Below are 115,343 nucleotides of genomic sequence, written 5' to 3'. Positions count from 1 at the left end.
ACCAGTTCCCAGCCATTGCGCTGGTTGGGATAAAGCCAGGCCTTCGACCATGTGCCGATGTTCTCCGCGATCCAGATGAAAAGCGAGGTCAGCAGGAAGGCCACCAGCAGCGGCATTTTATGCCGGAAGCGAAAGACGCGGTAATGCATGGTCGTGCGCCAGTAGAGCGCGAAGGTAGCAGCAAAGAGCAGCCAGCGCGCATCCCAGATGAAGTGGTGCGCGAAGAAATTGACATAAATCGCGGCGGCCAGAAGCACGGTCATCCAGAGCGGCGGATAGTGGTTCAGCCTTATATCGAAGATGCGGTTGATGCGCGCCATATAGGAGCCGACAGCCGCATACATGAAGCCTGAAAACAGCGGCACGCCGCCAATGCGGAAGAAGTTTTCTTCAGGATAGACCCATGAACCGGCATGGGTTTTGAATATTTCCATCGCCGTGCCGACGACGTGGAAAATCAGGATGACCTTGGCTTCTTCCCATGCCTCCAGCTTGAAGACCAGCATGGCAAGCTGGATCGCGAGTGCGGAGAGGAAGAGGAAATCATAGCGCGTGATGAACCCCGCGCCGCCATCCGGCCAGAACCAGCGGGTCATGATGATGAGCCCCAGCATGGCGCCGCCGAACAGGCAGGCCCATGCCTGTTTCAGCCCGAAAACCAGAAATTCGATCAGCGCAACCGTGATCTTGTGACGGGGCAGATTGTCGAGAAGGCGGTGAGCAGCCTCGTCGATACGTTTTTCAAGGCCGGTGAAATGTCTATCTGACTGCAACGATCTGTTCCAGAAATCCGGTCAGGTTGTCCGTCACATAATCCACCTGATCAGTGAACTCGGGATCGCTTTCCCATATTTCCGAAAAAGTAGGCTCAAAGTTGTTCGGCACGACCAGAACGGTTTTCATGCCGAGGGCTTTGGGAACGACCAGATTGCGCGCAAGGTCCTCGAACATGACGGCCTTGCCCGCATCGATACCGAAAACGCCGAGGAAGCGGTCATAGGTGACCGATTCCGGCTTCGGTGTCAGGCCTGCCGCCACAATGTCGAAAATATCGTCGAAATCATCGAGGATCCCGAGTTGACGGGCGGCGCGTTCGGCATGGCCGCGGTCGCCATTGGTGAAGATGAAGCGGCGACCCGGCAGCGCCTTGATGGCTTCCCCAAGCGCCGGATCGGGTTTCAGCCAGGAATAGTCGATATCATGGACCTTTTGCAGAAAGTCATCCGGATCGATCTGGTGACATTCCATCAGACCCTTCAGCGTGGTGCCATATTCCAGATAGAACTGCTTTTGAATCTTGCGCGCTTCGTCGCGCGGCAGGTTCAGCAGCGCCTCGACATAGCTCGTCATCTTCACGTCGATCTGGGAAAACAGATTGGCGGCGTGCGGGTAGAGCGTATTGTCGAGGTCGAACACCCAGTCGGTGACGTGGGCAAAAGCCGAGGCATCAGGTTGATTGGTCATGGTTCTTATGTCACCGCTTGATAATATCTACCGGATGTCCTTGATCAGAAAGACCTCGGCTTCAGGTTGAAACGCGCCAAAGGAAATGCTGCCGCTTTCGCGAAATCCGTTGCTTCGATGCCAAGCCTGCGGCTCCTGTTCGCTGGCGACACTGGATGTCATCAATGTCGTGGCATGACATTCCCGCATCTTTGTTTCCCAGAAACGGAAGAGTGATCTGCCTATGCCGCAGCGCCGGTATTCGGGGCTGACCTGAATCATATCCATATAGGGCAGTGCTCCCCAGAACCAGCTAAAGCGGAGAAAGCCGACAGGATCAGCGTCAGTCAAAGCGATTATGTATTCGCTATTGGCGACACAGCGCTTCACCCAGTGAGGCGGTACATGCAGGTCATGCATCGCCAGCCACTCGGTATGCTGGACTTCTGCAAAACAAATATCAAATTTCATCGGTCTCTTGTAGCACGCTTCCTAAGGGAACGCGTCGCTAAACAGCAGAGCGGCTCTCCAGGACAAAAGCCGCCCGGAGGCAGTTTGCTGCTTATGGAACGATAGGCACGCTCCTTTTAATTACGGAACGATAAGCGTGCCGGCACCATGCTCGGTGAACAGTTCAAGCAGCACGGAATGCGGGGTCTTGCCGTTGAGGATGACAACGCCTTCAACGCCGCGGCGGATCGCATCGATGCAGGTTTCGACCTTGGGGATCATGCCGCCGGAAATCGTGCCATCCTTGATGAGCGCCTGCGCATCGGCAACCGACAATTCCTTGATGAGATTCTTGTCCTTGTCGAGAACGCCCGGAACGTCCGTGAGGAACAGAAGGCGCGTTGCAGCCAGCGCGCCCGCGATGGCGCCTGCGAAAGTGTCGGCATTGATGTTATAGGTGTGGCCGTCGCGGCCCGGCGCAACCGGCGCAATGACGGGGATCATTTCGGAGCGGGCGAGCAGGTCGAGCAAAGTGCGGTCGACTTCCGCCGGTTCGCCGACGAAACCGAGGTCCAGCACTTTCTCGATATTGGAATCGGGGTCGATGACGGTCTTGTGCGCCTTCTGCGCGAAGACCATGTTGCCGTCCTTGCCGCAAAGCCCGATGGCCCATTCGCCTTCGGCATTGATGAGCGCGACGATTTCCTTGTTGATGGAGCCGGCCAGAACCATTTCCACCACTTCGACGGTCTTTTCGTCGGTGACGCGCAATCCGCCTTCAAAGCGGGATTCGATGCCGAGCTTTGTCAGCATGGCCTGAATCTGCGGGCCGCCGCCGTGCACGACGATCGGGTTGATACCGGACTGTTTCAGGAGCGCGATGTCCCGCGCGAAAGCCTTGCCCAGCTCAGGATTGCCCATGGCGTGGCCGCCATATTTGACGACGACATGCTTGTTCTCGTAGCGCTGCATATAGGGCAGGGCTGCGGACAGGAGTTGCGCTTGCATTTCAGGGTTTTCAAGTGTCGTCATCGCGGGCTCCATGGCAGGCGACAGGGCAAAAGAGGCAGTCATGTCTAGACCGGATTTATCGCAAATGGAATCCGCGAAACCAGCCTCCGGCGTTTATTTTTCGCCACAAAAGGCTGGTTCGTCTAAGAGATAACCCGTTTTGAACCCACAAATTTCAGAAAGCCCGTTTCATGCATAGAGTTTTGATTGCCGCCTTTGCCTGTCTTGCGGGCGCTGCCGTGTCCCAAGCCGCGCAGACCGCCGAAACCACCGAGACCATCGTGTTCATTCGTCATGGAGAAAAGCCGGAAGGCGGCATGGGGCAGTTGAGTTGCCAGGGGCTCAACCGCTCGCTCAAACTGCCTGCCGTCATCGCGCGGGATTTCGGCAAGCCTGACGCCATCTTTGCGCCCGATCCCGCGCAGGAGAAGACGGATAGCGGCGTTTCCTATGCCTATATCCGCCCGCTCGCGACCGTGGAGCCGACCGCCATCCGGTTCGGAATGCCGGTTGATACGCGTTTTGGCTATGACGAGATCGGAAAATTGCAGAAGGCGCTCGAACAGCCCGGATTTGCCAACGCGACTATACTGGTTGGCTGGGAACACAAGCAGATTTACGAACTGGCCCGCAATCTCCTGAAGGACAATGGCGGCGACAAGGCCGAAGTGCCGAAATGGCGCGGCGAGGATTTCGACAGCATCTATGTGCTGCATATAAAACGCGGCGACGGGCATGTCAGCGCCAGTTTCGAGCGCCTCAATGAAGGGCTGAACGGGCAGCCTGAAAGCTGCCCGGGATAGAGCATGTCCCTAAAACCGGGAACCGGTTTTGGGATTTAGACATGCGAAAGAACAGATAGTATCAGTATTCTTTCAAAAGCAGGGCGATTGCCGCTCGCAGCTCGTCCAGACCTACGCCCTTTTCGGACGATGTTGCAATGATGCCGGGGAAGCAGGCTGCGCGCTTGTAGGTGAGCTTGTGCGTTTCTTCCAGGAGGCGCGGCACCCCGGCAGGCTTGATCTTGTCGATCTTGGTCAACACGATCTGATAGGACACTGCCGCCTTGTCGAGAAGGTCGAGCACTTCCGCGTCATTTTTCTTGATGCCGTGGCGGGCGTCGATCAGCACATAAACGCGCTTCAGCGTGGTGCGGCCGCGCAGATAATCGAACACCAGCCGGGTCCACGCATCGACCTGCGCCTTCGGGGCTTCGGCAAAGCCGTAGCCCGGCATGTCGACGAGCGCCAGCGGCGGCAGGTCGCCATTCTCGCCCGAATAACCGTCCGGCACGAAATAGTTCAGTTCCTGCGTGCGGCCCGGCGTGTTGGAGGTGCGCGCAAGGCCCTTCTTGTTGACGAGCGCATTGATGAGCGACGACTTGCCGACATTGGAGCGGCCCGCAAAGGCGATTTCCACCGGGCCTTCCGGCGGCAGGAATTTCATCGACGGCACGCCGCGGATGAAAATCCACGATTTCTTGAAAAGCAGACGACCTTCCTCGACGAGCGCCGCCTGGGCTTCCCGGACCGCATCCGCCGCCGCCTGAGCGGCCCTGATCGCCGCCTGCTTCTTATCCTGCTCGCTCAATGGTTCTGTCCCGATGGTGTATTCTATTGAGTACACGCATCAATGTTATGAGCCGCATTGTCAACATGACGGCATAAAAAACCCCGCCAAAGCGGGGTTCTTTCAAGTCTATTTTTTCGCCTCTTTCGGCTTTCGCTTGAAGAGGCTCTTGAGATTGTCGAAGAGCTCGATCTTCACGCCCTGGCGCTTCATGATGATGCCCTGCTGGGTAATGGAGAGCAGGTTGTTCCATGCCCAGTAGATCACCAGACCAGCCGGGAACGAAGCCAGCATGAAGGTGAAGATAACCGGCATCCAGGTGAAGATCGCAGCCTGCGTCGGGTCTGGAGGCGTCGGGTTCATGCGCATCTGCAGGAACATGGTGATGCCCATCAAAAGCGGCCAGACGCCGATCATCAGGAAGTGCGGCACGCCGAATGGCAGAAGGCCGAACAGGTTGAAGATGGAGGTCGGATCGGGCGCTGCAAGGTCCTGAATCCAGCCGAAGAACGGCGCATGGCGCATTTCGATGGTGACGTAGAGCACCTTGTAAAGCGCGAAGAACACCGGAATCTGCACCAGCACCGGCCAGCAACCGGCAAGAGGATTGATCTTCTCTTCCTTGTAGAGCTTCATCATTTCCTGCTGCTGCCGCATCTTGTCGTCCGCATATTTCTCGCGGATTTCAGTGAGCTTCGGCTGCACCAGCTTCATGCGTGCCATCGACTTGTACGACTTGTTGGCAAGCGGGAAGAACAGGCCCTTGAGCAGAACGGTGACGACCAGGATGGCGACGCCGAAATTGCCCGAGAATTTGTAGATCCAGTCGATGAGATAGAACATCGGTTTGGTGATGAAGTAGAACCAGCCCCAGTCGATCAGCAGTTCAAACTGCTTGATGCCGAGCTTTTCCTCGTAGTTCTTGATGAGGGAAACCACTTTCGCACCGGCGAAGACATGGTTCTTCAATGTCTGCGTCTGGCCGGCGGCAATGGTCATCGGCGCGCCGAGGAAATCGGCCTGATAGCGCGGGCGATCATTGGTGAAGTGCGAGAAACGGCCGGTGAACTTTTCGTCCTGCGGCGGAATGAGCGTTGCCGCCCAATATTTGTCGGTGATGCCGAGCCAGCCGCCGCTTACGTCCTTGAACGAGATGTCCTTGTTGTCCTCGATCTTGGAATATTTGATTTCCTGCAGACCGTCCTGGCCCATGACGCCGATCAGGCCCTCGTGGAGCACATAGGTGGCGCTGGCATGTTCCGGCTGGTTGAAGCGGGTCACGCGGCCATAGGAAGCAAGCGAGATCGGCGCGCCGGAATTGTTGACGATCGTGTCCTCCACCGAGAACATGTAGGATTCGTCAACCGAAATGACGCGCTTGAAGGTGATGTTCTTCTCGTTGGTATAGGTCAGCGTAACGGGCGTCGTCTGCGTCAGCCTGTTATTGCCTTCCACGGTCCAGACCGTGTTCGGTCCGGGAACCGGGCCGGTCGTGTCGTTGCCGGTAAAGCCCAGTTCGACGAAATAGCCCTGCTTCAGCGCCGAGGGCGCGAGCAGCTCGATGTTCGGCGAATTGTCGTCGACGGTCTCGTGATAGTTCTTGAGGAAGATGTCATCGAGACGGGCGCCGGTCAGGTTGATCGAACCACGCAGCGAAGGCGTGTCGATTTCGATGCGCTGCGTCTGGGCGACCGCTGCCTCGCGGCTCAGCGTGCCGCCGCCGGCTGCGACATCGCCGTGGCCGGGAATGTTCCCGGAGGCTGCAGGCATCTGCGGCGTGTCGCCGTTCTGGCCACCTTGCGCCTGCTGCTGCGTCGCCTGTTGTTTCTGCTGCTGCTGCTCCTCAATGCGTGCCTGCTCCCGCTGGGCTTCCGTCTTCGGACCCAGATAAAACACTTGCCACAGCGTCAGCACGAGGATGGACAGGGCAATGGTGATGAAGAAATTACGATTATTTTCCATTGACGGGTCCTGATTCCGGTCTTTCCGTTCGGCGTTTCCCATCGCCCCGCCGTTCACCCTTCGCCTTGATGCGGCGGGAGAGTTCTTCGGTCAGTCGCGAAAAGGGCGCAGTGAGGGCTTGCTCGCGCGCTACGATCACATAGTCGGTCGAAGGCGCCATGTCACGCCCTGCGTGACAACGTACCGCTTCTCTGAGCCTGCGGCGGATGCGGTTGCGTATCACGGCATTGCCGTTCTTCTTCGTTACGGTGAAACCTGCACGGGGTTTTTCGCCGATCTTGGCGGCTTGCGATTCCTCTTCGGTCCGTTCCCGGACCTCAAGAAGAAACAGCGGACCACGTCGCTTTTCACCATTCCTCAAAGCCAAAAACTCCGCTCTCTTGCGAAGGCGGAGTATTTGCTTTGGCGTCTTCATTCTTTTCGTCACCGCGCAGCCGCGCGGGAAAAGATTAAGCGGAAAGCCGCTTACGGCCGCGCGAACGGCGAGCGGCGAGAACCTTGCGGCCGCCGGTGGTTGCCATGCGTGCACGGAAACCGTGACGACGCTTGCGGACGATCTTGGATGGCTGGTAAGTGCGCTTCATTTATTTAATACCGCGGTGTGCGGCCCTTCTTGATTCTGTTTTTCCGTTGAACACGATCTTGTCCGAAACCGTTATTCACCTTTCGGGATCATGCTCTATTGAACAGGAGCTGGTTCTTGTCCCTTGCGACGGACAGCACAAAACCATCCGTAAACCCGCGCGGGCGAACGTGACGCGGCTTATAGGGGGAGGGGGACAAAGAGTCAATGGTGGCGGATGCTATATCACAGTTGCGCTTCAATCGCTGCCTTGTCGATGACGGACCAGACTTTCCTTATCAGCGTATTCTCGAATTCATAGAAAACATTCTCTGCAAACCGGACCCGTTTGCCATTGACCGGCAGCCCGAACAGCATCGCCTTCGGCGTGCAGTCGAACAGGAGGCGGCTGGCGATACGCGGCGGTTCGCTGACAAGGAGTTCGATGTTGAAGCGCAGGTCCGGGATCGCCTCGAAATCCTGTTCCAGCATCGCTCGATAGCCGCCGAGCCCCAGGGGTCTGCCGTTGTGAATGGCCTCTTCATGTACATAAAGCCTGAGGTCGTCCCAGGCCTGCCGGTTGAGGCATGCTATATAGTCGCGATAAATCTCGGCGAGCGGTTGCGACATGGCTGTCCTCCTCTTTTTGCTGAAATTGCGCAAATCGGGCTGGCATTGGCATTGCCAAAGCAAACTAGGGCTTTAATAAGGATGCGCAACGTTTTCACATGCGGGACCATCCCGCAGAAGAGCAGTATTGAGAGGAGTTCACCATGAGCATCCGTCGCATCGGGGTCGGCCCGCGCATGAGCCAGGCCGTCATTCACGGCAACACCGTTTATCTCGCCGGTCAGGTGGGCAATCCGGGCGCCAGCGTCACCGAACAGACCAAGGCCGTTCTGGCCGAGGTGGACCGTCTTCTCAAGGAAGCGGGCTCCGACAAGACCAAGATCCTTCAGGCCATCATCTGGCTTGCCGACATGAAGGACTTTGCAGAAATGAACGCCGTCTGGGATGCATGGGTCGATCCGGCTCACACGCCTGCACGCGCCACCGGCGAAGCAGCGCTGGCAACGCCTGACTACAAGGTCGAGATCATCATCACCGCTGCGGTGTAATCTCTTCATACTAAAAGAGAACCCCGTCGAAGTTCCGGCTCCGGCGGGGTTTTTCTATTCTCGTATGCGCTCCGAAAAACCGTCGCGTCCGCCTGCGAGCGCCCTTGCATCGATAGATGCGCGCTGGCGCGTTTCCTCCAGCGTGCCGCCATTCTCGATCCAGCCGTGATCGTGCAGGTAGCCAGGCAGGTAGCCTGACAGAAGAATGCGGTAATCGAAGGGGAAGGTCGGGTCCAGCACCCGCGCCATGTGGAAGATGATCGTGGTGCAGTTCGCGGTCAGCGTATTATAGAATTTCGGCTGCTCCGCCAGCTCGTTGCCAAGTCCGACATAGGACAGGAAGAGTTCGCGCGCGCCCGCTGGCGGCAGCTTCACGCGGTAGCGGTAGACATTTTCCTTGCGGACATTGGTGCGCAGATAAATGATATCGCGTTCCTCCGCGGCAATCATCGCGAGCTCGAATTTGCGGAAGAAGCCGGCAATGGGCGAATAGACCTCATGATGCTCACGGCGGATTTCGCCGGAAAAGACCACATGGCGGCCATCCTCGAAGCCGAACGACAGAAGCGTATGGGCGATTGCCGGGCTCGACCAGTAGGAAAGAAAGACATCCACCGACGTGATCTTGCTGAGATCGTAGGTTTCTTCCTTCCAGTTGGGCGTGAAATCTTCCGTGGTCCGCCAGATGAAATCGCGCACATTGGAAAGGGTGACGATGTCGCCATTGACCTGCCCAGTCACCGTGCGGGCGACATCGGGCGCCCATATGCGGTTGAGGGAGGGGCGCACCGTGGACCAGGCCGCCAGTATCGCCAGCGCCAGAAGGCAGAAGAAGAGCCGCCTTCGCCAGCAGCTGTAATGTCTTTCGCCAATGATCACGCCAAGCACGATCAAAAGCCAGGCGGCGATGACCGACCCGCGCACCGCATCGCCGAAGGGCAACTGGAACCACATGGCGAAGCTGGCCCAGATCGAAAAGCCGAGGGTGAATAAAATGAAGACGAATTTGCCTGCGATGCGGACGGGAGCCGATTTCAGGAGAGATGACATATGCATTCCGTATTCGTCGGTTGCCGCTGCCGGGATTTAGTTTGCATGCGGAAATTGCGGCGATACTGACATGATTTGCATCGTCATGTCATGGGGGTAACGGTCAGAATAATTAATTTAAGTTTCTACATCAGGACTGTAGAAAGTTATTGGCGCGTCAGGGCTTATTTCTTTGCCGCCATTGCTTCGCCGCGCGGGCGGGAAACAGGCTTGCGGTTGCGGGCGTGCGGACGCACCAGACGCCACAGCAGAAGCGCGCCGACGATCCCGGCATAGATGACCGGTTCCGCAGGCCAGCTTTTCACCGACATGATGAAATGGATCGCGCCGCCCGCAATCGCCACATAGACCAGCTTGTGCAGGCTGTTCCAGCGCCGCCCGAGCTTGCGGATCGACCAGTTGTTGGAGGTAAGCGCCAGCGGCACCAGCAGCACAAGGCTGATCATGCCGATGGTGATGAAGGGTCGCCGCACGATATCGGCGACGATGGCGGAAATGTTCAGGCCCTGATCCAGCACCATATAGGTGGCGAAGTGCATCAGCGCATAATAGAAGGCGAGCAGGCCGAGCGCGCGCCGGTAACGCAGAAACGCAATGCCGGTGAGGTCGCGGATCGGCGTAACCATCAGGGTCAGGATCAGGAAGCGCAGCGCCCACAGGCCAAGCGTGTGTTCAAAGGTCTTGACCGGATCGGCGCCAAGCCTGTCCGTGAGGCCCTGATAGAACGTCCAGACCGCCGGAACGAACCCGGCGGCATAGAGCAGCCAGATTTTCCACTCGCCCGGTCGAAGGGTCTTCTTCCTGCCTGTCGCCGCCGCCATGTCAGTAATTCACCTTCAGGTCCACGCCTGCATAAAGCGAGGCGACTTCCTCGCCATAGCCGTTGAAGGGCAGGGTAGGACGCCGTCCGGACCCCAGAAAACCGCCTTCGCCGATACGGCGCTCGGTCGCCTGGCTCCAGCGCGGATGATCGACCTCCGGGTTCACATTGGCGTAGAAACCGTATTCATTGGCGGCCTGCTGCTGCCACGAGGTCGGCGGCTGCTTTTCGACGAAGCTGATCTTGGTGATCGCCTTGATGCCCTTGAAGCCGTATTTCCACGGCACCACGAGCCGGATCGGCGCGCCGTTCGCATTGGGCAAGGTCTCACCGTAAAGGCCGACCGAAAGGATGGTCAGCGGATGATTGGCTTCATCGAGACGCAGGCCCTCGATATAAGGCCAGTCGAGGACCTGAAAGAGACCGGTCTGGCCCGGCATTTCCTCCGGCCGCACGACGCCGGTGAAGGCGATGTACTTGGCCGAACCGAGCGGCTCCGCCTGCGACAGAAGGCTTGCGAGCGGAAAGCCGATCCAGGGAATGACCATCGACCACGCCTCGACGCAGCGCATCCGGTAGATGCGCTCTTCAAGCGGCATCTTGGCAATCAGTTCCTGAATGTCGAATTCCTTCGGCTGTTTCACAAGACCGTCGACCGTGAGCTTCCACGGCAGCGGCTTGTAATTGCCGGAATTGGCGGAAGGATCGCTCTTGTCCGTGCCGAACTCGTAGAAATTATTGTAGGTCGTCACCGCTTCCTGCGGCGTCAGCTTCTCATCCACCTTATAGGCGGAAGCCTTCGCCCTGAGCGGTTCGGCAAGGGCCGAAGACGCGATGCCGGCAGCGGCCAGAGCACCCGCGCCGGCCATGAACGAACGGCGGTTCAGATAGAGGCCTTTGGGCGTCACCGCATCATAAGTAAGACGGGCGGACGAAAAGCGACCGGGTTTGAAGGTGCTCATGGTTGCTTGCTCCCCATTTGTGGCAGATGCCGTCTGTCTATGTTGACAGCATGTTCCCACGTAAAGGCGTCAAAAGCATGGATAATTTGCGGACGCTCGGCCATTCACGCATTGTTGAAGCGGGGCGCGGATATTGCAAGATTGTAACAGGGTGTAATTTTTCGTGCGCGACGCCACATTCTCGCTAAAAGTCATCTGCTAAGAGTGACTATCATTCAAACCGGCAGGGGTGGGGACGCACCTGGGAAGAGCTGCCTTCAAACCTTCGTTAACGTCTCATTGGCTATGTTGAGATCATGGTAAAGAAGATGTTTATGGCCGCTCTGGCGGCAGCTGCACTTACGGTGACGGTCGGCCCGGCTCTTGCCGAAGGCCAGCCCGTTTCGACGAACGGTCAGGGCAAGGCCCTGAACGCGATTGCCGCATCGATGAAAGAAGAGCAGGGCGCTCCCAAGTTGGGTGAAGGCGTGACAATGCGCGAGAAGAAGATGGATACGGAAACGACGCCTGAACAGAATTTTTCGCGCAGCAGGCAGTTCATCCATCGCTTCTACAAGCCGGAAAACGCTTCGAACGAGCTGGTGATCCTGCTGCACGGTTCGGGCGGGAATGAAACCAGCCTTGTGCCGATGGCGACCAAGATCTGGCCGCGCGCCACGCTGCTCGGCATTCGTGGCCGCGTGATGCAGGATGGCGGCACGCGCTGGTACAAGCGCATTACGCCGGTGAAGTTCGACCAGAAGGACATCAAGCTCGAAGCCAATGCCTTCGTGACCTTCCTCACGCGTCTGGCCGACGACAAGGAACTCGACCTCACTCACGCAACCTTCGTGGGCTATTCGAATGGCGCCAATCTTCTGGCGGCGACCATGATGCTTCACCCTGATCTGGTGAAGCGCGCCGTGCTGATGCGTTCGATGCCGGTTCTGGACAATGCGCCCGCCGCCAATCTGAGCAAGGCGCGCGTTCTGACCATTACGGGCGAGGATGACAAGCTCTACTCACCGTTTGCGCCAGCGCTTTCAGCACTTCTGCGCTCGGGCGGCGCGCGCGTCGACGCCCGCACCATCGATGCGGATCATATGCTGGGCGAAAAGGACGTCGCAGCCATCAGCCAGTGGGTGGCTTCGCTCGGACCGGATGGCGCGCCTGCGGTTGCACGACGCGGCCAGTAATACAGCTAGCGTCAACCTGAATGAAGCCCGGTCGGTCTTCCTGATCGGGCTTTGCTTCATGCATTCGGGCGATAGCGAAAGTGGCCGGTAATGGGGAACTCAAACAGCCGGTCTTCAATCCGGGTTCCTGCACCGATATTGTGAACAACCAAAGGACGTGTGCCCTCGGCATTATAGCGCTGTGTAACGATGGCTATATGCGGCAGGTTTCCGGGAAGCATCTGTGCAACGAGGTCGCCCGGACGATAATCCTGTGCGGCTTTTGTAACCGGTAAAGCCGCATTGCTCCTGTTGAAAAACACGGCAAGGTTCGGCACGCGACGGTGGTCAATGTTCGGGTCGGGACGCTTCAGGCCCCAGTTTCTCGGATATTGCGTGAAAGCTTTCCGCATATCGTTATGGACCAGGGCCTGTAGGTCCGCATTCAACGCCTGTCGATAGGCGCGGATGATGACATCCGTACAGACGCCTCGATCGAGAGGAACGTCCCCACCGGGATATTTCAACTGTGTATAGGCGGGGTCATAGCGAACCGTCGTTCCCACCTGGCTTTCCGCCGCTGCAATCAGCTTTTGCGCCCATGGTTCGACCTCAGCCGCAGGGGCGGTTGCGAAAGTCTTTTCAACGAGCAGGGACGTCGAAAAGACTGCCGATACTCCGCCGAGGACAATAGAACGACGTGAAAGCATACTGAAATTCTCTTCCTCCTGTATGAACAGGATAAAACCGCTGCGGATTGATTGCGATTGTTGGTCCGTTGCCGGTGTGATCTATTAGCTATTCTAGATTTAAATAAGGAAATCGTATGATTCGAAGAAGTTCTAAAGGTTCGTCTGTTCTGATGGCCGTTATCGGCGCAGCTCTCGTGGCAGGCGGATTTTATTATCAGGCAAGCGGCTCGTCTGTTTCGAGTGCCGATCAACAGCGCTGCGAAAAAATCATCCAGAATATTTATGGTGACAATGCCGATGCCAAATCGTCGTTGCTGCCGAAATGCAACGAGCCGGGCATGGTCGCTATGATGGATGCAAAGGCCGGTGGCTCTGGCGCATCGGAAGCTGCCGCAGCCATTGCCTCCGCTAATCAGAGCGACATTGCGTCGAATGCATTGGGTTACGGGGTGATGGGCGTCGGCGTGGCGCTGGTGATCTCTGGTCTTTTCGGCGTGGCTCGCGCCAAACGAAACGATCAGGTCTGAGGATCTGCAAGCAGTCCACTTGTGTGGATGAAACGGGGAATCAGTCCATAGGACTGTTTCCCCCGCAACTACGGTTTCTGTTCAGGTCTAGAACGCGTTTCGATCTGATTGAATCAGATCGGCGCTCTAATCATTTGTTTTTACGCGCATCTTTTCCGAAAATCGTTTCACACTTTTCGGGATCCGCTCTAATCCGCTATCGAAACCACACCGCAATCCCCGGCCTCGGAGCCGAAGACGAGCCGCTGGCCCTGATCGTCCCAACCCATACTGGTGATTGCGCCCTTGCCGGGGCGGCGCAACAGCACTTCCTTGCTGTCGGCAAAACGCGCGATCAGGATCATGCCGTCATTATAGCCGATGGCCGCAATGTCCTCGACCGGGTGGCAGGCAACCGATGTCACCATGCTGTCGCCGCGAAGCCCAAGCTCCAGCGGGGCCTTGCCCATCGGGCCGTCCTTGCCCGCGAAAGGCCAGACGATTGCCGCCGGCGCGCCGGATGTGGCGAGCCACTTGGCCTTGGCGCTCCACGACCAGTCCTTCACCTTCGCAGGATAGCCGGTCATGCGCATGTGCTTCGTATCTTCGAGACGCCAGCCATGCAGCGCGTTTTCCTGCATCGAGGTGATGAGGAAACGGCCATCGGGCGAGAAGATCACGCCGATATGCGCGCCTTTCCATTCCAGTTCGACGGGCTTTGCCGCCGTGCCGGTCCAGATCAGCGTCGCGCCGTTATAGCGCGCAATCGCCAGCCGCTGGCCCTTCGGCGCAAAGGCTATGCCCTCGACGCTGCGTTCCTGCGCAAATTCCTGCACCTTGCCGTCTGAGGTGCGTGTCCAGGCGGTGCGCCCCGACGCAAAGCCGACCGTGCCGCCCGGACCTGCCGCCACTGCGGTCATCCATTTGCGCGGAATCTTCGCAAGTTCCGTTACCGTCCCGTCGGCGTCGATGCGGCACACACGACCATCTTCGCCGCCGGTGATGAGTGACTTTCCGTCAACGGAAACGGTTGCGCTCAACAGCCCGTCATGGGCGGTTGAGGTCTTGCTTCCGTTGTTGAGCTGATGGATCGAGCCATCGGCCATGGCGAAGAAGGGAATGCCGCCGACAAAGCGCGCATAAAGACAATGACCTTCGAGGTCGAGCGGAGCTACTGTAGGCATCGGCTTCCGGTATTGTTATTGACTGAGGGCATTTCCAGCAAGGCTTGGAACGGCTTACTGGAAATGCGAAGAATTGAACAGGGAATAACCCGGCTCGTCCAGAACCGGGCGTTATTTCACCTGGCTGTTCTCGAAACCGGCCTTCAGGGCGGCGGGATCGAGTTCGCGTCCAATGAAGACGAGGCGGCTTTCGCGTTTTTCGTCTTCCTTCCAGGCGCGCTGGTGATCGCCTTCGATGATCATGTGCACGCCCTGCACCACATAGCGGTCCGGGTCGTCCTTGAAGGCGATGATGCCCTTGAGGCGCAGAATGTTCGGACCCTGCGTCTGGGTGATGTTCTGTATCCACGGGAAGAACTTCGCCGGATCGATTTCACCAGCCCTGAGCGACACCGACTTCACCGTCACGTCGTGGATCGGCGAGGCGTGATCGTGGTGATGATGGTCATGATCGCAATCAGGACCGCAAACATGGTCATGGTCGTGGTGATGATCATGATCGTGATCATGCGCGTGGTGCCCGTGCCCATGGTCATGCCCATGATGGTCATGATCATGGTGATCGTGATCGCAGTCGGGTCCGCATACGTGGTCGGGATGATCGTGGTCGAGGAAATGCGGATCGTTGTCCAGAACGCGCTTGAGGTCGAAGGCGCCGCGATCCAGAACACGGTCGAGCGGGATGGATGCGCGCTCGGTGCGGTGGATGATGGCGTGCGGGTTGATGGCGCGCACGGTCGCCTCGATAGCCGCCAGTTCCTGCGGCGTCACGAGGTCGGTCTTGTTGATGAGCACCACGTCGGCAAAGGCGATCTGGTCTTCCGCCTCGCGGCTGTCCTTGAGGCGCAGCGGCAGGTGCTTGGCATCGACAAGGGCGACAACGGCGTCGAGGCCGGTCTTGGCGCGCACGTCGTCATCCATGAAGAAGGTCTGCGCGACGGGAACGGGATCGGCAAGGCCGGTGGTTTCCACGATGATGGCGTCGAAACGGCCCGGACGGCGCATCAGCCCTTCCACCACGCGGATCAGGTCGCCGCGCACGGTGCAGCAGATGCAGCCATTGTTCATTTCGTAGATTTCTTCGTCCGACTCGACGATCAGGTCGTTGTCGATGCCGATCTCGCCGAATTCATTGACGATGACCGCATAGCGCTTGCCGTGGTTCTCGGTCAGGATGCGGTTGAGAAGGGTGGTTTTGCCCGAACCCAGATAACCGGTCAGAACGGTCACGGGAATGCGGCCAGCTTCAGTGGTCGTCTTGGTTTCAGACGGAGCTTCGGTTTGGGCTTCAGCCTGGCTCATGGTCATGCCTCTTGAAGTTGTGGCCTTTGAAGTCGGGTTCAGAACGGCCACGCGAAGCGGCACGGCACCGAAACCCCGGATAGGACAATTCATATAAGGGAAGGGCGGCGTGAATGCCATATGCAATGCTATAATATTACATTGTTGTCGTTCACGATGATGGCAGGGGCTTTTCTCGAAGCTTGCCGTATGCAGACGTCAGATCTCACCCCTTTAAAGAAGTTTCCGATAGAAGATCACCCGCTCCGTTTCATCAAAACCCAGTGCCATGTGAAAGCTCTGGCTGTCCCGGTTTTCAAGCAGAACGTCGGAGGCAAATTCGGTGCAGCCTTTTTCTCGGCCCCAGTTTGCGATTGCCTCGCAAAGCAAGCGCGCAGTGCCACGCTGACGATATTCGGCAGACACGTAGATTCCCTCGAGGAACAGGACAGGCGATGTCTCGCAGCCGTTGACATAGTCGCGCCGCAACGCTGCCTCCGCGAAGCCTGCGATCTGATCGCCAGCGCTTTCCGCGATGAATGTTACGGCATCAGGGTCATCCTGATCGAGAGTCTCGTAAATCTCCTGCAGATGCTGCTCAAGGCTGGTGTCGGGCCAAAGCGCATGGCGCAATTGCGCCCATGCTTCGGCATGTTCTCTTCGTGCGACGAGCGTGCCCATCCCGATATATCCGGGCTCAGCTCGGCTGACTGGTGAGGCGTTGCGACTTGAATCGGGCGAGGTCGAACCTGTCGACATCGCGCAGGAGTTCGATGAAACCTGTCACCGCGTTGGCGATCAGCTTTTCGCCTGCTTCAGCCGTTGCGGCGGCAGCGTTGCCTGCGACGCCTTCCGGGTTGAGGTCGCGCATCTTCCAGCCGAAGGCGTGCGGGCCATAGGCGCGCAGGAACTTGAATTCCTCGGCATAGCGTGACTGGGCGTTGGAGAAGTTGCGCGCCTTCGACATATCCACCAGATCGGGGCGCAGGGCCAGCATCACCGATGTCTCGATGAAGCCGCCATGAATGTCGAGCGCCTTTTCCTCCGGCGCGATAAGGCCTTCCGGCAGGCCAAAGCGAGTCCAGCTCGTGGCGACTGCCAGCATGTCGAGGCGGGTGCGCAGCTCCGTCGCGACGATGGTCATGAGAGGCGAGTTTCCACCATGCGCGTTCAGCATGACCAGCTTGCGAATGCCGCCCGCGTGAAGGTTTTCACCGATGCCGATCCACTGGTTCACGGCCTCGGCAAAGGCGAGGCTCTGCGTTCCTTCCGTGTCCATATGCTCGATGGAATAGCCGACCGGCTGGGCAGGCAGGAAGTTGACGTTAAGATCGGCGGGCAGCGCATCGCTGACGCGCGCGACAATGCCTTCGGCGATGATCGTATCCGTTTCAAACGGCAGGTGAGGTCCATGCTGTTCATGAGCGCCAAGGGGCAGGACGACAATCATGTCGCTGTTTTGATCGCGCAGATCGGTCATGTTTTCCTCGCTTTGTTCTTTTCGTCGGAGCCTGAACCGTAACGTCCATTAGCCATGACAGCAACCGGGCCTTGTTGTTTCATAAGTCGGACAATATTTTACGATATATGGATGTACGGGACTATCGATCAGGCGACAGGAACTGGTTTATTTTAACGCGCATCCTGTCCGAAAGCCGGTTCACACCTTTCGGGATGCGTTCAAAAGCCAAGAACAGGGGCGAGGTGGGATGAGCAAGGACAATAAGGCGGTTGTACTTTACCGGCTGCAATCCGTGGCGAGACTGTCGCGGACGGTGCTGGCCACCCGGCTTCTCGAACAGGGGCTTTATGCCGGGCAGGATGCCGTAATGCTGCAACTGGCGGCCGAAGACGGGCTGACGCCGGGCGTTCTGGCGCAGCGTCTGGGTGTGCGGCCGCCGACTATCACCAAAACCATTGCGCGGCTGCAAAGCCAGGGATTCGTGGCAAAGCGCGCCTCGGAAACCGATCAGCGCCAGTCGCATGTCTATCTGACGCAGGCGGGCCTCGAGACCATCAGGGCGATCGAGAAGTCCATTCGCAAGACGGAAAAGGACATGCTGAAAGGGCTCGACAAGAAGGACCGGAAAACCTTCCTCAAGATGCTGAGCCGGATGGAGAGCAATCTTGCGCTTCGCGGTGTCGCACGCCTTGCGGAAGAGCCGGAAGCGGAAGTGCTGGAAGAGGACGAGGTGGAATAAGCCCACCGATCATCAGGCTCTAACTCTTTGTTTTGACGCGCATCTTGGCGGGAAACCGTGAAACACTTTTCAAGTTGCGTGCTATCGAAAATGCTTCCAATTCAAGGATGGCAATGGCATAACCGTTCGCAGGACGAACGGTCGCGTCCTGCCTTGTCAGGTTGCGGCTGCGTTTCCGACTGCGGCACGGACCAATTTGGGGAGGCGACTTGGCCCAGAAAATAAAGCTATCGACCATCGCAGATGCGCTTGGTGTTTCGACAGCCACCGTTTCGCTCGCTTTGCGCGACAGCCCCCTCGTTGCCGACCAGACCCGCGAGAAGATCAAGGAACATGCCCGCGCCATCGGTTATATCTATAACCGTCGCGCTGCGAGCCTGCGCACCTCGCGTTCCGGCATTGTCGGCGTCGTGGTGCATGACATCATGAACCCGTTCTTCGCGGAAATTCTCAAATCCATCGAAACGGAACTGGACCGCTCGCGCCAGACCTTCATCCTGTCCAACCATTATGACCAGCTTGAAAAGCAGCGCACCTTCATGGATACGCTTTTGCAGCTCGGCGCCGACGGGGTCATCATGTCGCCCGCCATCGGCACCCCGCCGGAAGATATCCAGCTTGCGGAAGATAACGGCCTGCCGGTCGTGCTGATCGCGCGCAGCGTCGAGGGCGTTCATGCGCCGGTGTTCCGGGGCGATGACGCCTATGGCATCGGCCTTGCCACCAATCACCTGATTTCGCTCGGTCACACGCGCATCGCCATGATCGGCGGCACCGACCAGACGTCTACCGGCCGTGACCGCTATCGCGGCTATGTGCAGGCCATGGAAAAGGCCGGGCTTGAGGTTCGTCCCGATTGGCGCATTGCCGGGCCGCGCACCAAGCAGGGCGGCTTTGAAGTCGCGCCGCAGTTTCTGGCGCTGAAGGACAAGCCGACGGCGGCGGTCTGCTGGAACGACCTGACGGCTATCGGTCTGATGAACGGCATTGCCCGCGCCGGGCTGGTGCCGGGCGAAGACATTTCCGTGACCGGCTATGACGATCTGGAGGAAGCGGCCATTGCGACGCCAGCACTCACGACCGTCTGGAACGGCCAGCGGGAAGTGGGACGCCGGGCGGCGCGCGCGCTGCTCGACCAGCTGAACGGCGTCGAGGTTTCCTCGATGCAGGAACTCATCAAGCCGGAACTGCATATCCGGCAATCGACGTCCAAGCCGAAACACGGCTGATTTTCCCCCGCACCGGCCATATTCTTCACGGGCCGGTTTTCTTTACGCATTATCCTACGCAAAACCGCTGCGCACTTTTGCTGGAAATGCTCTACGCATGAGGAATGCCATGACAAAACGCGACGCGACAATTCTGGTGCTCGGCAATTTCGATGACTATGCCGTGCAGAGGCTTTCGGGCGAGTTCAATGTCCAGCGCATCGCGCGCGGCGACACGGCGCTTCTGGATGCTGGCTGGGCCAGGGACGTGAAAGGCATAGCCAGCATGTCCACAGTCGACGCGGCGCTGATCGACGCTCTGCCCAATCTCGAAATCATCGGCAATTTCGGCGTCGGCTACGATGCGGTCGATGCGAAACATGCCGGCGCGAAAAATGTCATGGTCACCAACACGCCGGACGTGCTGACCGAGGAAGTGGCGGATACGACCATCGGCCTTTTGATCGACACAGTGCGCGAACTGTCGAAGTCGCAGGAATTCCTGCGCGCCGGCAACTGGGTGAAGGAAGGCCGTTATCCGCTGTCGAAGCTTTCGCTGCGCGGACGCAAGGTCGGCATTTTCGGCCTTGGCCGCATCGGCAAGGCGGTGGCGCACCGTGTCGAGGCGTTCGGCCTGCCGATTGCCTATCACAATCGCCGCAAGTCGCCTGAGGTGACTTACGAATATTATCCAAGCCTCAAGGAACTGGCCGAGGCCGTCGACACGCTCATTCTGGTGGCGCCGGGCGGTGCGGAAACGGCGAAGGCGGTCAATGCGGAGGTTTTGAAGGCGCTCGGGCCGGAAGGCGTGCTCGTCAATATCGGGCGCGGCTCGGTGGTGGATGAGGAAGCGCTGGCCGCGGCGCTACAGAACGGAACGATTGCCGCTGCCGGTCTCGACGTCTTCGCAAACGAACCGCATGTGCCGCAGGCGCTGCTCTATGCGCCGAACACCGTCCTGCTGCCGCATATCGGCTCCGCCTCGGTCCGAACTCGCCGCGACATGGCCAATCTGGTGATCGACAATCTCATCGCCTGGTTCGACACTGGTGAGGCGCTGACGCCCGTGCCGGAGACGGTCAACGTTAAGGCAGTAAGGCAATAGGGCAGTATGTTAAGGGAGTAGGGGAGTAAGGCAGTAGGGGAGTATGTGAAGAAAGGGCTTGCTAGACGCCTCTACGTCAATCACCCTATTCCCCTATTCCCCTATTCCCCTATTCCCCTATTCCCCTATTCCCCTATTCCCCTATTCCCCTATTCCCCTATTCCCCTATTCCCCTATTCCCCTATTCCCCTAACCCATGTCGACGCACAGCATCGCCGAACGCCTCGAATATCTTGCGGGAAGGGGCATCCGTGTGCGCCCAATATTCCGGGTGCCACTGGACGCCGACGACGAAGCCCTTTGCGCCCTTGACCGACACCGCTTCGATGGTGCCGTCTTCCGCCACGGCTTCCACTTCCAGCGTCGGCGCAAGCTTGTAGATGGCCTGGCGGTGGACGGAGTTCACGCGCACGCTCTCTTCCTTCAGGATTTCAGCGAGGCATGAGTTCGGGTTGAGCTTGATCGGGTGCTGGATCGCGAAGCGCTCCGCCTGGCTCTCGGACACAGGGGCGCGGTGGTCCATGCGGCCCTCCAGTTCCTGGATTTCGGTGGCGAGCGTGCCGCCCAGCGCGACATTCAGCTCCTGTATGCCCCGGCAGATAGCCAGCACCGGAACGCCCTTTTCAATGGCAGCGCGGATGAGCGGCAGCGATGTCGCGTCGCGGGCATTGTCATAGGGCTCGAAGGCCGGGCTCGGCTCTACGCCGTATAGCGACGGGTGGACATTCGATTTCGAGCCGGTCACGAGAACGCCGTCCACGGCATCCAGAATGGCGTCGAGGTCCATCCGGTCACCGAAGCTCGGCACCAGAAGCGGCGTTACGCCGGCAACGTCGATGGCGGCTTCCAGATATTGCTGGGGCGCGGCGTGCCAGTTGTAGTTTTCAAACGGCTTCACATCTGTCGGCACGGCGACGAGAGGGCGAGGAGTTTTGGGCATAATGTTCGTATCCACCAGTCGGATTATGCTCTTATTTGCTTCGTTCCTTACTTCTCTGCAATGGCGGGCGCAATCACGAAGAGGTGTCGTCTTTCGGCCACGCCCAAGGGCATTTGTCGCGCCTTCTGTGTATTGTGTTGATTTGAACCGATTTTTACGGTCGAAAATGGTTCAAATGCCGGTCCCTATATTCTAGGAGTGGATAAAGACGGATTGGCAGTTGAGGGGATGAATGACTGACGATCAGCTTTTCTCCGTCCGGGGCAAGGTTATTGCCGTGACGGGAGGTTCTTCGGGGTTGGGCCTGCGCATGGTTCATGTGCTGGCGGGACACGGTGCACGCGTGATTTCGATCTCGCGCACCCATGCAGGGGAAAGCATTTGCCCATCGGGCGGCGAAGTGCTGGAAATCATGGCGGATGTAACCCATCCGGATGAAATCATTCGCGCTTTCGATGAAGCGGAAGAGCGTTTCGGACCTATAACCACGCTCTTCAACAATGCCGGTGTCGCGCATATGGCGCGCGCGCTCGATACGACGCGCGACATGCTGGAGCATATTTTCGAGGTCAATGTCGCGGGCGCCTTCTTTGTGGCGCAGGAGGCGGCGCGCCGCATGATCCGGCACGGCCGGGGCGGTTCCATCGTCAATACGACCAGCATACTGGGCGAGCGCCCGCAGAAGGGCGCTGCCGCCTATTCCATGTCCAAGGCATGCGTTACGCAGATGACGCGGGCGCTGGCGCTGGAATGGGCCGCGCACGATATTCGCGTCAACGCCATTTCGCCCGGATGGTTTCCGACGCGAATCAATGAAGAGCAGCTTCAAGGTCCTGCCGGGGGCTACTTCAAAGGGCGGAATCCGATGCGGCGCCTCGGAGAACCCGATGATCTGGACGGGGTTGTGCTGATGCTGGCTTCCGATGCCAGCCGCTACATGACCGGCTCGATCATCACCGTCGACGGCGGGCATCAGCTCTGACAAGGTTGGAAGCTTTCTTGAGGGGTTATTTCCCGCGTCGCCACGGTAATGACAGGTTTTTTCTCTAGGAGCCGGGAATCTCGCGGTAGAATATCCACTCTGACTAATCTGGATTAATTCTGGGGGGCAGGACAACTAACCTGTCCCTCTTCTCCGCATGCGGTCATTTCAGTAATATTAGGACAACTAATATAGCGCATGCCTATGGTTGTAATCGCCTGCCGGGGGTTGTGCTGCTGTGGTTTTCCTTAGAAAATATCTGAATACATCTTATGGTGGTTGTCATGACAGCTTGTGGTTTAATATCCCGAAAGATATTTTTAAGTCATTAGTGCGATATTGCCTCCCCATATAAGGGATTGAATGCATCGAATGTGGCAAAGCCGTAAACCTGAGATACCTGCAGATGTGCGGCTATCTTTTCTCAGAGCGCTGTATGGCAATCGTACGACGCTCTGGTTCGGCTTGCTCGCGCACGTTGTAGCCTGCGTCGTCATCTATGTGAAAACCGACGACTGGCGTTATCTTGCCTTCGCCGGCGTCTTTGCGATCGTAGCAATGGGTCGCATCTTCGACATGCACCAGTTCGACCAGGCCAAACAGCACTCGCTGTCCCATGACGATCTCGACCGATGGGAAAAACGCTATCTGATCGGTGCGTCCGCCGTCTGCCTGACGCTCGGCATGCTATGCTTCTTCTCAAGCTATGTGCTGCGGGATTCCTTCGCCGAGCTGGCCAGCCTGACCGTGCTGCTTGCTTCGGTCGTCTCCATCGTGGGCCGCAACTATGCTTCGGCCAAGGCCGTCATCCTGATGTCGGCCTGCACGCTCATCCCGGTTCTGGCCGGGCTCATTCTGGCCGGGACGCCGTTTCACGTCATCATCGGCCTGCTGCTGATCCCATATTTCCTGTCCAACATCCAGATGGCCAACGGCCTGCGCGAGTTTCTCTTTGCTGCGGTCATGGGCAAGCGCCGCCTTTCCATCGTGGCCGGCCGCTTCGACGCGGCGCTCAACAACATGCCGCAGGGCCTGCTGATGTTCGACAGCCAGCAGCGCATCGCGGTCATCAACAACAAGGCCAAGGCGATGCTGCAGATCGCCGAGCACACCAAGCTGCATGGCCGCAAGCTCGATGTCCTGCTGCGCTATTGCGCCAAGAAGGGATTGTTTCCGCATACCGACCTGAAAAGTGTGCATGTGCGCATGCAGGATCTTCTGGCTGGCCGGCGCGCCCGCGATATTTTCCAGCTTTCAAACCAGCGTTACATCGAATGCATCGGCAACCAGACCCTCAATGAAGGGGCGGTCCTGATGTTCGAGGATGTGACGCAACGTGTGGAAGCGGAAGCACGCATCCAGCATATGGCCCGCTATGACGGACTGACCGGACTGCCGAACCGCACTTATTTCGAGACCATGGTGCGGTCGCTGCGTCCGCATCAGAAGAAGGGCACGAAGGCGGCGCTCATCGTCATCGACATCAACCATTTCAAGCATGTCAACGATACGCTGGGGCATCATACCGGCGACGTGCTGTTGCGCCTGTTCGCCGAACGGCTGAACTCGCTCGATCCGCAGCGCTTCGTTGCATCGCGCTTCGGCGGCGACGAGTTCGTTGTGTTTGTCTTCAACCTGCGCAGCGAGGCCGATGTGGCCGGCGTGATGGATCACATCATGGCGGTCGCGACGGGAGGGTACGACCTCGACGGCGATCAGGTTCATATCGATATCAGCGCCGGGGTTGCGATCGAGGACATCGAAAGGTCCGATGTCGGCAGCATGCATATCAATGCCGATCTGGCGCTCTATGAAGCCAAGAGCACGGAAGACAAGTCCTGGTCGATCTTCGTCGACGCGATGGACACCAAATATCGCGGGCGCCAGAAACTCAAGGCCGATCTGCGGCTTGCCATCAATCACGGCGAGATCAAGGTCGTCTACCAGCCCATCGTCAGCGCGCAGTCCCTGCGCGTTGTGGCATGTGAGGCGCTGGCGCGATGGGAACATCCGGAGCTTGGCTTCGTGCCGCCTGCCGAATTCATTCCGCTCGCGGAAGAAATGGGCATCATTACCGATATAACCCGCTTCATGCTGGAGCAGGCCTGCGCCGACTGCCTGTCATGGGGCGACCGGATCGGCGTTTCCGTCAATCTGTCGGCCATCGACCTGAAAAGCAGCGACATCGCCCGCGATATCGCGCATGCCCTGCAGAAATCGGGGCTTCCGGCGCATCGCCTTGAGGTGGAAGTGACGGAAAGCGCCATTATTTCGGACCGCAACAAGACGTCCATGGTGCTGCAGCGGCTGAAGAATGCCGGGATCAATATCGCGCTGGACGATTTCGGAACCGGCTATTCCAGCCTCAGCTATCTCAATACCCTGCCATTGACTAAGGTGAAGGTGGACCGCTCCTTCGTGCGCGACATCACCACCGACCGGCGGTCGCTGATGCTGCTTCGCGGCGTCACACAGCTTTCGCATGAGCTGGGGCTGGGCGTGACGGTCGAAGGTGTCGAAACCGAGGAACAGCTTGCGCTGATCCGCGTGGCGGCGGGCGCTGATCTCGTCCAGGGTTATCTTCTCGGCATGCCGGTGCCGGTCGAGGCAATCACCGCCATGACCGCAAAGGCCGCAGCGCGCCGCGACGGCGGGCGAACCGTCGCCTGATCAGGCCTGCGGGATTGCGCTTTCAAATTAAGGCGGAACCGTGAAATGGCTCGCAATCGGGCCATTTCGCACATTTTGCCAGATATTTGTGCGTAAAAGCCCATCTCAATTGTGGCGAAGGGACGTTCATTGTGCGGCAATAAAAAGGCATCGCACAAAGTTATATCTTTACATGCTGATAAAGGCGCATATTCTGCGCAGTGATTTGCGGGGTGCGGAAAATCGATTGCATGACGAATACAGCTGTTACAGGCGAAAAACCGCCATTGTCCAATTTTGCGCGACAGCTGTTGCAATTCCTCGACCGGGTGGAATATCGTCGTATCGTCCATGCGGAAGACCTCGAGGAAATCGGTCGCCTGCGCTATCGTTCCTACCGCACGCGCAATGTCATGCATGAGGCCGAAGTGCCGTCCATCGTCGATGATATCGACCGCGACAGCCATGCTTTCGTCTATGGCGTGCATGTGGATGGGCAACTGGTCAGCACGCTGCGCATCCATCACATCACGCCCGACCATCGGCGCGGGACGAGCTATGCGCTGTTTCCCGATATTCTTGATCCGCTGCTCAATAGCGGCATGCATTTTGTCGATCCGACCCGTTTTGCCGCCGATCCGGAACTGTTGAGCGAATATCCGGCCATTCCCTATATCACCTTGCGCATAGCGGCGATGGCGTCCGAATTTTTCGCGGCAGATCAATGTCTTGCCGCGGTCAAGCCGGAGCATATGGCCTTTTACAAGCGCATTTTCGGCACGTCGGTGATGGCGGATGCGCGCGAGCATGAAGGCTATGGAATCAAGGTGGGGTTGGGCGCCGCGCCGATCCGCAATATCCGCGATGCTGTGGCCGTGCGCTTTCCGTTCTTCAAGTCGCAGCCGCATGAGCGCCGCGCCATGTTTGCAGACATGCAGGGCGATTCCGTGCCGCTGACGATCCTGCCTACGGCCAAATATACCGGTCTCGGTGTGTAAGCATCTGATCCAGACCTTGCCGCGCTTCGCTAAAAAAGTCCCTTTCGATCCGGGTGTTGCTATTGGAAAAATCTTCCACCGGATTAAACAATTAAATGTAGCCAGAGGGGTGGTTTCGCTTTACGAAGATTGCGGAACCGCTTCTGCGGAGAGGGTAGCTGCGACGAAAAGCCTTGCTGTCAAAGCACGGGTTTGTTCGGTCGCACATTGAAGATTGCAGGCATTTCCGCTTAATATGACGGTATATGGGCGGAAATTCTGAATGGGTGGAACTAAAATGGCAGAACATCATACGACGGCTCCGGCTGAACTTGGCGCACCGATGGACTATTCCGAGCATGAGAAAACTTATGCCGGTTTCACGGGCCTGGTTAAATGGAGCACGGTGGCGCTCGTCGCCCTTATGATTGCCATGGCGTTCGGCTTTTTTGCTGGTGGTTTCTTCTCCGCGACCGTTCTTTTCATCCTGGTCTGTGTCGCTGCCTGGTTCATCCTCTAGCGCATCCTTTCGCTGCCAGATGAGATCTGGCGGCGCGCCGATGCAGCTCGGAAACGGCTGAACCGGGATTAACCCGCACGATTTGATCGAATGCCTTGGCATGGGATACCGTGCCGAGGGTTTATGCATGTCTATGGTTCAGTTTATTTAAACGGACTTCGTCCCGGAAGCTCGCAATTCCGCCTGACCGGAATCAACCCCGGAAGAACGCCACGAAAGGGAAACCAGCTTGGCCCAGACGTTATTTATCCCGAAAGAAAGCGATCCCAATGAAAGCCGTGTCGCGGCGTCGGCGGAGACGGTGAAGAAATTCATCGCGCTCGGTTTCGATGTCGTGGTTGAAAAGGGTGCGGGCGAGAAATCGCGCATTCCCGATGCCGAGTTTGCGGCAGCCGGTGCCCGCATCGGCACGGCGGCGGATGCGAAAACGGCGGATGTCATTTTGAAAGTGCGCCGTCCCACGGATACGGAACTCAAAGGATATAAACCGGGCGCAGCGCTCTTCGCCATGCTGGATCCCTATGGTCACGAAGACGCGGTTGCAGCGCTTGCCAAGGCCGGTATTTCAGCCTTCACCATGGAATTCATGCCGCGCATCACCCGTGCGCAGGTGATGGACGTGCTGTCGAGCCAAGCAAACCTTGCCGGTTATCAGGCAGTGATCGACGCGGCGGAAGTCTATGACCGCGCCATGCCGATGATGATGACAGCGGCCGGGACTGTGCCCGCGGCCAAGGTATTCGTCATGGGGGCGGGCGTTGCCGGTCTTCAGGCCATCGCAACCGCGCGCCGCCTCGGTGCCGTCGTGACGGCCACCGACGTTCGCCCTGCCGCCAAGGAACAGGTCGCCTCGCTCGGCGCGAAATTCATCGCGGTCGAGGACGACGAGTTCAAGGCGGCGGAAACCGCTGGCGGTTACGCCAAGGAAATGTCGAAGGAATATCAGGCGAAGCAGGCAGCCCTTGTTGCCGATCATATCGCCAAGCAGGATATCGTCATCACCACTGCGCTCATTCCGGGGCGTCCGGCGCCGCGTCTGGTGTCGAAGGAAATGGTCGCTTCGATGCGTCCCGGCTCGGTGCTGGTCGACCTCGCGGTCGAGCGTGGCGGCAATGTCGAAGGCGCTGTCGCCGGACAGATCGCCGAGGTCAATGGCGTCAAGATCGTCGGTCATCTCAATGTGGCGGGCCGTATCGCGGCAAGCGCCTCGCAGCTTTATGCGCGCAACCTCATTGCCTTTGTCGAAACGCTGGTCGACAAGGAAACGAAGCTTCTGAAAATCGATCCGCAAGATGAACTGGTGAAGGCGACGCTTCTCACCCATCAGGGCGGAATCGTGCATCCGGCTTTTGCCAAGACCGAGGCCGCTCCGGCTGCTGTCGCTGAAAAAGTCGCAAAGCCGAAAGTCGCGCCAAAACCGAAGGCGGAAAAACCGGCGACAAAGACAGCCGCACCGAAGGCGGCAGCGAAGCCTGCCAAGAAAACCCCAGCTAAAGCCGTGAAGACCCCGTCTTCCCCCAAATCTCCGGTTGATGGAGGAGAGGCATAATGGCCGACACAAATCTCGAAAAAGCTCTTGAGAGCCTTAATCAGGCCGCGGACGCCGTGCGTCAGGCGGCGGAAAATGCTGGCGGTCTGGGTGATGCTGCTGCCGCTGCCGCTCATGCGGCATCGGGCGGCGCGATCGATCCATTCGTGTTCCGCTTTGCGATCTTCATCCTGTCGATCTTCGTCGGCTATTATGTCGTCTGGTCGGTCACGCCCGCGCTGCACACGCCGCTGATGGCCGTCACCAACGCCATTTCATCGGTGATTGTGGTGGGCGCGCTTCTCGCCGTGGGCCTTTCGCTTTCGGGCTGGGCAACCGGCTTCGGTTTCATTGCGCTCATTCTGGCGAGCGTCAACATTTTCGGCGGCTTCCTGGTCACCCAGCGCATGCTCGCCATGTACAAGAAAAAAGAAAAGTGAGGCTGAACCATTATGAGCGTTAATCTCGCAGCCTTCCTTTATCTCGTCTCCGGCGTGCTGTTCATTCTGGCATTGCGCGGCCTGTCGCATCCGACGACCAGCCGTCAGGGCAATATGTACGGCATGATCGGTATGGCGATTTCCATCGTCACCACATTGTTGCTGGCGCGCCCGAGCTTCGGCGGTCTTGTTCTGATCGTCATCGGCATCGCCATTGGCGGCGGCATCGGTGCGGTCATCGCGCGCCGCATCGCCATGACGGCCATGCCGCAGCTTGTTGCCGCATTCCACTCGTTGATTGGCCTTGCTGCCGTTCTTGTGGCCGCTGCCGCACTCTACTCGCCGCATTCCTTCGGGATTGGCGAAGTGGGCCAGATCCACGGTCAGGCGCTTGTTGAAATGTCGCTGGGTGTCGCCATTGGCGCGATCACCTTTACCGGCTCGATCATCGCCTTTCTCAAGCTTGATGGCCGCATGTCGGGCAAGCCGATCATGCTGCCAGGACGCCATGTCATCAATGCGGCTCTCGCCGCAGCCATCGTGCTGCTGATCGTTGTGCTTACGAATACGGAAAGCCATTTCGTGTTCTGGCTGATCGTTCTTCTGTCGCTGGTGTTCGGCGTACTGATCATCATTCCGATCGGCGGCGCGGATATGCCGGTCGTCGTTTCGATGCTCAACTCCTATTCGGGCTGGGCGGCGGCAGGCATTGGCTTCACGCTCGGCAATCTGGCGCTGATTATTACCGGCGCGCTGGTCGGCTCATCGGGCGCGATCCTGTCCTACATCATGTGCAAGGGCATGAACCGCTCGTTCATCTCGGTCATTCTCGGCGGGTTTGGCGGTGACACGTCCGGCGGCCCGGCTGGTGAAGTCGAACAGCGTCCGGTCAAGCAGGGTTCTGCCGACGATGCGGCCTTCATCATGAAGAACGCTTCCAAGGTCATCATCGTGCCGGGTTACGGCATGGCGGTGGCGCAGGCCCAGCACGCGCTGCGTGAAATGGCTGACAAGCTCAAGGCGGAAGGTGTGGAAGTCAAATATGCCATCCATCCGGTGGCGGGTCGTATGCCGGGCCACATGAACGTACTTCTGGCCGAAGCCAACGTGCCTTACGATGAAGTGTTCGAGCTTGAGGACATCAATTCGGAATTCGCGCAGGCCGATGTTGCCTTCGTGATCGGTGCGAATGACGTCACCAATCCGGCGGCGAAGACCGATCCGAAGTCCCCGATCTTCGGCATGCCGATCCTCGATGTCGACAAGGCCGGCACGGTTCTGTTCATCAAGCGCGGCATGGGTTCGGGCTATGCGGGCGTGGAGAACGAGCTGTTCTTCCGCGATAACACCATGATGCTCTTTGCCGATGCCAAGAAGATGGTGGAGAGTATTGTGAAGGCGCTCGATCACTAGGGGAAGGCAATAGGGCAGTAAGGCAATAGGGCAGTATGTTTGACTTGTGGACATGCTGCCCATCTTCGCCTTACTCCCTTACTCCCTTACTCCCTTACTCCCTTAACATACTGCCGTATTGCCCTACTGCCTTACTGCCCTAACATCTTGTCCTGCAAAGCGCGCAGTTCGGCTATCTTCGAGCCGGGCTGCGGTGCAGCATTGGCATAGGTGATGAGTTCGCCCTTGCGGATCGGCGCGATGACCGTGCCGTTCTGCAACAAGCCGCAAGGGATGGCCTTGGCCGCACGGGCTTCCGGTGTCGTCATGATCCATGAGCGGTAGCAATATTGCCCGATGGCATCCAGATGATCGCCGGGCTGCAAATCCTTCTTGGCAACCGCGCACACTTCCGCCACCGGCTTCGGGAGGGGCACCATGTCGGTTTTGCCGTGCAGCACGACGCGCGCCACCGTCAGCGGCACTTCCAGCGAGGTGAGATGGAACGGGCGGTGGAAGGTGAAATAGGGACCTTTGCCCATTTTCAGGTCTTCAAGGCGTTCCACAAGGCGAGGGTGTTCCATCTTGGCAATGACGAAGACGCCCGGCGACACGCCGCGCCCGATGGAATAATCGACCACGCCGGTTTTGTTGAGAACGCCGCCGTCTTCCTTCGGGATCAGGGTGCGGTTCAGTTCGTCGATTGCGGCCTTGGGGCCGTGCATGCCTGCTATATCCGGCACAAGGCCGGTGGCGTTGGCAATCGCCGCCATTTCGACCATCGTCTTGGAGCCGTCGACAAATTCCACCAGCAGGCGAACATTCATGTTCCGGCGGTCGGCTTCTTCCTGATAGTCGTCGGGAATCGCGTCGAAATTGAGCGGATTGTTCTTGCCCTTGCCAGCAGCCACGACCTTGTGGCCCATGGCGGAAACGAACTCGATCAGTTCCATGCAGGAGGAAGGCTCGTCGCCCGCGCCCAGCGAATAGATCACGCCCTGCTTGTCGGCCTCGGCCTTGAGGTAAGGGCCGATGGTGACATCGGCTTCCACATTCATCATGACGAGATGCTTGCCATTCTGAATGGCTTTAATTCCGGTCTGCGCTCCGACCTCGGGGATTCCGGTCGCATCGATGATGACGTCGAGCAGCGGATTGGAAAGAATGAGGTCGTTGTCGTCGGTGACGGCGATCTTGCCGCTCTCAATGGCGCGGGTCATCGCGGATTCGGTGGTGGCTTCTTGCGCGTTGTCCTCGTCGCCATAGGCGGTGCGGACGGCCTTGAAGGTATTCGGCAGCCTGCGGGCGGAAAGGGCGCCAACTTCGATGCCCTGCATGCGCGCCACCTGGGTTACGATGTCGGTGCCCATCTCGCCGGCGCCGATAAGACCGATGCGGATCGGCTTGCCGGTTTCAGCCCGCGCAGCGAGATCGCGCGCCAGTCCAACCAGTGCCACATTTGTCGTCATGAAAAATCTCCGCAAAATGTCAGAACCCAGCAAGCGGGGTAATTTTGTCACGCTTGTGTTGATATAGGTGCGTAATAGACGAACAGTCTCTATATCAACACCGACAGGCGCGCACCCCCAAACTGCGCGACAAAATGGGCATCCCTTTATAGGGCAACTGGAGCCAAAATGAGCAGCGTATCCCCCTTCGATCTCGTGATCTTCGATTGCGACGGTGTTCTCGTCGACAGCGAGCCGCTTTCCTGCCTTGCATTCGAGCAGGTCTATGCCAATCACGGCATGAAGCTGCCGGAAGGGACGGTCGCCAAGGGCATCGGCATGAAGCAGGCCGATATCATGAAGATGATCGAGGATATGACCGGGCATCGTCTGCCGGAGGAGGCCACGAGCCAGTTCTGGCCAGAAACGAAAATCCTGTTTGCAGAAGCCTTGCAGCCGACCGTCGGCATTGCAGATTTCCTGCGCGAGCTGCCGCAGAGGCGCTGCGTTGCTTCGTCCTCGCAACCGGAACGCATCGCGTTCAGCCTTGAGAAGACCGGCATCAGCCACTATTTCGGCGATGCGGTCTTTTCATCCAGCATGGTCAAGCGCGGCAAGCCTGCGCCAGACCTGTTCCTGTTTGCAGCGACCAAGATGGGCGTCGATCCGGCGCGTTGCGTGGTGATCGAGGATTCGCCTTTTGGCGTCGAAGGTGCCATTGCCGCGGGCATGACGGCATTCGGTTATACGGGCGGCGGACACACCTATGAGGGCCATGCAGAAAAACTGGCGGGCAAGGGCGCGCATCAGGTTTTCTCGCATTGGGACGATATTGCACGGGAAATTCTGGTTGCCGCCTAAGTGTCTGATCCAAAAGTCGGCATGCCGGACTACAAATGGCAATTTCTGCGCTTCCGGTTCTCGAAATCACCATTTTCGCCAGGGCATGCCACTTTTTGATTCAGACACCAGACTTTATTGGTTAGACACAAGGCAAATCACATCAGCAGGATAGCCAGCGAATGAAAGACGCAATCACGCTCGACCAGTTGCGCGAAGCAATCGGCACGGAAATCGGATGTTCCGAGTGGCGCGAAGTCACGCAGGAAATGATCAACCAGTTCGCGGATGCGACCGACGATCATCAGTTCATCCATGTCGACCCGGAACGCGCCGCCAAGGAAACGCCGTTCGGCGGCACTATTGCGCATGGCTTCCTGACGCTGTCTCTGCTTTCGACGCTGGCCTATGAAGCGCTGCCGATGCTGGAAGGTGCCACGATGGGCATCAATTACGGCTTCGACAAGCTGCGCTTCCTGTCGCCTGTCAAGACAGGCTCCCGCGTGCGCGCCCGTTTCAAGCTGGCGGATGCGGATATCCGTCCGTCGGGCCGCGTGGTCAATCACTATGATGTGACGCTTGAAATCGAAAACTCGCTGAAGCCTGCGCTGACGGCCACCTGGCTCACCATTGCCGTCGTGGAGCCGCCGGCTAATTAAGCTGCCTGGCGATACTGATCCGGAAGCCGTCCTTCTTCATCGAGAGGGACGGCTTTTCCTTTGTGCTCCGTCATCAGCTCGCGGAAGAAGAACGGGCCGTGCAGGAACATGCCGAAATCATAAAAATTCTTCTTCTCGGCCCCGCGCATGTAAAGCAGATGCATCAGGAAGAAATTGCCTTTCGAGCGCTTGTAGCGGTTTTCGCTGTGCACATGCTTGAAGCGGATGCGGTTGATGAGCGGCGGATTGGCTGTCTTCAGCTTGAGGACCTTTGCCGGGTCTGAGCCGTAGAAGTGGATGATGTCGGTCAGCACCTGGAATTCCGACCAGAGGACGGGGCTTTCCTCGATCACCACGCGCACATCCTCGCGCAGTGACTTTGCCTTGGGGTGCAGCGCTATCATCATCAGGCATGAGCCGATGGCAAGCAGCGAAACCGGCTGTTTTTTTAACAGATCGGGACGCTCGCGCTGCAGGTCGGCGAGCGCTTCCACGGCCGGAACCGTGCCGAGGCTATGCGCAACGACGATCACTTCATCGGCCTGGCTTTCTTCGATTTTCCGCTTCAGCGCCTTGGCAAAAGCCTTGCGCCGCTGGTTCAGCTTCTCATTGCGGCCATGAATGCGATCATAGGCCGCCGACCAGTCGTCGAGCAGATAGGACATGAAAAACCGGTCGCCGGGCTTGCGAACGAGCAGCGTGGCCACAAAGGCGGCAAGCGGAACCGACCAGAGAAGATGCAGGGCCGAAAAGCCTGTTGCGACGGGTGCGGAGGCGAGCAGGACGGCGATGGCCAGAATCGCCAGTGACAGCAGGAAGGGCCACAGGAAAAACAGGACGAAACGCCAGCTTGTCGTCAGATAGCGCCACAACGTTCCGGTAAAGAGGATGTTCATGAAGGCGTGAAAGCCGGTCAGCATGCGCCTTGGCGTCGAGCGCGCGGCATAATCATCGAAAATATCCGCAGTGCCGAACTGGCAGAACTCGGTTTCCGTCTGCCAGCCATTGCCCGTGGTGACAGCCGTGGTTGTGCCGCAATCGTCAGGCTCTTCCACCATGGGCGGCAGCCTGGTCTTGGCGTTCCACAGGCGGTCGAAATCCTTCAATGCCTGCGCATGGCGCACGCGGACGGCCTTGGGATGCAGGCCTTCATAGCCTGTGAACTGGATGACGAGTCGTTTGCGGAGGGGCATAGGGAGAATCGGATAATATAAGAGGAGCTATTATCGGTTTGGTGGCAAAATGCTATGCGTAGCCATTGGGGCCGATTTATGCGGGAAACGCGTGCGGCTTAGCCTATTCGCGCGGTTCCGGCCATAGTAAATCGTGCGCAAGCCGGTATTTCGCGCAAGCCGGTGGGCAAAGTTGCATCTTGATATGGACAGGCTGGGCTCTTTCTGGTAATAGCCACGACCAATTTGCAGCGTATCCGTTGCGAAGCTTGGGAGCCTTTGGGCGTTGATCGGCCGGTCAGACCGGCTGAAATCGTTAAAAGACCCCCTAACGGCCTCAGGCTTAACCGAAATTCTAACCGATACGGGAATACACGTGCAGGTACTCGTCCGCGATAATAATGTTGATCAGGCTCTCCGCGCTCTCAAGAAAAAGATGCAGCGCGAAGGTATCTTCCGCGAAATGAAGATGCGCGGCCACTATGAAAAGCCGTCCGAAAAGCGCGCCCGCGAAAAGGCAGAAGCCGTTCGTCGCGCCCGCAAGCTGGCCCGCAAGCGCGCTCAGCGTGAAGGCCTCGTCGGCGGCCGTCCAGGCGCTCGCTGATCGACTTTGAAATCAGGCGCTGTCGAGCAGCGCCTTTTCTGCTTTCCGGTGCCGGCTTCCGCCTGCGCCGGATTTTGCATGTTTTGACGTCAGGTTTGCGTGTTCGTTTCCGGTGAAACGAAGGGTCCATATGGCCATGGCAGACATATTTCGTTTATCCGGCTGCGATTTTTAATGCTGCGTTACGAAAAGTTTCTGGACTTCTCGTGCCTCATTATGTGTAAAAACAAATAATTGGGATATCCGCCTGTCCGGCGCGCCATCCAGAGATAAAACAAGCTTAAGAGAATGTCGCCTTTTTGCTGTTTTTATCTGCTGGTTGAGGCCAGTATAGTACCGTAACAGGCAAATTAGTCCGGAATGAGCAAGCCCTTGAAAACGGGCTGGCACGGGATGGAGAAGAAGCAGAAGGGTCTTGGCGTCCCTATGCGAGCTGAAAGGAATGCAGTCGTTGCCCACACGCTTGAAGATGATGCAATCGTCTGAAATGAATGTTTCGGGAATTGAGGCATTGGGCGGAACGAGGCGAAGCGGCTTTGTCCTTGCCGCCGCACTTGTGGCCCTGACGCTTGCGGGTTGCCAGAGCACCACTACAGCGCTGAGCACGGTGGACAAGGCGCAAGGGTCGAGCGAGAATATCAGCTCCCTGACGAGCGTCATCCAGAGCAATCCGCGCGATCCCGAAGGCTATAATGTGCGCGGTTCCGCCTATGGCAAGGCCGGGCGTTACAAGGAGGCGGTGCGCGATTTCGATCAGGCGATTGCGCTTAATCCGAGCTTCTATCAGGCCTATTCCAACCGTGCGCTGGTCTATCGCTATATGGGCGACAACAACAAGGCAGTGCAGGATTACAGCAAGGCGATCCAGCTCAATCCGCAATATGACGCCGCCTATATCGGCCGCGGTAATGTCTATCGTCAGGCCGGGCGTCTCGATCAGGCGCTCAGCGACTTCAATCAGGCCATTTCCCTGCAGACGACGGACGGTCGTGCCTATCACAATCGCGGCCTGATCTATCAGGCGAAGGGCCAGCACAAGCAGGCTATCGAGGATTTCTCCAAGGCAATCTCGCTCAATTCCACGGCGCCGGAGCCCTATAACGGCCGCGGCATTTCCTATGTGGCGCTGGGCGACTATGACAACGCCTTCGACGATTTCAACACCGCCATCACGCTCGATCAGAACGTGGCGGAAAGCTGGGCCAATCAGGCGCTGGTCTATGAGCACAATGGTGACAAGGCCAAGGCTGCGAATTCCTATTCACGCGCCGTGCAGCTTGACCCGAAATACCAGCCTGCGAAAGATGGGTTGGCACGGACGCGCGGATAACCTTCCGTATACCTGCGTACCGAAGATTGATAGCGGCGCTTTCCAAATTGGAGAGCGCCGCTTTTCTTTATAACTGGCCGCGATATATTCGATGACATGTCGCTCTTCGATCACATCGGTTTCAAAGCCCGTAACGTCAATAGCAGCCTTTCTTTCTACGAAAGCTGCATGCCCGAACTTGGACTGGAGGTCATTGCCCGTTCAGGCAGCGGCTTCTTTGTCAGCGGCGGGGAGAGGGCGCCGGTTCCGTTTCTGTGGATCCACGGCAGCGCCGATGGAGTTGGGGACGGGGAGGACAAGCCCGGCGACCGCCTGCACCTGATGTTTACCGCCGGAAGCCGCGAGGCGGTGGAGGCGTTCCATCAGGCAGCACTCAAGGCAGGCGGCCGGGATAGCGGGGCCCCCGCCTATCAGGGTCCGGAAGAGATGGGCTATTACGCGGCGCTGGTCTTCGACCCCGACGGAAACACGCTCGAAGCGGGTTTCCGCGAGCGCAGGCGCTGAGGCCGGAAAAGCGGCGGTTCTCGTCGTCGCAGCGTCTGGGCGCTATCATTCCAACGGTCATTGCATCCAGAGCGGCTCCGCTTGAAACGGAGTCGCCGGAACCGCTCTATTCATTTGTTTTTCCGCGCATCTTGTTCCGAAAACCGCTTCGCACTTTTCGGGATGCGCACTAGTAATGGCGGCGCAGCCCCTGTGCCGGGCTTGGCGGGCGTGTAGTATTTTCAGTCATTTCCATCAAGTTGGCGGCAATATATTGCAGGTAAATATAAAAATTACAGGTCGCGAAAATAGAAAATAACGCCTTAATTAATACACAATCTTTGAGAATAATTTATACGTATTTTGATATTGATATATTTATTTGGATTTACTATGCGACTTTTCCGCAGGTTGCAATATTATGTTTGTGGAGTTGCTTTAGATAGTTTTACTCCACGTATATTCCATTGTAATTTTAATTCGGCTATAAATTCCTTCTCGATGGAGGAAATAAACCTTAGCTTTGATCGGGTAAATTATTATAATAAATTAAGCTCAAGATTCGTTTTATCTAATCCGGTTTCTTTGAGCGGGATAGATAAATTTGGCAGTATGTATTACTACGATCTGAAGGAATACTTTCGGTATTTTGCGAGGGGGGTGGGACTTTCCTATATTTTTGGCGATGTTACGGATATTCCGTCAGTACCGGCTATTGTGAAGAGCAGGCCCATCAACGGCGATAATTCGAATTCTGTTATCCTGAATCTGGATAAGTTTCGGCATTATTATACCATAAAGGACCGGCTGGATTTTCGCGCCAAACTGCCGAGCGCCGTGTGGCGGGGAAGGGATAACAATGTCAAAAGACGGCAGCTCGTTGAGGGCTTCCACGATCATCCCTCGTGCGATATCGGCTTCGTAAACGGCAATCTTCCGGAAAAATATATCAAGCCCTGGTTGTCGCTGAGGGAGCAGCTTCAATATCGCTATATCGTGTCCGTCGAAGGAATAGATGTTGCGACAAACCTGAAATGGATCATGGCCAGTAAATCCCTGTGCATGATGCCGAAATGCATCTACGAGACATGGTTTATGGAGGGTTGGCTTGTACCGGGGTTTCATTTCGTTCTGCTGAACGATGATTTCTCTGATCTACCCGAAAAAATGGAATACTATAATAAATACCCGTTTGCGGCGGAGGAAATAATCAGTAATGCCAACGATTATTGCTCCGTATTCTTCGATAAACGGAACGAGAAGCTCATATCGCTCCTCATATTGATGAAGTATTTTTTTCTAAGCGGTCAGTTGGAACTGCCGGACCGCCTGAAAGATCTGCCTTGGCGGTAGAGCATTCCCGGCAAAAATGCGAAGCTGTTTTGCTGGAAATGCTCGAGCACGGATGAATATTGCGGTCCGGCAGCGCTGAATGTTCTCAGGCCCGCAGGTTGCGCTTGTCGAGTCTGTTCACCAGCCGGTCGCCGATCCACTGGATGGCGCAAACCATGATGATAAGGATGATCACGACCGCGATCATGATCTGCGTCTCGAAGCGCTGATAGCCGTAGCGGATGGCAAGGTCGCCAAGACCGCCCGCGCCGATGGCGCCGGCCATCGCCGATGCGCCGACAAGCGTGATGATCGTGACTGTGAAGCCCGCGACAATGCCCGGCAGGGCTTCGGGCACCAGCACTTCGCGCACGATGGTCCAGCGATTTGCGCCCATGGAGCGCGCGGCTTCAATGAGGCCGTGGTCCACTTCACGCAGCGATACTTCCGCAATGCGGGCGTAATAGGGGATTGCCGCGATGGACAATGGCACGATGGAGGCCCAAGTGCCGATGGACGTGCCGACGATGAAGCGCGTGACGGGAATGAGCGCCACCAGCAGAATGATGAACGGGACCGAGCGGAAGCCGTTGATGATTGCGCCGAGGATCGTGTTCAGCGTCAGGTTCTGGGCGAGGCCGCCACGTTCCGTCAGGATCATGATGAGCGCGAGCGGCAGACCGACGACGAGCGAAATCAGGCTCGAAAAGCCGGTCATGATGATCGTCTCCCAGAAGGAGCGCCAGAGAAGATCAAGCATTGCCTGAGACATAGCCGAGAACCTCCGTGGCGTCTGCATGGGTGTTGAGATAGGTGATGGCGGCTTCGAATTTGGTCTTGTCCTGTGCGGGCAGGCCGATGAACAGCGTGCCGACCGGCTCGCCCTGAATCGTATCCATGCCGCCATGGATCAGCTGCGGCGCAGCGCCGGTCGCAGCGGAAACGTCGTTGAAGAACGCGCCTTTTGCCGCCGCGCCCGACAGTTTGACTTTCAGCACGGCGAGATCGCCGGATTTTTGCAGCCGGTCGCGCCAGATGGCGGGCAGTTCCGGCGTCAGCACCTGCAACATGCTCTGCGTGACGGGCGATTGGGGATTGGCGAAGACTTTCCAGACCGGGCCTTCTTCGGCGATGGTGCCGTGGTCGAGCACGATGACGCGGTCGGCGATGCGGCGGATAACCTCCATCTCGTGCGTGATGAGCAGGATGGTAAGGCCAAGCTTGGTGTTGATGTCTTTTAACAGCGCCAGAATGGACTGCGTGGTTTCGGGATCGAGAGCGGATGTCGCTTCGTCAGATAGCAGCACGGCTGGTTCGGCGGCAAGGGCGCGCGCAATGCCTACGCGCTGCTTCTGGCCGCCGGAAAGCTGGGCCGGATAATGCGTTGCCTTGTCGGAAAGGCCGACCAGTTCCAGAAGTTCGGCCACACGCCTAGCGCGTTCGGCGTTCGGCTTGCCCGCAATCTTCAGCGGCAGAGCGATGTTTTCGGCAACCGTCTTGGCGGAAAGCAGGTTGAAATGCTGGAACACCATGCCGATGCGGCGGCGCACCGGGCGCAGCGCATCTTCGCCAAGGCCGGTGATTTCGCGGCCTTCGATCAGGATCGAACCGGTATCCGGCTTTTCAAGGCCGTTGACGCAGCGGATCAGCGTGGACTTGCCCGCGCCGCTGCGGCCGATGATGCCGAGGATTTCGCCACGCGCGACGGAAAGTGAAACGCCGTTGATGGCCGCCGTTTCACCGAACATTCGGCGCACGTCTTTCATCTCGACGATGGGCGCTGATGCGGCGGGTGGCTTTTCAATGGTCACGGGCGTTTCTTCTATGTCTGGATAGGCCGCTGTAAACAGCGGCAAACTGCAATCGGATAAGGCTTCAAGGAAGGATGATGCCTGGCTCAAGCCGTCAGCTTTTGCCGTGGCGATGCTTTAGGGCAATTTTTGCCCGCGCGTCAACAAAAGCCGCGCCGGAAACGGTCCCGGCGCGGATTTTTGAACTCTCAGGCGATTAGTTCCAGGCCGGAATGCCGGTGCCCTTGTAGGCGCGGTCGAGTTCGGCCTTCACGGCGTCGTTCTGGAACGAAGCCACGAGGTTCTTCACCCATTCGGCGTTCTCATCTTCGGTGCGGACCGCGATGAAGTTGTTGTATGGGTTGTTTTCCTTCGATTCCCAGCCGATGGCCTCTTCCTTCTTGAGGCCGGCCTTTGCGGCCCAGTCGTTGTTCACGATGGCTGCGTCGAGGTCGTCGATGGAACGGCCGACGACACCGGCGTCGAGTTCCTTGATCTCAAGCTTCTTCGGGTTTTCAACGATATCGATCGGGGTCGCCAGGATGCCTGCATCCGGCTTCAGCTTGATGAGACCCTTTTCTTCCAGAACGCGGAGCGCGCGGCCTTCGTTCGACGGATCGTTCGGCACGCCGACGACAGCGCCTTCCTTCAACTCGTCAAGGCTCTTGTGCTTGCGCGAATAGATGCCGATCGGCCAGACGGCGGTATATCCGGCAACGGAAATCTTGTAGCCGTGCTGCTTGATCTGCTCATCGAGATAAGGCTTGTGCTGGAAGGCGTTGGCGTCGATTTCCTTGCGTTCCAGGGCTTCGTTAGGCTGGTTGTAATCGTTGAAGGTCACGCGCTCGATGTTGAGGCCGTGCTTCTTGCCTTCTTCGGCGACGACTTTCCAGACGTCTTCGTCTTCACCGCCCATGATGCCGACCTTGATGGTCTTGTCTTCCGCGTGGCTCGGGGCCGACGCGAAGCCGACGGTCAGTGCGGCTGCGGTGAAGAGAAGGGCTTTCAGACCGGCGCGGCGGGTCAGCGTATAGCGGGAAAGGACTGACGACATTTTGTTTTCCTTGTTCAAAGACTTTGGAGAGCCGGTCCCGGAAAACGATCTTTTGAGATGATCTTTCTCCCCCTGCCCACCTTGTTGCCGATAATTCCCTTTTGCCGGGCAAGAAACAAGAAAAATTATTTCAGAATTTGCCGAAGCAATGATGCCGAAATTGCGTTCACGAGACGGTGAGCGGATTGCCATTTCCGCTCACTGTCTTCACAGGAATCTGGTTCTATCGATTATCCGCAATAATCATCTGTGCGGCCTTTTCGGCGATCATGAGAGTGGGGGAATTGGTATTGCCGGACGTGATGGTCGGCATGATCGAGGCGTCGGCAACACGCAGGCCCTTAATGCCGTTGAAGCGCAGGCGCGGATCGACGATTGCCTCAGCATCCTGACCCATGCGGCAGGTGCCGACCGGATGGAAGATCGTCGTGCCGATATCGCCTGCCGCCTTTTCAAGCTGTTCCTGCGTTTCGTACGCGGGGCCGGGCTTGAATTCTTCCGGGCGATATTTCTGCAAGGGCGCCTGCGCCACGATATGGCGGGTGAGGCGGATAGCGTCGGCGGCGACGCGGCGGTCGCTCTCGGTGGCGAGATAATTCGGCCTGATCGCCGGTTGTGCGCGGTGATCCGCCGACTTGATGTGGATCGAACCGCGGCTGTCCGGACGCAGATTGCACACGCTTGCGGTGAAGGCGGGGAAGGGGTGCACGGCTTCGCCGAACTTTTCGAGGCTTAGCGGCTGCACATGATATTGCAGATTGGCGGTCTCGTAGGACGGGTCGGAGCGGGTGAATACACCGAGCTGGCTTGGCGCCATGGACATGGGGCCAGAGCGGCGCAGGAAATATTCAAGCCCGATCATGGCCTTGCCAACCAGCTTGCTTGCCTTCTCGTTCAGCGTCGGGATGCCGGTGACCTTGTAGGCGCAGCGCAATTGCAGGTGATCCTGCAGGTTTTCGCCGAGCTGCTTTCGCTCCAGTTTGAGCGGAATGCCCGCCTGCTGCAGCACCTCGCCGCGCCCGATGCCCGACAATTCGAGGATCTGCGGCGAGCCGACCGCGCCGGCAGCGAGAATGACCTCGCGTCTTGCCTTCACCGTGCGGGTCGTGCCGTTCTGGTCGAAGGTGACGCCGGTGGCGCGCAATTCCTCGATTTCGATGCGGCGGACATGTGCGCCGGTTTCGACCGTCAGGTTCTTGCGATCCAGTGCCGGGCGCAGAAAGGCCTTGGCGGTGTTCCAGCGAATGCCGCGCTTCTGGTTGACCTTGAAATAGGAGACGCCTTCATTGTCGCCGCGATTGAAATCATCAACCGAAGGGATGCCGGCTGCGACTGCGGCGTCGCGGAACGCATCGAGAATATCCCAATGCAGGCGCGCGCTTTCGACACGCCATTCGCCGCCCACGCCATGTAGATCGCTGGCACCGGCAAAATAGTCTTCCGATTTCTTGAAGAGCGGCAGAACGTCGTCCCAGCCCCAGCCTTCGCAACCCGTCTGACGCCACAGGTCGTAGTCGCGGGCCTGACCACGCATATAGATCATGCCATTGATGGAGGAACAGCCGCCCAGCACCTTGCCGCGCGGATAGCCGAGCGAACGGCCGTTCAGCCCCGGTTCGGCCTCGGTGGTGAAGCACCAGTCCGTGCGCGGATTGCCGATGCAATAGAGATAGCCGACGGGGATGTGAATCCAGGCGTAATTGTCCTTTCCGCCCGCCTCCAGCAGCAGCACGGAACGGTTCGGGTCTGCGGAAAGCCGGTTCGCGAGGGCGCAACCTGCCGTGCCCGCGCCAACCACGATGTAATCGTAGGTGTCGGTCATGATCTCATATCCAGTAAAAGAACGAAGCCGCCGGATGCGCGGGCGGCCCCGCAGTGTCGGTTATCCGAAAAGCTTCTTTCCGATCTTCGATGCGTAGAACTCGCCGATAATGCCTTTTCGGAAGAGGAGAACGCATGCCATGAAGATGACACCGGTGACGATCGTCACGGGGAAGTCGGATGTCGCGAGATAGTTCTGCAAGGCGACGACGAAGGCGGCGCCGACGATGGGACCGATGAGCGTGCCAATACCGCCCAGAAGCGTCATCAGGATCACTTCGCCCGACATCTGCCAGCCGACATCGGTCAGCGTTGCAAACTGGAAGACAAGCGCCTTCAGCCCGCCTGCAAGACCGGCAAGCGCTGCCGACATGACGAAGGCTGCGAGCTTGTAGCGGTTGACCGAATAGCCAAGCGAGATCGCACGGTTTTCATTCTCGCGCACCGATTTTAGGATCATGCCGAAGGGCGAGTTGATGATGCGCCAGATGATGAAGATGCCGAGCACGAACACGGCCAGCACGAAGTAATACATGTTCATCGGCTGGTTGAGGTCGATGAGGCCGAAGAGATAGCCGCGCGGCACGCCCTGCAACCCGTCCTCGCCATGGGTGAAGGAGGCTTGCAGGCAGAAGAAGAAGAACATCTGCGCCAGCGCCAGCGTGATCATCGTCGAATAGATGCCCTGACGGCGAATGGCGAGATAGCCGATGACCAGACCAAGCGCTGCGGCAGCGAGAATGCCGAGGATCAGGCCGACTTCCGGCGTGACGCCCCATTCTTTCACCGTGTGGGCGGTGATATAGGCCGCCCCGCCGAAAAAGGCGGCATGGCCGAAGGAGAGAATACCCGTATAGCCCAGAAGAAGATTGAAGGCCGAGGCGAACAACGCGAAGCACAGCATCTTCATCAGGAAGATCGGGTAGACCATGAAGGGGGCAGCCAAAAGCCCGACAAGGGCAATGCCGAGGATGACGGCGGAGAGGCTGTTGACGGCAGGCGCCTTGCTGTCGCGCGGGGCTGCAGTTGCCTTAAGAGCGGTATCAGCCATGTCAGGCCTCCTTCCCGAACAGTCCGGCGGGGCGCACCAGAAGAACGATAGCCATGATGACGAAGATGACGATGCTGGAGGCTTCGGGATAGAAGACCTTGGTGAGGCCTTCCGCCAGCCCCAGCACATAGCCGGTGATGATGGCGCCGAGGATCGATCCCATGCCGCCGACCACCACCACGGCAAAGACCACGATGATGATGTTGGAGCCCATCAGCGGGCTGACCTGATAGATCGGCGCGGCCATGATGCCGGCAAGACCGGCAAGGGCGGCACCGAGCGCATAGGTGAAGGTGAGAAGCAGCGGCACATTGATGCCGAAAGCCTTGACCAGCGTCGGGTTTTCCGTCGCGGCGCGCAAGTAAGCGCCAAGCTTGGTCTTTTCGATCAGAAGCCATGTGCCAAGGCAGACGATGAGCGAGGCGACGACGACCCAGGCGCGATAGTTCGGCAGGAACATGAAGCCCAGATTATGCCCGCCCGCAAGCGACGGCGGCACCGCATACGGTTGGCCCGCCGCTCCGTAATAATAACGGAAGGTGCCTTCGATCACGAGCGCAAGGCCGAAGGTGAAGAGCAGGCCATAGAGCGGATCGAGATTATAAAGCCGCGACAGCGCCACGCGCTCGATAATGGCCCCGCCCAGCCCGACGATGAGCGGGGCGAGGATCAGCGCGGGCCAATAGCCGATGCCGAGCCAGCTCAACAGCAGATAACCGACAAAGGCGCCCAGCATATATTGCGCGCCATGGGCGAAGTTGATGATGCGCAGAAGCCCGAAGATGATGGCAAGGCCAAGGCTCAGCATGGCATAGAACGAGCCGTTGATGAGGCCGACCAGCAATTGCCCGAGAAGCGCCTGCAAAGGTATTCCAAAAATCATTGTCATCCTGTCAGACCCCCAGCGCGTGCGTGAGCGCCGCCATGCGGGCGGGCAGTTCGGCGGTCGGGAAGTTTTCCGTCACCACGCCATGATCCATGAGGTAGAAGCGGTCGGCGACCTTGGCGGCAAAGCGGAAGTTCTGCTCGACCAGAAGCACGGTCATGCCGCGTTTCTTCAGTTCCACCAGTACATCGCCGATGCGCTGCACGATGACGGGCGCAAGCCCCTCGGTCGGCTCGTCGAGAAGCAGCACCTTGACGCCGGTGCGCAGGATGCGCGCTATGGCCAGCATCTGCTGCTCGCCGCCCGAAAGCTTGGTGCCGGGGCTGTTGCGGCGTTCATGCAGGTTGGGAAAGAGTTCGTAGATCTCATCGAGCGACATGACGCTCTGGCCGTCCTTGGCGACGACCGGCGGCAAAAGCAGGTTCTCATGCACGCTCAGGCTGGCGAAGATGCCGCGTTCTTCCGGCACGAAGCCGAGACCCGCATGGGCGATGCGGTGCAAGGGCACGCGCATGATGTCCTTGCCGTCGAGCGTGATGGTGCCGGTGCGCTTGCGGATGATGCCCATGATGGCGCGCAGCGTCGTCGTCTTGCCGACGCCGTTGCGGCCCAGAAGCGTGATCGTCTCGCCGGGCCAGATATCGAGGTCGACGCCGTGCAGGGCATGGCTTTCGCCATACCAGGCATTGAGCCCGCGCACGGACAGGAGCGGTTGGCCTCTATTCATGTTCGGTTCCCATATAGGCGGTGCGCACGCGCTCGTCCTGCGAGACGGTGGCATAATTGCCGGAGGCGAGAATCTCGCCGCGTTGCAGCACCGTGACGTGGTGGGCGATGTCGGCCACCACCTTGAGATTGTGTTCCACCATCAAAACGGCGCGGTCCTTCGCGACGTCGGCGATGAGGGCGGCAATGGTGTGGACGTCTTCGTGGCCCATGCCGGCCATCGGCTCATCGAGCAGCAGCACCTTGGGATCAAGCGCCAGCGTGGTCGCGATCTCAAGCGCGCGCTTGCGGCCATAGGAGAGATCGGCAGCCAGCGCATGGCGCGCATCGGCAAGGCCGACACGGTCCAGAAGCTCGACGGCTCTTGCGTCCAGTCGATTGAGTGCCGATAGCGGCCGCCAGAACTGCGTGGCAAGCCCGTTGGGGCGTTGCAGCGCGACCTTGACGTTTTCCAGCACCGTCAGATGCGGAAATGTTGCCGAAATCTGGAACGAGCGCACCAGCCCCATCCGCGCCACCCTGGCCGGATCGGCTCTGGTGATGGTTTCGCCCAGAAGCGTGATCTCGCCGCTCGACGGCTGCAGGAATTTGGTCAGGAGGTTGAACACGGTCGTCTTGCCCGCGCCATTCGGACCGATCAGCGCGTGGACCCGAGCATGCTCCACATCGAGATCGACGTTCCTGACCGCGTGAAAGCCGCCAAAGGTCTTGCCCAGTCCGCGTGCCGACAGAACGGTCCTGCCGGATGAGCCGCCATCGTGCGGCCCTGCCTCGTGCAGGGCCGTCATATCGCCAGTTGCTGCGTTCATTCAACCAGCCTCTTTTACTGCGTCACAAGCGGGCAGCCGCTTTCTTCCGGCTTCATGTAGGCCTGATCGCCGGGGATGGTGGCAAGAACCTTATAGTAATCCCAAGGCGCCTTGCTTTCATCAGGCTTTTTCACTTCCATCAGATACATGTCATAGATCATGCGTCCGTTGGGACCGACCTTGCCGTGGCGGGCGAAGACGTCTTCGACCGGCATTTCATGCAGCTTCTTGGCAACGGCCTCGGTTTCGTCGGTGCCTGCTTCCTTGATCGCCTTCAGATATTGGGTCACGGCGGAATAGGTGCCAGCCTGAATCATGTTCGGCATGCGGCCCGTGCGCTCGAAGAAGCGCTTGCCGAATTCACGCGATTCATCGTCGCGGTCCCAGTAGAAGCCTTCCGTCAGCGTCAGCCCCTGTGCTGCCTCAAGCCCAAGTCCGTGCACTTCGGCGAGCGTGAAGAGCAGGGCTGCAAGGCGTTGTCCGCCAGCAACGATGCCGAATTCCGCAGCCTGCTTGATGGCGTTGGACGTATCGAGACCGGCATTGGCAAGGCCCACCACCTTCGCGCCAGAAGCCTGTGCCTGCAGCAGGAAGGAAGAATAGTCGGTGGTGCTCAATGGATGGCGAACCGAGCCGAGAACCTTGCCGCCCTTGGATTCGACGAATTTGGTTGTCTGTTCTTCCAGCGAATAGCCGAAGGCATAGTCGGCGGTAAGGAAGTACCAGGTGTCGCCGCCCTGCTGCACGAGCGAGCCGCCGGTGCCGACCGCCAGCGCATGGGTGTCATAGGCCCAATGGAAACCATAAGGCGTGCACTGCTTGCCGGTCAGTTCGGACGTTGCCGCGCCGGTGTTGATGGTGATCTTTTTCTTGTCTTTCGACAGCGCCTGCACCGCAAGGCCGACCGACGAGGTCGTCAGTTCCATGATGGAATCGACCTGTTCGGTGTCGTACCACTGACGGGCAATGTTCGAGGCGACGTCCGGCTTGTTCTGGTGGTCGGCGGTGATGATCTCAATCGGCGCATCGAGCACCTTGCCGCCGAAATCCTCGGCAGCCATCTTGGCCGCTTCGAACGACCATTTGCCGCCGAAATCGGCATAGACGCCGGACTGGTCGTTCAGAATACCGATCTTGACCTTGCCGTCGGAAATTTCCGCCGCCGACGAGATGGCCGTGGCGGCGAAAAGCGCTGCCGTTGCAAGTGCGAGACATTTCATGAAGTGCTCCTCCCAATAACACCTTGAGCCATTGCGGAAAAACCGCATGGCATCATCCTCCTTCAAGCAGTCCTTTCAGACAGGGGAAGCGGCTTATCCTCTTTGCCGTCCGCCCTTGCTTTTTACCCGGCTTGTTCCTCCGTCCGGGCCTTGGTTGAAACGGTAGCATTGACAAATGCGTACAAGAACAACAATTTTTGAACACTGTCTGTTCAAAAATGTACAGACAGTGTGGCGCAGTCCACTGCAACTGTTTGGGAGGGTGCATGCGGCAGTTTACATGGGACGATCTGCAATATTTTCTGGCGGTTGCACGCACCGGGCAGCTCTCCACGGCGGCGCGGCAATTGCGCACCAGCCATGTGACGGTGCTGCGCCGCATCGACCGGCTGGAACAGTCGCTTTCGACCAAATTGTTCGAGCGCAATCCGCGCGGTTATCTGCTGACACCCATCGGCGAGAGGCTGGTGGAAGCGGCGGAAGCGATGGAGCGCGAAGCAATGAAATTCCAGACCGAGGCCACCGGCAATCTGGCGGCGCTGTCGGGCGTCGTGCGGCTTTCGACGCTGGAAGGCTTCGGCAATTTCTTTCTCGCCGACCGCCTGCCGGTGCTGGCGCAATCCTATCCAAGCCTGTTCGTGGAAGTGGTGACGATCCAGCAGATCATGTCGCTGTCGCGCCGCGAGGCGGAACTGTCGATCACGCTGCATATGCCGCGCACCGGCCCCTATCACAGCGAGAAACTGACGCCGTATCGCTTGTTCATCTACGGCCATCGCGATTATCTGGAGCGGCATCCGCCGATCAGGACACGCGAGGACATGGCCCGGCACCCGTTCATCGGCTATATCGACGACATGGTCTTTACGCCGGGCCTCGATTACATGCGGGAAATCCTGCCGGGGCAGCGCTGTACCTATCAAAGCTCCAGCATCCATGCGCAGCTGATCGCGACCCAGATCGGATATGGCCTTTGCGTGCTGCCTTATTTCATCGCCAGCCGCCATCCGGAACTGGTGCCGGTGCTGCCGCGCGAAATGCATCTGGTGCGCGAGTACTGGATGAGCTGTCACATCGATGTGGTCGCCGCTCCGCGAATCCGTGTGCTGAGCGATTTCATGATCCGCGCTGTGCGCGAGTCTTCAGCAATCTTCCTTGGGGAGCCCCTGCTGCGGGCATGATACAGTGAAATTGTCGTTCAGATCGTGCCGCCGCCGATGGCGACAATGCATGTGATGACCAGTGCGGTGAAACCGAACCCGATTATGAACAGATTAAGTGTTTTCATGACCCCTCCCTTTCAACCCGGAGGCGTTATGTTCGACTTGCGGTGGAATGTCTACCTTAAATTGCAACTATCCATACTAAAGTTGTAGAGGGGCGATTCAGCCGGTTTCACGCTCGATATCACGGCGAAGAACGATTGCCGTAGTGAGATCCTCTACGGTTTCGTGAGTGGCCATGAGATCGCGCAGCCGGTTGAGACGGTCGATGGAAGGAACTTCAACCTCCACGATCAAATCCAGCTGGCCGCTCACCGAGGAGACCCGGCGCACTTCCGCATGGCGCGCCAGTTCGTCAAGGAGACCGAGCGCCGGTGTGCGCTTGAGGCTGACGAGGATTATTGCGCGGATGATGTTGCTGTCGATCTGGCCGATATCTGCGCGATAGCCGCGGATGACGCCACTTTTTTCGAGATTGGCGACGCGCTCGCCGGTTGCGCTGCGCGAAAGCCCGATACGGCCCGCCAGCGTCTTGAGCGGTATGCGCGCTTCCTTGGAGAGAATGGCGAGTATCTCACGGTCCTTCGCATCCAGTTCCCGCATGTGCCGTTCCTCCGCCCCGCCGTAAATGTGCCGGTCCATTCCGGCAAAGTGCCGGTCTGACCGACGCCTTGTCTGATGCCTGAAAATCGCGGACATGCCAAGCTGCTCCTGTTGCCTCCCATTCATATTCAACCCGTGAAGCGCCTCCAATGACCGATATTTCGCATCCCGCTCCCGATTTCTCGCCGCAAGAGGCCGAAGTGCTGGCCCAGCTTCATTTCGGCGTGACGGCGAGCGCTTCGCCGCTCGACAGCGAGCGCGACCGCAATTTCCGTCTGAAAACGGGCAACGGGTCAGCGGACTGGATATTGAAGATCGTCAATGCCAGCGAACCGCGTGTGGAAAGCGAATTCCAGACGGCGCTGCTGCAGCATCTGGCCATGGCCGATCCGGCGCTCGCCGTGCCGCGCCTGAAATCAAGCCTGACGGGGGAGGTGCTGGCTTCTGCCGAAAAGGATGGCGGCGAGCCGCATGCGCTGCGGGTGGCAAGCTGGCTTCCCGGCACGCCGCTTGCTGAAGTCCCGCGCACCAAAACGCTCATGCACAATCTTGGCGCAGCGCTCGGCGAGCTAGATCGCGCCTTGCAGGGCTTCATCCATCCGGGTGCGCTTCGCGATTTCGACTGGGACCTGCGTCATGCAGGCCGGGCGCGCGACCGGCTGCATTTTATCGGCAAGGCGGAAGACCGCGCTGTCCTCGAGCGCTTCCTTGCCCGTTTCGAGCGCGATGTGGCGCCGAAACTGCCATTGCTGCGCGCGCAGGTGATCCACAATGATGCCAATGACTGGAATGTGCTGGTCGACAGTGAGGACAATGAACGCATTGCCGGACTGATCGATTTTGGCGATTCCGTCCATACGGTGCTGATCGCCGAAGTGGCGATTGCCTGCGCCTATTCCATTCTGGATATGGACGACCCGATCGGTGCAGCCGCTGCCCTTGCCGCCGGTTTCCATGCGAAATATCCGCTTCTGCCGCAAGAGATCGACCTCCTGTTCGACCTGATTGCGATGCGTCTGGTGACAAGCGTGACGCTGTCGGCCTCGCGCCGTGAAAAGACCGAGGACAATCCCTATCTTGCGATCAGCGAAGCGCCTGCATGGCGGCTTCTGCACAAGCTTGATGCCATGAACCCGCGCTTTGCCACCGCGATCCTGCGCAAGGCTTGCGGTTTTGATGCCGTCGACGGAGCTGGTGCGGTACGCCGCTGGATCGCCGCGAAGCGCAAGGATTTCGCGCCCGTGGTGCGTCCGCATCCGGCAACGCTGACCAAGGCGCTGGTGCCTTATGGCGACCCGGCCCATGTGATGACGGTTGATTCCGCCGAACAGCGCCCGAAGGAAGCAACGGCCTGGTGGGACGAATTCTGCGCCCGCAACCGTATCGAACTCGGCATCGGCCCATGGGGCGAAAGGCGCACCGTCTATACCGATGAAGCGTTCCGTTCGCGCTTTGTCGAAGGCGAGCGGCGTGTCCACCATCTGGGTCTCGACCTGTTCATGCCGGCAGGCACGCCCGTCTACACGCCGCTTGCAGCCATTGTGAAAAGCGTCGAGATCGAGACCGCGCCTCTCGGTTATGGTGGTCTGATCGCGCTGGAACACCGACCGGAAGACTGCCCGCCCTTCATCACGCTCTGGGGCCATATGGCGCATGAGGCGATGTCACGCCTGAAACCCGGCCAGAAGCTCGCCGCTGGCGAACTGGTCGGCTATATGGGCGATATACATGAGAATGGTGGCTGGACGCCGCATCTCCATTTCCAGATTTCGACCGATACCGGCCTTACGGCAGCGGAAATTCTGGGTGTCGGCGAGAACGCCTATCTCGACGTCTGGGCTGATCTCTTCCCGGATGCGGCAGCCCTTGCCGATATTCCGGCGGAAGCCTTCCACCAGAGCGGGCGCACGCGCGCGGAAATCGTCAGCGCGCGCAAGGATATTCTGCTGCCCAACCTCTCCATCTCCTATTCCGAGCCGATCAAGTTCGTGCGCGGCGAGGGCGCATGGCTGATCGACAATCGGGGCCGTGCCTATCTCGATTGCTTCAACAATGTCTGCCATCTCGGCCATGCGCATCCGGAAGTGGTGGAAGCGATTGCGAAGCAGGCGGCGATCCTCAACACCAATACGCGTTATCTGCATGACAATATCGTTTCCTATGCCGAGCGCCTGACGGCGACTTTGCCCGAAGGTTTGACCGTGGCGTCGTTTGCCTGTTCGGGCAGCGAAGCGAACAGTCTGGCGCTGCGCATGGCGCGCGCGCATTCGCGCCAGCGCGATGCGCTGGTGCTTGACTGGGCTTATCACGGTACAACGCAGGAGCTGATCGATCTCAGCCCCTATAAATACAAGCGCAAGGGCGGCAAGGGACGTCCGGAGCATGTGTTTGAGGCCACCATTCCGGACAGCTATCGCGCACCGGAAAACTGGCCGCTGGCGGAACATGGCAAGCGCTTTGCCGAAAGCGTGGCCGAACAGATCGAGGCCATCAAGAAACTTGAACGCGGCCCGGCTTATTTCATCGCCGAGTCGATCCCGAGCGTGGCCGGTCAGGTCTTCCTGCCGGAAGGCTATCTGCGTGAAGTCTATGCGATGGTGCGGGCGGCTGGCGGCGTCTGCATCGCCGACGAAGTGCAGGTTGGCTTCGGCCGTGTCGGCAGCCATTGGTGGGCGTTTGAAATGCAGGATGTGGTGCCGGATATCGTCACCATGGGCAAGCCAATCGGCAACGGCCATCCGATGTCGGCGGTCGTAACCACCCGCGAAGTGGCCGACAGCTTCAACAATGGCATGGAATATTTCAACACGTTTGGCGGCAATCCGGTTTCCTGCGCGGCGGGTCTGGCGGTACTGGATGTGATCGAACGCGACGGCCTGCGCCGCAACGCGCTGGAGATAGGCAATTATCTCATCGACGGGTTCCGTTCGATGCAGGAGCGGTTCGATATCATCGGTGATGTGCGCGGGCAGGGACTGTTCCTCGGTATCGAACTGGTCATGGACCGCAGGACCAAGGAACCGGCAACCGCACTGGCCAAGAAGATCAATGATGGTGCGCGCGAACGCGGCATCCTGATGGGAACCGAAGGTCCGTTCGACAATGTGCTGAAGATGCGTCCGCCGATGATCTTCAGCCGCGCCAATGCGGATCATCTCCTGAGCGTGCTGGAGGATAGCTTCGCGGCTGCGCTGAAGTAGTTCGTGTTTGATCGAAATAACAACAAGCCCGGCGGCATGCTGCCGGGCAATGGATCGGCTTTTGCCGAAACACTGGGAGGAGGAACAATGAAAAAGATGGTTTTGAGTTCGTTGCTGGCGGCGGGATTTGCCCTGTTAGCGCAAAGCGGAGCGCAGGCGGATACGCTTTCGACCGTGAAGGAACGCGGCAAGATCAATTGCGGCGTCAGTCAGGGCGTTGCGGGCTTTTCGTCGCCAGACGATCAGGGCAAATGGACCGGTTTCGACATCGATTTCTGCCGTGCGGTATCGGCGGCGGTCTTCGGCGATCCCGACAAGGTGAGCTTCATTCCGCTTTCGACCAAGGAGCGCTTCACAGCGTTGCAATCCGGCACGGTCGACCTGCTTTCGCGCCAGACCACCTGGACGCTCTCGCGCGATGCGGGCATGGGCATTCATTTCGTCGGCACGGCTTATTATGATGGGCAGGGCTTCCTGATCCGCAAGGATCTGGGTGTCGATAGCGCGCTCAAGCTCGACGGCGCATCGGTCTGCACCGAACAGGGCACGACCACCGAACAGAACGCGGCCGACTATTTCAGCGCCAACAATATCAAATATGAGCCGGTGGTGATCGATTCCGCCGACGGCATTCTGAAGGCGTTTGAAACCGGCCGCTGCGATGTTTACACGACCGACGCGTCGGCGCTTTATGCGCAGCGTCTCAAGCTTGCCGAGCCTGACGCCTTCACCGTTCTGCCGGAAGTGATTTCCAAGGAGCCGCTTGGTCCCGCCGTGCGCCAGGGCGACGACAAATGGTTCAACATCGTCCGCTGGACCCTGTTCGCGCTGCTTGAAGCGGAGGAACTGGGCGTTACGCAGGCCTCGGCGGAAGCTGACCTCAATTCCAAGAAGCCGGACGTGCGCCGTTTCCTCGGGTCGGAAGGCGATAGCGGCCAGCAGCTCGGCCTTGAGCCGAAATGGGCCTATAATGTCGTCTCCACCATCGGCAATTACGGTGAAATGTTTGAACGCACCATTGGCAAGGGCAGCTTGCTCAAGATCGATAGGGGCCTCAATGCACTGTGGAACAAGGGCGGACTGATGTACGCGCCGCCGGTAAAGTAAGCGCCTCCAAAATCTCTACGAAAGAGCCCCGGTAAACCGGGGCTCTGTTGTTTTTACTTCTGCTTCGCGAACCCCTGTTCGCGCATCTGACTGAGGCTCATCTTCGGTGAAAGCGCTTCGGGGTCGATGCGGAGTTCGATGAGGCCGGGTTTGCCGGATTTTTCGCAAGCCTCGAAGGCTGGTGCGAAATCAGCGGTCTTTTCCACCAATTCGCCATGCAGGCCATAGGCGCGCGCCAATGCCGCGAAGTCGGGATTGGCAAGGCCGGTGCCTGAAACGCGGCCCGGATAGGTGCGCTCCTGATGCATGCGGATCGTGCCGTACATGCCGTTGTTCACGACGACGAAAATGGCGTTGGCCCCATATTGCGCCGCCGTTGCCAGTTCCTGCCCGTTCATGAGGAAACAGCCGTCGCCCGCAAAGGCAACCACCGTGCGTTCGGGTGCTGTGAGCTTGGCGGCAACCGCAGCCGGTACGCCATAACCCATCGAGCCGTTGGTGGGCGCAAGCTGGCTGCGATAGGTGCGGTACTGGTAGAAGCGGTGCGGCCAAGCGGAATAATTGCCCGCGCCATTGGTGATGATGGCGTCGGCTGGCAGATGCGCACGCAGCCATTCCATCACTTCGCCCATCTGCACATCGCCGGGGATGACCGGCGACTTGATGTTGTCGCGGTAATCGGCATTGGCGCTGTCGGTCCATGCCTTCCAGCGCGGATCGGCAACCGGCGCAAGCTTGGCCGCTGCAGCACAGAATGCGGGCATGGAAGCATTGATCGGAACGTCTGCATGATAGACGCGGCCCAGCTCTTCAGCGCCCGGATGGATATGGACGAGCTTTTGCTGCGGCACCGGAATGGAGACGAGTTCATAGCCCTGCGTCGTCATTTCGCCGAGGCGCGCGCCGATCACGATCAACAGGTCGGCATCGCGCACGCGCTGCGCCAGCTTGGGGCTGATCGAGGTGCCCATTTCGCCAGCATAAAGCGGGTGAGTGTTGTCGAACATGTCCTGGCAGCGGAAGGAAGCAGCTACCGGCAGGTGCATATTTTCGGCAAATTTGCGCAGGTCGCTGACGGCATCGTCATTCCAGCCGCCACCGCCGACGATCACGAGGGGCCGTTCGGCCTTTGCAAGAAGCGCCTGCATGTCCTGCAACTGGTCCGCGCCCGGATGCATCTGGACCTGCTTATAGGCCGGTGCGTCGCTGACGGCGGCATAGGAAGTCAGCATGTCTTCCGGCAGTGCGATCACGACTGGGCCGGGACGTCCGTTGACGGCGCGGTGAAAGGCCTGGCTGACGAGTTCCGGTATGCGGGCGGCATCGTCGATCTGGACGACCCATTTGGCCATCTGGCCGAACATGCGGCGATAATCGATTTCCTGAAACGCCTCGCGCTCGACCTGATCGCTGGCGACCTGACCGATGAAAAGCAGCATCGACGTCGAGTCCTGAAAAGCGGTGTGCACGCCGACGGAGGCGTTTGTCGCGCCCGGGCCGCGCGTGACGAAGCAGATGCCGGGCTTGCCGGTCAGCTTGCCATAGGCTTCTGCCATATAGGCCGCGCCGCCTTCCTGACGGCAGACGATAAGGTCAATCTCGTCGCTCGCATCGTGAAAGGCGTCAAGTGCCGCGAGATAGCTCTCGCCGGGTACGCAGAAGACGCGGTCGGCCCCGTGGATGCGCAGCGCATCCACCAAAATCTGGCCTCCGGTACGGGCATTGGGTTTGCTCGTCATTTAATGCATTTCCTCAATCTTGGAGCCTGTTCCAAAAGTCGACATGCCGGTCTGCTGCCTTTTGATTCAAGCTCTCACCAAACTGGCTTGGTTAGGACGGTTCTTTCGCCGCCCCTTTTTCCTCCCAGCCAACCGTGGCTGATATGAACATAGCCAGCGGTGCGAATACAGATTAAACATCATGACCAAACAGTATGAACTCATGATGCACCGGTATGGAGGAAAGGCGATGGCCAAGGAAAATACGGGTACAATTCGCATCGGCATTGGCGGCTGGGCCTATGAACCGTGGGATGAGAGCTTCTATCCCGAAAAACTTCCGAAAAAACGCCAGCTCGAATATGCGTCGAGCAAGCTCGCATCCATCGAGATCAACAGCACCTATTACGGTCCGCAGAAGCCTGCGACCTTCGCCAAATGGCGCGATGAAACACCGGACGGTTTCGTGTTTTCACTGAAGGCGCCGCGGTTTTCCACCAACCGCCGCGTGCTCGCCGAAGCGGGCGAGAGCATCGAGAAGTTCATGACCGGCGGCATGATGGAGCTGAAAGACAAGCTCGGCGTGGTCAATTGGCAGTTCATGGGAACGAAGAAGTTCGACCCCGTGGATTTCGAGGCGTTCTTGAAGCTTCTGCCCAAGCGTGTCGACGGGCGCGACGTGCGCCATGCGGTGGAAGTGCGTCACGACAGTTTCAACTCGCCGGAGTTCATTGCGCTGCTGCGGGAATATGGCGTGGCGGTGGTGATTGCGGGCGACAGCGACTTTCCGCAATTTGCCGATATGACCGCGCCTTTCGCCTATTTCCGCATCATGGGGACAAAGGAGAGCGAACCGCTCGGCTATAGCGAAGACCTGCTGGACCAGTGGGCGGCGCGCGCCGGGGCGATTGCCGTCGGAGAACTTGCCGAAGGATTGAAGACCGTCACGCCGCCCGTTGCCGATCATATCGCCCGCGATGTCTATCTTTATGTCATCAGCGGCTATAAGGCGCATAATCCGCACGCGGCCATGGCCTTGATCGAACGGACAAAATGATGCCTCGTGGCGGCTGTTGATTTTCATCTGAGTCGCCTGAGCCATCATGTCAAAATTCGATCTTCCCGCGCTAGAAGCCTTCGTTCGCACCGTTCCGCAGTACTATAAGGGGCCGGGCGGTGCGGTCGCCGTGGTGAAGGATGGCAAGGTGGTGCTGCGCCATGCGTGGGGCTTTGCCGATCTTTCTGCGCGCAAGGCGATGACGCCCGAAACGCGCATGCCGATCTGCTCGGTCAGCAAGCAGTTCACCTGCGCCGTGTTGCTGGATAGCGTTGGCGAGCCGGAAGTTCTTGACGATGCGCTTGCCGCCTATCTCGACAAGTTCACGGAAGAGCGCCCGAGTGCGCGCGATCTGTGCAACAACCAGTCGGGTCTGCGCGATTACTGGGCGCTGACTGTTCTGTGCGGGGCCGATCCGGAAGGCGTCTTTCTGCCGGAACAGGCGCAAAGCCTGCTGCGCCGCCTGAAGACCACGCATTTCGCGCCCGGCACGCATTATTCCTATTGCAACGGCAATTTCCGCATTCTGGCTGATCTTATCGAAAGCCATGCGGGCCGAACCATGGTCGAGCTTCTGGCGGAGCGCATTTTCAAGCCTGCTGGCATGAAGACTGCAGAACTCATCCCCGATACCGCGCTGTTCGATGAATGCATTGGCTATGAGGGCGATACGGTGCGCGGGTTCCTGCCTGCCGTCAATCGCATCAACTGGATGGGCGATGCGGGCATTTGCGCGTCACTCGACGACATGATCGCCTGGGAACAGTTCATCGATGCGACACGTGACGACGAAGACGGAATCTATCGTCGCCTGAGCGGTCCGCAGACTTTCAGTGATGGCAATGCGGCTCCCTACGGTCTCGGCCTCAAGTTCGAGGAAGCAGGCGGCAGGCGGCTCACCGGCCATGGCGGGGCGCTGCGCGGCTGGCGCTGCCAGCGCTGGCATTGCGCCGACGAACGCCTTTCGACAATCGCCATGTTCAACTTTGAGGGTGGCGCATCCGATGTGGCCTTCAAGCTGATGAACATCGCGCTTGGCGTTTCCACGAGCGAACCGGTCCGGGTTGAAGCCGATGCCGCTTGGTTCGGTTCGTGGCTGGACCATGAGACTGGCCTCGTGCTGAGCCTCGAAGATGCGGGGCGCGGACGCATGAAAGCGCGTTTCGGCACCGGGCCGGAAATGATGGATGTGGTGGGCGAGAATGAAGCGCGCTCGTCGATGACTGCAATCCGCCGCGACGGCGATACGATCCATCTGGCGCGTGAAGATGAAAATCTGAGCCTGACGATGCAGCGCCTGAAAGGTACCGCGAAGCAGGATGTTGCAGGGCGCTATCGCAGCGACGAACTGGAAGCCGACCTTCTGATCGTCAATGAGGGCGGTGCTTTATACGGGGCCTTCGAGGGTTTTCTCGGCAAGAGCGATATGTATCCGCTCTATGAGGCAGGCCCGGATGTCTGGCTGCTGCCGGTACAGCGCTCGATGGATGCGCCGTCGCCGGGCGAATGGAAACTTGTCTTCCATCGCGATGCCAAAGGCGGGATAACAGGCATGACCGTCGGCTGCTGGCTGGCGCGGCATGTGGACTACAGGAGAATTCAGGCATGAGCGAACTGAAAGTCAGGACCCGCGAAACCGGCGCCGTGGCGGAAATGCCGCATGGAAAGCTTCCGGTCATCACCACGCCGACCGGCGGCGTTGTCGAAATCGTCACCAGTGTCAGTCAGGCAGGTTTCAACCCGCTCGACCTCATCTATTCGTCGGTCGCGGCCTGCATGGCGTTGAGCGCCCGTATCGCCGCCACCAAGCTTGAACTGAAGGAAAAGCTGGCCGACGTTCGGGTGGAGGTGAAAGGCGACAAGGCGCATGAAGGGCCTTCACGCATCGAGCGATTCAACATCACCTTTCATTTCGATGGTGATCTGTCTGACGATGAAAAGCATCGTCTCGCCGAAATGGCCGAAGAAATCTGCACCGTCAGCAATACGCTGCGCGGCGAACCTCAGTTTGATCTGAAGGTGTCGTAATGCTTAGATCACGTCCCGGATACGCTCGACGCCAAGCTGGATGACGCTTTCCATGGCCAGCCGCGCCTTCTGCGGATCGCGCGATGCGATGGCATGCGCAATGCGCAGGTGATTGGCCGCGCACTCGGCAATGCCTTCCCGCGATGCTGCCGGGGAGGAAAGCTGGAACGAGATTGCCAGCGCCGCCTCAATCAAGCCGCTGACCGAACGCATGAACGGATTGCCGGACATGCGTGCGATGGCGAGATGGAATTCCAGATCGACCTTGGCGATGGATTCCGGCGTGTGTTCAGGATTGTCGAATTTGGCGGCGAGGGCATAAAGCTCGACGATCTCGTCGCTGGAGGCGCGTTCTGCCGCCGCGGCCGCTGCCGCCGGTTCCAGCGCCATGCGCATTTCCGCCAGATGATCGACGAAGACTTCATCGAAGCCCGCCTCGAAGCGCCAGGTCAGCACATCGGGATCGAAGAAATTCCAGCTGGCATGGCCCAGAACACGCGTGCCGACCTTGGCCTTGGGTTCGATGAGACGCTTGGCGGCAAGGGTTTTCATCGCCTCGCGCAGAACGGTGCGGGATACGCCGAAGCGCAGCGACAGTTCATGGTCGCCCGGCAGGATCGAGCCTTCGGGAATGTTTCCAGCAACGATCCCACGGCCCAGTTCCCCAACCACCACCGCGTGGCTGTTATGGCGCTTGCGTCCGGTTATGGCCGTTTCCAGCAATCCCAATTCAGGCCTCCTTCACGCGTTGCCGCGCAGATATTTTTTCAACGCGCATCTTGTCCGAAAACCGGCTCTCCCCTTTTCGGGATGCGCTTTGGATCAGAGAACCATACAAGTCCTCGTTGCAGAGCAATGAACAGGAACAGCAATATACCGATTGCAATTTTCGTCCACCATGAAGACAGCGTTCCGTCGAAAACAATGTAGGTCTGGATCAGCCCCTGTATGAGAATGCCGACGAATGTACCGGCCACAAGGCCCGCGCCGCCCGTCAAAAGCGTCCCGCCGATCACCACCGAAGCAATGGCGTCGAGCTCCACCCCGACCGTCGCCAGCGAATAGCCGGACGAGGTATAAAGCGTATAGACGATCCCGGCGAGGCCGGAAAGCACGCCCGACATCGTATAGATGCCGATTGTGGTGCGGGCAATCGGAACGCCCATCAGTTCCGCCGACTGCTGGTTGCCGCCGAGCGCATAGATGTTGGCGCCGAACCGCGTGCGATGGGCGATGATGCCGCCGACGATGAAGACCGCGAGCATGAGCATGGCGATGAAAGTCAGCCTTCCGCCACCCGGAAGCCGGAGATAAAGCCCCTGCAACGTATCGAGAAACGGATGCGCTATGGGCACGGATTGGGTCGAGATGAGGAAGGCCGCGCCACGGGCCAGAAACATGCCGGCAAGCGTGGCGACGAAAGGCGGGATGCCGAGGAAATGGATCATCACGCCCATCCATGCCCCGAACAAGGCTGCAATCACCAGAATGAGCGCGAAAGCCACAAGCGGGTGCACGCCGAGTTGCCCGACCAGCACGGCGACGAAGACGCTGGTGAAGGCGATGACCGAACCGACCGAAAGGTCGATACCGCCTGAAAGGATCACGAATGTCATGCCGACGGCAGCTATGCCCAGAAAGGCATTGTCGGTCAGAAGGTTGCCGATCACCCGCGTCGACAGCATGTTTGGAAACTGGATGATGCAGACCGCATAGGCGAGCAGGAAGATCGCCACAGTTGTCAGGAAAGGCAGATTGCGAAGCGCTCTCATTGCTGTGCTCCCTGCTGGCTTTGGCGGACCGGCTTGGTTCCGTCGCCCTTGCGCTCGGAGCGCAGGAAGGCGATCAGCTGGACGATGGCCGGTGACTGGAAGGTGAGTACGATCACGATGATGATCGCCTTGATGATGAGGTTGAATTCCGGCGGAAAGCCCGCCATCAGGATGCCGGTATTGATCGACTGGATGATGAGCGCGCCGAGCAGCGAGGCCATGATCGAGAACCGCCCGCCATTGAGCGAAGTGCCGCCGATGACGACCGCCAGAATGGCGTCGAGTTCCAGCCACAGCCCGGCATTGTTGGCGTCCGCGCCGCGAATGTCCGCCGCCGCGATCAGCCCTGCAAGGGCTGCGCCCACGCCGGAAACCGCATAGACGCTGAACAGGAGAAAGTGTGCCTTGACGCCCGCCAGCATCGCCGCGCGACGGTTGATGCCGGTTGCTTCGATCAGGAAGCCGAGTGCGCTGGTGCGGACTGCAAGGCCTACCGCGAGGCCAGCCAGAATCCATATCAGGACCGGAATGGGCACGCCGAGGAAGGAGCCGGAGCCAAGGGCTGCAAAGGAATCATTGTTGAACGTGAGGATCGCGCCTTCGGTGATAAGCTGCGCTATGCCGCGCCCCGCCACCATAAGGATAAGCGTCGCGATGATCGGCTGGAGATCGAAGACGGCGACCAGGAAGCCATTCCACAAGCCGCAAATGAGGCCGACGCCAAGCGCGGCCGGAATGACGATTGCAAGCGGATAGCCTGCCACGATGAGCGATGCGGCAAAGGCGCCGCTGATCGCCATCACCGCGCCGACCGAAAGGTCGATGCCGCGTGTTGCAATCACCAGTGTCATGCCGACGGACAGAATGGCAACGGGCGCCGCACGCACCAGAATATCGATCAGGCTGCCATAGAGCCGCCCGTTCTGGAAGGAGACGTCGAGAAAGCCCGGCGCGATGATGGTGTTCGCCGCCAGAATGAGCACAAGGGCTGCCAATTGCGGCGCCAGTCTTTTTAGTTTTCTGGTCATGCGGGCAATCATGCTGCCGCTTCCTTTTCGCTTCCGGTCTCTGCGATTGCGCGCACGATATTGTCGGCGGTAATTTCCTCGCCTTTGAGTTCGGCGACATGGCGGCGATCCGAGAGAACGACGACACGGTTGGCGACGGCGGCGAGCTCCTCGAATTCCGACGAGATGATGACAAGCGACATGCCTTCGGCGCAAAGCTCGCCGATGAGCTTGAGGATTTCGGCGTGGGCGCCGATATCGATGCCGCGTGTTGGTTCATCAAGGATCAGGAGGCGCGGGTCGGTGGCGAGCCAGCGCGCCAGAATGGCTTTCTGCTGGTTGCCGCCGGACAGGAACTTGATCGGCTTGTGCGGATCAGGCGGGCGGATATCCAGCGCCTTGATATAGCGGTCGGCGAGCGCCGCCTTTTCGCGTGACGACAGCGGTTTCGACCAGCCGCGCTTTGCCTGAACGGCGAGCGCGATGTTTTCGGCAACCGAAAAATCGCCGATGATGCCATCGGTCTTGCGTTCTTCGGGGCAGAAGGCGAAGCGCTCGGCAATCGCCGCGACCGGCGAGGGCAGCCTTGTTTCCTTTCCGTCGACGGCAAGCGTGCCGCTGTCAGCTTGATCGACGCCGAACATCAGGAGCGCGGTTTCGGTGCGGCCGGAACCGAGCAGTCCGGCGATGCCGACGGCTTCTCCCGGCTTGATCGACAGATCGAATGGCGCAACGCTGCCCTTTTTGCCAAAGCCCGAAAAACGGATCGGCGCAACCGTGTCGTCGCTGACATCTTCGGTGAGCTGGCGGCGCACGGTTTCCTGCAATTGATGACCCAGCATCATGGAAATGAGATCGGTGCGCGGCAGATCCGACAGGTTTCGGCTGCCGACCAGACGACCGTTGCGCAACACGGTGGCGCAATCGGCAATGGCATAGACCTGATCCAGAAAATGGGTGATGACGATGATGCCCAGGCCTTCCGCCTTCAGCTGGCGAAGCACGACGAACAGCATTTCGACTTCACGCGCATCAAGGCTGGCGGTCGGTTCGTCAAGCACGAGCACCTTGCCGGAAAGATCGACGGCGCGCGCTATCGCGATAATCTGGCGGATGGCGACCGAATAGGCGGACAGGGGCGCGCCAACATCGATGGTAAGACCGTAGCGCGAAAGGAGTTTCGCCGCATCCTTTTCCATCCGTCCGCGATCGACCAGCCCGAAGCGCTTGGGCTGGCGGCCCAGAAACAGGTTTTCCGCAACCGTCAGGTTTTCGAGAAGGTTGACCTCCTGATAGACCGTTCCGATGCCGAGCGTCTGCGCTTCCGCAACGGATGCGGGCGCAATCGGCTGGCCTTCAAGCAGGATCGAACCGTCAAAGCCGTGATAGGCGCCGGTCAATATCTTGATGAGCGTGGATTTGCCCGCGCCGTTTTCACCCAGCAAGGCATGGATTTCACCGCGGTTGAGCGCGAAATCGACATGGTCGAGCGCAGTTACGCCGAGAAAGGATTTGGTGATCGAACGGGCTTCCAGAAGCGGTGTTCCCACCGCTGATGCAGCGTCTTTTGCAGCCATGGCATTCTTCCGTTTGCGCTTCGCAAAGGGGCATCCGGGCCGACAGCGGCCCGGATGAAGCGGATCAGTAGCCGAGGCCCTTCTTGGCTTCGTAAACGGCCTTCGGATCATCAGCCTGCGTATAAAGCTTCGATTCCGTCTGGATCCATTTCGGCGGAACGGTGCCCTTGTCCTTGAAGGCTTCGATGGCGTCGAAAGCCGGGCCCGCCATGTTCGGCGTCAGCTCGACGGTTGCGTTGGCTTCGCCAGCGGCCATGGCCTGGAAGATATCCGGCACGGAGTCGATCGACACGATCTTGATTTCCGTGCCCGGCTTCAAGCCAGCTTCCTTGATGGCCTGAATGGCGCCGACGGCCATGTCGTCATTATGGGCGTAGACGGCACAGATATTCTTGCCGCCGCCTTCGGCCTTGATGAAGCTCTCCATGACTTCCTTGCCCTTGGTGCGGGTGAAGTCACCGGTCTGCGAACGGGTGATCTTGATGTTGTCGTGGCCCTTGATCGCGTCCTCAAAGCCCTTTTTGCGGTTGATGGCGGGCGAGGAGCCGGTGGTGCCCTGTAGCTCAACCACATTGCATGGCTTGTCGCCCACATCCTTCACCAGCCAGTCGCCGGCCACCTTGCCTTCATGCACCTGATCGGAGGTGACGGCGGTGAGGTAAAGATCTTCCGGAGAATCGATCTGGCGGTCGAGCAGGACGACCGGAATTTCCGCTTCCTTGGCTTCCTTCAAGACCGCATCCCAGCCGGTGGAGACGACCGGCGCGATCAGGATTGCATCAACGCCCTGAGCGATGAAGCCGCGAACAGCCTTGATCTGGTTTTCCTGCTTCTGCTGGGCGTCGGCGAATTTCAGCGTATAGCCGCGCTTTTCGGCTTCCTGCTTGGTCAGGGCCGTTTCTGCGGCGCGCCAGCCCGATTCCGAACCGATCTGCGAAAAGCCGACCGTCAGCGATGCGGCGGATGCGCTCGAAATCAGGGCAAGCGATAGTGCGGCCGTCAGAGCCGCCAGACTGCGTTTCATGATAGTTCCTCCCAATAATAAGGCCCTCCCGGCCTTCGTGTTTATGAAGCATATAATATTACTTTATGGCAAGCGCCTTTCGATAATTCCCAATAAAATGCTGGTGCGACAAACGGACAATATCTAAAATTATAAATATGAAACAAAGGCTTGTATTGGCGCGCGGGGAACAGTTTTTCTGAACGATGCATGTGGGGGCGTCTGCTTGCTTGACAAAGCAGGCTGCAGCAAAATAGTCATATTAATAACGCGAGCCGTGGATTGACGCCTTCTGGTGTTTTTCAAGCGGTCGGGGTGAATTCCGCAAAGGGTAATGCGGAAAACGGGAGGTTGAATGTTACGTCTGGTCCAGTTCCGCGAAGAAGGCGGAGAAATGCGTGTGGCTGCCTGCAATGACGAGGGAGCGGCGCATGTCGTCAGGGGCGTGGCAACGACCTATGAACTGGCCTCGGCGGCAATTGCCGCAGGCATCAGCCTTGAAGAACAGGTGGCGAAGAGCGGCAAGGGTGAGGCTGCCGATATCGACGCTGCGCTGGCGGCGGGCCGCGTCGGCCTGCCGATTACGCATGCCGATCCGGCACATCTGATCGTTGCCGGTACAGGCTTGACGCATCTTGGGTCCGCAGACGGTCGCGACAAGATGCACAAGGCCGCGCAGGCTGCCGAAAAGCCGACTGATTCCATGCGCATGTTCCTGATGGGCGTCGAAGGCGGCAAGCCGAAGCCGGGTGAGGCCGGCGTGCAGCCGGAATGGTTCTACAAGGGTGACGGTTCGGCGCTTGTAGCAACCGGTGGTGAACTGGTTTCGCCTTCCTTTGCCGAAGATGGCGGCGAGGAGCCGGAGCTTGCCGGCATCTACCTGATCGGCCCGGACGGTACGCCCTTCCGGCTCGGCTTCTGCCTTGCCAATGAATTTTCCGACCATGTGACCGAAAAGCAGAACTATCTCTGGCTTGCCCATTCCAAGCTGCGGCAGGCATCGCTTGGGCCTGAACTCTATGTCGGCGCGCTGCCGGATCATGTCGAAGGTGTTTCGCGCATTCGTCGCGGCAATGAGATCATTTTTGAAAAGCCGTTCCTGTCGGGCGAAGCGAACATGTCGCACACAATTGCCAATCTGGAACATCATCATTTCAAATATGAGTTGTTCCGCCGTCCGGGCGACATTCATGTCCACTTTTTCGGCACGGCGACCCTGTCGTTCTCGGAAGGCGTGAAGACGGAAACTGGCGACCAGTTCGAGATTTCCGCCAAGCCGTTCCGCTATGCGCTGGTCAACAGGCTGGCGCAGGCGGCCGCCGAAGACGTTGTTGTGAAGGCGCTCTGAACATGGCGATGCAATCGAACATCGCTCTCGCAATCGTCGGTCTCGGCAAGATCGCGCGTGACCAGCACTTGCCGTCCATTGAAGCTGTTGATGGTATCGAACTGAAAGCAATTGCCAGCCGCAATACCGGATTGGATGGCCTGCCGTCATTTCACGATATCGAGCAGTTGCTGGCATCCGACGTGGCCGTTGACGCGGTGTCGCTGTGCACGCCGCCGCAAGGACGCTTTCAACAAGCCTACGCCGCCTTGAAGTCACGCAAGCATGTGATGCTGGAAAAGCCTCCGGGCGCGACGATTTCGGAAGTGCAGGCGCTGGAGCGGCTCGCGCAAGCGGAAGGTGTGACGCTTTATGCCACGTGGCATTCGCGCGAGGCGGCAGCGGTCGAACCGGCGCGGGAATTCCTGAAAAATGCGGAAATCCGCTCGGTTTCGGTCATATGGAAGGAAGATGTGCGCCACTGGCATCCCGGCCAGCAATGGATATGGGAGCCGGGTGGCCTCGGCGTGTTCGATCCGGGCATCAATGCGCTTTCCATCGTGACACACATTCTCCCCGAGCGCTTCTTCCTGACGCAATCCGCTCTCTATTTTCCTGAAAACCGTGCAGCGCCGATTGCGGCCGATCTCAACTTCGAGACGGAAAGCGGCATACCGGTTTCGTTCGAACTGGACTGGCGCCAGACCGGCCCACAAACCTGGGATATTCGCATCGAGACCGACAAGGGCACGGTTCTGCTCAGCCATGGCGGCAGCCGCCTGGCGATTGCCGGAACCGAGAAAATGGCTGAGCCGGACCGCGAATATCAACGACTTTACAAGCGTTTCGTGCAATTGATCGGCGCGGGGCGTTCGGATGTCGATCTCGCTCCGCTGACTCATGTGGCCGATGCGTTTCTGCTCGGAAAGCGGCATGTCGTCGAAGCTTTTGAAGATTAAAGCGCATCCCGAAAAGTGTGAAACGGTTTTCGGACAAGATGCGCGATGAACCAAACATTTGGAATGTCGATCTGATTTTAAGGATCGGCGTCGAAGGAATCGAGACCGTGTTCCGGTCTCTCACCCATGCAGGACAATGAAATGAACAAGCCCGTCTCTCCGAAAACGCCAAAGCTCCGCTCTCGCGCCTGGTTCGACAATCCCGATAATGTCGACATGACAGCGCTCTATCTGGAGCGCTACATGAATTATGGCCTGAGCCAGGAAGAGTTGCAGTCCGGTCGTCCGATCATCGGCATTGCGCAGACGGGTTCCGATCTCTCGCCTTGCAACCGCCATCATCTGGAACTGGCCAAGCGCGTGCGCGAAGGCGTCCGTGAGGCTGGCGGAATCGTCATCGAATTTCCGGTGCACCCGATTCAGGAAACCGGCAAGCGTCCGACTGCGGGCCTCGACCGCAACCTTGCCTATCTCGGCCTCGTGGAAGTGCTCTATGGCTATCCGCTCGACGGCGTGGTGCTGACAATCGGCTGCGACAAGACCACCCCCGCCTGCCTGATGGCAGCGGCAACGGTCAATATTCCGGCGATTGCGCTGTCGGTCGGCCCGATGCTCAATGGCTGGTTCCGTGGCGAACGCACGGGTTCGGGCACCATCGTCTGGAAGGCGCGCGAACTGCTCGCCAAGGGTGAAATCGACTATCAGGGCTTTGTGAAGCTCGTTGCTTCCTCGGCTCCATCGACCGGCTATTGCAACACGATGGGCACGGCCACGACGATGAACTCGCTTGCCGAAGCGCTCGGCATGCAGCTTCCCGGTTCCGCCGCCATTCCGGCTCCATACCGCGACCGTCAGGAAGTAGCCTATCTCACCGGACGCCGCATCGTGGAAATGGTGCATGAAGACCTGAAGCCGTCGGACATTCTGACCAAGGAAGCCTTCGTCAACGCGATCCGCGTCAATTCCGCTATCGGCGGCTCGACCAATGCGCCGATCCACCTGAACGCCCTGGCGCGCCATGTCGGCGTGGAACTGACGGTCGATGACTGGCAGAAATATGGCGAGGAAATCCCGCTTCTGGTCAATCTCCAGCCAGCCGGTGAATATCTCGGTGAGGATTATTACCATGCCGGTGGCGTACCGGCTGTCGTCAACCAGCTTATGGGGCAGGGCCTCATCAATGAGGACGCGCTGACGGTCAACGGCAAGACCATTGGCGAGAACTGCAAGAACGCGACCATCGAAGACGGCAATGTCATCAAGACCTACGACCAGCCGTTGAAGAAACATGCCGGTTTCCGCGTATTGCGCGGCAATCTGTTCTCATCGGCGATCATGAAGCTCAGCGTGATTTCGGATGAGTTCCGCAATCGCTACCTGTCCGACAGCAAGGACCCGAATGCCTTTGAAGGCAAGGCGGTCGTTTTCGACGGACCGGAGGATTATCATCACCGCATCGACGATCCGTCGCTGGAAATCGACGAGCATACGGTGCTGTTCATGCGCGGTGCCGGCCCGATCGGCTATCCGGGCGCGGCGGAAGTCGTCAACATGCGTGCGCCGGATTATCTCTTGAAGAAGGGCATTACTTCGCTGCCTTGCATCGGCGACGGGCGCCAGTCGGGCACATCGGGTTCGCCTTCGATCCTCAACGCTTCGCCGGAAGCTGCGGCGGGCGGCGGTCTCGCCATTCTGAAGACCGGCGACCGCGTGCGCATCGATCTCGGTCGCGGCACGGCGGATATTCTCATCTCGGATGAGGAACTGGCCGAACGCCGCAAGGCTTTGGAAGCGGCTGGCGGCTATAAATATCCGGAAAGCCAGACGCCGTGGCAGGAAATCCAGCGTGCGGTTGTCGGCCAGATGGAAACCGGCGCGGTTCTGGAAAATGCGGTCAAGTATCAGGATATCGCGCATACGCGTGGCCTGCCTCGAGACAATCACTAAGGCCGGTCCCGATGGCTCTCCATAAAAAGCCATTTGCAGCGGTTGCGGACTGGGGCACCACCCGGTTCCGCCTCTGGACGCTGGATGCCGATGGCAATGTGCTGGGCGAAAGCCGTGGCGACGATGGTTTGCTTCAGGCAAAGGAAGCCGGTTTTGAGCAGACGCTCGAACGGCACCTTGCTTCGCTCAGTGCACCGGACGATCTGCCGGTGGTGATATGCGGTATGGCCGGTTCACGGACCGGCTGGATCGAAGCGCCCTATATGAGCCTGCCTGCCGGGCTGGAGGGCATTGTGAAGGCTGCGGTGCGCGTGCCTGCGCGCCGTCACGTCATCATGCTGCCGGGTATCGCGCGCCGGGACGAATTGGCCCCGGACGTGATGCGCGGCGAGGAAACCAAGCTTTTGGGCCTCGTGCATGGCGGAACGCGGGATGCGGTGGTGGTCATGCCTGGCACCCATGCCAAATGGGTGCGGGTTGCCGATGGCGGTCTTGCCGATTACCGGACCTTCATGACCGGCGAAATGTTCGCTCTTTTGAAGGACAAATCGGTGCTGGCCGGTGCGCTGGAAGGTGCGGGCGGGGTCGATCCGCATGGCTCGGCTTTCGCAGCGGGCGTCAGGGCGTCGCTGGAAAGTCCGGCGCTGATTTCCAACGCGCTTTTTTCCGTTCGCGCAGGCTGGCTCGTGCATGATCGCAAGCCGACCGATCAGCTTGCGCGGCTTTCCGGCCTGCTGATCGGGCTGGAAGTTGCGGGCGGGCGCACGCTCTATGGCGGACCTGGAGAAGTGCTGCTCCTTTCGGACGACACGATGGGTGCGCTTTATGACAGCGCGCTTGAAATCGGGGGGCTGAAGGTCCGGCGCGTGGCGGCGGACGAGCTGGTGCGGGATGGCCTTTTCATGGCGGCAAGACATGCCTTCGGAGGAGTTGCGCAATGAGCGAGCGCATCGCATGGCCGAAATTGCGCTATCCGCTGGTTGCTATCCTGCGCGGCATCCGCTGGCAAGAAACCGAGGCAATTGTCGGCGCGCTGATCGAGACGGGTTTCGAGGCTATCGAAATTCCGCTCAATTCGCCGGAGCCGTTCGTCTCGATCGAGAAGGCGGCAAAGCTTGCACCCGCCAATGTGCTGATCGGGGCCGGGACCGTGTTGAGCGTCGAGGATGTGGATCGTCTCAATGATGTCGGCGGCACGCTGCTGGTCAGCCCGAATGCCGAACCGGAGGTTATCCGCCGTGCCGGACAGCATGGGATGGTGACGATGCCGGGCGTGTTCACGCCGACGGAAGCTTTCACGGCGATCCGCGCAGGCGCGTCGGCGCTCAAGTTCTTTCCTGCAAGCGTGCTGGGTGCTGACGGCATCAAGGCGGTATGCGCCGTCTTGCCGAAGGATGTTCCGGTGGGCGCCGTGGGCGGTGTTTCCGAAGCTGATTTTGGGACCTATCGGGCAGCGGGCGTGAGCTGCTTCGGATTGGGTTCCAGTCTTTACAAGGCCGGGTTTACGGTCGCAGAGGTTCGCGAACGCGCCGCGCGCGCGGTTGCGGCATGGGACAAGATCGCGGGCTGAGGAGCTTCGCGACGGGAAGAATTCCGCATGGCCGGAAGGCGGGGGCGGAAATTTTGGGAGAACGACAGGCAGAAACGCCTGTCCCAATTTGGGAGTGAGACAATGGCAGGCATGAAATCTCTAACATTGGCAGTCGCGATGGCCGCGCTTGCCTTCAGCGGTCTGGCGCATGCGGAAGACAAGGGTCTTGTCGCCGTCGCCATGCCGACGAAGTCTTCGGCGCGCTGGATCGCCGATGGCGACAACATGGTCAAGGTGCTGAAGGAACGCGGCTACCAGACCGATCTTCAATACGCCGAAGACGACGTGCCGAACCAGTTGGCACAGATCGAAAACATGGTGACCAAGGGCGCCAAGGTTCTCGTCGTTGCATCGATCGACGGCACGACGCTTTCCGATGTTCTGGCCAAGGCCCATGACGCAGGCATCAAGGTCATCGCCTATGACCGCCTGATCCGCGACACGCCGAATGTCGATTACTATGCGACCTTCGACAATTTCCAGGTCGGCGTGCTGCAGGCGCAGTCCATCGAGAAGGCTCTGGATCTGAAGAACAAGCCCGGCCCGTTCAATATCGAGCTTTTCGGCGGCTCGCCGGACGATAACAACGCCTATTTCTTCTACAACGGCGCGATGTCGGTGCTTCAGCCTTATATCGATAGCGGCAAGGTCGTTATCGGCAGCGGCCAGACCGGCATGGACAAGGTGGCGACGCTGCGCTGGGACGGCGCTACCGCCCAGGCCCGCATGGATTCGATCCTTTCGGCCTATTATTCCGACAAGAAGCTCGATGCAGTCCTGTCGCCTTATGACGGCATTTCCATCGGTATCCTGTCTTCCCTCAAGGGTGTAGGCTATGGCAGTGGCGACATGCCGATGCCGGTTGTCTCCGGCCAGGACGCGGAAGTGCCTTCGGTCAAGTCGATCCTTGCCGGCGAGCAGAACTCGACCATCTTCAAGGACACCCGTGAACTCGCCAAGGTCACGGTCGACATGGTCGATGCGCTGATGAGCGGCAAGGAGCCGGAAGTCAACGACACCAAGACCTATGACAATGGCGTCAAGGTCGTGCCGTCCTATCTGCTCAAGCCGGTGATCGTCGACAAGTCGAACTGGAAACAGGTTTTGGTCGATAGCGGTTACTACAAGGAAGACCAGATCCAGTAATTTCTGTTCCGGGCGCATCGGAGGATATGCCCGGAACTTTTCTGCAAGCCATTGCCCCAAACTCCCCAGCCTTTTGGCTGGGGTAGGCTTAGTGATTGACAGCGTTGTCTTTTGTCGGGGCGATGGCAGGCAGATTGTAGAGCGCATCCCGAAAAGTGCGAAGCGGCTGTCGGAAAAGATGCGCATAAAACAAAAGGTTGGAGCGCCGGTCTGATTCAGTCGGATGGAAAAGCGCTCCGACGGGAGCGAGCGATGAATGTAGCCAATCCTGTCCTGCGCGAGCAGCCTGACGGCGAGCCGGAAATCTCCGGCAAGCCGCTTCTGGAAATGCGCGGCATCAGCAAGTCTTTCGGTGTCGTCAAAGCGCTGAGCGATGTCAATTTCACGGTGATGCCGGGCGAGATTCACGCCTTTGTGGGCGAGAACGGAGCGGGCAAATCGACCTTGATGAAGGTGCTGTCAGGGGTCTATCCGTATGGCAGCTACGAAGGCTCGATCTTCTTTGACGGCGAAGAACGGCAGTTTCGCGACATCAACGATTCCGAGGCGCTCGGTATCGTCATCATCCATCAGGAGCTGGCGCTCATACCGCTGATGACGATTGCCGAGAACATTTTTCTGGTCAATCCGCCCGCGAGCTATGGTGTCATCGACCGCAGCACGGTGCACACGCGCACCCGCGAGCTTTTGCAGAAGGTGGGCCTGTCTGAGCAGCCGGATACGCTCGTCACCGATATCGGCGTGGGCAAGCAGCAGCTTGTCGAAATCGCCAAGGCTTTATCGAAACGCGTGCGGCTTCTGATCCTCGACGAACCGACCGCGAGCCTCAACGAGACGGACAGTGCGGCACTGCTGGCGCTTCTGCGCGAGTTCCGGGCGCAGGGCATCACGTCGATCCTCATTTCACACAAGCTCAACGAAATCCGCGAAGTGGCCGACAAGATCACGGTGCTGCGCGATGGGAAGGCGGTGGCAACGCTCGACTGTCATGCGGGCGAGGTGGAGGAAGACGACATTATCCGCAAGATGGTGGATCGCGACCTGGAAAGCCGCTACCCGAAGCGCGATCCGAAGATCGGCGACGTCATCTTCGAAGTCGATAACTGGTCGGTCTACCACCCGCTGCACCCCGAGCGGCATTCGGTCAAGAACGTATCGTTCAAGGTGCGGGCGGGCGAAATCGTCGGCATAGCCGGATTGATGGGCGCGGGCCGCACGGAATTCGCCATGAGCCTGTTCGGGCGTTCCTGGGGAACGAATATCAGCGGCGACGCACGCATCAACGGCAGGCAGGCTGATATTTCCACCGTGGCGCGGGCGATCAAGGCGGGGCTTGCCTATGTGACCGAGGATCGCAAGAAGCTCGGGCTGGTTCTCGGCGAAAATATTTCGCGCAACATCTCGCTTGCGCATTTGCGCGGTGTCAGCCCGAAAGGCATCATCGACGACATTCGCGAAATGAAGATCGCGAATTCCTATCGCGAGCAGATGAGCATTCGCTGCCACAATGTCTATCAGGAGACAGGCACGCTTTCGGGCGGCAACCAGCAGAAAGTGGTGTTGTCGAAGTGGCTTTTCACCGGCCCCGATGTGCTCATCCTCGACGAGCCGACGCGCGGCATCGACGTTGGCGCGAAATACGACATCTATACGATCATCAATTCACTGGCAGACAGCGGCAAGGGCGTGGTCGTCATTTCTTCGGAAATGCCGGAACTGATCGGCATCTGCGACCGCATAGTCGTCATGCATGAAGGCGCTTTCGTCGGCGAAGTGGCGGGCGAGGAAGCAACGCAGGAAAACATCATGCGCGCCATCATGCGGAACAAGGGAAAACGGCAATGAGCGAGAATATTATCGGAAGCAGTGGATCGAAAGTTCCGGCAAGCAGCGTGGGGCGTTACCTCAAGAACAATCTGCGTGAATCCGGCATGCTGCTCTCGCTCGTCGCGATCATGATCTTCTTCCAGATCGTGACAGGCGGCGTGCTGATGAAGCCGCTGAACCTCACCAATCTGGTGCTGCAGAACAGCTATATCGTCATCATGGCGCTGGGCATGCTGCTCATCATCGTCACCGGCCATATCGATCTTTCGGTCGGCTCGGTGTGCGGCTTTATCGGCGCGCTTGCCGCCGTGATGATGGTGAAGCTCGGCGTGCCCTTTCCCATCGCTGCAATTCTCTGCCTGCTGGTGGGCGGTCTGATCGGCGCGATCCAGGGCTTCTGGGTTGCCTACTTCAATATTCCGTCCTTCATCGTGACGCTGGCGGGCATGCTCGTCTTCAAGGGCCTGATGCTGGCCGTGCTGGGCGGGCAGTCGGTTGGCCCATTTCCGGTCGTGTTCCAGAAACTGTCGTCGGGCTTCATTCCGGAAATCATCGGCACAAGCGGCGGCGTCTATCTGACGTCGCTCATCATCGGCGTGCTGCTGGCCGGTTTCATGATCTGGCAGAATGTGAAATCACGTCAGCGCCATATCGCCCATGAAGTGGAAACAGAGCCCTTTGGCCTGTTCGTCATCAAGAACATCCTGTTCTTTGCAGCGATTGCCTATCTGTCGCTCTTGATTTCCATGCATCGCGGCCTGCCGAACGTCCTCATCATCATGGCGGTTCTGATTGCGGCCTATGCGTTTCTCACCAACCGGACTGTGCTCGGACGGCAGATCTATGCAGTGGGCGGAAACCGCCATGCGGCAAAGCTTTCCGGCGTGAAGACCGAGCGGTTGACCTTCCTCGCTTTCGTCAATATGGGCGTGCTGGCAGCACTTGCCGGGCTCGTCTTCGCGGCACGCCTCAATACGGCGACGCCGAAGGCCGGCATCGGCTTCGAGCTGGACGTGATCGCAGCCTGCTTCATCGGCGGCGCATCGGCCTATGGCGGTGTGGGTCGTGTGACGGGTGCGGTGATCGGCGCTCTCATCATGGGCGTCATGAACAACGGCATGTCGATCCTCGGCATCGGCATCGATTATCAGCAGGTCATCAAAGGGATCGTTCTGCTGGGGGCGGTGTGTATCGACGTCTATAACCAGAAACGCTGATATTTCGGCTCTGGCGGCTATCGCTACGTTCGCCCCTCATCCTGAGGTGCGGAGCGAAGCGTAGCCTCGAAGGACGAGGGCAGGCGCTGTGCATTTTCCCTCGCCCTTCGATCCTTCGACAAGCTCAGGATGAGGAGCGAGGGAAAATGGGTGCGTCGTGCCTCAGATCGCCGTACGTCGTGCGTGATCGAGATAGATTTCGCGCAGGCGCTGGGCGACAGGGCCGGGTTTGCCATCGCCGATAGCCTTCTCGTCGATGACGGTGATCGGCGTGACAAAGGTTCCCGCGCTGGTGAGGAAGGCTTCTTTCGCCGCATAGGCTTCATCGATGGTGAAGAGGCGCTCTTCCAGCTTCATGCCGGTCTCTGCGATCAATTGCAGAAGTGAAAGCCGCGTGCAGCCAGGCAGTATCGAATTGCTGTTCGGGCGCGTGACGACGACATCGTCTTGCGTCACGATATAGGCCGTGGACGATGCGCCTTCGGTCACATAACCGTCCTCGATCATCCACGCTTCATCGCAACCGGCATTCTTGGCGATTTCCTTGGCGAGCGCCTGCGGCAGCAGGCAGACCGTCTTGATGTCGCGGCGCTTCCAGCGCAGATCTTCCAGCGAAAGCACGCGCGCGCCGGTTTTCAGCGCAGGCTTGTCGAGCAGGTTGGCTTCCTGCGTGAACAGAACGACTGACGGCTTCATGCCCTTTGCCGGCACGAAATCCCGGTCGCGCCCGTCGCCGCGTGTCACTTGCAGATAGACCAGACCCTCGGTCAGATTGTTGCGGCGGATCAGTTCGCGCTCAATGGCAACGATCTCACCTTCATCCATCGGCATTGGGATGCCGATTTCGCCGGTCGAACGGCGCAAGCGCCGCATATGCGGTTCGCTGTCGATGAGCTTGCCTTCCAGCACGGCAGTCACTTCATAAATGCCGTCTCCGAAAAGGAACCCACGGTCAAAGATGGAAAGGCGCGCATCGCGCGCGGCGACATATTCGCCGTTGACATAGACGATACGGTTTTCGAGGTCTTCTGCTGAGACGGCCATGTGGAATGAGTCCTGAAAAGAAAGGGCCGCGACGAATGTCGCAGCCCTTTCATATGCCACCCGGCATTTTCATGGAACATCTTTTTGAAGGTTCTCTGCCGTAATCGAGATCAGATAAGCCGTTCCTTCGCCCTTGATTGTCAGAGGTACGGCACTGCCAGCAAGAACCGCGCAGTCATGCTTCTCCAGACGGATTGTGTCTGCAACGAAGGTCAGTTCAAACTGCCCTTCGGCGCAGAAAAGAAGCGCCGGATCGCCATCGGCCTGTGTTACCGTAGAACCATTAACAGGCAGGCGCGTGACCTTATGGACAAATCGGCCCCGCCGCGTCATGACATTAAGGTCGGTAATGGCTGATCCGATCAGCCGCGCGCTGGAACGGGCATCGGCGGCAAAAGCAAGTGGCGCGCTTTCGCGGGTGAGCGTCGTCTCCTCTCCCTCGACATCGAGCACGATGCCGTCCCCTTCCAGCACCGACAAGGTGCGGTCGATGCCGGGAAAGACGGAAAACGGGCCATCGCTGGCCACCGTTGCCATGGAAATGCGCCAGTCGAAATCATCGACTGACGCGCCTTTCGGATGGACGGCGATTTCGACCGTAACGCCGCCACCGTTTTTCCACGGCATACGGCGGTGGGCCTGCGCCTTCAGAAGCGAGATCATCAGCCGAGCCAGCCCTTCGATGCCGCCCAGAAGGCAATTGGCGCGGTGAACAGGATGCTGAGCGCCGTGCGAATGTACCAAACCACGATCAGGTCGCGGAACTTCAACGGGATCGAGGTTGCCAGCACGCAGGGAATCGAAGCCGAGAGGAACAGGACCTGGCTCACCGAAACCACCGCAGCCACGAATTTCAGGACGACATCGGCGTCTTTCAACAGGATGGCTGGCAGGAACATTTCCGCAAGGCCGGAGGCCATGGATTTTGCGGCGAGCATCGGATCGGCCAGTTGCGCGATCCAGGTGAAGGGATAAAGCGCGAGACCCAGAATGTCGAAGATCGGCGTATATTTGGAGGCAAGCAGGCCCAGAAGGCCGACAGCCATGATGCTCGGCAGGATCATCGCGGCCATGCGCAGGCCGTCGAGGAAAGTAGCCCAGAGAAGCGGAAGAAGCTTCGGCGCGCTCTGCGCCTGCTGGATGCCGGTTTCGATTGCCGTCTGGATGCGGCCCTTGCCTGCGGGCAGCGGAGTATCGCGGTCGCCCGGGTGATCGATGCGGCTCAGCGGCCAGAGGCGGGCTGTGATGGCTGAAACGATGAAAGTGACGAAGAAAGTGGACCAGAAATAGAGGTTCCAGGCATCCATCAGACCTAGCGTCTTGGCGACAATGATCATGAAAGTGGCGGAAACCGTTGAAAATCCGGTAGCGATGATCGCCGCTTCGCGCGCTGTGTATTTGCCTTCCTTATAGACGCGGTCCGTGATCAGGAGGGCAAGCGAATAGCTGCCGACGAACGACGCAACGGCGTCGATGGCCGACCAGCCCGGTGTGCGCCAGATCGGGCGCATGATCGGCTGGACGATGACGCCGGTAAATTCAAGAAGGCCGTAGCCGATGAGAAAGGCAAGCGCCAGCGCACCGATAGGGACGATGAGCCCAACCGACAGAACGAGCTTGTCGAACAGGAACGGCAGCATATCGGGCGTGAAGAGCGCGGCGGGGCCGACACCGGCCAGATACATGCAGGCCAGCACAAAGCCCAGCACGCGCAGGACCGAGAAGATCGTTTCGGTGAGATTTGCTTTCCACTTGCCGGTGATGAAAGGCGCGAATGCGCCATAGGCAATCAGCAGGCAGACGAAAGCCAGTGCAAAGGGACGAAGCTGCGTTGCGATTGCGGTGGCGGCGTGGTCGAGCAGGATGGTCGATTTTCCGCCGATGGTAACGGGCACGAAGAAGAAGAAGATGCCTATGAAACTGTATAGGACCAGCTTCAGCGCGGCATGGCCCCGCGAGCTTTCATTGCGGCCAAGGGTGGTGTCTGTCATTGTATTCCCCAGTATGTGTATGTTTTGTCAATGAAAAAGGCGACCCTGCGAGAGGGTCGCCTTTGGTGTTCAGTGTTAGTTGCCGAGGATGGCGGGCAGGCGCAGACCCTGCTGCTTCGCCCAGTCGAGCGCTATGTCGTAGCCCGCATCGGCATGGCGCATGACGCCGGTCGCGGGGTCATTCCACAGGACGCGACCGATGCGCTGATCTGCATCTTCGGTACCGTCGCAGCAGATGACCATGCCCGAATGCTGGCTGAAGCCCATGCCGACGCCGCCGCCGTGGTGAAGCGAAACCCATGTCGCGCCCGAAGCGGTGTTGAGGAGTGCGTTCAGAAGCGGCCAGTCGGATACGGCATCCGAGCCGTCCTTCATCGCTTCGGTTTCGCGGTTCGGCGAAGCAACCGAACCGGAATCGAGATGGTCGCGACCAATGACAATCGGGGCCTTCAGTTCGCCGTTCCTGACCATTGCGTTGAAGGCGAGGCCGAGGCGGTGACGGTCGCCGAGGCCAACCCAGCAGATGCGGGCGGGCAGGCCCTGGAACTCGATGCGTTCCTTTGCCATGTCGAGCCAGTTGTGCAGATGCTTGTTGTCGGGCAGCAGTTCCTTCACCTTGGCGTCGGTCTTCGCGATATCTTCCGGGTCGCCGGAAAGTGCAGCCCAGCGGAAAGGTCCGATGCCGCGGCAGAAGAGCGGGCGGATATAGGCCGGCACGAAGCCAGGGAAATCAAAAGCGTTTTCCAGACCTTCTTCCAGCGCCATCTGGCGGATATTGTTGCCGTAATCGACTGTTGGAATGCCTGCATTCCAGAAGTCGAGCATGGCCTGAACCTGCACCTTCATCGATGCGCGGGCGGCCTTTGCAACGGCCTTCGGATCGCTTTCCTGCTTGGCGCGCCATTCGGCAACCGTCCAGCCGATCGGCAGATAGCCGTGAACCGGATCGTGCGCGGAGGTCTGGTCGGTAACGATGTCCGGCTTCACGCCGCGCTTGACGAGCTCGGGATAGATTTCAGCCGCATTGCCGATGAGCGCAATGGACTTTGCCTCGCCTGCCTTGGTCCATTTATCGATCTTGGCCAGAGCCTCGTCGAGGCTGTGGGTCTTTTCATCGACATAACGGGTGCGAAGGCGAAAATCGGCGCGGGTTTCGTCGCATTCGACGGCAAGGCAGCAAGCGCCGGCCATGACGGCTGCAAGAGGCTGCGCACCGCCCATGCCGCCAAGACCGCCGGTTAGAATCCATTTTCCCTTGAGGTTGCCGTCGTAATGCTGGCGACCGGCTTCCACGAAGGTCTCATAGGTGCCCTGAACGATGCCCTGTGCGCCGATATAGATCCACGAACCGGCGGTCATCTGGCCATACATGGCAAGACCCTTCTTATCCAGTTCATTGAAATGGTCCCAGGTCGCCCAATGCGGCACGAGGTTGGAGTTGGCAATCAGAACACGCGGCGCATCCTTATGGGTGCGGAACACGCCGACCGGCTTGCCCGACTGCACCAGCAGGGTTTCGTCGTCGTTGAGCGTCTTCAGCGTCGCGACGATCCTGTCGAAATCGTCCCATGTGCGGGCGGCGCGGCCGATACCGCCGTAAACAACCAGCTCATGCGGACGCTCGGCAACATCGGGATCGAGATTATTCATCAACATGCGAAGCGGCGCTTCGGTGAGCCAGCTCTTTGCATTGAGTTCAGTGCCGCGTGGAGCGCGTACTTCGCGCTCGTTATGGCGTGGATTGGACATGGTATTCTCCTCAGGAAATTAACATGGGAGCAAGCTGTTCCAGCCGCTGCAAAAGGGTTTTGAGATGCACACGAAGCTTGTCCGCCTTGGCCTCGTCATAGGCGAAGGGAACCGCTTCGGTCGCAAGATGGGTCGATTGGGCAAGTTCCATCTGGATGGCGTGGACGCCGCTCTCCGGCGTGCCATAATGGCGCGTCGTCCAGCCACCCTTGAAGCGGCCATTGAGGATCGAAGTGTAGCCTTCCGCCCTCGCGGTCACTTCAACAGCTGCCGCCTCGATCTTCGGATCGCAGGTCTTGCCCATATCCGTGCCGATGTTGAAATCCGGCAGCTTGCCTTCAAACAGGAACGGAATGTGTGAGCGGATCGAATGGCAGTCATAGAGGATGGCGACGCCATGGAGCGCCTTCACGCGCTCGATCTCGGCGGCAAGCGCCTCGTGATAGGGCTTGTGGAAACGGGCGATGCGGTCGGCGATATCGGCTTCGGTCGGTGCTTCGCCATCCTTCCAGATCGCCACGCCGTCGAAATCAGTTTCGGGGATCAGAGTGGTTGTGTTCTGGCCCGGATAAAGGCTGACGCCTGCCGGGTCGCGGTTCGCATCGATGCAATAGCGGTGGAAGGTGGGGCGCACCGTGGTCGCGCCATCGATAAGACCGTCATAGAGCTTGTGAATGTGCCAGTCAGTATCGGCAAGGATTTTGCCATTATCGTTGAGGCGCACCCAAATGTCCTCTGGGACATCCGTGCCCGTATGCGGAAGGCCCAGAATGACGGGCGACGTACCTTGCCGGATTTCAAAGGCGTTCATGTCAAGCCTCCAGCGATGGCAGTATGCCGTTCGAAACCGCACCGGCCAGCACACCGTCAGCCACCAGTTCAGCGGCATTTTTGAGGTCGTCCGCCATATAGCGGTCTTCTTCCAGCGTCGGCACCTTGGCGCGCAAGGCGGCAATCACCCTGGCCAGTTCCGGGCTGGTGGTCAGCGGTTCACGCAGTTCCACGCCAAGCGCGCCGGTCAGCGCCTCGATGCCGATGATGGCGTTGAGGTTGGCGGTCATCTGGAGAAGACGGCGTGCGCCATGGCAGGCCATGGACACATGGTCTTCCTGATTGGCGGAGGTGGGCGTTGAGTCGACCGAGGCCGGATGCGCCATCTGCTTGTTTTCGCTCATCAGCGCGGCGGAGGTGACTTCTGCGATCATCAGGCCGGAATTGAGTCCCGGCTTGCGGGCAAGGAAGGCGGGGAGGCCAAACGACAGCGCCGGATCGACCAGAAGTGCGATGCGACGCTGTGAGATCGCACCAATTTCGCAGACGGCAAGCGCAATCTGATCGGCGGCAAAAGCGACAGGTTCAGCGTGGAAATTGCCACCTGAAACGGCGCGGCCATCCGAGAGAACCAACGGATTGTCGGTAACGGCATTGGCTTCGATTTCCAGCGTGCGTGCGGCCTGTCGCAGAATGTCGAGGCACGCACCATCCACTTGCGGCTGGCAGCGGATGCAATAGGGGTCCTGCACGCGCTGATCGCCTTCCAGATGGCTCTGCCGGATGACGGAACCTTCAAGCAGGGCACGCAGCGCCCGGCCTGCATCGATCTGGCCCTTATGGCCGCGCAGCGTGTGAATTTCCTCGTGGAAAGGCGCATCCGATCCCATGGCCGCATCGGTGGACAATGCGCCGGTGATCAGTGCCGTCTGCGCGGCGCGATGGGCGCGGAAAAGACCGGCGAGTGCAAGGGCAGTGGAGGTCTGGGTGCCGTTGATCAGCGCCAGACCTTCCTTCGCCGCAAGCACGACCGGCTTCAGCCCGGCCTTTTCCAGCGCCTTTGCGCCGGACAGGCGTTCGCCCTGATAGAAGGCTTCGCCTTCGCCGATCATGGCGGCCGTCATATGGGCCAGCGGCGCAAGATCGCCCGACGCACCGACGGAACCCTTTTCCGGGATCATCGGGATCACGCCTTTTTCCAGCATGTCTTCGATGAGGGTGATGACTTCAAGCCGTACGCCGGATGCACCGCGACCGAGCGAGATCAGTTTCAGCGCCATGATGAGGCGCACAATGTTTTCCGAAAGCGGTTCGCCGACGCCGCAGCAATGCGAGAGGATCAGGTTGCGCTGGAGCGTGGCGACATCGCCTGCCGCTATGCGGATCGAAGCGAGTTTGCCAAAACCTGTATTGATGCCATAAACCGGCTCGTCACCGGCTGCGATTTCTGCAATGCGCGCAGCCGCTTTTTCGACACCGGCATGAAAAGCCGGGTCGATGCGGACGGGGAGGCCATCGCGATAGATTTTTTCAAGCATTTCCAGCGGCACGCTGCCGGGCTTGAGAATGATGGTCATAGCAGGCTCCATAAGAGCGCATCCCGAAAAGTATGAAGCGGTTTTCGGAAAAGATGCGCGGGTCGAAACAACAGTTAAAGCTGGCCTTTGAACACCCGCTTCCACAGCGGATTGAAGCCGATGCGGTAAACAAGCTCAGCCGGACGTTCGACGTCCCAAATGGCAAGATCGGCGTCCTTGCCGGTTTCGAGCGTTCCGGTCCGCTCCAGTATGCCCAAGGCACGTGCGGCCTCGCGGGTAACGCCTGCAATGCATTCGTCGACCGTCATGCGGAAAAGCGTTGCGCCCATGTTCATGGTGAGGAGCAGCGACGTCAGCGGCGAAGTGCCGGGGTTGTTGTCTGTGGCAAGCGCCATCTTCGTGCCTGCCGCACGGAAGGCTTCGACCGGAGGCTTTTGCGTTTCGCGGATAAAGTAATAGGCACCGGGGAGCAGCACGGCCACAGTTCCAGCCTTGGCCATCGCTGCGGCACCGTTCGCATCCGTATATTCCAGATGATCGGCCGAAAGCGCGCCATAGGAGGCGGCAAGTGCCGCGCCATGCAGATTGGAAAGCTGGTCGGCGTGAAGTTTCACCGGAATGTTGTGCGCCTTGGCCGCATCGAAGACGCGGGCAATTTCGTCAGGCAGGAAGGCGATGCCCTCGCAGAAACCGTCAACCGCATCGGCCAGACCCTCAGCGGCAATCGCGGGCAGCATATCGTTGATGACGCGGTCGATATAAGCGTCCTTGTCACCGCTCATTTCCGGCGGCAGGGCGTGCGCGCCGAGAAAGGTCGTGCGGATTGCCACGTCGCGTTCTTCGCCAAGACGGCGGGCGGCTTTCAGCGACTTGATCTCGCTGTCGCGGTCGAGACCATAGCCGGATTTTACTTCGACCGTGGTGACGCCTTCGGCAATCAGCGCATCGAGACGGGGCAGGGTTTCGCGTACCAGATCGTCTTCGCTGGCAGCGCGCAGGTTCTTGACCGAGGAAACAATGCCGCCGCCAGCGCGTGCGACTTCCTCATAGGATGCGCCGTTGAGACGCAGCTCAAACTCGTGCGCCCGATTGCCCGCATGGACAAGATGCGTGTGGCAATCGATCAGACCCGGCGTGATAAGCCGGTTGCCGCAATCTATTCTGTCGAAGGAATCATATTCACCCGGCAGCGCGCTTTCGGGACCGACATAGATGATCCTGCCGTCCTTGACGGCGAGCGCCGCGTGTTCGATCAATCCGAGATTTGCGGCATTTTCCTCAAGCGTCGCGATGCGCGCGTTGGTGAAAACGGTGCTTGAATTCTTGAGCATGAGCGTTTTCTCGCTTCCCCTGTTTCCAGATAATGTATATACATATTAACGGAACAGCAAAGAAAAAAATGCACCGGAGCATTTTCGATCCCAAAGCGGAAACCGCTTGCGTCCGGAAATGGGTGAGAACAAAGTCGAGGAGAGCCTATCCATGTCAGATGCCCCGCTCAAAACACGTTTTGTCCATGCCGGTCAGGCACTCCTTGAGGGCGGCTGGGCCGACGATGTGCGGATCGGCATTGCTGCTGGAAAGATCGTGTCGCTTGAAGCGGGCGCTGCCGCAAAGCCGGATCATGAGCGCCATGCGGTCATTGTCGCGGGCATGCCGAACCTGCACAGTCACGCTTTTCAATATGGCATGGGGGGGCTTGCGGAACGGCGCGGCCCGTCCGCCGATTCGTTCTGGAGCTGGCGCGAGATCATGTACAAATTCGCGCTCACCATGTCGCCGGAACAGGCGGAAGCGGTGGCGCTACGTCTTTATGTCGACATGCTGGAAGCCGGCTTCACCCGTGTTGGTGAGTTTCACTACCTGCATCATGATCGCGATGGTGCGCCCTATGGCAATCTCTCGGAAATGGCGGATCGCATTGTCTCCGCTGCCGAAAAGGCAGGCATGGGCCTGACGCTGCTGCCGGTGTTTTATGCGCACTCGACCTTTGGCGGTGCGGCTCCGAATGAGGGCCAGCGCCGGTTCATCAATGACCCGGAGCGCTTTACCCAACTGCTCGAAGGCTGCAAAAAAGCGCTGGCTGGTTTCGATGGCGCTGTTCTGGGTGTTGCACCGCACAGTCTGCGCGCCGTGACGCCGGATGAACTCAATGTCGTTACGCAGCTTCTGCCCGATGCGCCGGTTCATATTCATGTGGCCGAACAGGTGAAAGAGGTGGAGGACTGCATCGCCTGGTCGGGCAAGAGGCCGGTTGAATGGCTTCTCGATAATCAGGATTTGTCGTCGCGCTGGTGTCTCATTCACGCGACCCATATGACCGATGAGGAAACGAAACGCATGGCCGAGGCGGGTGCGATTGCCGGTTTGTGCCCGGTGACGGAAGCCAATCTTGGCGACGGCACTTTCAACGCGACGGTGTTTGCCGCTGCCGGTGGCAAGTTCGGCGTCGGCTCGGATTCAAATGTGCTGATCGGCATTGGCGATGAGTTGCGGCAGCTCGAATATTCGCAGCGCCTTCATCATCGTGCCCGCAATGTGATGGCCGAAAACGAAGGATCGACCGGACGAGCGCTGTTTGATGGTGCGGTTACGGGCGGCAATATCGCGATGGGACGCGCGGGCGATGGCCTGAAAGTTGGAGCTTCAGCCGATTTCGTCGCGCTCGACGCGGAGCGTTTGCCGCATGCAAGAGGCGACGCGGTGCTGGACGGCTGGATTTTCGGCGGCCGCGCCCATATCAAAGATGTATGGGTGCGCGGCGTTAAACAGGTGGAAGGCGGGCGTCACCGCTTGCGCGATGAAGCCGAGCGTGCTTTCCAGAAAACGATCGGCGAATTACTCGCCTGACAGGAGACGGCATGGCTGGCGGAGATTCGATCGTAAAGGACACACCGGTACTTTCGCTGCATCAGCGTATCCTGGACGATATTGAATCGCGTATTCTTTCCGGCGAATGGCAGCCCGGTCACCGCATACCGTTTGAGCACGAACTGACGGAACAGTACGGCTGTTCGCGCATGACCGTGAACAAGGCCCTGACCCAGCTTGCCAAGGCGGGATTGATCGAGCGCAAGCGCCGGTCAGGAAGCTTTGTTTCCTTTCCGCAATCGCAGGCGGCGATCCTCGAAATCCACGATATTCGGGATGAGGTGGCAGCGCTCGGCGTCGCCTATCGGTTTGAACTGACGAGCCGGCGCGAACGATTGAGCGGACCCGCCGATGCGCGGCATATCGATATGCCGCGCCACACACCGCTGGTCGAACTCGTTTGTCGTCACTATGCGGGCAAGCGCGTCTTTGCCCTGGAAGAGCGCATCATCAGTCTGGATGCGGTGCCGACGGCAGCGCTGACCGATTTTGCCGAAAACTCGCCGGGACCGTGGCTGGTTGCATGCGTGCCGTGGAGCAGCGCGAAACATTCGATACGCGCAATTGCCGCCACGCAGGAAAATGCGGGCATGCTCGGTATTCCGCTGGGTTCACCCTGTCTGGTGATCGAACGCCAGACATGGAATGCCGAACAGCCGGTGACGCATGTGCGCTTCACCTATCCCGGCGACAGTCATGCACTGGTGGCGAACTTTACGCCATCGCAGGGATAAATAGATCAGAAAAAAGCCGCCGCAGGGGAACAGCGGCGGCTAAAAGGCAGCTTGACCTGGGTGTCGGTCAGGCTGCGCGTTTGATGGCGTCGCCGAGGACGGAAACGATCGTGTCGATCTGTTCCTTTTCTACGATCAGCGGCGGCGAAAGGGCAATCACATCGCCAGTTACGCGGATGAGCAGGCCCTTCTTGAAGCAATCCACGAAGACGTCGTAGGCGCGGGCACCCGGCGCATCCTTGCGCGACGAGAGTTCGATAGCGCCAACAAGACCGAGATTGCGGATGTCGATGACGTTCGGAACGCCCTTGAGCGAATGAAGCGCTTCCTGCCAGTGATCAGCAAGTCCCGCGCCGCGTGTCAGAAGGCCTTCCTCGGCGTAGATTTCGAGCGTTGCAAGACCGGCTGCAGAAGCGACCGGGTGGCCGGAATAGGTGTAGCCGTGGAACAGCTCGATGGCATTCTCCGGCCCGGTCATCAGTCCGTCGTGCACCTTGCGGCTTGCGAAAACCGCACCCATCGGGATGGCGCCGTTGGTGAGGCCCTTGGCGGTCGTCACAAGATCAGGCACCACGCCGAAATAGTCGACGGCAAATGGCGTGCCGAGACGACCAAAACCGGTGATGACTTCATCGAAGATCAGGAGGATGCCGTGCTTGTCCGCCGTGGCGCGAAGGCGCTCCAGATAGCCCTTCGGTGGCAGGACGACGCCAGCCGAACCGGACATCGGCTCCACGATGAGGGCAGCGATTTTTTCCGCGCCGTGCAGTTGCACGAGACGTTCCAGATCGTCGGCAAGTTCGATGCCGTGCGCAGGCAGGCCCTTGGAGAAAGCATTGCGTTCGATATCGAGCGTATGCCGGATATGGTCGGCGGGAATCTGCGGGAAAACGCGGCGGTTGTTGACGAGACCGCCAACCGAAATGCCGCCGAAACCGACGCCGTGATAGCCCTTTTCGCGGCCCAGAACCATGGTGCGGGTGCCTTGGCCGATGGCGCGCTGATAGGCGATGGCGATCTTCAGCGCGGTGTCGACCGATTCCGAACCGGAATTGGTAAAGAATACACGGTCGAGTTTCGCGTCTGGTCTGCCTGGCGCGATGGCTGCAAGTTTTTCAGCGAAGTCGAAAGCCACGTTATGGCCCATCTGGAAGGTCGGCGCGAAATCCATGGTGGAAATCTGGCGCTCGACCGCTTCGGTAATGCGCTTGCGGCCATGGCCGGCATTGCAGCACCACAGTCCAGCCGTGCCGTCGAGAACCTGATTGCCGTCGACATCGGTGTAATACATACCAGATGCGCTTGCGAGCAGGCGGGGAGCCGCCTTGAACTGCCGGTTTGCCGTGAACGGCATCCAGAAATTCTCAAGGCTTGGCGCGTTGGTTTTGGTGAGCATGATATCCTCCTGTTTGAAAGCAGCAGGCCACGCTTTGCGACAGGCAACAAGTCCTTTTCTCTGATATCTTAAACTATTGAAATCATGTGTCTTTGGATTCAGTTTTGTGCTATATCGAACATCATAAACAGGAGGGAGAACGTTCGATGAGCATCGATATTGGCGGGAGGCTTCGTTATGTGCGCATGCGGCAGAATCTGTCACAGCGCGAGCTTGCCAAAAGGGCAGGCGTAACCAACTCCACCATCTCCCTCATCGAGGCCAATCAGTCCAATCCGTCGGTCGGCGCATTGAAGCGCATTCTCGATGGCATACCCATCGGCATGGCCGAGTTTTTTGCGCTCGAACCGGATGCGCCGCACAAGGTATTCTATCAGGCGGAGGAGCTTGTGGAAATCGGCAAGGGGCCAATCTCCTACCGTCAGGTGGGCGATCATCTGTTTTCCCGCTCCTTGCAGATGCTGAAGGAGCGGTACGAGCCCGGTTCAGATACGGGGAAGGTGCTTCTGATGCATGAGGGCGAGGAGGGCGGCATCGTCATTTCAGGCCGCATCGAAGTGACGGTCGGAGCCGAGCGCCGCATATTAGGGCCGGGGGACGCCTATTACTTTTCCTCAAAGCTGCCGCACCGGTTTCGTTGCGTCGGCCCGGTGCCGTGCGAAATCGTCAGCGCCTGTACGCCGCCAAGTTTCTGAACGGCGGGATCGCCCTTTGAAAAGAACGATCCGGTCTGGAATTATTCGTATCGGGAGATACCGAGGTCGTCGGCGCGGATATCCGGCTTGTTGCCGGAAATGAGGTCGGCAAGCAGCTTGCCGGAACCGCAGGACATGGTCCAGCCAAGCGTTCCATGGCCGGCATTGATAAACACGTTGTCGTAACGCGTTGCACCGATGATCGGCGTGGAGTCCGGCGTCATCGGGCGCAGACCCGACCAGAAGGTCGCAGCTTTCAGATCGCCGCCGGGGAAGAGATCGGTGACGGACAGATCAAGCGTGGCGCGGCGTGCGGCAGGCAGATCCTTGGTGAAGCCCGACACTTCCGCCATGCCGCCGACGCGGATGCGGTCGCCAAGGCGGGTGATGGCGATCTTGTAGCTTTCGTCGAGAACCGTCGAAACCGGCGCGCGGCTTTCATCAATGATCGGCGCGGTGATGGAATAACCCTTCACCGGATAGATCGGCGCGTTGAGGCCGAGCGATTTGACGAGTGCAGGCGTGTAGCTGCCAAGCGCAACCACATAGCGGTCGGCGGTCAGAACGCCTTCGGACGTCTCGACGCCGGAAACCTTGCCGCCGGATATGAGCAGCGACTTGATATTAACGCCGAAACGGAATTTCACGCCGAGCCCTTCGGCAATCCTTGCCAGCGCATTGGTGAATTTGAAGCAGTCGCCGGTTTCGTCATGCGGAAGACGCAGGCCGCCGACGAACTTGTCCTTCGCGTGGGCAAGCGCCGGTTCCACATTGACGCAGCCTTCACGGTCGAGCACCTCGAACGGCACGCCGTCCTGACGCAGCACCTCAATGTCCTTGCCGATGCCGTCGAGCTGGTATTGCTCTCGGAAAAGCTGGAGCGTGCCCTGCATGCGCTGGTCGTATTCGATGCCGGTTTCCTTGCGCAGATCCACAAGGCAATCGCGCGCATATTCGGCTACGCGCACCATGCGGGTCTTGTTGATCTTATACCGGCTGTCGGTGCAGTTGGCGAGCATCTGCAGGAGCCAGCTATACTGAACCGGATCGCAGGTTGGGCGCAGGACGAGCGGCGCGTGCTTCTGGAACAGCCATTTTGCGGCCTTGAACGGAATGCCGGGAGCAGCCCAGGGCGAGGCGTAGCCGGGCGAAACCTGACCGGCATTGGCGAAGCTCGTTTCCAGTGCCGGGCCTTCTTCGCGGTCGACAACGGTTACCTCATGACCCAGCTTGGCGAGGTAATAAGCGGTCGTAACGCCGATAACGCCGCTGCCGAGGATGGTGATCTGCATGTTCGCCTCTTGTCTTATGCTTTTATGTCGCCCGTGCCGCTGTCCACGTAGACACGTGCATAACGGTTGCCGAGCGCAGTCAGAATTTCATAGGGAATGGTGTCGCAGTCGCGCGCCACGTCTTCGAGACCCTGGTGCGGACCAATCAGTTCCACAAGGCTGCCGAGTTTCAGCGTGCCTTCCGGCAATGCGCTGACGTCGAGTGTGATCGAGTCCATCGATACCCGGCCGATGATCGGCAGGCGCGTATCGCCGAAGAAGGCGGAACCCTTGTTGCTGAGAGAACGAAACCAGCCATCGGCATAGCCGACGGCAATTGTCGCAACCCGCATCGGCCCTTTAGCGATATAAGTGCCGCCATAGCCAACAGCTGCACCCTTCTCGATGTCGCGCACCTGAATGACACGCGCCGAGAGGGTGAGAACAGGAACGATTTCGTTCTTGGGGCCAACGCCGTAAAGGGCGACACCGGGGCGGGCGAGGTCGAAATGATAGGTCTTGTCGAGGAAGCTGCCCCCGGAATTGGCAAACGCAACCGGCAGCTTCGGCAAACGCGCGAGCAAGGCGGTCATATTGGCGAGCTGATGCGCATTGGCCGCGTTTTCCGGCTCGTCGCCGCTGGCCAGATGGCTGATGACGAATTTCACATCGATGCCGTCAAGCACAGAAGGATTGGCTGTCAGGCGTTCGAATTCGCTGGCGGAAAGACCAAGACGCGACATGCCGGTATCGAGTTGCAGAAGGGCGGGCAGCTTCCTGGCCTGCTCGGCGGCAAGTGCTGCCCAGTTTTCGACCTGTTCCAGCGAGTTGAGCACCGGCAGAATGCCTTCCCGCGCACAGGCTGCTTCCGTTCCCGGCTGAAGGCCGTTCAGAACGTACAGTGTCGCATCAGGCTGAAGAAAAGGCTTCAGCGCAATGGCCTCGCCAAGATGGGCCACGAAGAAATCGCGGCAACCGGCGTCGTAAAATGCCGGGGCAACGCGGCTGGCTCCGAGTCCGTAGGCGTCTGCCTTCACGACGGCAGCGGCGCGGGTGGGCGCGATGTGGCGGGCGATGGCCGAATAATTGTGTCGCAGCGCTGCAAGATCGATGGTCAATACGCCGCCGGCAGCAAGATCGCGCTCACCTTGTGAAAATTGCATCGACATAACAACCATTCGCACGGTTCTTTCCAAACGGTTCATTACTTACAAGTACGTCTGGAAGATCGTCGCCGATATGGATCGCCCGCCCAGAGCATATAAAGCCCGGTGGAGAAACCCTGCCGCTCCTCGCTCCCACAGCCAGATCATATAGTAGTCGTAGACTATTCGAATGTTTTTGCTATTTATCGCATATTATGCGAATTTTTGCACATCTTGCGCATATTTCAGCTTTGAGGTTGAAGATTATTCATGCCAACGCTCGATAGTATCGACCGCAATATCATCCGTTGCCTGCGCCGTAACGGGCGCATGACCAACAGCCAGTTGGCCAGCGAGGTGGGGCTTTCGCAGTCTGCCTGTCTGCGGCGGGTGCAGATATTGGAGGAAAGCGGCGTGATCCGCGGCTATACCGCTATTGTCGGCTCATCCGATGGTGATGAGCGACTGGTCGCCATCGTACGTATTACGCTTGACCGGCAGACAGAGGAATTTTTGAACCGTTTCGAGGAAGCGGTACGGCGGCACCCGGAAGTGCAGGAATGCTATCTCATGACAGGCGATGCAGATTATATTCTGCGTGTTGAAGCTGAAAATGCCGCGGCCTATGAAGTCATTCACAAGGAAATCCTGTCGCGATTGCCCGGTGTCGCACGCATTCATTCCAGTTTCGCCATTCGCACGGTGCTTCTGTCAAAAGCACCGACCTCGCGGGGCTGAAATGAAAAAGCCCGGCTGATGCCGGGCTTTTCTGTTCAAATGATAGCGGTTTCTAACGGAATTCGTAGCGAAGACCGGCGCGGATCGTGTGCATGTTGAAGCCGTTGTCCTTGGCTTGCGTTCCGGTGGCGCCCGGTCCGTCGGCATTGCCGTAAGGGTTCGTGTTGCGGTCGTCGGCATCATATCCGTAAGCCTTGCCGCCGTTGATGCGCATATAGCGATAGCCGACATCCAGCTTGAGCTGCTCGGTCAGGTCATAGCTGACACCGGCCATGAGAGCCATTGCAAAGCGCCAGCTGTCCAGTCCGCCCTTTTCGCTGGAATAGGTGCAGCCTGCGCAGACTTCGTGGCTTTTCCAGTCGTCATATCTGACATAGGCCGCGCCAAGACCTGCGCCGAGATAAGGCGTGACAGGCCCCGTACGCGGCAGGTCGACATAGGCGTTGGCCATGGCCGTCCAGATATTGGCCGTCGAGGAATCCTCATAGTTGCAGTTGTCCTCAACCGGATTGAAGCCCTTTCCGGATTTTACATAGCTCGGACAAGGGGTGCGTCCGTTGATGCCTGCGCGGAAGTAATCCAGCGTGGCGTCGGCGCGGAATGTGTCGGTGAAGCGATAGCCGACACCCACGCCATAGGTTGCACCTGCCTTGAGATTGAAATCGTCATAGCGCAGCGTGTCGTCAATGCCGCGATAGGGCGGATCGAACTGGTTCCAGAAGTTCCACTCACCGTCTGTGCTGGATTTGAAATTGTAACCGAGGTCGCCGCGGATATACCAGCCGGACGAATTGACCGGTTCCGGCATGGGTTCAATGGGGGGCTCTGCAATTATATCAGCGGCAAACGCCGCACTCGATCCCGCCATCAGACTGACAGCCACGATGGCAATGGCGGAAATGCACTTCATCGGTTCCCACTCCAAATCCGACCAGAAATCGGCTCACAAGCCGTATTGCCGGATATGGTAAAGAGATATGTTTAACACTTGGTTATTAAGTAACCTTGCGGTGTATTTATATCAGTACTCGCGCATGGCGCGATATTGCTTAAGTAACAACTAAAATATTGGAGCCGACGCGAAGCCGGCTCCGAACATCGTCAAAAGTTTATGGAATGGATGATCGACTTGTCGATCTCGTTAATGTCGCGCTTGCCGCAAAGGGCCATCGTGACATCCAGTTCCTTGCGGATGATTTCAAGCGCCAGCGTTACGCCGTCCTTGCCCATCGCGCCGAGGCCGTAGAGGAACGGGCGGCCGATGAACACGCCCTGTGCGCCAAGCGCGCGGGCTTTGAGCACATCCTGGCCGGAACGGATGCCGCCATCGACATGAACTTCGATCTCGTCGCCGACAGCATCAACGATCGGCTGCAGCATGGAGATTGAGGATGGTGCGCCGTCGAGCTGGCGTCCGCCATGGTTCGACACGATAATCGCGTCGGCGCCTGACTTCGCCGCCATCCTTGCATCCTCGGCATCGAGAATGCCCTTGAGGATGAGCTTGCCGCCCCATTGTTCCTTGATCCAGGCCACGTCGTTCCAGTTGAGCTGCGGGTCGAACTGCTCCGCTGTCCAGGAGGAGAGGGAGGAAAGGTCGGTAACGTTCTTGGCGTGACCGGCAATGTTGCGGAAGGTGCGGCGTTGCGTGCCCATCATGCCGAGGCACCAGCCGGGACGGGTAGCCATTTGCCAGATATGCTTCGGCGTGAATTTCGGCGGGGCGGAAAGGCCGTTGCGGATATCCTTGTGGCGCTGGCCCAGAATCTGAAGATCGAGCGTCAGCACCAGTGCCGAGCAGCCCGCCGCCTTGGCCCGGCCGATCAGGTTCTTAACGAAATCGCGGTCCTTCATCACATAGAGCTGGAACCAGAACGGCTTCTTCGTCACCGAAGCGACGTCTTCGATGGAGCAGATGCTCATCGTCGAAAGGGTGAAGGGAACGCCAAAGGCTTCGGCTGCCTGCGCTGCCAGCATTTCGCCGTCTGCGTGCTGCATGCCGGTCAGACCTGTCGGGGCGAGAGCCACCGGCATGGACACCTTTTCACCGATCATCGTCGTTTCCAGCGAACGGTTCGTCATGTCGACGAGAACGCGCTGGCGCAATTTGATCTTCTTGAAGTCGTCCTCGTTTGCGCGGTAGGTCGACTCGGTCCAGGCCCCAGAATCCGCGTAGTCAAAGAACATCTTGGGGACGCGGCGCTGGGCAAGCCGCTTCAGATCGGCGATTTCAACGATGTTGGGCATCTATCCCACCCCTTGTGGTAATTTTTCTTGACCAATCGCATGACGGATCGCGCGGCTGAAATCAAGTACGAACAAGTATCGAATAACAATTCCCTCGCGGTTAATTGAAGGACCGGCTAATTCCTCTTATGGTAATGCCACACGCCCAAGGCAGCTTCCTGCCGATCAGAGAAGGCGTTCCTGCAACTGAGCCCGTAATCGGGTTAGAGGGTAACGGATGAACAAGGCCACCAAAACCGGTTTCATCGGCAAGCGATCTGCTGCTGCGGGTGGATGGGGTGCATTGAAGAGCTGCGGCAAGCAATTGCTCGCAAGCGGCGCACCTCTCTCCGGTGCGCGCACGCTTCTCAAGGCGAACCAGCCCGACGGGTTCGATTGCCCCGGCTGCGCCTGGGGTGATCCGGAACATGGCTCGTCCTTTGAATTTTGCGAAAACGGCGTGAAGGCTGTTGCCTGGGAGGCTACCGACCGGCGCACCATGCCCGCTTTTTTCCGCGAACATACGGTTTCCGAGCTGCGTAGCTGGACGGATTATGATCTGGAGAATACCGGACGCCTGACCCATCCGATGCGCTACAATGCTTCGACCGATCAGTATGAAGCTGTGGAATGGGATGAGGCTTTCAGAGCCATTGGCGATATTCTCAAGAGCTTCGACAGTCCGAACCGCGTCGAATTCTATACTTCGGGCCGCGCTTCCAACGAGGCTGCGTTCCTCTATCAATTGTTCGTGCGCGCCTATGGCACCAATAATTTTCCCGACTGCTCCAATATGTGCCACGAAGCCAGCGGCGTCGCGCTGAAGCAGTCGGTCGGTGTCGGCAAGGGAACCGTTCTGCTGGAAGATTTCGAAATGGCTGATGCCATTTTCGTCGTAGGCCAGAATCCGGGCACCAATCATCCGCGCATGCTGGGTGATTTGCGCCGTGCAGCCGAACGCGGCGCCCGCATTGTCGTTTTCAATCCGATCCGCGAACGCGGACTGGAGCGTTTCGCCGATCCGCAAAACAAGCTTGAAATGCTGCATGGCGGCAGCGAAGCCATAGCGAGCGACTATTTCCAGCCGCGCCTTGGTGGAGACCTTGCCGCTTTCCGTGGCATGGCCAAGGCGGTTTTCGCGGCGGACGACGCCGCACTCGCGGCAGGCAAGCCATCGATTCTCGACAGGGCCTTTCTCAGCACGCATACGGCGGAACTGGAAGCATATCGCGCGGCTGTCGACGCGACCTCATGGGAGGAGATCGAGGATCAGTCCGGCCTGCTCCGGGCGTCGCTCGAACGCGCGGCGCAGATCTATATGCAGTCGGAACGGGTCATCTGCACCTGGGCGATGGGAATTACCCAGCACCGCCACTCGGTCATCACGATCCGCGAGATCACCAATTTCATGCTGCTGCGCGGCAATATCGGCAGGCCGGGCGCGGGGCTTTGTCCGGTGCGCGGCCATTCCAACGTGCAGGGCGACCGAACCGTCGGCATCAATGAACGGCCTCCAGTCGCATTTCTCGATGCGCTGGAAAAGGAGTTCGGTTTCAACGTTCCGCGCGAGCCAGGGCACAATGTCCTGGGCGCCATCGGCGCGATGCTTGACGGATCGGCTCAAGCTTTTATCGGTCTTGGCGGTAATTTCGCCCGAGCCACTCCGGATAGCCCGCTTATCGCGAAAGCGCTTTCCGGCCAGCGCCTGACGGTTCATATTGCAACCAAGCTCAACCATTCGCATCTGGTGCCGGGGCAGGATTCTTTCATCCTGCCGTGTCTGGGACGCACTGAAATCGATCTCAACTCCAAGGGCGTGGCGCAGATCGTGACGGTGGAAGATTCCATGAGCATGGTGCATGGTTCGGGTGGCATAAATGCGCCTGCCTCGCCTCATCTGCGCTCGGAGGTGGCGATCATTGCGGGCATGGCGCAGGCGACGCTTGGGCCCCAGCCGGTCAATTGGCTGGAACTTGCCGACGATTATGATCTCATCCGCGACCGGATTGCCCGCGTTTTGCCGGACTTCCACGATTTCAACGTTCGTGTGCGGGTTCCGCGTGGCTTCCACTTGCGCAACACCGCCCGAGAACTGGAATGGAACACGGCAAAAGGCAAGGCGACGTTCTGGACCGGGGCCTTGCCGGAAGCGGTTGAGCACCAGCAGGCGCGCGGCACGCCCGGACGCTATGTATTGCAGACATTCCGCAGTCACGATCAGTATAACACGACTATCTATGGGATGGATGACCGCTATCGCGGCGTCTATGGCGAACGGCAGGTTGTCTTCATGAATGCCGACGACATGGCCGATCTCGGCGTCGAGGCCGGCGACCGGGCCGATATTGTTGGCGAGTTCGACGACGGCGTGGAGCGTATTGCCCGCGATTTCCGCTTCGTGCCCTACGATATCCCGCGTGGCTGCATCGCCGGTTACTATCCGGAAATGAATGTGCTGGTACCGCTCGCAAGCTCCGGCGATGAAAGCTTCACGCCGACTTCAAAATCGGTGATCGTTTCGTTTCGTCCTCTCAAATCGGCTGCCACATGATGGACGAGAGCGAGGCGGAATATATGGCGCTCGTCGACGCCCTTATGACTGCGTCCGGTAGTCTTACCGGATTGGGTGCCGGGATCGTGGCTGCGCTGGCGCTGGATATCGCCTCAGACAGCCGAACTTTTGCGCGGCTGCTCGGGGTAGCGCACGCGCTGGTACTCCGGGAAATTTCAGTGCTCGGTCAAGACAACGGTTATGTGCGGATCAGGCAGCGCGATCCGCGCACACAGCGCACGCGCTTTGAATTGAACGCTGCCGGGCAAAGGCTTGTACGGGAGGTAAGGGGCTAGCGAGCTAACGACAATTGCCGGCTTTTCCGGAACATTTTTTAAGGCAGCATATCTCTATATTTCTATTTATAAATATTGTGATGAAAGGCAAGAGCCGATCCATTGTTTTGTTTGAGCATATCCGAAACTATTTTTACAGCGATAACTATGAATCCATATCTTTTACAACGCCGCTTTCCTCTGCGTGGCTTTAATTGCATCCTCATACGAACCGAACCAGTGAGAATCGTGTAAATGCCAGTAAAATCACTCATTTACGGTTTACGGAATGGACAGGGGCGCCTTATGAGACAGCCCGTTTTTCCCCGTTTCAGGATAGCCGGTACAGTTATTGTCTGTCTGGGGCTGTTTGTGCCCGGGGCTGCGTTTCAGGCGCGTGCGGACCAGCTCAATACTGTTCCGGTAGCGGCGACAAAAGCGATCGCCAGCGATTATCAGCCGAAGCTGACATTATCCGGCGCGATAGCTGCGCGATCGCTTGTCAATGTGTCGTTCCGCCTGAACGGCCAGGTCGTGCAGCGTCTGGTGGAAATCGGCCAGCATGTGGAAAAAGGGCAACCCCTCGCAAGTATCGATGACGTCGAACAGCAGGCTAACCTGCGCGTTGCGCAAGCCTCCAAGGATGCCGCGCAGGCGCAGCTGGTGCAGGCGCAGGCCAACTTTGCACGACAGAAGGCCTTGCTCGCGCAGGGCTTCACGACGCGCAGCACCTATGATCAGGCGAACCAGAACCTTCAGACGACGCAAAGCGCCCTCGCCAGCGCGGAAAGCCAGCTTAACGATGCGCGCGACCAACTATCCTACACCGAATTGCAGGCGCCTGTTTCAGGTGTGATCACCGCGCGCAATGTGGAAGCCGGTCAGGTAGTACAGGCGGCGCAGACCGCGTTTTCGATTGCCGAGGACGGGCCGCGCGATGCGGTCTTCGACGTGCAGGAAACGCTGGTCAATCACGCCAAGATCGGAATGGGCGTCACGATCTCCCTTCTCTCCGATGCTTCGATAAGTGCCGAAGGCAAAATTCGCGAAATTTCGCCGGTGGTTGATGCGCAGACCGGCACTGTGCGGGTCAAGGTCGGAATAGCGCAAACGCCGCCCCAGATGGCGTTGGGCGCTACGGTAACGGGCACGGTTCATATGGAAAGCGTGAAGGTGGTCGTTCTGCCATGGAGCGCGATGACTTCGGATGCAGGGCGCACGGCTGTCTGGAGGCTGTCCAAGGATTCCAAGGTGGCAACGCTGGTTCCGGTCAAGGTACTCGCCTACGAGAAAGGCCGGTTGCTCGTTGAGAGTGGACTACAGGAAGGCGAGCTGATTGTCACCAAGGGCGCGCAGATGCTGCGTTCCGGCGAACCGGCCGAGGTTGTGCTGGAACAGGAAGGGCTCGTTGCACAATGAAGACGGCAATCCAGTTCCCCACGATCCGCTCGACGGGTTATGTCCTCCTGCTCGGCGCGGCGGTTCTGCTCAGCGCCTGTGGCAAGGAAGAAGACAAGCAAGCGGACACGGACGTCGCGCGTCCGGTTCTTTACATGGTGGTCGAACCCAAACCTGTGACACAAACCGGTTTTGCCGGCACGATTGAGCCTCGTTATTCGACCGATCTCGCCTTCCGTGTGCTGGGGCGAATTATCAATCGGCCTGTTCAGGTGGGCGATCTCGTAAAGAAGGACGAGATGGTAGCCATGCTTGATCCTTCCAATCTCGATCTTGCCGTCCAGTCCGCGCGCGCCGATCTGGCGAGCGCGGAAGCACAGTTTGCCAATGCCTCGGCAAGCGAAGAGCGCCAGCGTATCCTGCTGAAAGGCAATAATGTGTCTCAGGCCGATTATGATGCTGCAAGGCAGGCGCGGGACAGCGCTCAGGCGGGTCTTGAAAAGGCCCGGGCGGGGCTGAAAAAGGCGCAGGATCAGCGCAGCTATGCCGTGTTGCGCCCGGATTACGACGGCGTCATTTCCGCAACGAGCGCCGAAGTGGGGCAGGTCGTTGCAGCGGGACAAACGGTGGTGACGGTCGCGCGTCCGGATGTTCGGGAAGCGGTGCTCGATATTCCCGACAGCATGACGCAGTATTTTGAGCGGGACACGCCTTTCAACGTGCAGCTTCAGGCCGACCCCACTGTCACGGGGCAGGGAACCGTGCGTGAGGTTGCGCCGCAGGCGGACGCGCAAACGCGCACGCGGCGCGTGCGCATTGCGCTCGACAATCCGCCCGACGGCTTTCGCCTCGGCGCAACGATCCGGGCAGCGATGGCCGCACCCGAACAGAACCTTGTGACGATGCCGATCCAGTCCTTGCATGAAGAAAACGGCAAGACCGGCATCTGGGTCATAGATCCGAACAAACAGACGGTTTCCCTTCATGACGTGCAGATTATCGAACGGCGCGGCGGCAGCTTTGTCGCCGGGGGTGTCGATGTCGGCAGTTACGTTGCGATTGCCGGTGCGAATGAGTTGAAGGAAGGACAGAAAGTCCGCCTGGACGTGAAAGGAACGGGCCTGTGAAGAAAGGATTCAATCTGTCTGACTGGGCTCTGAATCATCGGTCCCTTGTCTGGTACTTCATGCTCGTCTTTCTTGTCGCGGGCTTCATCTCCTATATCGATCTCGGCCGGGAGGAAGACCCGGAATTCACCGTCAAAACGATGGTCGTGCAGGCCAACTGGCCCGGCGCGTCCGTTGAGGAAACACTGAATCAGGTTACGGACCGGCTGGAAAAGAAGCTCGAAGAGCTGGATACGCTCGACTATACCCGCAGCATAACCACGGCGGGCAAATCGGTCGTGTTCGTATTCCTCAAGGATACGACGCGCGCTGAACAGGTTAAAAAATCCTGGACGGAAGTGCGTCACTTTCTGAACGATATTCAGAATACGCTGCCGCAAGGTGTGCTCGGGCCATATTTCAACGACCAGTTCGGTGATGTTTACGGCAATGTCTTTGCCTTCACGTCAGACGGTCTTTCCATGCGGCAGCTGCGGGATTATGCCGAAAGCACGCGCGCGAAAATTCTGACATTGCCGAATGCGGGCAAGGTCGAGCTGATCGGCGCGCAGGACGAGGCGATCTATCTGGAGTTCTCTACGCGTCAGGTTGCAGCGCTCGGGCTGGACCAGCAGGCAATCCTGCAAGCCTTGCAGGACCAGAACGCCATCACACCTTCCGGAGTTGTGGAAGCTGGCCCTGAGCGCATCAGCGTGCGTGTCAGCGGGCAATTCACATCGGAAGCCGATCTGCGCGCGGTGAATTTGCGTGTCAATGATCGCTTCTTCCGCCTTTCCGATGTCGCCACGATCACACGTGGCTATGTCGACCCGCCGACATCTATTTTCCGGGTGAACGGGCAGGACGCCATCGGTCTTGGCATCGGCATGAAGCCAAACGGCAATCTGCTCGAATTTGGTACTGCTCTTGACAAGATGATGAACCAGGTGGCGACGGAACTTCCGGTTGGCGTCAATGTTTTCAAAGTTGCCGATCAGCCGCAGGTTGTCACGGAAGCAGTGTCGGGTTTCACCGAAGCGCTGTTCGAGGCCGTTGTCATCGTTCTGGCGGTAAGCTTTGTCAGCCTGGGCGTTCGAGCGGGCTTTGTCGTTTCGCTGTCGATCCCGCTGGTGCTGGCGATCACCTTCCTGGCAATGTCCTTGATGGATATTTCACTGCAACGTGTGTCTCTCGGGGCACTGATCATCGCGCTCGGCCTTCTGGTCGATGATGCAATGATCGCGGTTGAAATGATGGTGGCGCGGCTGGAAGCGGGCGATCCGATCAACAAGGCGGCAACTTACGTCTATACCAGCACTGCCTTTCCCATGTTGACGGGTACGCTTGTAACTATTGCCGGGTTCATACCGATCGGGCTCAACAGCAGCCAGGCCGGTGAGTATACGTTCACCTTGTTCGTGGTGATTGCCGTTTCACTGATTGTCTCGTGGATCGTGGCGGTGCTGTTTGCGCCCTTGCTGGGGGTCACCTTCCTGCCGAAGAAAATGAAGGCGCATGAAGAGAAGCACAGCCGATTCTTCACGATCTTCTCGCAGGTTCTGCTCGCATCCATGCGGCATAAATGGATAACCATCCTTACGACCATTGCACTGTTCGTCATATCGGTTTTCGGCATGGGCTTCATCGAGCGGCAGTTCTTCCCGCAATCAGACCGGCCGGAGCTGGTGCTCGACTGGACGCTGCCGCAGAACAGTTCCATCACCGATACAAGAACTCAGATGGAAAAGTTTGAAGCAACCATGCTCAAGGATAATCCCGATGTGGATCACTGGAGTACCTATATCGGGGAAGGTGCCATCCGCTTCATCCTCTCCTTTGATGTACAGCCGGCAAATCCTTATTTCGGGCAGATGGTGGTCGTTGCGAGGGATCTGGAAGCGCGTGACCGGCTCAAGGAAAAATTCAACGAGGCTCTGCGCAAGGACTACGTCGGAACAGACGTCTATGTGAAATATCTGGAGCTTGGGCCACCTGTGGGTCGTCCGGTGCAATACCGTATTTCAGGACCGGATATCCAGAAATTGCGCAGCGTTGCGCAGGATTTTGCCGGTATCCTGAGCGCGGATAAACGGCTTGGGGTCGTCAACTATAACTGGAACGAGCCGGGGCGTGTCATTCGTGTCGATGTCATGCAGGACAAGGCGAGAAAGCTCGGCATTTCCTCGAAGGATATTGCAACGACCCTCAACGGTATCGTTGGCGGGATCACAATCACGCAGGTGCGCGATTCCATCTATCTGATCAACGTTATCGCACGGGCGCAGAAGCAGGAACGGGATTCGATCGATACGCTCCAGAGCCTCCAGATCGCAACCGGTAACGGGACATCGGTGCCCTTGGCGGCGATTGCCAACTTCCGGTATGAACTGGAGCAGCCGGTTATCTATCGCCGTTCGCGTATTCCGACGATAACGGTTGCCGCCGGTATCATCGACAAGACGATGCCGGATACGATCGTCAAGGATCTGGCGCCTGCCATCAAGACCTTCGCCGACAAGCTGCCGGCGGGCTATTACATACAGACGGCGGGCACCGTGGAGGAAAGCGGCAAGAGCCAGGGGCCGATTGCAGCGGTCGTTCCATTGATGCTTTTCGTCATGGCGACGGTCCTGATGATCCAGTTGCAGAGCTTCCAGAGGCTGTTCCTTGTCGTTGCGGTGGCGCCGCTCGGTCTGATCGGCGTGGTGGCCGCTTTGCTGCCAAGCGGCAAGCCGCTCGGGTTTGTGGCTATCCTCGGCGTGCTGGCGCTGGTTGGTATTCTCATCCGCAACTCGGTCATCCTGATTGTGCAGATCGAGGAAGATATCCTCGGGGGCGTGCATCCCTGGAATGCCGTGGTGAATGCCAGCCAGCACCGAATGCGGCCCATCGCGCTGACGGCGGCGGCGGCAAGTCTGGCCCTGATACCCATCGCGCGTGAAGTGTTCTGGGGACCGATGGCCTACGCCATGATGGGCGGCATCATGGCGGGCACGGCAATCACGCTCCTGTTCTTGCCCGCGCTTTACGTAGCCTGGTTCCGGATCAAGGAACCGGAACGCAACGGCGACGAGCCGCCAGCCGACGCGCATCCCGCGCCGCACTCGCACTGACCGAAAAAGGCCCACCGATGAGTGGGCCTTTTTCATGAGATTGTCACTTGCTATTGGTTCTATATAGGTTCTATTATGTCGGATATGAATAGAACCACATTGATTACGGCCATTGAAGAGCGCGGCCTGCACGATCCGCAGCTCACGGGACCGCTTTACCGGAACCTCGCGCGTATTCTTGGGGAGCTGATCGAGGACGGGCAACTTGCGCCCGCTGTCGGTTTGCCGCCGGAGCGCGATCTGGCGGAACAGCTCGGTGTCGGTCGTATCACTGTGCGCAATGCTTATAAGGAACTGCTGACGCAGGGCGTGGTCGAAGCGCGGCGCGGCAGCGGCACTTTCGTTGCCGAACGCCCGGCCCGCATCAGCCAGCATCTGTGGCGTTTGACTTCGTTTTCGGAGGACATGCTGTCACGCGGCAAGGAGCCGGGCGCGCGTGTCGTTACCAACAAGGTCGATAAACCATCGCCGGACGAGGCTTTTCGGCTGGGGGTCGGTGTCGATACGACTGTGGTGCGGCTCGACCGCTTGCGTCTCGCCGATGGCGTGCCGATGGCTTTTGAGCGCGCGGTGGTTCCACGCCATTTTCTGGATTTGGACCGCGTCGATGAAACCTCGCTTTATGGCGCTTTGGCACGGCGCGGCCATAAGCCGGTGCGCGCGTTGCAACGCCTGACAGCGGTGACACTCGATCCCGGCATAGCTCGTCTGCTTGGCGTGCATCGCGGAGCACCTGCGCTTTTGATCGAGCGCGTCTCGCATCTCGAAGACGACCGGATCGTCGAATATACCCGTTCGCATTATCGCGCCGATGCCTATGACTTCGTCGCGGAACTGAAAATTGGAGAATGACCATGAACAGCCCTTCCTCCCTGATGCTGCAGGAAACCGAACAGTCGCCGGCCGTCGTCGCAGGTCTGCTTGAGAAGGAGGCAGGCACGTTCGCGGAAATCGCGCGCATCTTCCAGAAGAGCGAACCTGCGGTCATCACCACCGCCGCGCGCGGTTCGTCCGACCACGCGGCAACATTTTTCAAATATCTGATGGAAATCACGATGGGTATTCCGGTGGCTTCCATCGGGCCTTCAGTAGCATCGGTCTATGGTTCCAAGCTGAAGCTCAAGAACGGACTGCATTTCACCGTGTCGCAATCCGGCGCCAGCCCCGACATTGTTGCGGCGCAGGAAGCAGCCAAGAAAGGCGGAGCGACAACGGTTGCCGTGGTGAACGTTGTCGATAGCCCGCTTGGTAACGCTGCCGACGTCGTGCTGGCGCTCAATGCAGGCGAAGAGAAAAGCGTTGCTGCAACCAAGTCGTTCATTGCCGCGGTTGCCGCGCTTTCGGGCGTGGTGGCATCGGCCAGCGGTGACGCAAGCCTGCAAGCCGGGCTGCAACGCCTGCCGGAAGCGTTGGCTGCTACACAGCCCGAGGGCCGCGAAGCAGTGGAAAACCTTCTGTTCAATGCGCGTTCGCTTTATACCGGTGGTCGCGGCACGGCCTTTGCGATTGCACTTGAAGCTGCTCTTAAGGCAAAGGAAACCGCCAATATCCATGCCGAAGCTTTCTCTCTGGCCGAACTGATGCATGGGCCAATGCGTCTGGTGGAAGAGGGCTTCCCGATCATTTCCTTCCTGCCACGTGACGAAGCCTTTGACACGAACATGCAGGCCCTGAAGCGGCTGCACTCTTTCGGGGCGAGCATCGTGTCGCTGTCCGATGCGGAAACGCCGGGCTTCCGGTTGCCGTCGGCGAGCACGAGCAATGCCCACCTCGATCCGCTCGTGTCCCTCATCAATTATTACCGCGTCATTGAAGCGGTCACGCGCCGCAAGGGTTTCGATCCCGACAAGCCGCGCAATCTCAACAAGGTTACGGTGACGGTATGACGAAAAAATCAGCAATAGCAGGCGCGCGCATTTTCGACGGCGAGCGGTTTCACGACCGGAGCGCGCTGGTGTTCAGCGATGGCCGGATCGAAGCCATTGTGCCGGAAGCCTCGCTTGGCGAGACCCATGAAGTCGAGCGTCTGAATGGCGGCGTTCTGGCGCCCGGCTTCATCGATGCGCAGGTCAATGGCGGCGGGGGACGGATGCTGAACGATCAGCCAACGCCCGAAACCATGTTTACGATTGCCAAGGGGCATCGCAAATATGGAACGACCAGCCTTTTGCCGACGCTGATCACCGATACGACACCCGCGCGCGATGGCGCTATCGAAGCGGCTATCGAAGCGGTCAAGGCTGACAAGGGCGTTGCCGGCCTGCATCTCGAGGGGCCGCATCTGGCCCCGGCTCGCAAGGGCGCGCATCTGGCGGAGCTGATGCGTCCCGTCAATGATGCCGATATTGCGCTCTATGTCCATACGGCGAAGCAGATCGGCACATTGCTCGTCACGCTTGCTGCCGAACAGGTCACTCCGGAGCAGGTGCGCCGGCTGAGCGATGGCGGTGTCGTCGTCAGCATCGGCCACAGCGACACGACCGCCGAGGAAGCGTTCAAGCGCTTCGATGCTGGTGCGCGCAGCGTGACCCATCTTTTCAACGCCATGAGCCAGATTGGCCACCGAGCGCCGGGACTCGCGGGCGCGGCGCTCGATCATCCCGACATCTGGTGCGGTATCGTTGCTGATGGCCATCATGTTGATCCGATGGCGCTGCGGCTTGCGCTCAGGGCAAAGCGCGGTGACGCTCATCTGTTTTTCGTGACCGATGCGATGGCCTTGGTCGGCTCGGATTCTGAAAGTTTTGAGATCAACGGGCGCGCGGTTCGTCGGGTACCGGGCGGCATCTGCTCCAAGCTCGTGCTGGCCGATGGCACGATTGCCGGTTCCGATCTCGACATGGCGTCGGCTGTTCGTTTTGGCGTAGCCGAACTGGAGCTTACACTGGCCGAAGCACTGCGCATGGCGAGCCATTATCCTGCGCGCTATCTGCGTCTCAATGATCGCGGTATGTTCCGTCCCGGCGCGCGGATGGACGCCGTACACCTTGACGATGGGTTGTTTGCGAAAGCCACATGGCTTTCGGGTAACAAACAGGTTGCGGGGTAAGACCGATGACCGAGATCACCAATCGTTATTTCGATGATCTGATCGCCCGGCTCTCCGGTCTGCGGGATCGTCTTGCCGATCCGATGGCTAAGGCCGCTGAGCTCATTGCCGCTGCAGCCAAGTCGGATCGCCGGGTCTATGTGTTCGGCACCGGCCATTCGCATATGATGGCGGAAGAACTGCATTATCGCGCGGGCGGACTGGCGATCACCGTGCCGATCCTTTGCGGCGCGATCATGCTGCAGGATGGCGCAGTGGCAAGCTCGCATTTCGAGCGGATCGAAGGGGCGGTGCTGCCGATTCTCGAACGCTATGGCATTCGCGACGGCGACGTGCTGATCGTCGTGTCGAATTCCGGCGTGAACGCCGCCCCCATCGAGGCCGCTCGCTTTGCGCGTGAAAAGGGGGCTGCCGTTATTGCGGTCACCTCCGTCACCTATTCCAACGCCATCGCCAAGGGGCGCACGCAGTTGCTTTCGCTGGCCGATGTCGTTCTGGACAATGACGCGCCAGCGGGCGATGCCGTGCTGGAAGTGGAAGGCAGCGCATTGAAGGTCGGACCGGTTTCGACGGCGCTTGGCGTCACGATCCTCAACGCCATTTTTGCCGATGTGGCAGCACGGCTTGTAGGGGAGGGCGACGCGCCGATTTACCTCAGCGCCAACATGCCGGGCTCCGGCGATGTGAACCGTTCGCTGGTTGCTCGTTATCGTAACCGCAACCCGCATCTTTGAAGCTGGCCGCATCCCGGAACACGGGATGCGGCTCGGAACAAAATTGGACAATCTTTCTTCCAAAGTCGCTTGATAGCGCAATCCCGTCAGTGCATTACGCATTCTGGCATGGCCGCGGCCGCTTCGTGGATTAGGTTCGCGATGTGGTTGCCTTGGCTTGCGCCTTTGAAAATTTGAGGAAGTCCGATGCATAATTTTGTCCTGACCGTCACCTGCAAGTCCACCCGCGGTATCGTTGCTGCGATTTCGGGTTATCTTGCCGGCAAGGGTTGCAACATCATCGATAGCGCCCAGTTCGACGATCTGGACACCGGTCGTTTTTTCATGCGCGTCAGCTTCATCTCCGAGGAAGGCGTAGCCCTTGATGTCCTGCGTGAAGGCTTTGCGTCCGTCGCCGCACCTTTCGACATGAATTTCGAGTTCCACGACAACGCGCATCGTACCAAGACATTGCTCATGGTTTCGCGTTTCGGCCATTGCCTGAACGATTTGCTGTATCGCTGGAAGATCGGAGCCTTGCCGATCGATATTGTCGGGGTGGTATCGAACCATTTCGATTATCAGAAGGTTGTCGTCAATCACGACATTCCGTTCCACCATATCGCCGTTACCAAGGCCAACAAGCCGGAGGCTGAACAGCGGCTGATGGATATTGTTGAAGGCACCGGCACCGAGCTGGTGGTTCTGGCGCGTTACATGCAGGTTCTGTCCGACCAGCTTTGCCAGAAGATGTCGGGCCGGATCATCAATATCCACCACTCCTTCCTGCCGTCATTCAAGGGGGCAAACCCTTATAAGCAGGCCTATGAGCGTGGCGTGAAGCTGATTGGCGCGACCGCGCATTATGTCACCGCAGATCTCGATGAAGGCCCGATCATCGAGCAGGACGTGGCGCGTATCACGCATGCGCAGAGCGCCGCCGACTATGTGTCGATTGGCCGTGATGTGGAAGCGCAGGTTCTCGCGCGCGCCGTTCATGCACATATCCATCACCGCTCATTCCTCAACGGTAATCGCACCGTTGTCTTCCCGGCTTCTCCCGGGTCGTTCGCTTCCGAACGCATGGGCTGATCGACCGGTCGATATTTACGCACTGACGGTCTGCAAATGGCGCTTCTCTGCGCTTCCGGTGCTCATGTACCTTAAAGTTCACTCCGCTCCGGTTCTCGAGAAAGCGCCATTTTCGCCGCGTCACTGCAAAAATCTCAACTGGTCGATGCGTCGCGCCAAGAAAAAACCCCGCCGAAGCGGGGTTTTATTTTGACCTTAATAAAACCGATCAGTCGATGTCGAAGGAAACGCCCTGTGCGAGCGGCAGAGCCTTCGAGTAGTTGATGGTGTTGGTTGCGCGGCGCATATAGGCCTTCCACGCGTCCGAACCCGATTCACGACCGCCGCCGGTTTCCTTTTCGCCGCCGAATGCGCCGCCGATTTCCGCACCAGACGTGCCGATGTTGACGTTGGCGATGCCGCAATCCGAACCTTCAGCCGAAAGGAAGCGCTCTGCTTCCTGCAGGTTGAGCGTGAAGATCGACGACGACAGGCCTGCGCCGACAGCATTGTGGCTCGCCAGAACGTCGTCAAAGTCGGAGTACTTCATGACGTAGAGAATCGGGGCGAAGGTTTCTTCGAGAACCGGGCCTTCCTGCTTCGGCATTTCGACAATGGCCGGACGCACATAGTAAGCGTTTTCATGGCCAGCATCGACGCGTTCGCCGCCCTGTACCTTGCCGCCGTGAGCAGCCGCTTCCTTGAGCGCCTTCTGCATGTTGTCGAAAGCGACCTTGTCGATCAGCGGACCAACCAGAGCGCTGGTTTCAAGCGGGGAACCAACGGTGACGCTGGCATATGCCTTCTGCAGACGCGGGACGAGAGCGTCGTAAACGCTTTCATGCACGAAGAGACGACGCAGCGTGGTGCAGCGCTGGCCAGCGGTGCCCATTGCGCCAAATGCGATTGCGCGCAGCGCCATGTCGAGATCGGCCGACGGGCAGACGATGCCGGCATTGTTGCCGCCGAGTTCGAGAATTGCGCGAGCAAAACGCTTGGCAAGGCGCGGACCGACTTCGCGGCCCATGCGGGTCGAGCCGGTAGCCGAAACAACCGGAACCTTCGGGCTGTCGACGAGAACTTCACCGATTTCACGATTGCCGAGCAGAAGCTGCGAGATGCCTTCCGGGGCATCGCCAAAACGCTTCAGTGCGCGCTTGAAGATCGCATCGCAGGCAAGAGCGGTCAGAAGGGTCTTTTCAGACGGCTTCCAGACGACCGAGTTGCCGCAGACGATTGCAAGAGCGGCGTTCCACGACCACACGGCGACGGGGAAGTTGAAGGCAGAGATAACGCCGACAACGCCGAGCGGATGCCAGGTTTCCATCATGCGGTGGCCAGCGCGTTCGGTTGCGATGGTGAGGCCGTAGAGCTGGCGGGACAGACCGACTGCGAAATCGCAGATGTCGATCATTTCCTGCACTTCGCCAAGGCCTTCAGAAGGGATCTTGCCAGCTTCGAGCGAGACGAGACGGCCCAGGTCTTCCTTGGAAGCACGCAGTTCTTCGCCGAGCAGGCGGATCAGTTCACCGCGCTTCGGCGCCGGAACATTGCGCCAGGCACGGAAGGCTTCATCGGCCTTGTCGATGATCTTGACCGCATCTTCCTTGCTGTGGGTCTTGACCGCAGCAATCTGTTCGCCCGAAACAGGGCTGAAACCGGCAAGGTCACCGCCGGTATAGGCCGATGCATCCACGCCCAGTTTCGAAAGCAGATCGGCTGCTTCCTTCTTCACGTCGATTTTTCTTACAGCGGTGTTCATGGCTTTCCTCTCTGTATGAGTTGTTTGCGCATAATCCTGTCCGAAAAGTCTGCAACTTTCCGGGGTTATGCGTTTATTCTGCCGCTTCGAGCCCTTTCAGGCCTGCCTTTACGGCTTCGATGGATTCGCGTTCGATGCGGGCGTAGTGCTCGAATTCATTAAGCACTTTCGCGCCCAGATCATCCTCGAAACGCTTCTGGTTGGGGCTTTCAACAAATTCCTGTGTTTCGTCGTCGCCCAGATTGGACTGGAATATACCGGCAGCACTGACCGGCAGGAAGTCTTCATAGATGATCGGGTCGAACTGAACTGCACCTGCTTCAATCAGAACCTCGATATCGGTACCCGGCTTGAAAGCTTCAAGCTTTGCAGCGTCCTTGACCGAATAGGCGAAGTAGCCGAGGCCTGCTTCGCGGATGCCAGCCCATGTATCCGGGAAGGCTGCGAAAGTATCGCTCAGGGCCTTCACATATTCAGCCGCATTCGACCCATCAGGAGCCGGGCGTGCAACGGCGCGGGTGTCGTTGAGCAGCTTGTCGTAAAGCGCGCGGCCCTTTGGCGTGAGCGCCACGCCGCGTTGTTCAATTTCACCGAAACGGGCGGTATGCGAGCCCGGCGTCCAGGTGCCATCCGCATTGACGAAAGACACTTCTTCTTCCAGCGCCTTGAAAGAGGTCTGGCGCAGAAGGATCGGGCACTTGCGGGTGGGCGGGCCTTCGACAACTGCTTTCGGGTTGATGCCGCGTTCCGGCATCTGAGCCTGCACGGCATCAATGTCGAGCGTGCGCGGTGTCAGATGGTTGATGTGCGGCCCCTTGAACGACACGACATCGGCGATCAGGCGATGGGCGTCGTGCAGGCGGTGGTAAAGCTCGGCACTGACATTGGCGTGATCGTGCCAGCGGAAGGTTTCAAGCACTTCACCGACGAAGGCTTTGGCGTCGTCGTTGTTGAGACCGCCTTCGGCTTCAGCCTTTTCGACGAGAGCAATGGCGCCAGTGGTGAAGATATTGCGCTTTGCCAGAACTTCGTCCGATTCAGCGCGCAGCTTTTCATCGGCGATGAGGTCAAGGCGCAGAAGCGATGTGAAGACGCGGAACGGATTGTGTTTCAGGGCAGCATCGTCGACCGGGCGGAAGGCGGTCGAATGGACCGGGACGCCAGCGGCACTCAGATCGTAATAGCCGACCGGGAACATGCCCATGACAGCGAAGACACGCCGCATCATGGAAAGCTCGGCAGCAGTGCCGAGACGGATTGCGCCGTGGCGCTCTTCCGAGATGCGCTCAAGCGAATCCGTTTCTGCCAGACGTTCATGCAGATGGCTGTCATCGGCCAGTACCTTGGCGTTCACATCGGCAACAAGTTCCATCAATGTGCCATAAGCAGGCACTTCCTGCTTATACATGGCAGACATCGCGGCCGAGAAGGCAGAACGAATGGCGTCCGGTGAAACGAATTTCTGGTCTTTCATGCGAAAATTTCCGTCGAGTGGGGCATCTTCGGGTGGTGCATGTCTTGTTTGGGAGGATCATGCATGGATTATGATGAAAATGTATCATATAGACCGTTTTGCGGTTATGCTTGCGACGAAAGCAACTATGTTAATGCGAGAATGGAATGAAGCTGAGCAGAAGACTGATCCCGGACATCGCCACGCTGCAAGCCTTTGAATGCGCTGCGCGCCACGGCAGTTTCACCCAGGCTGCGCATGAACTGAATCTCACCCAGAGCGCTGTCAGCCGTCAGATCAAGGATCTCGAAAGCCAGCTCGGAGTGCTGCTGTTCGAGCGCATTCGCCAGCGCATTCTTCTGTCCGACGCCGGTCGGAAATTCCTCCCGGAAGTGCGGCGTCTTCTGAACCAGACAGAGGATACAATGTTGCGCGCCATGGCTTCGGCGCAATCCACGTCTTCTTTCAGCGTGGCGACCCTGCCGACATTCGGCACGCGCTGGCTGATGCCCCGCATTCCTGATTTTGTCGAGAAGCATCCGGGTATCGCGTTGAATGTTGCGTCGCGTTCCGGCGTTTTCGATTTCGAGGAACAGCCTTTCGATCTCGCAATCCATTACGGGCAGCCGGTGTGGGCCCACGCTACTTGCACTTTCCTGTGCAGCGAAGTCATCGTTCCGGTCGCAAGTCCCAGCCTGTTGCAGCTACGTCATCCGGCTGCCCCGGCAGAGCTTGAAAACGAGCCCCTGTTGCATCTTGCGACACGCCCTAAAGTGTGGGCGCAGTGGTTTGAAAGCTGCGGTGTGGAAGGCCAGTCGGCCTATCGCGGCCATCGTTTCGACCAGTTCTCGATGGTCATCGGTGCCGCATTGGCCGGGCTGGGTTTTGCGCTTCTGCCGCTCTATCTGATAGAGCAGGAATTGCGCAGCGGCGAACTGGTCATGCTTTTCGAGAAGCCGATGCGGACCGAGAATGAATACTATCTCGTCGTGCCGGAAGGAAAACTGGAAAACCCGCTGACGCAGGTGTTCTGCCAGTGGATTGCCGGGCAGGTTGGAAATACGGACTATTCGATGCTGGTTCATTCCAAACCGGAATGAATTGTTGCGCAAATAACGCTGTCCAAGCGGCTTTCGCGGCGTGAAATAGAAACAGCCGGGCAGTGTGCCCGTATTCCACGCGAGCGGTCGATCATAAAAAGACCGGGGGCCGCTCTAACTGTTTGTTTTTACGCATTTCCGAACGCAAAACCACTTTACAATTTTGCTGGAAATGCTCGGTATGAAATGGTTGCTCTCAATGCTGAACGATCCGCGCTCACATGGTCTTTGGGAAAAGACCGCTCCTGCCGCTCCCAAGACCACAGCGCTGCAAGGTGATCTGACTGCGGATGTGGTGATTGTGGGCGGCGGGTTCACTGGCCTGTCTACGGCCCTGCATCTGGCCGAAAAAGGCACGCGGGCCATCGTTCTTGAAGGTATCGAGATCGGTTACGGCGGTTCGGGGCGCAATGTCGGCCTGGTGAACGCGGGCATGTGGGTCATGCCGGACGATCTGCCCGGCGTGCTTGGTCAGAAATATGGCGACCGTTTGCTCGATGTTCTCGGCAATGCGCCGAAGCTGGTTTTCGAGATTATCGAGAAACACAAGATTGCCTGCGAAGTCGAGAAGCAAGGTACGCTTCATTGCGCTGTCGGCAAAAAGGGCCTGAAAGAACTTGAAGATCGTTATGAGCAGTGGGCGCGTCGGGGCGCCAATGTAAAGCTGCTTGATGCGAGAGAAACCGAGGCCAAGGTCGGCACGAAAGCCTATGCCGGATCGCTGCTCGACCTGCGCGCCGGTACGATCCAGCCGCTGGCCTATGTGCGCGGGCTTGCCCATGCCGCCGTTGCCGCTGGCGCGACCATCTTTACCGGAAGTCCCGTGACCGGCGCTGAGGAAAAGAATGGCAAATGGGTCGTCAAGACCGCCAAGGGTTCGGTCACGGCCAATTGGGTGGTCGTGGCGACGAATGCCTATACCAATGCGCCTTGGGCGGAAGTGCGCGCAGAACTGGTTCACCTTCCATATTTCAACATGGCGACGAAGCCACTGTCGGATAATCTCAAGAAAAGCATTCTGCCGGAACGTCAGGGCGTATGGGACACGAAGGAAGTGCTTTCGTCCTTCCGTTTTGACCAGCAGGGCCGCCTGGTGTTTGGCAGCGTAGGGGCGCTGCGCAATACGGGTGCTGCCGTGCACAAGGCATGGGCGAAGAAGTCGTTGAAGCGACTGTTCCCGCAGATCGGCGAAGTCGAGTTCGAAGCCGAATGGTATGGCAAGATCGGCATGACCGATGACAGTCTGCCCAAATTCCATCGCCTTGCGCGCAATGTGGTTGGGTTCTCCGGTTATAATGGCCGTGGCATCGCGCCGGGAACTGTCTTCGGGAAACTGCTTTCGCAACTCGTTTCAGGCGAGATCAAGGAAGACGATCTGCCGCTGCCGGTCAGCGATCCGAAGGAGCAGAATTTCCGTGGTCTGCGCGAAGCCTATTACGAGGCCGGCGCACAGATTGCACATGTAGCCGAGATCGTCATCTGATCTGCCGACCGGTTCACCGGGGATAAGGTTTGCGGCTGTCATAAAACCGCAGTGCAATTCCTCTAATGCCATCCGCATCTTCTCCATGCTTGGAGAAACGGATGGCTGTTCGGCAAATGCCTCAATGCCTTACAAGCCTTCCGCTGGATATGATTCCGCCGGAAGGCTTTTGCTTTTCCGGTTTCACGTTGCAGGATGTTTGACAGGTGCACCATGAATGGAAATGATCGTGCCTATCGCCATGGCAGTATCTGCGCGCTATCACTTCGCACGCGTCAGGATCGCACCGGCATCGCCGGTCATGCTGGCGAACATTATACAGAAATTCGAGGAGCGAATCCCATGAACAAGATGCTGAAGCGGGCTGCTGTCGTACCTGCGCTTCTTGCTCTCTCCATCGCCGTAGCGCAGGCCGATACGTTGACGCTTTATACGTCGCAGCCGGAAGCAGATGCGACCAAGACAGTTGAGGCTTTCCGCAAGGCCAATCCCGATACGGATGTGCAGATTTTCCGCTCGGGCACGAGCGAACTCCTCACCAAGCTTGCTGCCGAATTTGCGGCTGGCGCACCGCAGCCCGACGTTCTTCTTATTGCCGATGCGGTGACGATGGAAGGCCTCAAGAAGGACAAGCGGCTGCTCGCATATCCGGAAGCCAAAGTCGACGGCTTTGCCGCAGATAGCTATGACGCCGACAAGACCTATTTCGGCTCCAAGCTGATCACCACGGGCATCGCCTATAATACGGGTGCCGCGCAGAAGCCTGAACATTGGGCCGATCTCGCCAAGGCAGACTACAAGGGCCAGGTTGTCATGCCGAGCCCGCTTTATTCCGGCGCTGCGGCCTATCTCTTGAGCGGTTTTGCGCTCAACAAGGATCTGGGCTGGGATTACTTCAAGAACCTGAAGGCCAATGAACTGGCAAGCGTCAAAGGCAATGGCGCTGTGCTGAAGTCTGTTGCCAGCGGTGAGAAGCCTTACGGCATCCTGGTCGATTTCATGGCGCTGAACGCCCAGGCCAAGGGCTCACCGGTCGAGTTCGTGTTCCCGTCGGAAGGCGTGCCAGCCGTGACCGAGCCGGTCGCAATCATGACAACCGCCAAGAATGTCGATGGCGCCAAGAAGTTCGTGGACTTCATCCTGTCGGATGACGGCCAGAAGCTGGCGCTGGAGCAGGGTTATCTGCCTGCCAAGGAAGGCGTTGGCCGCCCTGCATGGCTGCCGGAAGGCACCAAGATCAACATCATGTCTATCGACACTCAGAAGGTTCTCGATCAGACTGATGCGGACAAGAAGCAGTTCTCCGAGCTGTTCGGCGGATAAGGCATCTCGATGCGCATCATGAAAGACCTTCAGGGCCGCGATGCGGCCCTGATTGCTGGCGTAACATTGATCGTGGCGGTTCTGTCGCTTCTGCCGATGGGCAGGCTGCTGGTCGAACTGGTCGCGCCGCAGGGACAGCTTTCGACATCGGCGCTGGTGGAAACACTTGGCAGCCAGTCCACCTGGGTCGCCACATGGCATTCGTTGCAGATCGGTATCGGCGGTACTTTGCTGGCGCTGGTGTTCGGTATTGTCGCGGCACTGCTCGTCGGGCTGACAAATATGCGCGGCCGCAATGTCTTCGTTCTTCTTTATGTGACACCACTTTTGATCGCACCCCAGGTGACCGCGCTGGCATGGCTCCAGCTTTTCGGGCCGTCAAGCCAGTTTCTGAAACTCCTCGGCATGGCACCGCCGCTTGGCAGCCGCAATCCGCTCTATTCCGTCTGGGGCATTATCTTTCTGCTCGGTGTTCAATATGGCCCACTGGTTTTCCTGATCGTGCGGGCGGGCCTGCGCAAGCTGCCGCGCGAACTGGTCGAAGCCGGTTTGAGCGCGGGTGCGAGCAGATGGACCGTGCTGCGCAGCATCATTCTGCCGCTGATGACGCCATCAATCATCGGTGCTGCGGCATTGGCCTTCGTTTCCTGTGTAGGCAATTTTGGCATCCCGGCATTTCTCGGCATTCCGTCGAACTATCTGGTTTTGCCAACGCTGATCTATCAGCGCCTTGCGGGCGGTGGGCCGGCGGTATTGTCCAGCGTTGCGGTGCTTTCTGTCCTGATCGGGCTGATCGCCATGGCTGGCATTGCCGCGCAGGAATATGCGTCCCGCAGACGCGATTTCCGCATTGTTTCGACATCTCTGCCTGCCGCCCCATTTTCGCTCGGCCGCTGGCGTTTGCCAGCGGAAGCCGCCGCATGGCTGCTGATTGTCGTCGTCCTGTTCCTGCCGCTGATCGGCCTCACGCTTTCTGCTCTGGTTCCGGCCTATGGTGTGCCGCTTACGTTTGCCACGGCGACAATCGAGAATTTCCGCTTTGTGCTGCTTGAACATGCAGGTGCTGCGCGGGCTTTCCGCAACAGTGTCGGTCTGTCGCTGGCGGCGGCGTTCTTTGCAGTGCTGATCGCAGTTCCGCTTGCCTATATGCTGGCATGGCGCAAGCGTCGCTGGACGCCGGTGCTCAATTTTGCAGCCGAAATGCCATATGCTCTGCCAGGCGTCGTGCTGGCGATCGCCTGTCTGCTTCTGTTTCTGAAACCGCTGCCGGTTGTTGGCGTCAGTCTTTACAACACGCTCTGGATCATCCTGTTTGCCTATCTCGCACGCTTCTTTGTGTTGGCTCTGCGTCCGACAGTCGCCGGGTTGCATCAGATCGACCGTGCGATGGAGGAAGCGGCACGCGTTGCGGGCGCGGGGCTTTTCTATCGGCTGCGCACGATTATATTTCCCCTTGTCGCACCGGCAACGCTTGCGGGTGGAGTGCTCATTTTCATGACCGCGTTCTGCGAGCTTACGGTTTCGGCGCTTCTGTGGGCGTCGGGATCGGAAACGCTGGGTGTGGTGATGTTTTCTTTCGAACAGGCGGGCGATTCCGCCTATGCTGCGGCCATATCCATACTGGCTGTTGCGGTGACATTCATGCTGATGCTTGCAACAAATCTGTTTGCGCGGCGTCTTCCAAATGGAGTGCTGCCATGGCACGACTGAAAATTGATCAGGTTTCCAAGACCTTCAATGAGTTTCAGGCCCTGTCTGAAGTGTCTCTCGACGTGAAGGACGGTGAATTCGTCGCCATTCTCGGCCCGTCCGGTTGCGGCAAGACCACGCTTCTGAGGATGATTGCAGGCTTTGAAGACGTCGATGGTGGGGAAATTCACATTGGCGAAACGCGTGTTTCCCATGTTGACGGTAGCGTGCCGCCTGAGAAACGTCAGGTCGGTATCGTCTTCCAGAACTATGCGCTCTGGCCGCATATGACTGTAGCGGAGAATGTCGGCTACAGTCTGCGGGTGGCCAAGGTAGCGAAGGTCGAGCGCGAGCGCCGGGTGAAGGAAGCTTTGGCGCTGGTCGATCTTGAAGGTTTCGGCGATCGCCGCCCGGCCAATCTTTCGGGCGGTCAGCGGCAGCGCGTGGCGCTTGCCCGCTGTCTGGTGGCCGCACCTTCGCTGGTGCTGTTCGATGAGCCGCTCGCCAATCTCGATGTGCATCTGCGCGCCTCGATGGAAGACGAGTTCGCCGCCTTTCATAAGCGCACCGGCACGACGATCATCTATATCACCCATGATCAGGCGGAAGCCATGGCCCTGGCTGACCGCATCGCGGTGCTGGATCACGGAAGGCTTCAGCAGTTCGACACGCCGCGAAAGCTTTACGAGGAACCCGCCAGCGAAATGGTTGCGTCTTTCATCGCTCACGGCATGGTTCTGCCTGCCGAGGTGGTGTCTTTTGCGCAAGCGGGACATTGTGAAGCGCTGGTGCTTGGCAGCCGCGCGCAGGTACGGTGTTCGGGCACCGAAATGCCGCGCGCCAATGCGCAGCTCTGCGTTCGAGCAGAGGACCTGGCATTGACCGAAACCGGTGGCATTCCGGTTCGCGTCAAGCGCTCCGTCTATCGCGGCGGCGGATCGCGGATCGAGGCATCCCCAATTGCGAAGCCGGATACTCACCTGCATTTTGAGGTGCGTGATCCCGTGCGGCTGGAAGAAGGCGATGAAGTTCGCGTCGCCATTCGCGGTGGCTGGATCATTCCCACCGATGATATGCCGGTGAGAAAAGTCTCAACCGGCTTTCCAATCGGCAATAAGATCTGAATGTGAACAGGGCGGCTTTGAGACCGCCCTTTTTGCCTATTTCTTCTTCATCGCTTCCAGCAAGGCAGCGCCGAAACCGCCGGTCGATGGTTGTTCCTGTTTGCGTTGTTGCGTGAAGTTTTTAGCGGGCCGCTGGTCGCGGCTTGCAGGACCACGCGGGGCAGGAGCTTCGCCACCATCCTTGCGCATCGTGAGGCCGATGCGCTTGCGGGGCACGTCCACTTCCGTCACGCGCACCTTCACCACATCGCCAGCCTTGACCACTTCATGCGGGTCTTTGACGAAACGGTCGGCCAGTTGCGAGACATGGACGAGGCCGTCCTGATGCACGCCGATGTCGACGAATGCACCGAAGGCCGCAACATTGGTCACGGTTCCTTCCAGCATCATGCCGGGCTTCAGGTCCTTGATATCGTCAATGCCGTCGGCAAAGGTCGCTGTCTTGAATTCCGGTCGCGGATCGCGGCCCGGCTTGTCAAGCTCGGCAATGATGTCACGCACAGTTGGCAGACCGAAGCGTTCATCGACAAAAAGGCGCGGATCAAGGCTCTTAAGCGCCGCGCTGTCGCCCATGAGGCTGCGCACATCGCGACCGCAGGCGGCGACGATCTTCTTGGCAACGCCGTAGGCTTCGGGGTGAACGGAGGAGGCATCGAGCGGCTCCGTGCCGTTGGGAATGCGCAGGAAGCCCGCACATTGTTCAAAAGCGCGGTTGCCGAGGCGG

104 protein-coding genes (2 of these 104 running past the window's edge) are annotated in these 115,343 nt (G+C 58.8%); 53 read left to right on the top strand and 51 right to left on the bottom strand.

The annotated features are described in order from the left end of the window. From J9800_RS10330 to argB, 4 genes are all read right to left on the bottom strand, one after another. Positions 1-773: the 5' portion of a DUF817 domain-containing protein gene (locus J9800_RS10330; RefSeq protein WP_114216181.1), read on the bottom strand. The gene continues 124 nt to the left of window position 1, outside the view; only the first 773 of its 897 coding nucleotides appear in the window; it begins with the start codon at positions 771-773; its stop codon lies off the left edge, out of view. After that, entirely contained in the window at positions 760-1,464 is a 705-nt protein-coding gene (locus J9800_RS10325; RefSeq protein ID WP_114216182.1) for a pyrimidine 5'-nucleotidase, read from the bottom strand. The genes J9800_RS10330 and J9800_RS10325 overlap by 14 nt, the downstream gene beginning before the upstream one ends. A gap of 27 nt (positions 1,465-1,491) precedes the next feature. Next, positions 1,492-1,914 carry a GNAT family N-acetyltransferase gene (locus tag J9800_RS10320; protein WP_114216183.1) on the bottom strand — a complete coding sequence of 141 codons (423 nt, stop codon included), beginning with the start codon at positions 1,912-1,914 and terminating at the stop codon, positions 1,492-1,494. A 120-nt stretch (positions 1,915-2,034) separates the two neighbouring features. Then, positions 2,035-2,925: an acetylglutamate kinase gene (argB, locus tag J9800_RS10315; protein WP_114216374.1), complete on the bottom strand. Its 891-nt coding sequence runs from the start codon at positions 2,923-2,925 to the stop codon at positions 2,035-2,037. 170 nt (positions 2,926-3,095) lie between these two features. Between argB and J9800_RS10310 the strand changes: the two genes are divergently transcribed. Further along, entirely contained in the window at positions 3,096-3,707 is a 612-nt protein-coding gene (locus J9800_RS10310) for a hypothetical protein (RefSeq protein WP_114216184.1), read from the top strand. Between the two features lie 61 nt (positions 3,708-3,768). On the opposite strand, the gene yihA is transcribed toward J9800_RS10310, so the two are convergent. From yihA to J9800_RS10285, 5 genes are all read right to left on the bottom strand, one after another. After that, entirely contained in the window at positions 3,769-4,395 is a 627-nt protein-coding gene (gene yihA / locus J9800_RS10305) for a ribosome biogenesis GTP-binding protein YihA/YsxC (RefSeq protein WP_502696727.1), read from the bottom strand. Between the two features lie 207 nt (positions 4,396-4,602). Beyond that, positions 4,603-6,435 carry a membrane protein insertase YidC gene (gene yidC, locus J9800_RS10300; RefSeq protein ID WP_114216185.1) on the bottom strand — a complete coding sequence of 611 codons (1,833 nt, stop codon included), beginning with the start codon at positions 6,433-6,435 and terminating at the stop codon, positions 4,603-4,605. After that, the gene (rnpA, locus tag J9800_RS10295; protein WP_112585462.1) at positions 6,425-6,850 is read right to left on the bottom strand and encodes a ribonuclease P protein component; all 426 of its coding nucleotides are present in this window, start codon (positions 6,848-6,850) and stop codon (positions 6,425-6,427) included. Before rnpA ends, yidC begins: the two co-directional genes overlap by 11 nt. Positions 6,851-6,884: 34 nt before the next feature. After that, positions 6,885-7,019 carry a 50S ribosomal protein L34 gene (gene rpmH / locus J9800_RS10290; RefSeq protein WP_006467565.1) on the bottom strand — a complete coding sequence of 45 codons (135 nt, stop codon included), beginning with the start codon at positions 7,017-7,019 and terminating at the stop codon, positions 6,885-6,887. 224 nt (positions 7,020-7,243) lie between these two features. Beyond that, positions 7,244-7,627: an ester cyclase gene (locus J9800_RS10285; RefSeq protein ID WP_114216186.1), complete on the bottom strand. Its 384-nt coding sequence runs from the start codon at positions 7,625-7,627 to the stop codon at positions 7,244-7,246. Between the two features lie 143 nt (positions 7,628-7,770). Here J9800_RS10285 and J9800_RS10280 point away from each other — a divergent pair, with 143 nt between their 5' ends. After that, entirely contained in the window at positions 7,771-8,115 is a 345-nt protein-coding gene (locus J9800_RS10280) for a RidA family protein (protein ID WP_112585466.1), read from the top strand. A gap of 54 nt (positions 8,116-8,169) precedes the next feature. Here the strand turns inward: J9800_RS10280 and J9800_RS10275 are convergent, their stop codons facing one another. The 3 genes from J9800_RS10275 to msrP form a co-directional block, all read right to left on the bottom strand. Further along, complete coding sequence (locus tag J9800_RS10275; protein WP_205315950.1) at positions 8,170-9,165, bottom strand: Lnb N-terminal periplasmic domain-containing protein; 996 nt, start codon at positions 9,163-9,165, stop codon at positions 8,170-8,172. A gap of 164 nt (positions 9,166-9,329) precedes the next feature. Then, on the bottom strand, positions 9,330-9,986 hold the full coding sequence (gene msrQ, locus J9800_RS10270; protein ID WP_114216188.1) for a protein-methionine-sulfoxide reductase heme-binding subunit MsrQ: 657 nt from the start codon (positions 9,984-9,986) through the stop codon (positions 9,330-9,332). A gap of 1 nt (position 9,987) precedes the next feature. Beyond that, a complete protein-coding gene (gene msrP, locus J9800_RS10265) occupies positions 9,988-10,947 on the bottom strand; it encodes a protein-methionine-sulfoxide reductase catalytic subunit MsrP (RefSeq protein ID WP_114216189.1) in 960 nt (319 codons plus the stop codon). 296 nt (positions 10,948-11,243) lie between these two features. On the opposite strand from msrP, the gene J9800_RS10260 reads away from it, so the two are divergent. Next, complete coding sequence (locus tag J9800_RS10260) at positions 11,244-12,122, top strand: alpha/beta hydrolase (protein ID WP_112585474.1); 879 nt, start codon at positions 11,244-11,246, stop codon at positions 12,120-12,122. A 56-nt stretch (positions 12,123-12,178) separates the two neighbouring features. Here the strand turns inward: J9800_RS10260 and J9800_RS10255 are convergent, their stop codons facing one another. After that, on the bottom strand, positions 12,179-12,811 hold the full coding sequence (locus J9800_RS10255) for a DUF1287 domain-containing protein (protein ID WP_114216190.1): 633 nt from the start codon (positions 12,809-12,811) through the stop codon (positions 12,179-12,181). A gap of 116 nt (positions 12,812-12,927) precedes the next feature. Between J9800_RS10255 and J9800_RS10250 the strand changes: the two genes are divergently transcribed. Next, a complete protein-coding gene (locus J9800_RS10250) occupies positions 12,928-13,320 on the top strand; it encodes a hypothetical protein (RefSeq protein ID WP_114216191.1) in 393 nt (130 codons plus the stop codon). Positions 13,321-13,508: 188 nt separating this feature from the next. On the opposite strand, the gene J9800_RS10245 is transcribed toward J9800_RS10250, so the two are convergent. The 4 genes from J9800_RS10245 to J9800_RS10230 all read right to left on the bottom strand — a co-directional run bounded on the left by J9800_RS10245 (position 13,509) and on the right by J9800_RS10230 (position 17,244). Continuing rightward, a complete protein-coding gene (locus J9800_RS10245) occupies positions 13,509-14,483 on the bottom strand; it encodes a WD40 repeat domain-containing protein (RefSeq protein ID WP_114216192.1) in 975 nt (324 codons plus the stop codon). Positions 14,484-14,594: 111 nt separating this feature from the next. Continuing rightward, a complete protein-coding gene (locus J9800_RS10240; protein ID WP_205315951.1) occupies positions 14,595-15,785 on the bottom strand; it encodes a CobW family GTP-binding protein in 1,191 nt (396 codons plus the stop codon). Between the two features lie 213 nt (positions 15,786-15,998). Next, positions 15,999-16,445: an aminoglycoside 6'-N-acetyltransferase gene (gene aac(6') / locus J9800_RS10235; RefSeq protein ID WP_114216193.1), complete on the bottom strand. Its 447-nt coding sequence runs from the start codon at positions 16,443-16,445 to the stop codon at positions 15,999-16,001. Positions 16,446-16,461: 16 nt separating this feature from the next. Then, positions 16,462-17,244, bottom strand: coding sequence for a creatininase family protein (locus tag J9800_RS10230; RefSeq protein WP_114216194.1), 783 nt, complete (start codon positions 17,242-17,244; stop codon positions 16,462-16,464). Between the two features lie 229 nt (positions 17,245-17,473). Between J9800_RS10230 and J9800_RS10225 the strand changes: the two genes are divergently transcribed. The 3 genes from J9800_RS10225 to J9800_RS10215 all read left to right on the top strand — a co-directional run bounded on the left by J9800_RS10225 (position 17,474) and on the right by J9800_RS10215 (position 20,278). Then, positions 17,474-17,965 carry a MarR family winged helix-turn-helix transcriptional regulator gene (locus tag J9800_RS10225; RefSeq protein ID WP_112585489.1) on the top strand — a complete coding sequence of 164 codons (492 nt, stop codon included), beginning with the start codon at positions 17,474-17,476 and terminating at the stop codon, positions 17,963-17,965. Positions 17,966-18,174: 209 nt separating this feature from the next. Next, a complete protein-coding gene (locus J9800_RS10220) occupies positions 18,175-19,194 on the top strand; it encodes a LacI family DNA-binding transcriptional regulator (protein ID WP_006471199.1) in 1,020 nt (339 codons plus the stop codon). A 109-nt stretch (positions 19,195-19,303) separates the two neighbouring features. Next, positions 19,304-20,278 carry a 2-hydroxyacid dehydrogenase gene (locus J9800_RS10215; RefSeq protein ID WP_114216376.1) on the top strand — a complete coding sequence of 325 codons (975 nt, stop codon included), beginning with the start codon at positions 19,304-19,306 and terminating at the stop codon, positions 20,276-20,278. A 181-nt stretch (positions 20,279-20,459) separates the two neighbouring features. Here the strand turns inward: J9800_RS10215 and J9800_RS10210 are convergent, their stop codons facing one another. Further along, entirely contained in the window at positions 20,460-21,218 is a 759-nt protein-coding gene (locus tag J9800_RS10210; RefSeq protein WP_114216195.1) for a gamma-glutamyl-gamma-aminobutyrate hydrolase family protein, read from the bottom strand. 232 nt (positions 21,219-21,450) lie between these two features. Here J9800_RS10210 and J9800_RS10205 point away from each other — a divergent pair, with 232 nt between their 5' ends. From J9800_RS10205 to J9800_RS10175, 7 genes are all read left to right on the top strand, one after another. Beyond that, complete coding sequence (locus J9800_RS10205) at positions 21,451-22,200, top strand: SDR family NAD(P)-dependent oxidoreductase (RefSeq protein WP_112585494.1); 750 nt, start codon at positions 21,451-21,453, stop codon at positions 22,198-22,200. Positions 22,201-22,572: 372 nt separating this feature from the next. Beyond that, on the top strand, positions 22,573-24,870 hold the full coding sequence (locus tag J9800_RS10200; RefSeq protein WP_112585496.1) for a putative bifunctional diguanylate cyclase/phosphodiesterase: 2,298 nt from the start codon (positions 22,573-22,575) through the stop codon (positions 24,868-24,870). Positions 24,871-25,100: 230 nt separating this feature from the next. After that, positions 25,101-25,847, top strand: a complete 747-nt coding sequence (locus tag J9800_RS10195) for an N-acyl amino acid synthase FeeM domain-containing protein (protein WP_114216196.1) — start codon at positions 25,101-25,103, stop codon at positions 25,845-25,847. A gap of 277 nt (positions 25,848-26,124) precedes the next feature. Continuing rightward, positions 26,125-26,346, top strand: a complete 222-nt coding sequence (locus J9800_RS10190) for an aa3-type cytochrome c oxidase subunit IV (RefSeq protein ID WP_114216197.1) — start codon at positions 26,125-26,127, stop codon at positions 26,344-26,346. 229 nt (positions 26,347-26,575) lie between these two features. Next, entirely contained in the window at positions 26,576-27,895 is a 1,320-nt protein-coding gene (locus J9800_RS10185; RefSeq protein ID WP_114216198.1) for a Re/Si-specific NAD(P)(+) transhydrogenase subunit alpha, read from the top strand. Then, on the top strand, positions 27,895-28,314 hold the full coding sequence (locus tag J9800_RS10180) for a proton-translocating transhydrogenase family protein (protein ID WP_114216199.1): 420 nt from the start codon (positions 27,895-27,897) through the stop codon (positions 28,312-28,314). Before J9800_RS10185 ends, J9800_RS10180 begins: the two co-directional genes overlap by 1 nt. A gap of 12 nt (positions 28,315-28,326) precedes the next feature. Then, complete coding sequence (locus tag J9800_RS10175; protein ID WP_114216200.1) at positions 28,327-29,727, top strand: NAD(P)(+) transhydrogenase (Re/Si-specific) subunit beta; 1,401 nt, start codon at positions 28,327-28,329, stop codon at positions 29,725-29,727. A 131-nt stretch (positions 29,728-29,858) separates the two neighbouring features. On the opposite strand, the gene J9800_RS10170 is transcribed toward J9800_RS10175, so the two are convergent. After that, positions 29,859-31,175 carry a 1-deoxy-D-ribulose 5-phosphate reductoisomerase gene (locus J9800_RS10170; RefSeq protein WP_114216201.1) on the bottom strand — a complete coding sequence of 439 codons (1,317 nt, stop codon included), beginning with the start codon at positions 31,173-31,175 and terminating at the stop codon, positions 29,859-29,861. A 168-nt stretch (positions 31,176-31,343) separates the two neighbouring features. On the opposite strand from J9800_RS10170, the gene J9800_RS10165 reads away from it, so the two are divergent. Both J9800_RS10165 and J9800_RS10160 read left to right on the top strand, forming a co-directional pair. Continuing rightward, positions 31,344-32,015, top strand: coding sequence for an HAD family hydrolase (locus J9800_RS10165; RefSeq protein WP_114216202.1), 672 nt, complete (start codon positions 31,344-31,346; stop codon positions 32,013-32,015). A gap of 161 nt (positions 32,016-32,176) precedes the next feature. Further along, positions 32,177-32,653, top strand: a complete 477-nt coding sequence (locus J9800_RS10160) for a MaoC family dehydratase (RefSeq protein ID WP_112585516.1) — start codon at positions 32,177-32,179, stop codon at positions 32,651-32,653. Here J9800_RS10160 and J9800_RS10155 read toward each other — a convergent pair. Next, entirely contained in the window at positions 32,650-33,846 is a 1,197-nt protein-coding gene (locus tag J9800_RS10155) for an alpha/beta hydrolase (RefSeq protein WP_210845701.1), read from the bottom strand. The two genes, J9800_RS10160 and J9800_RS10155, sit on opposite strands and share 4 nt — an antisense overlap. A gap of 355 nt (positions 33,847-34,201) precedes the next feature. On the opposite strand from J9800_RS10155, the gene rpsU reads away from it, so the two are divergent. The 4 genes from rpsU (at position 34,202) to J9800_RS10135 (ending at position 37,595) form a co-directional block, all read left to right on the top strand. Continuing rightward, positions 34,202-34,429, top strand: coding sequence for a 30S ribosomal protein S21 (gene rpsU / locus J9800_RS10150; RefSeq protein WP_007008828.1), 228 nt, complete (start codon positions 34,202-34,204; stop codon positions 34,427-34,429). Positions 34,430-34,871: 442 nt separating this feature from the next. Further along, a complete protein-coding gene (locus J9800_RS10145; RefSeq protein WP_112585520.1) occupies positions 34,872-35,759 on the top strand; it encodes a tetratricopeptide repeat protein in 888 nt (295 codons plus the stop codon). Between the two features lie 96 nt (positions 35,760-35,855). Next, a complete protein-coding gene (locus tag J9800_RS10140; RefSeq protein ID WP_114216204.1) occupies positions 35,856-36,263 on the top strand; it encodes a VOC family protein in 408 nt (135 codons plus the stop codon). 591 nt (positions 36,264-36,854) lie between these two features. Continuing rightward, positions 36,855-37,595 (top strand): glycosyl transferase family 90, encoded by a 741-nt coding sequence (locus J9800_RS10135; protein WP_162792665.1) that lies wholly within the window; start codon positions 36,855-36,857, stop codon positions 37,593-37,595. Positions 37,596-37,680: 85 nt separating this feature from the next. Here J9800_RS10135 and J9800_RS10130 read toward each other — a convergent pair whose 3' ends face one another. The 9 genes from J9800_RS10130 to J9800_RS10090 form a co-directional block, all read right to left on the bottom strand. Beyond that, positions 37,681-38,346: a methionine ABC transporter permease gene (locus tag J9800_RS10130; RefSeq protein WP_114216206.1), complete on the bottom strand. Its 666-nt coding sequence runs from the start codon at positions 38,344-38,346 to the stop codon at positions 37,681-37,683. Next, positions 38,327-39,385 carry a methionine ABC transporter ATP-binding protein gene (locus tag J9800_RS10125; protein ID WP_114216378.1) on the bottom strand — a complete coding sequence of 353 codons (1,059 nt, stop codon included), beginning with the start codon at positions 39,383-39,385 and terminating at the stop codon, positions 38,327-38,329. The genes J9800_RS10130 and J9800_RS10125 overlap by 20 nt, the downstream gene beginning before the upstream one ends. Before the next feature lie 196 nt (positions 39,386-39,581). After that, positions 39,582-40,418 (bottom strand): MetQ/NlpA family ABC transporter substrate-binding protein, encoded by an 837-nt coding sequence (locus J9800_RS10120; RefSeq protein ID WP_112585530.1) that lies wholly within the window; start codon positions 40,416-40,418, stop codon positions 39,582-39,584. 223 nt (positions 40,419-40,641) lie between these two features. After that, entirely contained in the window at positions 40,642-42,240 is a 1,599-nt protein-coding gene (locus J9800_RS10115; RefSeq protein ID WP_114216207.1) for a GMC family oxidoreductase, read from the bottom strand. 60 nt (positions 42,241-42,300) lie between these two features. Next, a complete protein-coding gene (locus J9800_RS10110; protein ID WP_114216208.1) occupies positions 42,301-43,290 on the bottom strand; it encodes a branched-chain amino acid ABC transporter permease in 990 nt (329 codons plus the stop codon). Position 43,291: 1 nt separating this feature from the next. Further along, entirely contained in the window at positions 43,292-44,179 is an 888-nt protein-coding gene (locus J9800_RS10105) for a branched-chain amino acid ABC transporter permease (RefSeq protein WP_114216209.1), read from the bottom strand. A gap of 4 nt (positions 44,180-44,183) precedes the next feature. Next, positions 44,184-44,903, bottom strand: coding sequence for an ABC transporter ATP-binding protein (locus J9800_RS10100; protein WP_114216210.1), 720 nt, complete (start codon positions 44,901-44,903; stop codon positions 44,184-44,186). Further along, the gene (locus tag J9800_RS10095; protein WP_114216211.1) at positions 44,896-45,711 is read right to left on the bottom strand and encodes an ABC transporter ATP-binding protein; all 816 of its coding nucleotides are present in this window, start codon (positions 45,709-45,711) and stop codon (positions 44,896-44,898) included. Before J9800_RS10095 ends, J9800_RS10100 begins: the two co-directional genes overlap by 8 nt. Positions 45,712-45,725: 14 nt before the next feature. Continuing rightward, a complete protein-coding gene (locus tag J9800_RS10090; protein ID WP_112585542.1) occupies positions 45,726-46,931 on the bottom strand; it encodes an ABC transporter substrate-binding protein in 1,206 nt (401 codons plus the stop codon). 266 nt (positions 46,932-47,197) lie between these two features. Between J9800_RS10090 and J9800_RS10085 the strand changes: the two genes are divergently transcribed. Then, positions 47,198-48,112, top strand: a complete 915-nt coding sequence (locus J9800_RS10085; protein ID WP_112585967.1) for a LysR family transcriptional regulator — start codon at positions 47,198-47,200, stop codon at positions 48,110-48,112. Positions 48,113-48,316: 204 nt separating this feature from the next. Here J9800_RS10085 and J9800_RS10080 read toward each other — a convergent pair whose 3' ends face one another. Next, the gene (locus J9800_RS10080; RefSeq protein ID WP_114216212.1) at positions 48,317-48,757 is read right to left on the bottom strand and encodes an Lrp/AsnC family transcriptional regulator; all 441 of its coding nucleotides are present in this window, start codon (positions 48,755-48,757) and stop codon (positions 48,317-48,319) included. Positions 48,758-48,906: 149 nt separating this feature from the next. On the opposite strand from J9800_RS10080, the gene J9800_RS10075 reads away from it, so the two are divergent. Together J9800_RS10075 and J9800_RS10070 are read left to right on the top strand one after the other, a co-directional pair. Beyond that, the gene (locus tag J9800_RS10075) at positions 48,907-51,957 is read left to right on the top strand and encodes an aminotransferase class III-fold pyridoxal phosphate-dependent enzyme (protein ID WP_114216213.1); all 3,051 of its coding nucleotides are present in this window, start codon (positions 48,907-48,909) and stop codon (positions 51,955-51,957) included. 87 nt (positions 51,958-52,044) lie between these two features. Further along, positions 52,045-53,064, top strand: a complete 1,020-nt coding sequence (locus J9800_RS10070) for an amino acid ABC transporter substrate-binding protein (RefSeq protein WP_114216379.1) — start codon at positions 52,045-52,047, stop codon at positions 53,062-53,064. Positions 53,065-53,117: 53 nt separating this feature from the next. Here the strand turns inward: J9800_RS10070 and J9800_RS10065 are convergent, their stop codons facing one another. Next, the gene (locus J9800_RS10065; RefSeq protein WP_114216214.1) at positions 53,118-54,803 is read right to left on the bottom strand and encodes a thiamine pyrophosphate-binding protein; all 1,686 of its coding nucleotides are present in this window, start codon (positions 54,801-54,803) and stop codon (positions 53,118-53,120) included. Between the two features lie 229 nt (positions 54,804-55,032). Here J9800_RS10065 and J9800_RS10060 point away from each other — a divergent pair, with 229 nt between their 5' ends. From J9800_RS10060 to J9800_RS10050, 3 genes are read left to right on the top strand one after another with little or no spacing between them, the layout of a single operon-like run. Next, positions 55,033-55,839, top strand: coding sequence for a DUF72 domain-containing protein (locus tag J9800_RS10060; protein WP_114216215.1), 807 nt, complete (start codon positions 55,033-55,035; stop codon positions 55,837-55,839). Between the two features lie 46 nt (positions 55,840-55,885). Continuing rightward, complete coding sequence (locus J9800_RS10055; protein WP_114216216.1) at positions 55,886-57,448, top strand: D-aminopeptidase; 1,563 nt, start codon at positions 55,886-55,888, stop codon at positions 57,446-57,448. Beyond that, entirely contained in the window at positions 57,445-57,867 is a 423-nt protein-coding gene (locus J9800_RS10050; RefSeq protein ID WP_114216217.1) for an OsmC family protein, read from the top strand. Before J9800_RS10055 ends, J9800_RS10050 begins: the two co-directional genes overlap by 4 nt. Positions 57,868-57,870: 3 nt before the next feature. On the opposite strand, the gene J9800_RS10045 is transcribed toward J9800_RS10050, so the two are convergent. The 5 genes from J9800_RS10045 to ytfQ form a co-directional block, all read right to left on the bottom strand. After that, the gene (locus J9800_RS10045) at positions 57,871-58,596 is read right to left on the bottom strand and encodes a FadR/GntR family transcriptional regulator (RefSeq protein ID WP_114216218.1); all 726 of its coding nucleotides are present in this window, start codon (positions 58,594-58,596) and stop codon (positions 57,871-57,873) included. A 38-nt stretch (positions 58,597-58,634) separates the two neighbouring features. Continuing rightward, the gene (gene yjfF, locus J9800_RS10040; RefSeq protein WP_114216219.1) at positions 58,635-59,639 is read right to left on the bottom strand and encodes a galactofuranose ABC transporter, permease protein YjfF; all 1,005 of its coding nucleotides are present in this window, start codon (positions 59,637-59,639) and stop codon (positions 58,635-58,637) included. After that, entirely contained in the window at positions 59,636-60,679 is a 1,044-nt protein-coding gene (locus tag J9800_RS10035) for an ABC transporter permease (protein ID WP_114216220.1), read from the bottom strand. Before J9800_RS10035 ends, yjfF begins: the two co-directional genes overlap by 4 nt. Beyond that, positions 60,676-62,223, bottom strand: coding sequence for a sugar ABC transporter ATP-binding protein (locus tag J9800_RS10030; protein WP_114216221.1), 1,548 nt, complete (start codon positions 62,221-62,223; stop codon positions 60,676-60,678). The genes J9800_RS10035 and J9800_RS10030 overlap by 4 nt, the downstream gene beginning before the upstream one ends. Before the next feature lie 64 nt (positions 62,224-62,287). Beyond that, the gene (gene ytfQ, locus J9800_RS10025; protein WP_006472965.1) at positions 62,288-63,247 is read right to left on the bottom strand and encodes a galactofuranose ABC transporter, galactofuranose-binding protein YtfQ; all 960 of its coding nucleotides are present in this window, start codon (positions 63,245-63,247) and stop codon (positions 62,288-62,290) included. Positions 63,248-63,581: 334 nt separating this feature from the next. On the opposite strand from ytfQ, the gene araD1 reads away from it, so the two are divergent. From araD1 to mmsB, 8 genes are all read left to right on the top strand, one after another. Further along, positions 63,582-64,574 carry an AraD1 family protein gene (gene araD1, locus J9800_RS10020; RefSeq protein WP_114216222.1) on the top strand — a complete coding sequence of 331 codons (993 nt, stop codon included), beginning with the start codon at positions 63,582-63,584 and terminating at the stop codon, positions 64,572-64,574. Between the two features lie 2 nt (positions 64,575-64,576). Beyond that, entirely contained in the window at positions 64,577-65,512 is a 936-nt protein-coding gene (locus J9800_RS10015) for a Gfo/Idh/MocA family protein (RefSeq protein WP_114216223.1), read from the top strand. Positions 65,513-65,653: 141 nt separating this feature from the next. Beyond that, on the top strand, positions 65,654-67,459 hold the full coding sequence (locus tag J9800_RS10010; RefSeq protein ID WP_114216380.1) for an IlvD/Edd family dehydratase: 1,806 nt from the start codon (positions 65,654-65,656) through the stop codon (positions 67,457-67,459). A gap of 11 nt (positions 67,460-67,470) precedes the next feature. Then, on the top strand, positions 67,471-68,400 hold the full coding sequence (locus tag J9800_RS10005; protein ID WP_114216224.1) for a 2-dehydro-3-deoxygalactonokinase: 930 nt from the start codon (positions 67,471-67,473) through the stop codon (positions 68,398-68,400). Continuing rightward, positions 68,397-69,029, top strand: a complete 633-nt coding sequence (locus tag J9800_RS10000; protein ID WP_114216225.1) for a 2-dehydro-3-deoxy-6-phosphogalactonate aldolase — start codon at positions 68,397-68,399, stop codon at positions 69,027-69,029. Before J9800_RS10005 ends, J9800_RS10000 begins: the two co-directional genes overlap by 4 nt. 102 nt (positions 69,030-69,131) lie before the next feature. Further along, positions 69,132-70,196, top strand: coding sequence for a multiple monosaccharide ABC transporter substrate-binding protein (gene chvE / locus J9800_RS09995; protein WP_112585570.1), 1,065 nt, complete (start codon positions 69,132-69,134; stop codon positions 70,194-70,196). A gap of 252 nt (positions 70,197-70,448) precedes the next feature. Continuing rightward, on the top strand, positions 70,449-72,041 hold the full coding sequence (gene mmsA, locus J9800_RS09990; protein ID WP_114216226.1) for a multiple monosaccharide ABC transporter ATP-binding protein: 1,593 nt from the start codon (positions 70,449-70,451) through the stop codon (positions 72,039-72,041). Beyond that, on the top strand, positions 72,038-73,240 hold the full coding sequence (gene mmsB / locus J9800_RS09985) for a multiple monosaccharide ABC transporter permease (RefSeq protein ID WP_114216227.1): 1,203 nt from the start codon (positions 72,038-72,040) through the stop codon (positions 73,238-73,240). The genes mmsA and mmsB overlap by 4 nt, the downstream gene beginning before the upstream one ends. Positions 73,241-73,402: 162 nt before the next feature. Here the strand turns inward: mmsB and J9800_RS09980 are convergent, their stop codons facing one another. The 7 genes from J9800_RS09980 to hutI all read right to left on the bottom strand — a co-directional run bounded on the left by J9800_RS09980 (position 73,403) and on the right by hutI (position 81,664). Next, positions 73,403-74,284 (bottom strand): D-amino-acid transaminase, encoded by an 882-nt coding sequence (locus tag J9800_RS09980; RefSeq protein ID WP_114216381.1) that lies wholly within the window; start codon positions 74,282-74,284, stop codon positions 73,403-73,405. 69 nt (positions 74,285-74,353) lie between these two features. After that, the gene (locus tag J9800_RS09975; RefSeq protein WP_114216382.1) at positions 74,354-74,950 is read right to left on the bottom strand and encodes a HutD/Ves family protein; all 597 of its coding nucleotides are present in this window, start codon (positions 74,948-74,950) and stop codon (positions 74,354-74,356) included. Continuing rightward, positions 74,947-76,275: a YjiH family protein gene (locus J9800_RS09970; RefSeq protein ID WP_114216228.1), complete on the bottom strand. Its 1,329-nt coding sequence runs from the start codon at positions 76,273-76,275 to the stop codon at positions 74,947-74,949. The genes J9800_RS09975 and J9800_RS09970 overlap by 4 nt, the downstream gene beginning before the upstream one ends. A 75-nt stretch (positions 76,276-76,350) precedes the next feature. Then, positions 76,351-78,024 carry a urocanate hydratase gene (hutU, locus tag J9800_RS09965; protein WP_114216229.1) on the bottom strand — a complete coding sequence of 558 codons (1,674 nt, stop codon included), beginning with the start codon at positions 78,022-78,024 and terminating at the stop codon, positions 76,351-76,353. Positions 78,025-78,034: 10 nt separating this feature from the next. Then, on the bottom strand, positions 78,035-78,835 hold the full coding sequence (gene hutG, locus J9800_RS09960) for an N-formylglutamate deformylase (protein ID WP_114216230.1): 801 nt from the start codon (positions 78,833-78,835) through the stop codon (positions 78,035-78,037). A gap of 1 nt (position 78,836) precedes the next feature. Continuing rightward, positions 78,837-80,372, bottom strand: coding sequence for a histidine ammonia-lyase (gene hutH / locus J9800_RS09955; RefSeq protein WP_114216231.1), 1,536 nt, complete (start codon positions 80,370-80,372; stop codon positions 78,837-78,839). 74 nt (positions 80,373-80,446) lie between these two features. Continuing rightward, on the bottom strand, positions 80,447-81,664 hold the full coding sequence (hutI, locus tag J9800_RS09950) for an imidazolonepropionase (protein ID WP_114216232.1): 1,218 nt from the start codon (positions 81,662-81,664) through the stop codon (positions 80,447-80,449). Between the two features lie 151 nt (positions 81,665-81,815). On the opposite strand from hutI, the gene J9800_RS09945 reads away from it, so the two are divergent. Next, positions 81,816-83,183 carry a formimidoylglutamate deiminase gene (locus J9800_RS09945; protein WP_114216233.1) on the top strand — a complete coding sequence of 456 codons (1,368 nt, stop codon included), beginning with the start codon at positions 81,816-81,818 and terminating at the stop codon, positions 83,181-83,183. A gap of 11 nt (positions 83,184-83,194) precedes the next feature. Then, on the top strand, positions 83,195-83,938 hold the full coding sequence (gene hutC, locus J9800_RS09940; RefSeq protein ID WP_112585584.1) for a histidine utilization transcriptional repressor HutC: 744 nt from the start codon (positions 83,195-83,197) through the stop codon (positions 83,936-83,938). Positions 83,939-84,005: 67 nt separating this feature from the next. Here hutC and aptA read toward each other — a convergent pair whose 3' ends face one another. After that, positions 84,006-85,334, bottom strand: a complete 1,329-nt coding sequence (gene aptA, locus J9800_RS09935; protein ID WP_114216234.1) for an omega-aminotransferase AptA — start codon at positions 85,332-85,334, stop codon at positions 84,006-84,008. Positions 85,335-85,480: 146 nt separating this feature from the next. On the opposite strand from aptA, the gene J9800_RS09930 reads away from it, so the two are divergent. Continuing rightward, positions 85,481-86,029, top strand: coding sequence for a cupin domain-containing protein (locus J9800_RS09930; protein WP_006467492.1), 549 nt, complete (start codon positions 85,481-85,483; stop codon positions 86,027-86,029). A gap of 41 nt (positions 86,030-86,070) precedes the next feature. On the opposite strand, the gene J9800_RS09925 is transcribed toward J9800_RS09930, so the two are convergent. Both J9800_RS09925 and alr read right to left on the bottom strand, forming a co-directional pair. Next, positions 86,071-87,321 carry a D-amino acid dehydrogenase gene (locus J9800_RS09925; RefSeq protein ID WP_114216235.1) on the bottom strand — a complete coding sequence of 417 codons (1,251 nt, stop codon included), beginning with the start codon at positions 87,319-87,321 and terminating at the stop codon, positions 86,071-86,073. Positions 87,322-87,335: 14 nt separating this feature from the next. Then, positions 87,336-88,478, bottom strand: coding sequence for an alanine racemase (alr, locus tag J9800_RS09920; protein WP_114216236.1), 1,143 nt, complete (start codon positions 88,476-88,478; stop codon positions 87,336-87,338). A gap of 237 nt (positions 88,479-88,715) precedes the next feature. On the opposite strand from alr, the gene J9800_RS09915 reads away from it, so the two are divergent. After that, positions 88,716-89,183, top strand: a complete 468-nt coding sequence (locus tag J9800_RS09915) for an Lrp/AsnC family transcriptional regulator (RefSeq protein WP_114216237.1) — start codon at positions 88,716-88,718, stop codon at positions 89,181-89,183. Positions 89,184-89,235: 52 nt separating this feature from the next. On the opposite strand, the gene J9800_RS09910 is transcribed toward J9800_RS09915, so the two are convergent. Further along, a complete protein-coding gene (locus J9800_RS09910; RefSeq protein WP_114216238.1) occupies positions 89,236-90,093 on the bottom strand; it encodes an outer membrane protein in 858 nt (285 codons plus the stop codon). Between the two features lie 191 nt (positions 90,094-90,284). Continuing rightward, complete coding sequence (locus J9800_RS09905) at positions 90,285-91,430, bottom strand: alpha-hydroxy acid oxidase (RefSeq protein WP_114216239.1); 1,146 nt, start codon at positions 91,428-91,430, stop codon at positions 90,285-90,287. Positions 91,431-91,647: 217 nt separating this feature from the next. Between J9800_RS09905 and J9800_RS09900 the strand changes: the two genes are divergently transcribed. The 10 genes from J9800_RS09900 to purU all read left to right on the top strand — a co-directional run bounded on the left by J9800_RS09900 (position 91,648) and on the right by purU (position 104,706). Then, positions 91,648-93,960: an FdhF/YdeP family oxidoreductase gene (locus J9800_RS09900; RefSeq protein WP_114216240.1), complete on the top strand. Its 2,313-nt coding sequence runs from the start codon at positions 91,648-91,650 to the stop codon at positions 93,958-93,960. Continuing rightward, complete coding sequence (locus J9800_RS09895; RefSeq protein WP_114216241.1) at positions 93,957-94,256, top strand: hypothetical protein; 300 nt, start codon at positions 93,957-93,959, stop codon at positions 94,254-94,256. The genes J9800_RS09900 and J9800_RS09895 overlap by 4 nt, the downstream gene beginning before the upstream one ends. A 285-nt stretch (positions 94,257-94,541) precedes the next feature. Then, complete coding sequence (locus tag J9800_RS09890) at positions 94,542-95,654, top strand: efflux RND transporter periplasmic adaptor subunit (RefSeq protein WP_114216242.1); 1,113 nt, start codon at positions 94,542-94,544, stop codon at positions 95,652-95,654. Further along, positions 95,651-96,760, top strand: a complete 1,110-nt coding sequence (locus J9800_RS09885; RefSeq protein ID WP_114216243.1) for an efflux RND transporter periplasmic adaptor subunit — start codon at positions 95,651-95,653, stop codon at positions 96,758-96,760. The genes J9800_RS09890 and J9800_RS09885 overlap by 4 nt, the downstream gene beginning before the upstream one ends. Continuing rightward, on the top strand, positions 96,757-99,852 hold the full coding sequence (locus J9800_RS09880) for an efflux RND transporter permease subunit (protein WP_114216244.1): 3,096 nt from the start codon (positions 96,757-96,759) through the stop codon (positions 99,850-99,852). Before J9800_RS09885 ends, J9800_RS09880 begins: the two co-directional genes overlap by 4 nt. Before the next feature lie 84 nt (positions 99,853-99,936). Next, positions 99,937-100,704: a GntR family transcriptional regulator gene (locus J9800_RS09875; protein WP_112585977.1), complete on the top strand. Its 768-nt coding sequence runs from the start codon at positions 99,937-99,939 to the stop codon at positions 100,702-100,704. A 2-nt stretch (positions 100,705-100,706) separates the two neighbouring features. Further along, positions 100,707-101,738 carry an SIS domain-containing protein gene (locus J9800_RS09870; protein WP_114216245.1) on the top strand — a complete coding sequence of 344 codons (1,032 nt, stop codon included), beginning with the start codon at positions 100,707-100,709 and terminating at the stop codon, positions 101,736-101,738. Further along, positions 101,735-102,901 (top strand): N-acetylglucosamine-6-phosphate deacetylase, encoded by a 1,167-nt coding sequence (gene nagA, locus J9800_RS09865; protein WP_114216246.1) that lies wholly within the window; start codon positions 101,735-101,737, stop codon positions 102,899-102,901. The genes J9800_RS09870 and nagA overlap by 4 nt, the downstream gene beginning before the upstream one ends. 5 nt (positions 102,902-102,906) lie before the next feature. Next, positions 102,907-103,635, top strand: a complete 729-nt coding sequence (locus J9800_RS09860; protein ID WP_112585612.1) for an SIS domain-containing protein — start codon at positions 102,907-102,909, stop codon at positions 103,633-103,635. A gap of 186 nt (positions 103,636-103,821) precedes the next feature. Beyond that, positions 103,822-104,706: a formyltetrahydrofolate deformylase gene (purU, locus tag J9800_RS09855; RefSeq protein WP_112585614.1), complete on the top strand. Its 885-nt coding sequence runs from the start codon at positions 103,822-103,824 to the stop codon at positions 104,704-104,706. 208 nt (positions 104,707-104,914) lie between these two features. Here the strand turns inward: purU and amaB are convergent, their stop codons facing one another. After that, positions 104,915-106,447 (bottom strand): L-piperidine-6-carboxylate dehydrogenase, encoded by a 1,533-nt coding sequence (gene amaB / locus J9800_RS09850; RefSeq protein WP_114216248.1) that lies wholly within the window; start codon positions 106,445-106,447, stop codon positions 104,915-104,917. A gap of 73 nt (positions 106,448-106,520) precedes the next feature. Then, positions 106,521-107,921, bottom strand: coding sequence for a 2-oxoadipate dioxygenase/decarboxylase HglS (gene hglS, locus J9800_RS09845; protein ID WP_114216249.1), 1,401 nt, complete (start codon positions 107,919-107,921; stop codon positions 106,521-106,523). A gap of 146 nt (positions 107,922-108,067) precedes the next feature. Here hglS and J9800_RS09840 point away from each other — a divergent pair, with 146 nt between their 5' ends. The 5 genes from J9800_RS09840 (at position 108,068) to J9800_RS09820 (ending at position 114,619) form a co-directional block, all read left to right on the top strand. Continuing rightward, a complete protein-coding gene (locus J9800_RS09840; RefSeq protein ID WP_112585620.1) occupies positions 108,068-109,000 on the top strand; it encodes a LysR family transcriptional regulator in 933 nt (310 codons plus the stop codon). Between the two features lie 199 nt (positions 109,001-109,199). Continuing rightward, on the top strand, positions 109,200-110,483 hold the full coding sequence (locus tag J9800_RS09835) for an NAD(P)/FAD-dependent oxidoreductase (protein WP_114216383.1): 1,284 nt from the start codon (positions 109,200-109,202) through the stop codon (positions 110,481-110,483). A 342-nt stretch (positions 110,484-110,825) separates the two neighbouring features. After that, entirely contained in the window at positions 110,826-111,806 is a 981-nt protein-coding gene (locus tag J9800_RS09830) for an ABC transporter substrate-binding protein (protein ID WP_114216384.1), read from the top strand. A gap of 9 nt (positions 111,807-111,815) precedes the next feature. After that, positions 111,816-113,516, top strand: coding sequence for an ABC transporter permease (locus J9800_RS09825; protein ID WP_114216250.1), 1,701 nt, complete (start codon positions 111,816-111,818; stop codon positions 113,514-113,516). Next, positions 113,504-114,619, top strand: coding sequence for an ABC transporter ATP-binding protein (locus J9800_RS09820; protein WP_114216251.1), 1,116 nt, complete (start codon positions 113,504-113,506; stop codon positions 114,617-114,619). Before J9800_RS09825 ends, J9800_RS09820 begins: the two co-directional genes overlap by 13 nt. Positions 114,620-114,655: 36 nt before the next feature. Here J9800_RS09820 and J9800_RS09815 read toward each other — a convergent pair whose 3' ends face one another. Beyond that, a protein-coding gene (locus J9800_RS09815) for a Tex family protein (RefSeq protein ID WP_114216252.1) crosses the window boundary here: on the bottom strand, positions 114,656-115,343 show its end. The gene runs 1,616 nt beyond the window's last position; the window shows 688 of its 2,304 coding nt (coding positions 1,617-2,304); its start codon lies beyond the right edge, outside the window; the stop codon is at positions 114,656-114,658.

Origin of the sequence: Ochrobactrum sp. AP1BH01-1 (assembly GCF_018066705.1) — a bacterium.
GTDB lineage: Bacteria > Pseudomonadota > Alphaproteobacteria > Rhizobiales > Rhizobiaceae > Brucella.
This window is presented reverse-complemented; position numbering and strand designations above follow the sequence as displayed.

Bases quoted from the DNA above. Each gene is read 5' to 3' on its own strand.
- J9800_RS10015 (WP_114216223.1), top strand. From the start codon at position 64,577: ATGGCGATGCAATCGAACATCGCTCTCGCAATCGTCGGTCTCGGCAAG.
- hutC (WP_112585584.1), top strand. From the start codon at position 83,195: ATGGCTGGCGGAGATTCGATCGTAAAGGACACACCGGTACTTTCGCTG.
- hutG (WP_114216230.1), bottom strand. From the start codon at position 78,835: ATGAACGCCTTTGAAATCCGGCAAGGTACGTCGCCCGTCATTCTGGGC.
- J9800_RS10035 (WP_114216220.1), bottom strand. From the start codon at position 60,679: ATGATTGCCCGCATGACCAGAAAACTAAAAAGACTGGCGCCGCAATTG.
- J9800_RS10085 (WP_112585967.1), top strand. From the start codon at position 47,198: ATGCGGCAGTTTACATGGGACGATCTGCAATATTTTCTGGCGGTTGCA.
- J9800_RS10110 (WP_114216208.1), bottom strand. From the start codon at position 43,290: ATGGCTGATACCGCTCTTAAGGCAACTGCAGCCCCGCGCGACAGCAAG.
- J9800_RS10005 (WP_114216224.1), top strand. From the start codon at position 67,471: ATGGCTCTCCATAAAAAGCCATTTGCAGCGGTTGCGGACTGGGGCACC.
- J9800_RS10135 (WP_162792665.1), top strand. From the start codon at position 36,855: ATGTATTACTACGATCTGAAGGAATACTTTCGGTATTTTGCGAGGGGG.
- J9800_RS10310 (WP_114216184.1), top strand. From the start codon at position 3,096: ATGCATAGAGTTTTGATTGCCGCCTTTGCCTGTCTTGCGGGCGCTGCC.
- J9800_RS09980 (WP_114216381.1), bottom strand. From the start codon at position 74,284: ATGGCCGTCTCAGCAGAAGACCTCGAAAACCGTATCGTCTATGTCAAC.
- J9800_RS10120 (WP_112585530.1), bottom strand. From the start codon at position 40,418: ATGTCGTCAGTCCTTTCCCGCTATACGCTGACCCGCCGCGCCGGTCTG.
- J9800_RS09890 (WP_114216242.1), top strand. From the start codon at position 94,542: ATGAGACAGCCCGTTTTTCCCCGTTTCAGGATAGCCGGTACAGTTATT.
- J9800_RS10140 (WP_114216204.1), top strand. From the start codon at position 35,856: ATGTCGCTCTTCGATCACATCGGTTTCAAAGCCCGTAACGTCAATAGC.
- J9800_RS10065 (WP_114216214.1), bottom strand. From the start codon at position 54,803: ATGACGAGCAAACCCAATGCCCGTACCGGAGGCCAGATTTTGGTGGAT.
- J9800_RS10095 (WP_114216211.1), bottom strand. From the start codon at position 45,711: ATGAACGCAGCAACTGGCGATATGACGGCCCTGCACGAGGCAGGGCCG.
- J9800_RS10325 (WP_114216182.1), bottom strand. From the start codon at position 1,464: ATGACCAATCAACCTGATGCCTCGGCTTTTGCCCACGTCACCGACTGG.
- J9800_RS10155 (WP_210845701.1), bottom strand. From the start codon at position 33,846: ATGCCCCTCCGCAAACGACTCGTCATCCAGTTCACAGGCTATGAAGGC.
- msrP (WP_114216189.1), bottom strand. From the start codon at position 10,947: ATGAGCACCTTCAAACCCGGTCGCTTTTCGTCCGCCCGTCTTACTTAT.
- J9800_RS10285 (WP_114216186.1), bottom strand. From the start codon at position 7,627: ATGTCGCAACCGCTCGCCGAGATTTATCGCGACTATATAGCATGCCTC.
- J9800_RS09925 (WP_114216235.1), bottom strand. From the start codon at position 87,321: ATGCAGATCACCATCCTCGGCAGCGGCGTTATCGGCGTTACGACCGCT.
- J9800_RS10170 (WP_114216201.1), bottom strand. From the start codon at position 31,175: ATGACGACAAATGTGGCACTGGTTGGACTGGCGCGCGATCTCGCTGCG.
- J9800_RS09910 (WP_114216238.1), bottom strand. From the start codon at position 90,093: ATGAAGTGCATTTCCGCCATTGCCATCGTGGCTGTCAGTCTGATGGCG.
- J9800_RS10080 (WP_114216212.1), bottom strand. From the start codon at position 48,757: ATGCGGGAACTGGATGCGAAGGACCGTGAGATACTCGCCATTCTCTCC.
- J9800_RS09900 (WP_114216240.1), top strand. From the start codon at position 91,648: ATGAACAAGGCCACCAAAACCGGTTTCATCGGCAAGCGATCTGCTGCT.
- J9800_RS09835 (WP_114216383.1), top strand. From the start codon at position 109,200: ATGCTGAACGATCCGCGCTCACATGGTCTTTGGGAAAAGACCGCTCCT.
- J9800_RS10130 (WP_114216206.1), bottom strand. From the start codon at position 38,346: ATGTCTCAGGCAATGCTTGATCTTCTCTGGCGCTCCTTCTGGGAGACG.
- J9800_RS10075 (WP_114216213.1), top strand. From the start codon at position 48,907: ATGACCGATATTTCGCATCCCGCTCCCGATTTCTCGCCGCAAGAGGCC.
- rnpA (WP_112585462.1), bottom strand. From the start codon at position 6,850: ATGAAGACGCCAAAGCAAATACTCCGCCTTCGCAAGAGAGCGGAGTTT.
- mmsB (WP_114216227.1), top strand. From the start codon at position 72,038: ATGAGCGAGAATATTATCGGAAGCAGTGGATCGAAAGTTCCGGCAAGC.
- hutU (WP_114216229.1), bottom strand. From the start codon at position 78,024: ATGTCCAATCCACGCCATAACGAGCGCGAAGTACGCGCTCCACGCGGC.
- J9800_RS10280 (WP_112585466.1), top strand. From the start codon at position 7,771: ATGAGCATCCGTCGCATCGGGGTCGGCCCGCGCATGAGCCAGGCCGTC.
- J9800_RS10275 (WP_205315950.1), bottom strand. From the start codon at position 9,165: ATGTCATCTCTCCTGAAATCGGCTCCCGTCCGCATCGCAGGCAAATTC.
- J9800_RS09870 (WP_114216245.1), top strand. From the start codon at position 100,707: ATGAACAGCCCTTCCTCCCTGATGCTGCAGGAAACCGAACAGTCGCCG.
- J9800_RS09945 (WP_114216233.1), top strand. From the start codon at position 81,816: ATGTCAGATGCCCCGCTCAAAACACGTTTTGTCCATGCCGGTCAGGCA.
- J9800_RS10145 (WP_112585520.1), top strand. From the start codon at position 34,872: ATGCAGTCGTTGCCCACACGCTTGAAGATGATGCAATCGTCTGAAATG.
- J9800_RS09875 (WP_112585977.1), top strand. From the start codon at position 99,937: ATGAATAGAACCACATTGATTACGGCCATTGAAGAGCGCGGCCTGCAC.
- J9800_RS10165 (WP_114216202.1), top strand. From the start codon at position 31,344: ATGAGCAGCGTATCCCCCTTCGATCTCGTGATCTTCGATTGCGACGGT.
- rpmH (WP_006467565.1), bottom strand. From the start codon at position 7,019: ATGAAGCGCACTTACCAGCCATCCAAGATCGTCCGCAAGCGTCGTCAC.
- J9800_RS09970 (WP_114216228.1), bottom strand. From the start codon at position 76,275: ATGACAGACACCACCCTTGGCCGCAATGAAAGCTCGCGGGGCCATGCC.
- J9800_RS10255 (WP_114216190.1), bottom strand. From the start codon at position 12,811: ATGCTTTCACGTCGTTCTATTGTCCTCGGCGGAGTATCGGCAGTCTTT.
- J9800_RS09885 (WP_114216243.1), top strand. From the start codon at position 95,651: ATGAAGACGGCAATCCAGTTCCCCACGATCCGCTCGACGGGTTATGTC.
- J9800_RS10260 (WP_112585474.1), top strand. From the start codon at position 11,244: ATGGTAAAGAAGATGTTTATGGCCGCTCTGGCGGCAGCTGCACTTACG.
- J9800_RS10205 (WP_112585494.1), top strand. From the start codon at position 21,451: ATGACTGACGATCAGCTTTTCTCCGTCCGGGGCAAGGTTATTGCCGTG.
- aptA (WP_114216234.1), bottom strand. From the start codon at position 85,334: ATGCTCACCAAAACCAACGCGCCAAGCCTTGAGAATTTCTGGATGCCG.
- J9800_RS10210 (WP_114216195.1), bottom strand. From the start codon at position 21,218: ATGCCCAAAACTCCTCGCCCTCTCGTCGCCGTGCCGACAGATGTGAAG.
- J9800_RS09905 (WP_114216239.1), bottom strand. From the start codon at position 91,430: ATGCCCAACATCGTTGAAATCGCCGATCTGAAGCGGCTTGCCCAGCGC.
- J9800_RS10090 (WP_112585542.1), bottom strand. From the start codon at position 46,931: ATGAAATGTCTCGCACTTGCAACGGCAGCGCTTTTCGCCGCCACGGCC.
- yjfF (WP_114216219.1), bottom strand. From the start codon at position 59,639: ATGAGAGCGCTTCGCAATCTGCCTTTCCTGACAACTGTGGCGATCTTC.
- nagA (WP_114216246.1), top strand. From the start codon at position 101,735: ATGACGAAAAAATCAGCAATAGCAGGCGCGCGCATTTTCGACGGCGAG.
- J9800_RS09860 (WP_112585612.1), top strand. From the start codon at position 102,907: ATGACCGAGATCACCAATCGTTATTTCGATGATCTGATCGCCCGGCTC.
- msrQ (WP_114216188.1), bottom strand. From the start codon at position 9,986: ATGGCGGCGGCGACAGGCAGGAAGAAGACCCTTCGACCGGGCGAGTGG.
- purU (WP_112585614.1), top strand. From the start codon at position 103,822: ATGCATAATTTTGTCCTGACCGTCACCTGCAAGTCCACCCGCGGTATC.
- amaB (WP_114216248.1), bottom strand. From the start codon at position 106,447: ATGAACACCGCTGTAAGAAAAATCGACGTGAAGAAGGAAGCAGCCGAT.
- hglS (WP_114216249.1), bottom strand. From the start codon at position 107,921: ATGAAAGACCAGAAATTCGTTTCACCGGACGCCATTCGTTCTGCCTTC.
- J9800_RS10250 (WP_114216191.1), top strand. From the start codon at position 12,928: ATGATTCGAAGAAGTTCTAAAGGTTCGTCTGTTCTGATGGCCGTTATC.
- J9800_RS10055 (WP_114216216.1), top strand. From the start codon at position 55,886: ATGTCAAAATTCGATCTTCCCGCGCTAGAAGCCTTCGTTCGCACCGTT.
- J9800_RS09825 (WP_114216250.1), top strand. From the start codon at position 111,816: ATGCGCATCATGAAAGACCTTCAGGGCCGCGATGCGGCCCTGATTGCT.
- J9800_RS10215 (WP_114216376.1), top strand. From the start codon at position 19,304: ATGACAAAACGCGACGCGACAATTCTGGTGCTCGGCAATTTCGATGAC.
- J9800_RS10100 (WP_114216210.1), bottom strand. From the start codon at position 44,903: ATGAATAGAGGCCAACCGCTCCTGTCCGTGCGCGGGCTCAATGCCTGG.
- ytfQ (WP_006472965.1), bottom strand. From the start codon at position 63,247: ATGAAACGCAGTCTGGCGGCTCTGACGGCCGCACTATCGCTTGCCCTG.
- J9800_RS10070 (WP_114216379.1), top strand. From the start codon at position 52,045: ATGAAAAAGATGGTTTTGAGTTCGTTGCTGGCGGCGGGATTTGCCCTG.
- hutH (WP_114216231.1), bottom strand. From the start codon at position 80,372: ATGACCATCATTCTCAAGCCCGGCAGCGTGCCGCTGGAAATGCTTGAA.
- mmsA (WP_114216226.1), top strand. From the start codon at position 70,449: ATGAATGTAGCCAATCCTGTCCTGCGCGAGCAGCCTGACGGCGAGCCG.
- J9800_RS10225 (WP_112585489.1), top strand. From the start codon at position 17,474: ATGAGCAAGGACAATAAGGCGGTTGTACTTTACCGGCTGCAATCCGTG.
- J9800_RS10190 (WP_114216197.1), top strand. From the start codon at position 26,125: ATGGCAGAACATCATACGACGGCTCCGGCTGAACTTGGCGCACCGATG.
- J9800_RS10030 (WP_114216221.1), bottom strand. From the start codon at position 62,223: ATGGCTGCAAAAGACGCTGCATCAGCGGTGGGAACACCGCTTCTGGAA.
- J9800_RS10050 (WP_114216217.1), top strand. From the start codon at position 57,445: ATGAGCGAACTGAAAGTCAGGACCCGCGAAACCGGCGCCGTGGCGGAA.
- J9800_RS09830 (WP_114216384.1), top strand. From the start codon at position 110,826: ATGAACAAGATGCTGAAGCGGGCTGCTGTCGTACCTGCGCTTCTTGCT.
- alr (WP_114216236.1), bottom strand. From the start codon at position 88,478: ATGGTTGTTATGTCGATGCAATTTTCACAAGGTGAGCGCGATCTTGCT.
- J9800_RS10245 (WP_114216192.1), bottom strand. From the start codon at position 14,483: ATGCCTACAGTAGCTCCGCTCGACCTCGAAGGTCATTGTCTTTATGCG.
- J9800_RS10230 (WP_114216194.1), bottom strand. From the start codon at position 17,244: ATGACCGATCTGCGCGATCAAAACAGCGACATGATTGTCGTCCTGCCC.
- J9800_RS09930 (WP_006467492.1), top strand. From the start codon at position 85,481: ATGAGCATCGATATTGGCGGGAGGCTTCGTTATGTGCGCATGCGGCAG.
- J9800_RS09895 (WP_114216241.1), top strand. From the start codon at position 93,957: ATGATGGACGAGAGCGAGGCGGAATATATGGCGCTCGTCGACGCCCTT.
- J9800_RS10175 (WP_114216200.1), top strand. From the start codon at position 28,327: ATGAGCGTTAATCTCGCAGCCTTCCTTTATCTCGTCTCCGGCGTGCTG.
- J9800_RS10320 (WP_114216183.1), bottom strand. From the start codon at position 1,914: ATGAAATTTGATATTTGTTTTGCAGAAGTCCAGCATACCGAGTGGCTG.
- J9800_RS10060 (WP_114216215.1), top strand. From the start codon at position 55,033: ATGGCCAAGGAAAATACGGGTACAATTCGCATCGGCATTGGCGGCTGG.
- J9800_RS10240 (WP_205315951.1), bottom strand. From the start codon at position 15,785: ATGAGCCAGGCTGAAGCCCAAACCGAAGCTCCGTCTGAAACCAAGACG.
- araD1 (WP_114216222.1), top strand. From the start codon at position 63,582: ATGTTACGTCTGGTCCAGTTCCGCGAAGAAGGCGGAGAAATGCGTGTG.
- J9800_RS10200 (WP_112585496.1), top strand. From the start codon at position 22,573: ATGTGGCAAAGCCGTAAACCTGAGATACCTGCAGATGTGCGGCTATCT.
- J9800_RS09820 (WP_114216251.1), top strand. From the start codon at position 113,504: ATGGCACGACTGAAAATTGATCAGGTTTCCAAGACCTTCAATGAGTTT.
- J9800_RS10115 (WP_114216207.1), bottom strand. From the start codon at position 42,240: ATGACCGACACCTACGATTACATCGTGGTTGGCGCGGGCACGGCAGGT.
- hutI (WP_114216232.1), bottom strand. From the start codon at position 81,664: ATGCTCAAGAATTCAAGCACCGTTTTCACCAACGCGCGCATCGCGACG.
- yidC (WP_114216185.1), bottom strand. From the start codon at position 6,435: ATGGAAAATAATCGTAATTTCTTCATCACCATTGCCCTGTCCATCCTC.
- J9800_RS10105 (WP_114216209.1), bottom strand. From the start codon at position 44,179: ATGACAATGATTTTTGGAATACCTTTGCAGGCGCTTCTCGGGCAATTG.
- chvE (WP_112585570.1), top strand. From the start codon at position 69,132: ATGGCAGGCATGAAATCTCTAACATTGGCAGTCGCGATGGCCGCGCTT.
- J9800_RS10180 (WP_114216199.1), top strand. From the start codon at position 27,895: ATGGCCGACACAAATCTCGAAAAAGCTCTTGAGAGCCTTAATCAGGCC.
- J9800_RS09840 (WP_112585620.1), top strand. From the start codon at position 108,068: ATGAAGCTGAGCAGAAGACTGATCCCGGACATCGCCACGCTGCAAGCC.
- J9800_RS10195 (WP_114216196.1), top strand. From the start codon at position 25,101: ATGACGAATACAGCTGTTACAGGCGAAAAACCGCCATTGTCCAATTTT.
- J9800_RS10000 (WP_114216225.1), top strand. From the start codon at position 68,397: ATGAGCGAGCGCATCGCATGGCCGAAATTGCGCTATCCGCTGGTTGCT.
- J9800_RS10010 (WP_114216380.1), top strand. From the start codon at position 65,654: ATGAACAAGCCCGTCTCTCCGAAAACGCCAAAGCTCCGCTCTCGCGCC.
- J9800_RS10160 (WP_112585516.1), top strand. From the start codon at position 32,177: ATGAAAGACGCAATCACGCTCGACCAGTTGCGCGAAGCAATCGGCACG.
- J9800_RS09915 (WP_114216237.1), top strand. From the start codon at position 88,716: ATGCCAACGCTCGATAGTATCGACCGCAATATCATCCGTTGCCTGCGC.
- argB (WP_114216374.1), bottom strand. From the start codon at position 2,925: ATGACGACACTTGAAAACCCTGAAATGCAAGCGCAACTCCTGTCCGCA.